Source organism: Blastococcus capsensis (genome assembly GCF_030165005.1).
Lineage (GTDB): Bacteria > Actinomycetota > Actinomycetes > Mycobacteriales > Geodermatophilaceae > Blastococcus > Blastococcus capsensis.
This window is the reverse complement of record NZ_JASNNW010000001.1, coordinates 340,215-455,557: the sequence shown is the minus strand read 5'-3', so window position 1 is coordinate 455,557 and position 115,343 is coordinate 340,215. Positions and strand designations below refer to the sequence as shown.

The window sequence follows — 115,343 nt, the reverse complement described above, 5'->3', positions numbered from 1 at the left end:
CGCATGACGACGTCGTGCGCTGGTGGAACGGGAGAGCGCTCGCGCTGAGCGGGCACGCCGTGGCCGAGACGTACTCGGTGCTCACCCGTCTCCCCGGCGACCTCCGTCTCACGCCTGCGGATGCGGCTCACCTGCTCGCCGCACGCTTCGAAGCCCGTCTGACGCTGAGCGCCGGTGCGAGTTCCCGGCTACCCGAGGTGCTGGGCGAGCTGGGCATCGCCGGCGGTGCCGTGTACGACGCGATGGTGGGCCTGGCAGCTGCCGAGCACGGCGCCGAACTCGCCACGCGTGACGCCCGGGCCAGGTCCACCTACGTTGCGGTCGGCGCTCGGGTGACCGTCGCCGGGTGACCAGCGTCGGCGTTTGCAGTGCCGGCGCACCGGGGAGAGGCAGCCGGTGACGGCTTCCCCCACGAAGGACAACCCCGCCGGCGGCTCCGCCTCCGTCCGCACCCGCCGCATCCGCGAGTTCGCCCGCGAGGTCCTCGGCCACGAGGACTTCCGCCCGGGCCAGGAGCGGGCGATGCAGGCCGTCGTCGGCGGACGTGACACGCTCGCCGTCCTCCCGTCGGGGGCGGGGAAGACGGCGATCTACCAGGTCGCTGGGCAGCTGCTCGACGGCCCGGTGCTCGTCGTGTCCCCGCTCATCGCGCTGCAGCGCGACCAGGTCGAGCGGCTGACCGAGCTCGAGGACCGGGCCGGCCGGGCCGCACAGCTCAACTCCAGCCTGTCGGCCGGCGACCAGCGGGAGTCCCTGGACGGCCTCCGTGACGGAACGGTCCGCTTCCTCTTCCTCGCTCCCGAGCAGCTGACCAAGCCCGAGGTCGTCGACACGATCGCGGAGGCGAAGCCGGCGCTGTTCGTCGTCGACGAGGCCCACTGCGTCTCCGCCTGGGGCCACGACTTCCGCCCCGACTACCTGCGGCTCGGCGTCGTGATCGAGCAGCTGGGCCACCCCACCGTGCTGGCGCTCACCGCCACCGCCGCGCCGCCGGTGCGCGCGGAGATCGTCGAGCAGCTGGGCATGCGGGAGCCGGAGGTCGTCGTCGCCGGCTTCGACCGCCCGGAGATCCGCCTCGAGGTGGACCACTACGCCGACGCGCACGGCAAGGAGGAGGGCGTGCTCGACCGGGTGCTGGCCGAGATCGGCGAGAACCGGGGGCCGGGCATCGTCTACAGCGCCACCCGCAAGGGCACCGAGCAGATCGCCGGGCAGCTGGCCGGGCGCGGGCTGCGCGCCCGGCACTACCACGCGGGGCTGAAGAAGTCCGACCGCGAGGAGACCCAGCAGGCCTGGATGGCGGACGAGCTCGACGTCGTCGTCGCCACCACCGCGTTCGGCATGGGCATCGACAAGCCCGACACCCGCTTCGTGATCCACGCCGAGCCGGCCGACTCGGTCGACAGCTACTACCAGGAGATCGGCCGGGCCGGCCGCGACGGCGAGCCGGCGCTCGCCGTCCTGGTCTACCGCCAGGAGGACCTCGGCCTGCGCCGGTTCTTCGCCGCGGGCGCGCCCGCCGAGGAGGAGCTGCAGCAGGTCGCCGGTCTGGTCGCCGCCGCCCCGGCCGCGGGCCTGGCGGACGGCGTCGACGTCCCGACCCTGCGCAAGGAGACCGGCCGCGCCGCCACTCCCCTGGCCCGCGACCTGAACCTCCTGGAGCAGGTATCCGCCGTCGTCCTGGACGAGGACGGCGCGGCCCACCCGGTCGAGGGCGCCCCGGCACCTGGCGATGCGGCCGCCGCCGCCCGCGAGCTCGCCGAGCACCACGAGAAGGTCGACCAGAGCCGGGTGGAGATGATGCGCGGCTACGCGGAGACCACCGACTGCCGGCGCCAGTTCCTGCTCGGGTACTTCGGCGAGCAGCTGGACGAGCCCTGCGACAACTGCGACAACTGCTCCGCCGGCACCGCCTCCGAGCGCTCCGGCCCCGACGAGGGCACCCCGTTCCCGGTGGAGACGCCGGTGGAGCACCGCGAGTGGGGCCCCGGGCTCGTGATGCGGGTCGAGGACGACCGGATCACCGTGCTGTTCGAGGAGGTCGGCTACAAGACCCTCGCGCTCTCCGCCGTCCTCGGGCACGACCTGCTGCACACGCGCGGCTGACACCGGGTGACGGGCGGCCGCTCGACCTGCGGGACGGCGCCACCGGGTTCATGATCATCGGCAGGGCGGCGGGTCGACGCCTGGAGCAGACGGGCACCGAGCCCAGGAGAAGGAGTGCATGCGTGAAGGTCCTCGGCATCAACGCGATCTACCACGACCCCGCGGCCGCGCTCGTCGTCGACGGGAAGGTCGTCGCGGCGGCGGAGGAGGAGCGCTTCAGCCGGCGCAAGCACGGCAAGCGCCCCCTGCCCTGGAGCGCCTGGGAGCTGCCCGAGCTGTCGGCGGCGTGGTGCCTGAGGGAAGCCGGCATACGGCCCGAGGAGCTCGACGCCGTCGCCTACTCCTTCGACCCCGGCCTGATGACGACGCCGGAGGAGAGCGGTCTCTTCGACGACGGCGACGTCATGCGCAAGAAGTACGCGGAGATGGCGCCGGACTTCCTCGCCCACGCGCTCCCCGGCCTGGACCCCGCGAAGGTCCGGTTCGTGAAGCACCACGTGGCGCACGCCGCCTCCGCCGGCCTGGCCGCGCCGCAACGGAACAACTCCGTGCTCGTGCTCGACGGCCGGGGCGAGGCGCACAGCCACCTGGCCGGCCGCTACGTCGACGGCCAGCTCGAGGTGCTCGCCGGGCAGTCGCTGCCGCACTCCCTCGGCCTGATGTACGAGGAGCTCACCGACCACCTGGGCTTCCTGCGCAGCTCCGACGAGTTCAAGGTCATGGCGATGGCCTCCTACGGCAAGCCGCGATTCGTCGGCGAGCTGTCCGAGCTGATCCGCGCCACCGACGACGGCGGCTTCCGCACCGAGCGGATCGACTTCACCGAGTTCGCCCCCCGCCTGGGCAAGGGCGACCAGTGGACCGAGGACCACGCCGATCTGGCCGCCTCGGTGCAGCAGCGCCTGGAGGAGGTGCTGGTCGGCCTGGCCCGCTGGGTGCACGAGCAGACCGGCGACCACACGCTCACCCTCGCCGGCGGCACTGCCCTGAACTGCGTGGCCAACACCCGCATCCTCGCCGAGAGCCCGTTCGAGCAGGTCTGGGTCCAGCCGGCCGCCGGCGACGCCGGTACGGCGCTGGGCGCCGCCCTGCACGTGGCCCGCGAGCTCGGCGAGGACACCCAGCCGATGCCCGGCGCGGCGCTGGGGCGCGGCTGGAGCGACGACGACATCGAGCAGGTGCTCGTCACCGCCGCGATCGACTACGAACGCCCCGCCGACGTCGCGGAGGCGGTGGCAGAGGTGCTCGCCGACAACGGGATCGTCGCGTGGTTCCAGGGCCGCAGCGAGTACGGCCCTCGGGCCCTGGGCCACCGGTCGCTCATGGCCCACCCCGGCTACGAGGCGAACCTGGAGCGGATGAACGACGTCAAGGGCCGCGAGCAGTTCCGCCCGGTGGCGCCCATGGTCCTGCTGGAGCGGGCCCCGGAGATCTTCAGCCGCGGACCCATCCCGTCCCCGTACATGCTCTTCGTGCACGACGTGGCCCCGGAGTGGAGGGACCGCATCCCCACGGTCACCCACGTCGACGGGACGGCGCGGATCCAGACGATCGACCCGGACGTGCAGCCGCTGGTGCACCGGATGATCTCGGCCTTCGAGCGCCGCACCGGGCTGCCCGTCGTGGTCAACACCAGCCTGAACACCGCCGGACGGCCGATGGTCGACGACCCGCGGGACGCCCTCGAGTGCTTCGGTTCCGCGCCGGTCGACCTGCTCGCGATCGGCCCGTTCGTCGTCCGCCGGCCCAAGCGGACGCCGCGCCCCGCCACGGACTGACCCCGTCCGGCTCACCCTTCCGGGGCGACGACGCCGCGCGGCCCCCTGCACGGTGAACCGCACCGGCCGCCGTGGGCGAACACCGGTCGAGTGCTCCCCGGACCGGTGGACCGCGGTGTCGTTCCGGTCACGTCCATCGCTCGGACGGGGGACGGCCGTTACTCGCGGTCGGCCATGGGTAGCTCTCGTGCAGCTCCCGCCAGGACCTGGCGGGTCGACCACCACGGGAGGACACACGATGTCTGCAACATCCGGCAACACCGGTGCGGACCGCCGGGGCATGACCTGGCCGCAGATGGGGGCGCTCGCCTTCGGCGTCATCTACCTGCTCGTCGGGATCGTCGGTTTCTTCATCACCGGGTTCGACGACTTCTTCGCCCACGACACGGACGACACGTTGCTCTGGTTCGAGATCAACGGCTTCCACAACGTCGTGCACATCCTCATCGGTGTGGCTGGGATCGCGCTCTCCCGCACGCTGTCCGGCGCGCGCGCGTACGGATGGCTGCTGGCGATCGGCTACGGCGCCGCGTTCGTCTACGGCCTGATCGCGATCGGGGAGACGTGGGACATCCTGAGCATCAACGCCGCCGACAACTGGCTGCACATCCTCTCCGCCGCGGCGGGCCTGGTCATCGCTCTCGGCCCGGTCCGCGACGCCGTGACCGGCCGTACGCGGGCCTGACGACCGCAGCACCGGCCGTCTGACGCGGCCTCCCGGAGGAGCCGGGTCCCGTCGTCCCCCCGGGGACGGCGGGGCCCGGCTCCTGTCATGAACGGCCAGGGACACCCCCGATGCGACGGCAGTCACGCCCGGCGCTACGTTGCCGGTATGGACTTCGCTCTCTCCGCCAAGGCCGAGGACGTCTGCGCACGCGCGTGGGACTTCATGCGCGAGCACGTGTTCCCGGCGGAGCCGGTGTACGAGGCGTGGCGCGCGGAGCGCGGTCACGACAACCACGAGCTCCCGCCCGTGGTGGACGAGCTCAAGGCCGAGGCCCGCAAGCGCGGGCTGTGGAACCTGTTCCACCACGAGGTCGGCGGCCTCTCGAACCTCGAGTACGCCAGCGTCGCCGAGATCACCGGCTGGTCCCCGGGGATCGCCCCGGAGTCGATGAACGTCGGCGCCCCGGACACGGGCAACATGGAGACGCTCATGCTGTTCGGCACCCCCGAGCACAAGGAGCGCTGGCTCAACCCGCTGCTCGAAGGTGAGATCCGCTCCGGCTTCGCCATGACCGAGCCCGACGTCGCCAGCTCCGACGCCCGCAACATCCAGACCTCGATCGTGCGCGACGGCGACGAGTACGTGATCAACGGCCGCAAGTGGTGGACCTCCGGTGCCGCCGACCCGCGCTGCCAGATCTTCATCGTCATGGGCAAGACCGACCCGGACGGCCCCCCGCACCGGCAGCAGTCCATGGTTCTCGTCCCCCGCGACACCCCGGGCCTGGAGATCATCCGACACCTGCCGGTGTTCGGGTACCAGGACCAGCACGGCCACTCCGAGCTGCGGTTCACCGACGTCCGCGTGCCGGTCAGCAACATCCTCTCCGGCGAGGGCGACGGCTTCATGATCGCCCAGGCGCGGCTGGGCCCGGGCCGGATCCACCACTGCATGCGGGCCATCGGCATGGCCGAGCGGGCGCTGGCGCTGATGGTGGAGCGGACCAAGAACCGGGTCGCCTTCGGCCGGCCGCTGGCCGACCAGGGCACGGTGCGCGAGGCGATCGCGCTCTCCCGGATCGAGATCGACCAGGCCCGGCTCTACGTGCTGAAGACCGCCGACCTCATCGACAAGTACGGGGCCAAGGGCGCCCGCACCGAGATCTCGGCGATCAAGGTGGCCGCGCCGAAGGTGGCCCTGGCCGTCATCGACCGCGCGATCCAGGTGCACGGCGGCGCGGGTGTCAGCAACGACACGGTGCTGGCCCGCTTCTACGCCAGCGCCCGCACGCTGCGGATCGTCGACGGCCCGGACGCGGTGCACATCCGCGGCGTGGCCAAGGAGGAGCTGGCCCGGGAGCGCCCCTTCAACGGCTGAGCGATGTGGCGGCTCCTCCGCCGCCGTCCGCCGGCCTCACCGTCGCGTCGCCGTCCTCGTGCTGTACCGCGAGGACGGCGACCGTGCGGCGAGGTCGGCCCGTCTGCGCCTGCCTGCAGGGGCCGCCGTCAGGGCGTGAGCGTCGTCCCGAACCCGCCGCCGGCCAGCTTGCTCATGAGCTGCGTGCGGTCCAGCCCCACCGCGGCCAGCGCGTCGCCGTCCCGGTCGGTGTCGATCTGGTCGGCGAACCGCTCCTCCACCTGGTCGGCCGTGCCGTTGTCCCCTTCGGTGCGCAGCATCCGCACCAGTTCGTCCTTGTCGAGCTTCACCGGTCCTCCGTCCACCGCCCGTCGGGCGTCCTCGCGAGTGTGGTGGCCGTCACGGCAGGTCGCAACGGCGGTCCTGCGGACGCCGTCAGGTCACGATCCGGTCACGACGGCGCGACCCCACCCCTTCCCGTACGCGCGCCGGCTGCTGGTTACCAGCGCCGCGAGCTGGTGACGGTTGCGCAGCACCCAGGAGATCGGTTGATGGACGGCGCCGGGGTGGGCTCCCTCGGGCCACCGGCGCCCGACCGGGTGCGGATCCTGGACACCCGCGCGGGATCGTCGTCGAGGCGCCGCTGTCGAGGCCCGACGATCGAGCGAGCCGGCGTCGGCCACCGCGATGCGGCAGCTCGCCGAGGAGGCCCGTCGGCGCCGGTCGGTCGTTCCGCGACGATCCCGCCGCTCAGCTCCGGCCGGCGCGCCGGACGAGGACGGCACCCACAGCCACCAGCAGGAGGGCCAGTACCAGCTGGCCGATCCCCACCGCCGCCCGGTCGCTGGCGAACCAGGTCGGCGACGACACGAGGAGCACCAGGGCGACGCCGAGGACGAGCAGTCCGACCAGGCGCTCACGGCGGGCGTTGCGGGAGACAGGAGTGCCGGGGGGGGCGGGTCGGCCATGCCACCACCCTGCCGAACCGGCCCGCGCGGCGATCAGACGGCGGGCCAGGTCGATCTGGTCGCCGTGATCGCACCGCGAGCGTGGCCGGAGCGTCCCCAGGGCGGGGGCCGCCCGGGCGTACGGTTCCTCCCGGATCGCCGGTGGAGGGATAGCGGCAGGCCGAACGGGGAACTCCCGTACGAGCACGACCGGAGATTACGTCGGCGTAGGTCCCGACGACGCAGCTCGAGTCGACCCGGAGGTCCCCATGCCCCAGACGTCCCCACAGGCAGCCGTGCTGACCGAGCTCGAGCCGGTGGTCGCGGAGAACCTCGACCGCCACGTCAAGATGGCCAAGGAATGGCATCCGCACGACTACGTCCCCTGGGACGAGGGGCGGAACTTCGCTTTCCTCGGTGGCGAGGACTGGTCGCCCGAGCAGTCCCGGCTGGACGCCACGGCCAAGGCGGCGATGTTCGTGAACCTGCTGACCGAGGACAACCTGCCCAGCTACCACCGCGAGATCGCCACCCGGTTCGGCCGGGACGGCGCCTGGGGCCAGTGGGTGGGCCGCTGGACGGCGGAGGAGGGACGGCACGGCGTCGCGCTCCGCGACTACCTCGTCGTCACCCGCGGGGTCGACCCGGTCGAGCTCGAGCGAGCCCGGATGGACTACATGACCACCGGCTACGACTCCGGCGACAAGACCCCGCTCGAGACCGTCGCCTACGTCTCGTTCCAGGAGCTGGCCACGCGGGTCTCGCACCGCAACACCGGCAAGGCCACCGGCGACCCGATCGCGGACAAGCTGCTGGCCCGCATCGCGACCGACGAGAACCTGCACATGGTCTTCTACCGAAACCTCGTGACCGCGGCGTTCGACATCGACCCCGACGAGATGATGAAGGCCGTGACCAACGAGGTCATGAACTTCGAGATGCCCGGCGCGAACATGGCCAATTTCCGGAAGAACTCGACGATCATCGCGAAGGCCGGCATCTACGACCTGCGCCTGCACCACGACGAGGTGGTCAGCCCGATCCTGCGCACCTGGAAGGTCTTCGAGCGCAGCGACTTCGGGCCCGAGGGCGAGCAGGCCCGCGAGCAGCTGGCCGCGTTCCTGACCGGTCTCGACGCCGAGGCCACGAAGTTCGTGGAGAGCCGCGAGCGGATGCGGGCCCGCATGGCGGCCAAGGGCGAGGTCCCCGTCCACGTCTGACGGAGGGCCTCCTGTCCCATGGGCGCGACGGACCGAACCGGGCCGCGCTGCGATCAGAGCGGGCAGGCCATGACGATCTCGTCGCGGTCGTCGCCGGGAGCCACCCGGATCGCTCCGGGCAGGCGGCCGACCTCCTGGTAACCCAGGCCGCGGTAGAACGCGTCGACGCCCGTTCCCCCTCGGGCGGTCAGGTGGAGGAACTCCCACCCCCGCTCGCGGGCGATCCGGTGCACGCCGTCCATCAGCACCCGGCCGAGCCCCTGGCCCTGCCGGGAAGGGTGCACCTGCACCCGCAGCACGGTCCCCCAGTGGCGGCGCAGCGGGCTCAGCGAGCCGACGACGCTGGCGAACCCCGCCGTCTCGCCGTCCACGACGAGCAGGGCCAGCACGTCCCGGCCGGAGTGGACGCCCTCCAGCAGCTTGTCCAGGAGCGGAACGACGTCGTCCTCGGTGACCGGCGGCACGAATCCGACGGCGCCCCCGGCGTTGGTGACGTCGGTCCAGCAGCGGAGCAGCTCGGCCCGCAGCGCGACGTCGACGGAGGTGACAGGGCGGACGACGGCGGCGGGCACACGGGCATTCTCCGCTCCCCCGCCTCCGCCCCGACGTGGGGGCCGTGGCCGCGGGCATGTCAGCCGGGCCGGCGCTCAGCCCGCGCGGGTCGGCGGCTCCCCCTCGGTCCGGGCCTCGGCGGCGCGGACCCGGTCGTAGGCGCAGGCGTCGGCGATGTCGATGACCGGATCGGCCGGCGGCCCGGCTTCCGCACCGCCGGACGGCGGCGACGGCGGGGATGCCGGTGGCGACGGCGGGGCGGACGGCCGGGACGCCGGCGACGGTTCGAGCGCCTCGTCCACGAGTTCCCGGATCCGGTCGTAGTCGGGATACGCCGGATCGATGACGGTGTCGTCGAACACGACGCTGCGGATGTCGGCGTCCTGCACCAGGAACGCCAGGTCGACGAAGTCGTCGAGCGCCGAGCGGGGGATGTCGGTGCTGACGATGTCCTCGGTCGTGGCGGCCAGTTCCTGGTAGCGCTGCAGCACCGTCATCGGGTCGGCGGCGTCCACGATCGCGGAGATGGTGCACCGCTGCCGGGCCATCCGGTCGTAGTCGGTCAGGCCGAAGCGGCCGCGGGCGAAGTCCAGGGCAGTGGCGCCGTCCATCTGCCGGTCCGGGCCCGGCGGGATGTAGTCGTCGGGCAGGATGCCCAGCGTCGGCTCACCGCCGATCGGGACGTAGTAGTTGACGTTCACCGTGATGCCGCCGAGCGCGTCGACCAGCCGGCTGAAGCCCTCCAGGTTCACCAGCACGTAGTAGTCGATCCGCAGCCCCAGCGCCTCCCCCACACCGAGCTTCAGGAAATCCGCACCCGGGTTGTCGGTGGGCCCCAGGACGTCGGGGTACCAGGCCGGGCCGTTGCGGTAGACGGCGTTGAGCAGGCTCTCGCTCTCGCTCCCGGCGTCGAAGCCGTCGGGGTAGACCTCGGCCAGCGGGCTGTCCTCGGGAAAGGGCAGGTCCTGCAGGTTGCGCGGCAGGCTGAACAGCACCGTGTCCCCGGTGTCGGTGTCGATGCTGGCCACGATCACCGTGTCGGTGCGGACACCCTCCCGCCCCTCTCCGCCGTCCCCACCGAGCAGGAGCACGTTCACCCGCGTTCTGCTGGGAAAGGGATCGGAGGTCCCGGGCACGGTGGCCGACCGGCGGCCGTCGGCGAAGACCCCGTCGATGAGGTCGCGCGAGGTGAGGGCCAGCTGCCCCGCGAACGCCGCCGGAGCGGCGATCGCCGCCACCAGCACGCCGACGACCAGCCCGCCGACGGCGTGCCGGCCGGGCGAGGTGCGCGGCGGCAGCAGCATCCGGTAGCCGGCCACGACGACGACGAGCCACAGCAGCACCAGCACGCCCATGCCGACCGTGGCCCAGAGCAGGACGTCGGTGTCCACGGCCGTGCGGGCGGCGAACCGGCGTCCACCGGTGGCCAGCCAGACGCCGGCGGCGACGAGCAGCAGGAAGACGGTGAGCACGGCGGTGCCGAGCCGCCGCCGGCCGGCGGCCAGCAGAGCGGTGCCGGGCAGCAGGGCACCGAGGGCGGTCCACCCCAGCGCAGCGCGGAAGCTGTGCGCGGACCGCCGGCCGCCCTTGCCCGAAGCCGCCGCCCCGCCGTCCGGGGCCGGGGGCGTCGCCTCGGCGGTCATGCCGCTCCGCTCCGCCGTGGCCTGGTCATCAGGCCATGCTCCCATCGTTTCGCCAGGTCGGCGGGCGGGCGGCCGTTCCTCCGACCGGGACCGCCCGATCCAGGGACACCGGCGCGCAGGGCGGGTGAGGCGGGCCGCCCGCGAGCCTCCGTAAGCTCGGCGCCCGTGCGCCTGGCGACCTGGAACGTGAACTCGATCCGTACCCGCGCCGACCGGGTGGCGGCCTTCCTGCAGCGGCACGACGTCGACGTGCTGGCGCTGCAGGAGACGAAGTGCAGGGACGACCAGTTCCCGGAGATGGTGTTCTCCGCCCTCGGGTACGAGGTGGCGCACGTCGGCCACTCGCAGTGGAACGGCGTGGCGATCCTGTCGCGGGTGGGCCTGGAGGACGTCACGGCCCGGTTCCCCGGCCAGCCGTGCTGGGCCGACGACACCAGCTGCGAGGCCCGCGCGCTGGCGGCCACCTGCGGCGGCGTGCGGGTGTGGAGCCTGTACGTGCCCAACGGCCGCACGCTCACCGATCCGCACTACACCTACAAGCTGGAGTGGCTCGCCGCCCTGCGGGACTCCGCGGCGGGCTGGCTCGCGGAGGACCCCGCCACGCCGGTGGCCCTGGTCGGCGACTGGAACGTCGCGCCGCAGGACGACGACGTGTGGGACATGTCGGTGTTCAGCTCCTCCACGCACGTGTCCGCGCCGGAGCGCGCGGCGTTCCAGGCGGTGGTGGACGCCGGGTACGCCGACGTGGTCCGCCCGCACGCCTCCGGGCCGGGCGTCTACACGTACTGGGACTACACCCAGCTGCGCTTCCCCCGCCGCGAGGGCATGCGGATCGACTTCGTGCTCGGCTCTCCCGCGTTCGCCTCGCGGGTGACAAACGCCCTGGTAGATCGCGAGGAACGCAAGGGCAAGGGTGCCAGCGACCACGCGCCCGTGGTCGTTGAGCTGGCCGACTAGCGGACCGACGGGGCGTCCTGGGGCACATCTAGGGCACACGAGGCACCGACCGTGTCCCACGCCGGGTCGACGGCGCTGCGCGTCCGGTCGTCCGAGTCCGGCATCAAGTGCCCGTAGGTGCTCAGGACCAGCGATGCATCTTCGTGTCCCAGCCGCTCGGCGACGGCCACGACCGACTCGCCGGCCGCCAGCAGGACACTGGCGTAGTGGTGCCGCAGGTCGTGGCTCGTCGTCCCCTGCGGTAGCCCCGCCTCGCTCACCGCGCGGCCCATAAGGTTGTGGCCGTAGTAGACGTGCCCGAGCGGGACACCCTTCCGGGTCGTGAAGATCGTTCCGTCCTCGGCCGCCGGGGACGCCGTCAGGTGGGAGGCGAGCGCCTCGGCGACCACCCGAGGCAGCGGGATCGTCCGCTTCGACCGGGGGGTCTTCGGCTCGCTCCGCTCACCCTTCGACCCCTGGGTGAATTGCCACTCGATCCGCACGGTGCGGCGCAGGAAGTCGACATCCTGGACACGGAGCGCGAGCAGCTCGCCGATCCGCAGCCCGAGCCCGGCCTGGGTGAGGACCATGGCTCCGTAGCGGCCTGGCATGGCCCGGGCGAGCGCGGCGACCTGCTCAACCGACAGCGGCACGACCCGCTCCCTCTCGTGCCGAGGAAGTTGGATGCGGACGACAGGTGAAGAGGCCACCAGCCTGTCGAGGACCGCGGCCCCGTACACGCTTCGCAGCAGCCCGACGGCTTGTCTCAGGGTGGTCGGGGCCAGCACCCTCGACCGGTCGGTGGCCCACGCCTGGACCTCGGACGGGCGCACGTCCGCGAGCCTCCGGCCACCGAGACGCGTCGCGTCGATGTGCAGTCGGATCATCATCTCGGTCCGCCGCGCCGTGGTCGGCCGGTGCGGCCGGGTATCCGCCCACCTCCGGGCGTATTCGGCGACGGTGGTCTTCGAGGGTTCGATGTACGTGCCGCGCGCCTTGTCCGCCTCGACCGTGGCCGCGTGGCGATCGGCGTCGCCCTTCTTGCTGAAGGACTTCTTGCGCTGTCTGCCCTGATCGTCTCGCCACCGCGCCTCGTAGGTCGTCCGCCCGTTGCGGACCCGCTTCTCGACGCTTGCCATGGCTGACTCCTCGACATCTCAGACGCGGCCGGGCTCGTCGTCTGCGTCTTCGCTTCTGGGGGAAGGAACGGATCGGCACGCAGCATGCCGAAGAGATCTGACGAGGTGAGGGCAGCAACCCACAGGCTGCGCCCTTCGCCGGGTAGCTATCCGGTGGCGCTTGGCCCCAATTGCGCCTCGACCCACGCCTTGAGGTCGTCGTGGCGGTAGAGGACGCGGCGGCCGAGGCGGAAGCTGCGCGGGCCGGTGCCGAGGTGGCGCCAGTACCGCAGGGTGGCGACCGGGGCACGGAGGAGCTCGGCGGCTTCGGTGATGGTGAGCAGTTCGGGCTCGCGGCTTGCGGGATGGTCGGGCATGGTGGGCTCCGGTCTAGTCGGGTGAACGCGCTCCGTCACCTGAGAAGGCACCGATCTGGAGCTCGTACTGACAGCCGACCGCCAGATGCTTCCGAAGACCTCCAGTCGTTCTCCTGCCCCCGGCTATCCGAGCCCCGTCGCCGGCGGAGCCACGCCGTTCATCGGCCGATGCCTGGGGTGGTGCCACGTCGGTTGAGCGACGGGCCGAGGCGCTCGGTCTCTGGCCGAGGGACGACCGGGACCGGAACGGTCGTCTGCATAGTCGTCGGTCCGGGCTGGTCGGGGCTGGCCGTGTGCCGTGTGATCCAGGCCTCGCGCTCGCGGGTGAGCCGGTCAGGCGGTTGTGCGAGGAGAACCGGCTCGGCGGTGAGACTCGCGATGCGCACCCGTACTTCGGTCAGGTCCTGGCGGGTGGCGGCGATGTCGCGCTGGAGGCCGCCAAGCCGCCCGACCGGGTCGGGGGACCAGGCCATCGGCTCGAACGGGTCGAGCCGCTGATCGCGCTCCCGGCGGGCTTCGGCCAGTGCTCGCCGGGCCTGCTCTGCCGCGAGCCGGGTGGCGTCGACTGCGGTGTGGAGCTGGGCGTGTTCTGGGTGGGCCTGTTCGGCCGCCCGGTGGGCGGAGGCGTCGAACGCCGTCCACAGGGCGGGTCGGTCGTCGAACCAGCCGGCAACCCGCGCGAGCTCACCGGCTTCGGTCGGCAGGTAAGGCAGGTGGGGGCGCCACCGGTCGGCCCAGTCGGTGAGCTGCTCGCCGGCGCGGGCCACGGCGCCTCGCCGGAGTCTGAGCCGGCCTGGGCCGTCGAGCACGGTCCTTGCCGCCGTGCGTGTAGCGGGGCGTTCGCCGTCCCAGCGAGCGAGGAGGGTGTCGCGGACCTGTTCCGCGTGGTTGGCGACGGCCGCGCCGCTGGCTGCGGCCTGCTGCTTGGCCTGTTCGGCGGTGATCGCGGTCTGCTCACGGGCGGCCTGGAGGTTGGCCAGTTCGCCGGCGTGGGGAGCTTCGAGCGTGATCACCTCGCGCAGCGTCTCGCGCTGTGGTTCCCAGTAGGCAAGTTGCTGAAGGCAGCGCTGCTCGGCCGTCCACGCCGCGCGCAGCTCGGCCAGCACCTCCTCCAGCGGGCGGGATGGGGCGTAGCGGGCGGCCTCGGCGGCCGCTTGCTGGGCGGCGTGGGCGGGGCCGAGGTCGGCGCGGTCGCGGGCGAACACCGCGACCCACTGCTGCCGCGCCTCGTCGGCGTCGGCGGCGACGAGGTACGCAGTGTTCGCCGTTCGGCCGCGGGTCATCCCGACGTAGCAGGAGGAGGCACCGGTGTGCTCGCCGACCACCACGTGCGACGCCGTGACCGTGTCGCCCTGCACGCCGTACGCGGTGGAGGCGTAGGCGAGCTCGACGTGCTCGGTGACGTAGTCCGCGGGCAGTACCCGGGTCCCTGGGCCGGCAGGGGTGACACCGCCGGACCCGTCACCGGGGACGGGTCCGGTGGGGGTGACAGCGGGGGTGACGAGCAGCCCGCCGCGGCGGCCGACCGCGGAGACGATCCAGGTGTCGCGGTTGGCGACGTCGAGGCGGCGGTCGTTGCGGCGGGTGGCGATCCGGTCCCCGGCGCCGATCCGCTCGCCGGCGCCGGTGACGGCCACCGTCCGGTCATCGACCCGGCCGGCGACGACCAGCCGTTCGCGGATGGCAATGTTGAGTTCGGCGGCCTGGTCGCGGGTGTCCACCACCACGGCCACCCGGCGGCCGTCGGCATATGACGAGGCGGCGGTGGCGGCCAGCGTGTCCTGCAGCGCGGCGGGGTCGGGGAACAGCTGGATCTGGCCGCGGGCGAGCAGGGCGTCGAAGACGGCGCCGGGGTCCTCGCCGGTGCGCATGGCCAGGGTCAGCTCGGCGTAGCCGGTGTCGGGTGTTGTGCGGCCCTGCTCGTCGGTTCGGGTGAAGCGGTGCACCGCGTCGAGTGTCAGGTGCGCCGCCGGGTCGGCCTGGCCGATGGCGAGGTCCAGGACGCCGCCGCGGCCGACCGCGGACAGCTGGTGCCGGTCGCCGAGCAGCGCCACCCGCACCTGGCACTCGTCGGCGACCGTGAGCAGGGCGCGGGCGGTGTCCTGATCGAGCATCCCGGCCTCGTCCACCAGGAGCAGATCGCCGGGCCGCAGCTGGGCTGCCTCGTTCGGCCCGGCGTAGACCCGGCCGGTCGCCGGGTCTACCTCGCCGACGGTGAGCCGGGTCCAACACCCCTCGTCGTGCCAGCGCCAGCCGTGCTGGAAGGCCAGCCACGCCGCGGACCCGGCGGCCGCACCCACCTCGCCGGCGGCCACCTTGGCCGCCTTGCACGTGGGGGTCACCATCACCAGCCGGCGGTCCTGTGCCTCGAGCAGGTCGCGGGTGGCGGCCAGGGTGGTGGTCTTGCCCGCCCCCGCGGCGCCCTCCACCACCACCAGCGGCCGGTCGCCGGCCAGCGCAGCGACCGCCGCGGCTTGGCCGACATCCAGCCGGCCGGCGGCAGCCGCGCCTCCGACCGGAAGGGTCAGGTCGGTGTCCGGAACGCCGTGCGCGGCGCGGGCGGCGAGCCGGGTGGTCAGGTCGGCCTCGACGTCGAGGACCGTTCGCGAGGTCCAGGCGCGGATGTGCTCCGGTACCCCGTCGCGGTCCAGCAACGGCACGCAGCGCTGCAGGGCGCGGGCGGTGAGGTCTTCGGCCAGCTCGATGCGCACCGCGGCGTCGGCGACGACGCCTTCGGCGGCGATCAGCCGCTCGGCCTCGCCCCGGATGTCGGCGGCGTTCCACGCCGACCGGCCGGCCGCGAGCCGGGCCAGTACCCGGTCCACCGCCTGCTCCCGGTCGAGCGCGCCGATCAGGCTGGGGGCCAGGTCGACCGGGCCGGCCGGGTCGCGGTAGCCGAGGGCAGACAGCTCGGCCCGCCAGCGCTCCTCCAGCCTGACCCCGGACTGGGCGGTGACCTTGTCCGGGCGGCCGTCGGCCCACGCCCGAGCGTCCCAGGATCGGCGCAGCCTCGGCCCGGGGGATTCGCCAGGGTGCGCCGCGGTCCATTCCCGTTCGTAGCGGTCCACATTCCGGGCGATCTGCGCGTGGCGTGCGCTGAACGGGCCCACGTAGTCGGCGAGCTCCCGTATTTCTCCCGTAGCGCCCTTCCGGTAGCCGTGCGCGGCGAAGGCGGCGTTCAATTCCGGGTCGCACGCCATCGCGGCGTGCCCGATCCCGTTGATCCCGCCCAGGAAGTCGCGGACCCCGACGGTGTGCAAACCGCGCCACTTCCCGGCCGCGAACACCCGGGACAGCAGCTGCAGGTGCAGATGCCAGTGCGGGTCCTCCGCCCGGGAGGTGTAGTGCCGCACCGTCGCCGCCTCCAGCGCCTCGACAGGCACCTGCACCTGCCCGCCGCGCGGCCCGACCCGCGTCGTGGCGTGCTGCGAGAGCCAGGTGATGATCTGCCCTGCGGCCCGGTCCTGCGCCGCCTCGTACGCCGTCCTGATGTCCGGGTGCAGCGCGGCGGCCAGGGACCACGTCTTCGGGCCGTTGACCACCACCTCGACGAAGCGCACGGCGTTCTCGTCGCCGCGCAGCTGCCCCCTCGGCTCACCCGTCTCCGGGTCGCGGCCGGCCACCCAGGTCTCGTAGGTGTCGCCGGTCAGCGGCGCCAGCTCGGTCACGCGACCGGCCGCTGCGGCGTAGCGGCGAGCCACCCCGGTGCCTTCGGTGAGGTAGTAGTCGTCCGCGCGGCCGCGGTCGGCCTCCACGTAGTGCCGGGCAGCCGCGGGCGCGCCAGCGTATATCTTCATTCCGCCGTGCATTCTCAACGCCACCCGACAATGACCAACGAGTCACCCCCAGAAACGGCGATGGGCCCCGCTAAGCGGAGCCCGAGCTACCTCCGAAGGTAGCATTCGTGCCGTTGGAGATGAAGACAGAAGAACGTCGCGATAATGGATAACTGGAGTGCGCTAGTTGACGCGCGTTTAGCGTCGTACTGGACGTCTTCGGAAACGGCTGGTCGTTTGACCGGTGTGCAAGCCGTCTGTGGCCCTGATTCGGGTGGTCGCCGCTGGGGTGGTCACGTCGGCTGCGTGGATCAGCTGAGTCCGTCTGCGCCAGGGTGACGTCGCCGCCGAAGTCGTCCCTTAGACAAGGATCGGATCGTCTATCCACAGGCGCCTCGGCAGTCCACAGAGTCATTGCTCGCGGCTCTGAATCGGGCGTTTGCGCGCCAGGCTCGAGCCATGACATCAACTCTCCCCTACGGCGGCGACGCCGATGCAGGGTCGCTGCCATTCGGCGGCGCCTCCGCCCCGAGCGCGGACGATAAGGCGGGGCACCCGGCGCCCGCGGAAGACCCCGTGCAACAGCTGGTCTGGCTCGACCCGTCCACCCTGACCATTCACCCGCGCAACATCCGCGACGACCTGAGCGACCTATCCGGCCTGGCGACCTCCATCGCCGCTCAGGGCGTTCTGGAGGCTCTGACCGTCGTTCCGCACGCCAAAGGGGACGGCACCATCGGGCACCTGTTGGTCGCCGGACATCGGCGGGCGGCAGCCGCTTTGCTCGCCGGCGTCCCCTCCGTGCCGTGCGTCGTGCGGCCAGACCTAGCAGCCGAGCCTGATGACCTGGCCGGGCAGGCCCGGCACGTCGGAGCGATGCTCGCGGAGAACCTGCATCGGGCCGCCCTGACGGCGGTCGAGGAGGCCCGTGGTGTGCAGACGATGCTTGACCTCGGCGACAGCCTCACAGAGGTTGCCCGCTCCACCGGGCTCGGCCGAAACCGCGTCACGAAGGCCGCCGGCGTCGCCCGGCTGCCTGCCGACACCGCCGCCGCTGTGTCAGCAGCCGGACTCACCCTCGACCAGGCGGCCGCCGTCGCCGTCTACGCCGACGATGCCGAGACCACCGCCGCACTTATCGCCGCCGCTGGAGAGGGGGCGGGGCAATTCGCCCACGCGCTCACCCGCGCCAAGCGCGCTCGTCAAGAGGTCGAGAAGATCGCTGTTCTGTCCGCCGATCTGACTGCCGCCGGGCGAACGCTGCTTGACGCAGCCGAAGGTCGCGGGCAGACCCGTATCAGCCAACTCGCCCACGACGGGGAGTTCCTTACCGCCGAGGTTCACGCCAGCTGCCCCGGTTCCGCGGTGTACATCGCCACCGCGTGGAACGGCCCCCAGGCGGTGGAGGTCTGCACCAATCCCGCTGCGTTCGGCCACGCCGGCCGCTACAGCGGCGACCCGATACCCAACACCCAACTCGCCGAAGAGGAGCGGGACGCTACCGACGAGCGGCGGATCACGATCGTCAACAACAGAGAGATGGCGGCAGCGAACGAGACCCGCCGCGAGTGGGTACGTGCGTTCCTGATGCGCAAGAGTGTGCCAAGGGCGGCGCTCCGGTTCGCCGTCGAGACGATGGCGAGTGACCCGCGCGTCCTCGCCCGCTGGCTTTCGGGGCAATCCAACCTCGCCCAGGACGCCGCCAGCGCCGACCTCGGCATCGAGGCCCCCGGATTGTGGAGGACGACCAAGGGAGAACTCACCCTGACCAGCGGCAAGCTCGTGCCCGACGGGCGGCTGCCCATCGTCCTGCTGGCCCACGTCGCCGGAGCGATCGAGACCGCGATGCACCGGGGGACCTGGCGGGATCCCAGAGCCACGGACGCCCGGTGGCTGCGCTTCCTGGCCGGGTACGGTTACTCCCTCGCCGAGATCGAACAGCGCATCGTCGACGGGATCGACGAGCGCACCAGCAGCGACGATTTCGCCCCCCACGACAACGACGCAGCCTCCGACCCAGACGACAACGGCGCCCCCGAGGCATGCTGACCCGCGTGAGGACCACCTACCCAAGGCGGCCTGAGGGGTGCACGTGTTGAGCTATGAGCAGACGATGGCTGTGGGTCAGGCGCAATACCAAGACGCGATTGACGCGTTGTGCGCCGCGAACTTGCCGACGACGTTCACCCAGACCGGTGGCATGAATGCCGCCCTTCAGGTTTCCCTCGACGGTGGGTGGAGCCTGTTGCTCACCGACGCTCAAGACAGCCTGTCTTGGTCGCGGGCGGAGCAGCAGGGATGGGGGGTCGGCCTCTACGCTCCCCAACACGCCTTCGACGGTGAGTGCCGGGCCTGGATCAGTACGCCAGAGAACAGTTTGACGGCGCTGCGGGCATGCATCGATGCGGTCTTGCGGTCCGCTGTGAGCGACTAACCCGCGGGTTCACCCGGGATCAGGTCGCAGCCTTAAGGGCCAGGTCCACTCGGTTGGCTGCGGCCACCGGGTCCTCGTGCTCCCACACCCGCACGACGACCCATCCCGCTGTAAGCAGGCGAGCATCAGTGTCCCGGTCGCGGGAGACGTTGTCGGCGAGCTTCGAAGCCCACCATTCGGCGTTGTTCTTCGGATGCGTTGCGTGGACCGGACAGGAGTGCCAGAAACAGCCGTCGACGTAGACCGCGACACGTAGGCGCGGAAAAACCAGATCCGCTCGCCGCCGGAATCCCCGCAGTGGTGCGCGATCGACGAAGAATCGTCGACCCCGACGGTGCAGCTCACGTCTTAGTGCAAGCTCGGGAGTGGTGTCTCGGCGTCGTTGCCCTTGCATGCGCCGCCGGGTCCGCGCGTCTCTGGGGGTGGGGTTAGTCAGGACCTCAGCCCTCGAGGTCCTCGGTATCGCTGGCGTCGGAGTCCACGGCGGCAGGGTCGACATCGGCGTCGGGGTCGGCCCAACTGGGTGCCGAACGGTTGCGTCGCGTGACTTCGTCCTTGATCGCCGTCACGAACTCGTCGAAGGAGATCGTCGCGTTCGCTGACGGAGGGCCGTTGCGTGGGGGCGCGTTCTCCACATCGAAGAAGCGCACCGCGCCCCGCTGCTCCCCATCGGGTTCGTAGAGACCGATGAACACCCGCTCGAACAGGTCGTACCGCGAATCCTCGGCGCCCAGGTCGACCCAGGCGCCCGGCGCGCCGCCTAGAACGGGGCGTTTGCCGCGTCCAACCCGCTTGGCGAGAGTGGTGACGTGATGGGCGAAGGAGGATTTGCCCTTGTCCGAACGGTTGGCGGGATCGCCGTCGTCGGCGATGGCTGAGGGCTCGAACATCACCGCGATTAGCACGCTGTAGGGCTGGCGCTGGTGCAGGACCATGGCCTCACCGCGCAGCTCGTGGTCGTTGCGGACGATGTTCTTCGTCCAGCGCCCCAGCCTGTTCTTAGAAGGGCTGTAGTCCTGGAAGCTGTAGGTCTTGATAGACACTGACAACAAAAGACCCAGGGTCTGGTCGGTGACCTTTACGTCCAGCCGCTTGGTGCCCCGGGCCACGCCCACCGCAGACTCCTGGCCGGTGCCATCGGCGGCCGGCGTCACCGCCGGGAACTCCGGGCGCAATGCGTCGGCGACCGTCTGGGCAAGGGCGTTGGACAACCGCTGGGCGTAGTTCTTTTTCTCGCCCTGAGCACCAGTGGGGGAAGGCTTGGGCTCGGCAGCGTCCAGGGCCGCCCGCAGCGGAAAGTCGCTCATGCGGCTCGAGCCGGATCTCCGCCCACGGACACCAGGTGCCGCGCGACGTCGTCGAGGAAACCGTCAACGAATCGCAGATTGCCCGCGCGCGCACGCTTGAGAAATCCCGCGGTCGCCCTGGCCGACAGCGGCTTGGACTCCTCCAGGAAGCCAGCCACGGACTCGTACGGCGCCCGGACTGGCCAACTGCTCACTGAAGCTCGGTGAGCCACCCCATCACGGCCCCACGCCGCGATCGGCCAGGTGTCGCCTGGCTGCAGCGCCTGGTCGAGTCGGCCGTCGTAGGTCACCGGCGCCGACAAGCGGCTGCCCACCCATTCCGACATCCGGACACTGACGGCATTGCCGATGAGCTTCCACCGATGACCAGGACGAACGCCTGCAACGTCCGAAGAGGGCGCTGTCCAACCGACCGGGAAGCCCTGAAGGCGCTCAGCGTCCGAGAGCCCCGGGGTGACGAGTGACCCGTCCAGGCGCCGTACCGCTGGCGGGGATGCGATCCCGATCGTTGACCCGCCCTTGAGTGTCGGCACGGCATCAACGGCCCATCCCAGTCCCCGAGTGCCTTCAGTCCAGTAGAAGCCACAGGCGACCGACGCTGGATCCGCCTCGGTCGTGGGGCCAGCGTCGTCGGCGAACAAGATCGCACGAGGGTCCTCTGTCCGCGAGGCCAACATGATGACTCGGAGGCGCCGCTGAGGCAGACCGAAGGCGCGTGCGTCGACGACGCGGTAGGCCCACGCATAGCCGAGCAGCTCAAGGGAAGCGGTGATGTGCCGCATGGCCGCGCCACGGCCGAGCGACAGCATGAACGGCACGTTCTCCATCAGGAGCCATGTTGGACCGTTCTGGGGCTCGACAAGGCGGAAAACTTCGTCCACCAGGCCAGAGCGGGCCCCTGTGATGCCGACGGTGCGTCCAGCCTGCGAGAGGTCCTGGCACGGGAAGCCGGCGGCCACCAGTTCGATGCCGCCGGGCAGCTCGTCGAGACGGGTCACGTCCGGGACTAGGGGGACGTCGGGGAAGTGCTCACCAAGCACGGCCTGACCACCAGAGTCGATCTCGCATAGCAGCTCGGTACTCCAACCGTGGGTGTGCAACCCCAGCTCAAGACCGCCGATGCCGGCGAAAAGGCCGACCATCTTCCCGTTCATCTGGCCACCCGATCCACGATGCCCAACCTAGTGTCTGCGCGGCTCGTGGGTCGGGAGCCGCTACGGATACGAGGCTCACCCGGACCCGTGGGTCCCGAGTCCGGTAGGTGAGCCGCAGCTGGTCCCAACCACTCCGAGACGGAAGGGTCCGGGAACTGGCTACTGTTCGGTTCTGGAGGGGATGTCACCCGGGACCGTAGGGATCCTCCCATTGGTTGCGACGACGTGGGAGGCGCCTGTGGACGGCCCCGACATCCTGGTGCGCACGTTGTCCCAGCCGACGATCCCCGACAAGTTCGGAAACTTTTGGCAGTACCACTCCCGGTCGGACCGCCACTCCAAGGTGGCCTGCTGGACCATCCTGTTCGACCTTCTCCAGCACTCCCGTGCGCTGGCCCGCCACATCGAAGCCTGCAAGGTGGTCCTCGGGGTCAACCAGCAGATGCGCGACCTGGGGACCAACCGCGCGAAGAACCTCGATTTGGTCATCAGCCGTCCGGCTGAGGGGCAGCTCGCGCGGATCCCGGCGTCGATGTCCGACCTGGCGCTGCGATGGGGGGTGCGGCTGACCCCCCAGCAAAGGGCAACCCTCACCCGCCTTCCAGACCTGCGGGAGGGTCTGGCCGGCGACGTCTTGGTCGCACTGGAGGCCAAGGCCTGCATGACAGCGCACGTCAGGGCTCTCCCGCGGCTGTTCGACGAACTGACCTCGAGCCACTCCACAGTCCATGCTGGCGCTCCCCAAGCCCTCGCCGTCGGCTATGCCCTGGTCAACGCCAGCGAGAGCTTCGTGAGCGCGGACATGAACAAGTACGACCTCAGCGAGCGCCACCCGACGGTCAACCAGCACCCGGCTCATGCCGCCGGACGAGTCGTGACCAAGGTCCTGGAGCTCGACGGCCGGACCGGCCCCGCTGTCAACGGTTTCGACGCCCTCGGTGTCACCGTCATCTCCATGCGCAACGACGGAAGTCCAGTCTCTGTCGTGTCAGGACCCCCGGCCCCTGACCCGGAGGACGCTCATTCGTACAAGCAGATGGTTGGGCGGGTGGCTCAGAGTTACGACGAGACCTTCGCCGACATCTGAACGACCGCCTGCCGAACGGCGTGGGGGTGGCCGCGCCCCTCAGGCGCGGATTGCGCCACTGGGGCGGACGCAGAAAATCTGAGGAAATTCCTCAGATCGGTTGCACCTCACCTTGGTCCCGTGTTGACTGCGGACAGAACGAAGCAGGCCGGCCCGAGCTGCAACTCGAGCCGGCCTGGAGATCATCAACCGCCGGTTCGACAGCCGATGGATCCGTGCGTAGCACCCGGAGCCTAGGCCGTCGGACCCCGACCGCGCACGTGCGCGGAGAGGAAAAGTCGTGCCCCACGACACCGCCCAGGCCGTTCCCAGGCCGTTCCACATCCACTGCCAGTCCCTGTCTGGCGCTCAGCAATGACCCGGATCACCGCCCACTTCGGGATCAACGGTCCGGTGCCGTTCCTGGACGTCGACGTGCACCAGGACAACAAGCTCTTTCTGGACCCCAGCGCGATCAGGCACGCTGGTGGCCCGATGGCCAGGCGGGCTCACGGTCTCGTCCTGGAGTTCTTCCGGGAGGTCATGCGCTGCCGCACCAGTCCCAACCGGGCGGACCGCGAGAAGGGGCTCGCTCTGCTTCAGCGCCTGCACGAGCCCAACGAGACCCGGCTCGGGATGAGCAAGGCCGGCTCGGCCGGCCACGCCTTCGGCGACGAGCTCGGGTCCATCCTCTGGGACGTATTGGACCAGCCCGTCTTTACTGCCGATCCGATCGCTCGGCGCCTTGAGGACTTGCCGCTCTTCGTGGACCGCGTCGGGGACGACCTGGTCTCGGACCTGACCACGCGCATTGTGTTCGAGGTGCTCGCCGATTTCACCGCTCAGCAGTGCGCGCTGCACCCCGCTTTGGCCGCTTCGGTCGTCACCCGCGACATCGATTTGTGGGACATCGGCTCGAACGACTGGGTGACGCGCCCGGTACAGCTCCCCTGGGTCGCCCCGCACCAGCTCCTGCTGGTTCCGAAGGAGTGGGTCTTCTGGCGGATGATCATGGACCCGACCGCCTTCTACAACCACTTCGGCACCGGGACCGTCCAGATGGAGCGCACCACGACGAACCTCCAGGGACGGAAGGTGGCCCCCTCGAAGGAATCGCTGAAGAAGGAGTTCCCTCACGTCAAGGAACTCAACATCCGGCAGACGGTGAAGTACGCGCACGAGGAGCATCGCGACCTGGTCGCGGAGTACCGCGATCGGGTCGACGCGGAGTTCACGTACCTCGTTGACGACGAGATCGCCCGCCGCCTCGCCTGACCAGGCGTCAACACCCTTTGCCGCTGGTGCCGGTGGGCCCGTAGGCCCACCGGCACCAGCACCTCGAGAACGATCAAGACTGGACAACGACATGACCCGACCCGATGCCACCGACCTGGACCTGTCCGCCGGCTCCTACGTGAAGGGGGTCCAGCTGACGCCGACCACCTTCATGGCGGTCACCACCTTCCGGCAGTTGCGCACCGTCACCCGCGACCCCGACGTCCTGCAGCCGGGCAGCAAGCGCGGCAACGACGACCCCAATATCGAGGGCGAGCGCGCCATCCACGAACTCATCCAGCGGGCAATGTCGGGCAACAAGAAGAGCAACGTCCCCCGCTACACCACGTACATCGAAAGACTCGTCCGCGGCGAGGCACCCGGGGTGCTGCCGCCCATCCACCTGTGGTCGGCGCCCTGCCTGGACGTGGTCACCGTGGGCAGCACCACCTACGTCCTGGTGCCGAACGGAGAGCACCTGCTGGCCATCGATGGGGAGACTCAGCTCGCCGCCCATCACGCGCTGGGCCGCTCGGGTGTCATCGACGGCGATACTCGGAACAAGCACCAGAACTTCCCGCTCGGCGCCGTTATTCACCACGGCACTCCCGTGGTCACGGCCCGCCAGTACTTCCATGACCTCAACATTCTGGCTGTTCGGCCCAACACCAGCCTGGGCCTGGCCATGGACACCCAGGACCCAGTCATGCAGGTCGTCAGCGACGTGGAACTCGGCATCGAGCTGCTGGCCGGGCGGGTGGAGAAGATGTCCCGCCAACTGTCTAAGACCAGCTCCAAAATCGTCACCCTGCAGGCCCTGCGCCAGATGGTCGTCAACATCATCAAGGGCATCAGCGGTATTCAGTACGGCGCTCGGCCAGTCCCCGTCGACGGGGTGGACTTGCGCCAGGTCACGACGGTCGCCATCGATTGGATCGGTGCATACCTCGAGGAGTTTGAGCCTGAGGTGCTCGACCGAGACAGGTCGCTTGCCGGAAACTCGTCGGTTCTCGCGGCCGTGGGCGCCATGGGCCACGACCTGCTCAACCTCGACGCCGACGAACGCCGGCATAGCCAAGCCCTGCTGCTGCGCACCCTCCACCGAGTGGACTGGTCCAAGGACAAGCACTGGGTCGGCATTGCCGGCAGCTACACCTCACGCGGCGTCTTCTCGGTCAAGGGAACCAAGGAGGTCGCCTACGCCGTCTACTCTGCGCTGACCGACGATGAGAGCGGTGGCTACCACCAGGTCCATCTCGCTCCCTAGTCCATCAGGGCTGGGATGCAGCGCGCCGACACTGCTCCGCCGGGCCGGGAAGCCTCCTTCGAAGGCATGCGTCTCTGAAGTTCCGCTCGGCCGGCCGTGCGGCACCGAGCAGACTCGTCACGGGCGTCAGCTGCTAGTACCTCGACCTGTTCCCCTAACCCGCTTTTTCCGGCGCCGCGCCGCAGGCGGCACGCTTATCGGGTGGGGGTGGTCGCTGTTCCGTCCGAGATACGCGGTCAACCGTCTGCGAACGGTAGCGAACGCCCAACTGCACCTCGCCCCAGCTCACGCCTAGCGAACCGCGTTCAGTGTCGAGCCGTAGTGCTCATCGGCGAATTGCGCAAAGCTCGGTCGTCATCCCATCAGCGGTCAGACGACCAGCGATGGCATCGGCGCCCGGGACGCGGCATTCCCTCGACGGACGTGAGCTCCGGTGTTGCGGTGTCGACCGCAGCATCCTCGCGCAACCCACCCACCTGGGGCACAATTGGGGCACATGATCTTGTGATTGGACCTGATTGACCCAGATTGACTGACGTGTATTCGCGCAGGCCAGGGGGAGAGTTCACGATTTCGCGCTGGTCACCGCGCCCCTCCCGCACGTACTGGGACTACACCCAGCTGCGCTTCCCCCGCCGCGAGGGCATGCGGATCGACTTCGTGCTCGGCTCCCCTGCCCTGGCCGCGCGGGTGACCGGCGCGTTCATCGACCGCGAGGAGCGCAAGGGCAAGGGCGCCAGCGACCACGCGCCCGTGGTCGTCGACCTCACCTGAGGCCCGTAGCCTGGCCCCTCGTGCTCGTCCTGCTGCCGCCGTCGGAGACCAAGGCCACCGGCGGGGACGGCCCGCCGCTCGATCTCGCCGCGCTCACGGCCCCGGAGCTGACCCCGGTCCGCACCGGCCTCGCCGAGGCGCTGGTGGGACTCGCCGCCGACGTGCCCGCCTCTCGCGCCGCCCTGGGCCTGTCCCCGAAGCAGGACGACGAGATCGCCCGCAACGCCGCGCTGTTCACCGCGGGCACCCTGCCGGCCCTGCAGCGCTACACCGGCGTCCTCTACGACGCCCTCGACATCGGCTCGCTGACCCGCGCGCAGAGGGCCCGGGCCGACCGTCGGCTGGCCGTCGGCTCGGCACTCTTCGGGCTGGTGGGCGGCGCCGACCGCATTCCGGCCTACCGCCTCTCGGCCGGGTCGACACTGCCCGGCCTGCCGACCCTGCGATCACTGTGGAAGCCGGCACTGGGTCCCGTCCTGGCCGGTACCGACGGTCTGGTCGTCGACCTGCGCAGCGGCTCCTACGCCGCCCTGGCTCCCGCGCCGGGAGCGGTCGGCGTCACCGTGCTGAGCGAACGGGCCGACGGCACCCGGTCGGTGGTCAGCCACTACAACAAGGCGCACAAGGGCCGGCTGGCACGCCTGCTGGCCACCACCACCGCCGAGCCGGACGACGTCGTGCGGCTCAGGAGGCTGCTGAGGCGGGCGGGGTTGCACGTGGAACATGACGGCGGCACCGTCCTCGTGCTGGTCGTCCCGGCCGGCTGAACCCGAGATCTCGCCGCCCGACCCGCCGGGTTGGTTGCACACAACCGGCCCGCCGTGACATAACTGCGGGGACCACGCGACTCCGACAGACGAGCTGCGCTGGTCCAGGCATCCGGTGACGGCCGGGGCAGAAGGGCTTCGGTGAACGGAACGGACCGCACGGTCGACGTCGGGCGTCGCCTCGGCGACCGCGCGGCGGCCCAGCTGCGCGCTGACCGGAAGCGGGTCGAGGCCGCGCAGCAGCTGCTCCCCCGGACCGACCGGGACGGGCTGCACCGGCTCGCCGCGCTGGCCGCCCGCCTGCTGGGCACCTCGGGCAGCCAGGTCTCGCTCCTGAGTGACGTGCAGCTGGTGGCCGCCGGCACCGGGGAGGCGGCGGTCGGCTGCACCGGGCCGCTCGAGGAGTCCCTCTGCACGGTGACGGCGGCGCTCCCGGCCGGCGATGCGCTGGTCGTGACCGACGCCCGCTGCGACGAGCGCGTCAAGGACCTACCGCCGGTGCGGAACCGGGTGGTGGGGTCCTACCTGGGCACCGCGCTGACCGATGCGGCGGGGCGGCCGGTCGGCGCGCTGTGCGTGTTCGACCCCGAGCCGCGGCCCTGGGCGCCGTCCGAGGTGGCGCTGCTGCAGCAGCTCGCCGCCTCGGTGGTGACCGAGCTGGAGCTGTCGGCGCTGCTGCGCCGGTACGAGGACGACCGGGTGCGCTGGGAGCTGGCCACCGAGGCCGGTGGGGTCGGCACGTTCGACTGGGACCTGACCAGCCGGAAGCTGATCTGGGACGAGCAGCTGATCACGATGTTCGGCTACGACGTCGAGGGCTTCGACCAGACGATCGAGGCCTTCAACGAGCGGCTGCACCCCGACGACCGGGCGTGGGTGGGGGAGGCCCTGCAGCACGCCATCGAGACGTGCGGCGACCTCGACGTCACCTACCGCGTCGTGCGGCCCGACGGCGAGACGCGGTGGGTGCACGCCCGCGGCCGGGCGCTGCCCGACCACCAGGAGCAGGCGGTCCGGGTGCTCGGCGCCGCCTTCGACATCACCGGTGAGCGCGAGGCCGCCACGCTCGTCACCCGGACGCTCGAGGCGATGCCGGCCGGCTTCTACAGCCTGGACCGGGAGTGGCGGTTCACCCACGTCAACGCCGAGGCCGAGCGGCTGCTGCAGGCGGCCCGCGACGAACTGCTGGGCCACGTGCTCTGGGAGGCCTTCCCCGCCGCGGTGAACAGCGTCTTCGAGGAGAGCTACCGCGAGGCGGTGCGCACCGGCCAGCCGGTCTCGTTCGACGCCTACTACCCGCCGCCGCTGGACGGCTGGTACGAGCTGAGCGCCTGGCCCAGCCCCGACGGCCTGTCGGTCTACTTCCTCGAGGTCACCGAGCGGCGCCGCATGGAGGAGCAGGCGGAACGGTCCGCCCAGCGGCTGGCGCTGCTGGCCACCATCAGCGCCGACCTCGCGGGTGGCCTCGACCAGCAGGTCGCGATGGCGCACCTGCCCGAGCTCGTCGTCCCCGCGCTGGCCGACTTCTGCATCGTCACCGTGGTCGACCCCGAGGGCCGTCCGCACGACGTCGGGTGCTGGCACCGCGATCCGGAGATGCGGCCGGTGCTGGAGCGCTACAGCCAGGTCCGCCTGGATGCCATGCCGGCCGGCTCCCCCGCGGCCAAATCCCTGCGCACCGGCCAGCAGAACCGCACCCCCGGCCCAGCCGTGCTCGACCTGATGGCCCCGGGCGAGGCACGCGACCTGCTCGCCCGACTGGCGCCGCGGGAGGCGGCCATCCTCCCGATGCGCGGCCGCAACCGCACGCTCGGTCTGCTGACCATGTACTACGGCCAGGACACCCCGCTGCTGGCCGACAACGTGGCGACCGCGCAGGAGGTGGCCGACCGGGCAGGCCTGGCGCTGGACAACAGCCGGCTCTACAGCACGCAGCAGCAGCTCGCCGAGGGGCTGCAGCGCAGCCTGCTCACCGAGCCGCCCGAGCCCGACCATGCCCAGATCGCGGTGCGGTACCTGCCGGCTGCCGAGGCGGCCCGCGTGGGCGGCGACTGGTACGACGCATTCATGCAGCCCGGCGGGGCGACCATGCTCGTGATCGGCGACGTCGTCGGCCACGACACCGAGGCCGCGGCCGCCATGGGCCAGCTGCGCGGGCTGCTGCGCGGGGTCGCCACCTACAGCGACGCCGGGCCGATGGAGGTGCTGCGGGGGCTGGACGCCTCGATGACCACGCTGCAGATCCCGACGCTGGCGACCGCGGCCGTAGCCCGGTTCGAGCAGACCCCCGACGAGCACCGGCGCGGCGTCACCCGCATGCGCTGGGCCAACGCCGGGCACCTGCCGCCGCTGGTGATCGAGCCCGGCGGCACCGTGGCGGAGCCGACCGATCGGACCGGCGACCTGCTCCTCGGGGTCGATGCCGGGGTCGTCCGCCGGGAATGGGTGGTCACCCTCCAGCGCGGCTCGACGGTGCTGCTCTACACCGACGGCCTCGTCGAGCGCCGCGACTCCGACCTCGATGCGGGCATCCTGCGACTGCGGGAGGCGCTGGTCGAGCTGGCCGGCCTGCCGCTCGAGGACCTGCTGGACGAGCTGCTGGAACGGCTGGTGCACGGCCGGCCCGAGGACGACGTCGCGCTGGTCGCCGTCCGGCTGCACCCGCAGGACCGGCCCCGCCCGGCCGAGGCGGGGCCGCGCCGCGTGCCGCCCACCGTGCCGCCCGAGCCGTTCCCTGGCTGAATCGGGGACCGGCCCACGCAGGCATAGGAAGCTTTGCCTACGGAATCGGCGGCACATCCATCTGCATAGCTTCCTATGCCTGGGGCCCGATCAGGCGCGGTCGCGCCGGATCTGGGCCTTGCGGCCCTTGATCATGGTGGCGCGCAGCGCCTGCACGACCTCGTCGGCCGCCGACTCGGGCACCTCGACCAGCGCGAACCGCTGGTGGATCTCGATCGACCCGACGTCCCGGCCGGTCAGGCCGGTCTCGCCGGTGATGGCGCCGACCAGGTCCCCCGGCCGGATCCCGGCGTCCCGTCCCACCCCGACGAACAGGCGGGTGGCGGCGCCGCCCGCGGATCGCGCCCGAGCCGGCGGCCTGCGGTCGCCGCCCCGGCCGGCCGGCGCCCGGCCGCCGTCCCGCTCGGGGCGGAAGGAGACCTGCGGGATCTCCTCGTCGTCGTCGACCGGCCCCGCCGCCTCGTGCGCCAGCTTCACCGCCGCCAGCGCGACCTCCACGAGGTCGAACTCGTCGGTGAGCGTCTCGACGACCACCCGGAAGCGGTCGAGGTCGTCGGTGAGGAGGCTTTCCCGGAGCGCACCCCGGGTGAGGTCGAGCCGGCGGGCCCGCAGGTCGGCGACCGTGGGCACCTTCTCCACGGTGATCGGCGCGCCGGCGACCCGCTCGATCGTTTTGAGCATCCGGTGCTCGCGCGGCTCGGCCAGCGTGATCGCCACGCCCTCCCGCCCGGCGCGGCCGACCCGGCCGATCCGGTGCACGTAGGACTCCGGAGCGGACGGGACGTCGTAGTTCACGACGTGGGTGAGCTGCTCGATGTCCAGCCCGCGCGCGGCGACGTCGGTGGCCACCAGCAGGTCCGCCGTCCCGCCGCGCAGCCGGCCCATCACGCGGTCGCGCTGCTCCTGGCTCATCCCGCCGTGCAGCGCCTCGGCCCGGTAGCCGCGGCCGTTGAGCGTCTCGGTCAGCGAGTCGACCTCCTCGCGGGTGCGGCAGAAGACGATCGCCGCGGTCGGCGCCTCGACGTCGAGGATGCGGCCCAGCGCGGCCGGCTTGGCGCTCCGGGGCACGACGTAGGCGGTCTGCCGGATGCGCGGGGCCTCCCCCGGCTGCGCGGTCTCCCGGGCGATCGTGATGCGGACCGGGTCGGCGAGGTGCCGGCGGGCCAGGGCGTCGAGCCTGCGGGGCATCGTGGCGGAGAACAGCACGGTCTGCCGCTGCTCGGGGGTCTCGTCGAGGATCGCCTCGAGGTCCTCGGCGAAGCCCATGTCGAGCATCTCGTCGGCCTCGTCCAGCACCACGGTGGCGATCTCGCCCAGGTGCAGCGCGCCCCGGTTGAGCAGGTCCAGCGCCCGGCCAGGTGTGGCGACGACGACGTCGACCCCCGACTCCAGCGAGCGCAGCTGCCGCACGATCGGGGCACCGCCGTAGACGGGGAGCACCCGGGCGCCCAGGTCGCGGCCGTAGCGGTGCAGCGCCTCCGACACCTGGACGGCGAGCTCGCGGGTGGGCACGAGCACCAGCGCCACCGGCGGCCGCTCGGTGCGGTGCGCGGTCATCCGCTGCAGCACCGGCAGCGAGAAGGCCGCCGTCTTGCCGGTGCCGGTGGCGGCCTGGCCCAGCAGGTCGCGCCCCTCGGCCAGCGGCGGGATCGCCTCCTGCTGGATCGGCGTGGGCTCCTCGTAGCCGAGGGTGGTCAGGGCCTGCAGTAGCTCCGGACGCAGTCCGAGGCCCTCGAAGGTCGCATGTCCGGTGGCTCGTTCGTCGGTCATCGCCGCCCATCGTTCCCCGGATGCCGCGGCCGCGCGCACCCGGTCGTCTGGCACGCTGCCGGGATGACCGCCGACGACGATCTCTGCACCCGCCCGGCGACCGAGCTGGCCGCCCTGGTGCGCGACCGCCAGGTGTCGGCGCGGGAGCTGCTCGACGCGCACCTGGCCCGTATCGAGCGGCTGGACCCGCAGGTGAACGCCGTCGTGACCCTCGACGCCGAGGGCGCGCGGGCGGCCGCCGACGCGGCGGACGCCGCCCAGGCCGCCGGGGAGCCGCTGCGCCCGCTGCACGGCCTACCGGTGGCGCACAAGGACACCCACGCCACCGGCGGCATGCGGACGACGTGGGGCTCGCCGCTGCACGCCGACACGGTGCCGCTGCGCGACGAGCTGGTGGTGGCACGCATGGCGGCGGCCGGGGCGATCCGGGTGGGAAAGACCAACGTGCCCGAGTTCGCGGCCGGCTCGCACACGTTCAACACCCTGTTCGGCGCCACCCACAACCCCTACCGGCACGGGTTGTCGGCGGGTGGCTCGTCCGGCGGGGGCGCGGCCGCGCTGGCCGCCGGCTTCGTGCCGCTGGCCGACGGCAGCGACATGGGCGGGTCGCTGCGCAACCCGGCCGCCTTCTGCAACGTCGTGGGGCTGCGGCCGACGCCGGGCCGGGTGCCGACCTGGCCGGCGCCGATGGGCTGGTCGCAGCTGTCGGTGCAGGGTCCGATGGGGCGGACGGTCGCCGACGTCGCGCTGCAGCTCTCCGTCCTCGCCGGCCCGGACGGCCGGGTGCCGATCGCGCTGGACGACGACCCGGCCGGGTTCGCCGCCCCCCTGCCCGAACGGCTCGACGGCCTGCGGGTCGCGTGGGCGCCCGACCTCGGCGGCCGTGTCACCGTGGACCCGGCGATCGTCTCCGTGCTCGCCGCCTCGGTCCCGGTGTTCGAGGACCTCGGCGCCACCGTCGAGGACGACTGCCCCGACCTGTCCGGCGCCGACGAGGTGTTCGGGACGCTGCGGGCGTGGCTGTTCGACGCGTCGTTCAGCGACCTGGCCCGCCGCCATCCGGAGAAGGTCAAGGAGTCGATCCGCTGGAACGCCGAGCTGGGCGCGAAGCTCAGGGGCTCCGACCTCGCCCGCGCGGAGCAGCTGCACACGGCGCTGTACGAGCGGATCGTCGCCTTCTTCGACCGCTACGACGTGCTGCTGGCCCCGACGACGCAGGTGCTGCCCTTCCCGGTGGAGATCGAGTACCCGACCGAGATCGCCGGCATCCAGCAGGACAACTACCTGGAGTGGATGCGCTCCTGCACCGTGGTCTCGGCGACCGGCTGCCCGGCGCTGTCGGTGCCCGGTGGGTTCACCCCCGGCGGGCTGCCGGTGGGCCTGCAGGTCATCGGGCCGCCGCGCGCCGACCGGCGGGTGCTCGAGATCGGGCACGCCTTCGAGCAGGCCACCGGCTTCGGCCGCCGTCGCCCTGCCCTCTGACCGGCTCTAGGGCTCTCTAGCTCGTACGCTAGAAGGTCGCAGACATGGTCATTGCCGGTGTAGCCGGTGGGCCGGGAGAAGCCGAGTGCGACGACGTGGTGGCCATCGCGGGCTGATCGCCACCAGTTCGTCGCACTCGCGGCCGAGGGCGCCCCAGCAGACCCTCAGCCGGTCGCCGGGCCGTCGGAGCCGGCGGGGTACTCCAGCAGCGGCACCTCGTCGGCCGCCCAGGCGGCGAGGATCGGTTCCACGATGCGCCAGGACTCCTCCGCCTCGACGTCGCTGATCGACAGCGCCGCCTCCCCGGCGAGCAGCTCGTTCAGCAGCAGGCCGTAGGCCGACAGCCGGGTGGGCGGGAGGTCCACCTCCAGCGACCGGCGCTCCAGGTCGAACGGGTCCCCGGCGCCGTTGAGGTTGACCTCCAGGCTGATCCCGTCCGGAAGCAGACGCAGCCGCAGCAGGTCCGGCTCGGGGCCGCCGCCGTCCTGGCTGCCCCGGTCGAACGCCAGGTGCGGCACCGGCTTGAACCGCAGCACGATCTCGTGCCGGTCGGCACCCAGCGCCTTGCCCGAGCGCAGCCGGAAGGGCACCCCCGCCCACCGCCAGTTGTCGATCTCCACGGTGTACTCGGCGTAGGTCTCGGTGCCGCGGTCGGGCTCGACGCCGGCCTCGGCCGTGTAGTCGGGCAGTTCCCGGCCCCCGACGGTCCCCGCCGTGTAGCGGGCGCGCACCGTGTCGCGTCGCATGTCGCTCGGCGGGCGGACGGCGCGCAGGACGTCGGCCTTGCGCGCGGCCAGGCTGCGGGCGTCCAGCGCGGCCGGCGGCTCCATCGCCACCACGGCCAGCATCTGCAGCAGGTGGTTCTGCAGCATGTCCCGCAGCGCGCCGGCGGTGTCGTAGTAGCCGGCGCGGCCCTCCAGCCCGAGCGTCTCGTCGAACACGATGTCCACCCGCTCGACGTGCTGGGCGTTCCACACCGGCTCGAACATCCGGTTGGCGAACCGCAGACCGAGGATGTTGAGCACCGTCTGCATCGCCAGGAAGTGGTCGGTCCGGAAGACCGACTCCTCGGGCACCAGCCGGTGCAGGACCTCGTTGAGCTTCCGGGCGTCGGCCAGGTTCCGGCCGAACGGCTTCTCGACGGCGACGACGGCGCCCTCGGGCAGCCCCACCTCGGCCAGCGCCTCCAGGGTGGGCAGGAAGACCGTGTTCGGCAGCGCCAGGTAGACCACCGGCACGCCGCCCGCCCGGTCCAGGCCGGCCCGGAGGTCGGCGGGGATGGTGACGTCGCCGTGCCGGTACCCCAGCCACCCCACCAGCCGGTCCCGCGACTTCTCCGGCACGTGCCCGGCGTGCTCGGTGAGCCGCGCGCGGGCCCACTCCCGGTACTGGTCGTCGGACCAGTCCTCCTGGCTCACCGCGAGGACGGCGACCGGCTCGTCCAGGACGCCGGCGTCGACGAGCTCGGCCAGGCCGGGCAGGAGCAGCCGGCCGGTGAGGTCGCCGGTGCCGCCGAGGATCAGGAAGGACCGGTTCATCGGGCGTTCCCCTCCCGGCCGGCGAGTGCCCGGCCGAGGCTCCAGCCGCTGGTGATCACGCCCACGTGGCTGAACGCCTGCGGGAAGTTGCCCAGGAACGCCCCGGTCGACGGGTCGATCTCCTCGGCGAGCAGGCCGAGCTCGGTGGCCCGCCCGCACAGCGAGTCGTACAGCTCCACCGCCTCGTCCAGCCGGCCCTGACCGGTGAGGTTGTCGACCAGCCAGAAGCTGCAGAGCAGGAAGGCGCCCTCCCCGCCGGCCAGCCCGTCGGGGGACTCGGTGTGCAGGTACCGGTAGAGCAGGCCGTCCCCGGCGTCGAGGTGCCGGCGCACCGCCTCGGTGGTCGCCACCATCCGCGGGTCGTCGGCGGCGATCAGCCGGCGCAGCGGCAGGGTGAGCAGCGAGCCGTCCAGCCCGCCGTGGCCGGTCTCGCCCGGCGGCGTGAGGTGCTCGGTGAACGTGCCGCGCTCCGGGTCCCAGGACCGCTCCAGCAGCGTGCTGCGGATGAGCTCCGCCTCCCGTCGCCACCGCTCCTCCGGGAACGGCAGCCCGCAGAGTTCCCCGATCCGGATCGCCCGGTCGACGGCGACGTGGCACATCCCGACCGAGTAGGTGAACGGGCGGCCGGCGTCGCGGATCTCCCAGATGCCGTTGTCCGGGGTCCGCCACTGCCTGATGGCCTCCTCGGTGAGCTCCTGCAGCGCCCGCCACAGCGGCGGCTCGAGCACCCCTCCGCTGCGCACCCACTGGTAGGCGACGTCCAGCAGCTCGCCGTAGACGTCGTTCTGGATCTGGCGGGCCGCGCCGTTGCCCCACCGGACCGGCCCGGAGCCGCGGTACCCGGACAGCGCCAGATCGGTCCACTCCATCCCAGGGCGCTTCCCGTCGAGCGTGTAGCAGATGCTCGCGCGGTCGTCCCGCTCGACGTTGCGCAGCGTCCAGGCCAGGAAGGCGTTGGACTCGTCCTGCATCCCGATCCGCCGCAGCGCGTAGCTGGAGAAGGCGGCGTCCCGCACCCAGGTGAACCGGTAGTCCCAGTTGCGGCTGCCGCCGATCTCCTCCGGCAGGGACGACGTCGCCGCCGCCATGATCGCCCCGGTCGGGACGTGGTCGAGCAGCTTGAGGGTGAGCGCCGACCGGCGGACCAGGTCGCTCTGCGGGCCGCTGTACTGCAGGCGCCCGGCCCACTCCCGCCACGCGGCCGCGGTCTGGTCGATGAGCACCTCGGGCTCGGTGCCGATCCGCGTGTGGGTCTGGCCGGACCACTGCAGGGCCACGGTCAGCCGCTCGCCGTCCTCGAGCCGCACCCGGCCGCGGATGGCGCCGTCGCCGGCGACGGTCACCGGGTGGGAGCAGGAGAAGAGGATCTCCAGACCGGGCTCGGCGGCCCACTGGATCCGCCAGGCACCGAGCTCCGGGCGCACGAGGACGCCGTCCATGGGCACCAGCCGGACGTCGACCTCCACCGCGCCGCCGACCGCGCGCGCCAGCCGCAGCAGCTCCCCGCGGCCCGGCGGCACCGGTTCGGAGAGATCGGCGCCCTTGCGCAGGGTGAGGCAGTCGGTCAGCTCGAGCCGGCCGTCGGGGCCCTGCAGCTCGGTCACCAGGATCCCGGTGTCGGGCAGGTAGCGCTGGGCCGACTCGCGCAGCCCCACGGGGGTGACGTCCAGACTGCCGCCACGGTCGGCGTCGAGGATGCCGGCGAGGAAGGGCCGGCTGTCGAAGTTCGGCAGGCACAGCCAGGGGATGCTGCCGTCGCGGGCCACCAGCGCGCAGGTGACCCCGTCGCCGATCAGACCGTGGTCCTCGATCGGCAGGTAACCGTCGGTTCGGGAGAGCGGGCGCAGCGGCACGGGAGATCCTCGCGTAGGGAGCAGGGGCGTTCTGCGGACGTGCCCGCCAGGCCCGTGCCGAACCATGACCGTCCGTTGACGTCCGGCGCGCCCGCCGTCCCGTGCCGAGCGCGACGAACTGGTGGCGATCACGGCCTGATGACCACGACGTCGTCCCAATCGGTGCGGGAGACGCGCCGAGCCGGCGAGCCGCGCGCTACTTCTCCCCGGGCCGGGGCAGCCGGCGGGCCTGGCGGCGCTTGCGCAGCCCGCGCAGGGTGCGGACGGCGACGAGCAGCTCGGCGAGCTCCTGCCGGTCCCCCGCCGTGATGTCTGCCAGCTGCGCCGCGGCCCGGCGCTGCGCGGCATCCCAGCCCACCTCCCACCGGGCCACGAGGTCGCCGGGCGCCTCCGGCTCGGGCGTGCGCAGGCTCAGCACGTCCTCGGTGAGGGAGGACTGCTCCATGGCCAGGTCGTCGCGCAGCGAGGCCCGCGCCATCGACGGCCACCGGCGGTCGCGCGGCAGGGCGGTCACCAGCTCGCGCAGGGCCACCAGCCCCAGCCGCTCGGCCAGCCGCTGCATGACCTGCCCGACCAGCGCCACGGGCGCCCCGGTGCGCTCGGCGACGACGGCGAGGTCGAGCGCCGCCGGCAGCAGCGGCGCGGCCGCCACCTGCGCGGCCAGCTCCGGAGGGAGACCGGCCTCCTCCAGCCGCGCCGCCCGCGCCGCGTACCCCTCCGCCTCGCTGCCCAGGAGCCAGCCGGGCAGACCGGCCTGCACCTCGCCCACCGACGCGGCGAACCGGTTCGTCACCTCCGCCAGCGGGAGCGGGACCTCGGCGGTGAGGTCGGGCTGGCGGAGCAGCCAGCGGGTGGCCCGCTCGGCCAGCCGCGTCGCCTCGGTGCGCACCTGGACCTGCGCCGCGGCCGCCACCCGGTTGTCCAGCGGCCGGACGGCGTCCCACATCCGGTCGACGCCGAACACCGAGCGGGCGACGGCGTGCGCGCGCACCACCGTGGGGAGCGGCACCCCGGTCTCCTCGACCAGCCGGAACAGCCCGGTCACCCCCGCCACGTTGACCGCCCGGTTGGTCAGCGCGGTCCCGATGATCTCCCGGCGCAGCGGATGGCCGGCCACGGCGGCCGGGAACCGCTCCCGCAGCGGAGCCGGGAAGTACTCGGCCAGGAGTTCCTCGAGCGCCGGGTCGTCGGGCAGCGGGGAGGCCAGCACCGCGTCCCCGGTCTGCAGCTTGGCGTAGGCGAGCAGCACGGAGAGCTCCGGGCTGGTCAGGGCCTGCCCGTCGCGGCGCCGCTCGGCCAGTCCGCGGTCGTCGGGAAGCGCCTCGACCGCGCGGTTGAGCCGGCCGGACCGCTCCAGCGTCCGGATGAACCGCTCGTGGGAGTCCAGCAGGCTGCGCGCCGACGACGTCTCCGCGGCCAGGGTGGCGTTCTGCGCGTGGTTGTCGGTGAGGACGGCGGCGGCGACGTCGTCGCCCATCTCCCCCAGCAGCGCCGCCCGGTCCCCGGCGTCGATGCGGCCCTCGTCGACGACGCGGTTGAGCGCGATCTTGATGTTGACCTCGTGGTCGGAGGTGTCCACGCCGGCGGAGTTGTCGATCGCGTCGCTGTTCACCCGGCCGCCGGTGAGCGCGTACTCCACCCGGCCGCGCTGGGTCAGGCCGAGGTTGCCGCCCTCACCGACGATCCGGACCCGCAACCGGCCGCCGTCCACCCGGACGGCGTCGTTGGCCTTGTCCCCCACCTCCAGGTGGCTCTCGGTCGCCGCCTTCACGTAGGTGCCGATGCCGCCGTTGAACAGCAGGTCGACCGGTGCGAGCAGCACCGCCCGGATCAGCTCGACCGGGGTCAGCGCGGACACGTCCCCGGGCAGGCCGAGGGCCACGCGCATCTGCTCCGACACCGGGATCGACTTGGCGGTGCGCGGCCAGATCCCGCCGCCCTGGCTGATCAGCGCGCGGTCGTAGTCGTCCCAGGAGGAGCGCGGCAGGTCGAACAGCCGGCGGCGCTCGGCGAAGGACGTCGCCGCATCGGGCGTGGGGTCGACGAAGACGTGCCGGTGGTCGAAGGCGGCCACGAGCCGGATGTGCTCCGACAGCAGCATGCCGTTGCCGAACACGTCGCCGGACATGTCGCCGACGCCGACGACGGTGAAGTCATCGCGCTGGACGTCGAGGTGGAGCTCGCGGAAGTGGCGGGTCACCGACTCCCAGGCGCCGCGGGCGGTGATGCCCATCGCCTTGTGGTCGTAGCCCACCGAGCCGCCGGAGGCGAACGCGTCGCCCAGCCAGTACCCGCGCTCGAGCGCCACCGAGTTGGCCAGGTCGGAGAAGGTCGCCGTCCCCTTGTCGGCGGCGACGACCAGGTAGCTGTCGTCGCCGTCGTGCCGGACGACCTTCTCCGGCGGGACGACCGCGCCGTCCAGGAGGTTGTCGGTGAGCGACAGCAGCGCGCCGATGAACAGCTGGTAGCAGGCCTGCCCCTCGGCGAGCACCTCCTCGCGGGAGGCTGCACCACCGTCAGGTCCTGACGGCGGGTTCTTGACCACGAACCCGCCCTTGGCGCCGGTCGGCACGATGACGGTGTTCTTCACCATCTGCGCCTTGACCAGGCCCAGCACCTCGGTGCGCAGGTCCTCGCGACGGTCGGACCAGCGCAGTCCGCCGCGGGCCACCTTGCCGAAGCGCAGGTGCACACCCATCACCCGCGGCGAGCTCACCCACACCTCGTGCGCCGGCCGGGGTTCGGGCAGGTCGGGCACCTCGGCCGGGTCGAGCTTGAGCGCCAGGGGGCCACCGGCGTAGTACGTGGTCCGCTGGGTGGCGGTGATCGCGGCCAGCAGCGAGCTGAGCACCCGGTCGGCATCGAGGGAGGCGACCTCCCCGATGGAGGTACGCAGGGCCTCGACCAGCTCGGCCTGCCGGGCCTCCCGCCCCCGCACGCGGCCGGGGGAGAACCGGGTCTCGAACAGCGCCACCATCCGGGTCACCACGCCGGGGTGCGCGGCCAGCGTGGCCTCGACGTAGGCCTGGCTGAACGGCAGCCCCGCCTGGCGCAGCCACTGCACGTAGGCGCGCAGGACGCTGACCTGCCGCCAGTTGAGCCCGGCCAGCAGAACCAGCGCGCCGAGGCCGTCGTCCTCGGCCTGGCCGCGCCACACCGCGCTGACCGCCTCGGTGAACCGCTCCGGCAGGGACCGGAGCAACGGCAGATCGACCGGGGGCACGGCGACGCCGAAGTCGTAGATCCAGGTGGGCGGCGCACCGATCCGGTCGATCTCGTACGGCCGCTCGTCGACGACGTCGACGCCCATGTGCTGCAGCACGGGCAGGATCTGCGACAGCAGCAGCCGCTCACCGACCCGGTACACCGACAGCCGCCGCTCCCCGGGGGCGGCACCGGCCGGCGTCCACAACCGCAGCCCCAGGTCGCCGTGGGGCAGCGTCTCCAGGCGGGCCAGGTCCTCCACGGCCCGGGCGGCGGGGAAGTCCTCCTGGTACGCGGCCGGGAAGGCGTCGGCGACGCGGGCGAAGACCTTCTCGGCGTCCGGCCCGTACCGCGCGGCCAGGGCGTCGGACAGGTCGTCGGTCCAGCTGCGGGCGGCGGCCGCCAGCTCGGCCTGCAACCCCTCGACGTCGACGTCGGCAGGTGGCGTGTCACCCGCGCCCGTGCGGCGCACCGGCAGCCGGACGACGAAGTGCAGCCGGGCCAGCACCGATTCGGTGGAACGCGCCGTGAACTCGACGCCGGAGCCGCCCAGCCGCTCGAGCAGCAGCTGCTGCATCGCCAGCCGTACCACGGTCGTGTACCGGTCGCGCGGCAGGTAGACCAGCGCCGACCAGAAGCGACCGGTCGGGTCCTGCCGCAGGAACAGCCGGGTCTGCCGCCGCTCCTGCATGTGCAGCACGGCCATCGCCACCGGCAGCAACCGGTCCGCCCCGACCTGCATCAGCTCGTCGCGGGGATAGGTCTCCAGGACGTCGAGCAGCTGCTTGCCGGTGTGGCTGTCGGCGGGGACACCGGAGCGGCGGATCACCTCGCCGACGCGGCGGCGCACGAGCGGCACGTCGAGCACGCTGGTCCCGTACGCGGTGGACGGGAAGAGCCCGACGAACCGGCGCCGCCGGGTCACGCCGTGGCTGTGCGGCAGGGTGACGGCGACCAGGTCCAGCCACGCCCGCCGGTGCACCGACGAGCGGGTGTCGGCCTTCGTGACGGTCAGCCGGTGGCGCCCGGTGACCCCGGGCGCCTCGGGTGGGGCGGTCGCCGAGCGGGCCACGTCGGTGTCGCTGCGGAGCACCCCGAGTCCCGTCCCGGGTACCGGCCGGGCGACGGCCCCATCCGGATCCTCGGTGATCTCGACGTCGCGGCCGCCGAGGAGGACGAAGTTGCCGTCGGCCAGCCAGCGCAGCAGGGCCGCGGCCTCGGCCGGGTCGTCTGCCGGGTCGTCGGCCGGCCCGGACCGATCCCCGTCTCCGGCGGCGAGGTCATCGAGCTCGGCGGCCAGGTCGACCATGCGCGCGCGCATCCGGTCGCCGTCCTCGTGGACCGCGCGCACGTCGTCGAGGACGGTGCGCAGCCCGGTCACCAGGTCGCCGGCCGCCTCCGCGTCGAGCGGACCGTCGAGCACGACGGCCATCCAGGACTCGGCGGCGGCACCGTCGCCGCAGGCAGCGGCGTCCAGGCTGTCGCACAGTGCGGTGATCCTCCCGCGCAGGTCGCGGCGGACGACGAGCAGCGGGTGGACGACGTGCTCCAGCCGGAACCCCTGCCGCACCACCTCGGCGGTGACCGAGTCGACCAGGTACGGCATGTCGTCGGTGACCAGCCGGATCACCGTCCGGGCGGCCGCGTGCTCCCGCGGCACGGCCTGGACGTCGACGACCGCCGAACCGGGCAGGCGCACCGCCGCGAGGGAGAGGTGCCCGAGGGCGAGCGCGGCCAGGTCCGCCGGGTCGGTGGCGAGCACTTCCTCGGCGGGCTCGCTCCAGTAGTAGCGGCGGAAGAATGCCGGCAGCTCCTCGGCGCTGCACCCCTGGGGCAGCACGGCCGGCCCGCGCTCGGCGTCGGCCACGGCCGCCTGAGCCGCCCTCCGCAGCAGCTGCGCCTTCTCGTCCCGGCCGGCCTCGAGGGCGGCGAGTCCGGTGAGGGAGCCGCCCGCGGAACCGCCGTCCCGGTCGCCTGCGGGGGCGCCGGGGAGAACACCGGTGTCACTCACCATGCCAGGCCACGCTAGTGCTCCCCGAGATCCTCGTCACGGCGGGGCGGACCGGGGCCTTCTTCAGTGGTCGAGCAGCTGGTCGGCCACCCAGCCGACGACGGCGAAGATGAGGCCACCGAGCACGGCGGTGCCGAACCCGTCGATGCTGAGGCGCTCGGTGAGGGCCGCGGTGAGCGCGAACAGCGCCGCGTTGATGACCAGCAGGAACAGGCCCAGGGTGAGGAGCAGGAACGGCAGCGACAGCAGTCGCAGCACCGGGCCGACGACGGCGTTGACCACGCCGAAGATCAGCCCGATCCACAGGTAGCTGCCGTACTCCCCCAGCGGGCCACCCGGGTCGGTCAGGACCTGCAGCCCCGGAAGCACGTCGAAGTAGGTCAGCACGTAGAACGCCGCCGCGAAGACGACGACCTTGAGGAGGAACTTGATCACGGCGGCGACGCTAGCGGCGCGGCGGCGCCGACTGGGGGATCTCGCCGGGTCTATCCCGATCTAGCGTCGGAGCTAGAGATCGACAGATCCCCCTCGAGTCCGCACGCCCGGCTCCGCGACGGCGGTCATCCGCGTCCCCTCGGCCGGATGGGTGGAGCGAGCGCCGGCCGCGTGAACTCCGGCCGGGAGCAAGGGCGGCAGGCAGTACGTCGACGCCATCGGCGACGCCGCTCGCTGGAGCGGGCACGATCGACGCCTCGGCGGAGCCGCCCATGTGCGGGTTTAGCGGCGCCCGCGACCGAGCAGGTCAGGCACCGGCGACAGAGTGCCCCCGACGGAGGAGACAGCGATGACGGACAGCAGGCGGGACTCGACGTCCCTGGGTGCAGGGAGCCCAGCCGGCAGCGCAGCGCAGCTGGCGGAGTACAACTACGAGCACTTCCGGCCCAAGCACCTGCTCGCCGACATGTGGCGGTCGGTGAAGGGCGACGGAGTGCGACCGGGGAGCGAGGCCCCCGACTTCGAGCTGCGGTCGACCGAGGGCGACCCCGTGCGGCTGAGCTCGCTGCGTGGCCGCCCGGTGTTCCTCCACTTCGGCAGCGGAACTTAGCCGGTCACCACGGGTGCAGTTGCGCCTGTCAAGAAGCTCTACGACCGGTACGGCGACCGGATCCAGTTCCTCGACGTGATCATCCGTCAGGCTCACCCCGGCGAGAAGCGCGGCCGGTACCTCAGCTACGAGGAGAAGGTCGCCTCCGCGCAGGAGTACCAGCAGCTCGAGGGCATCACCTGGCCCGTGCTGGTCGACGACTACGAGGGAACGGTGCATCGCGCGTACACCCAGGAGATGGCCGACCCGTCGGTCCTGATCGATGCCGAGGGCCGGGTCGCGTTCTACAACATGTGGACGCACGCCCCGTCACTGAAGCGCGCCTTCGACGAGCTGCTGTCCCAGGGTGGCGTCGGAGCCCCGGTGGCCGGAGGGATCGACCGGGTGCCCCACATGTTCGCGTCCTTCGTCGACGGCATCCGGGGACCACAGCGCGGGGGGAAGCGTGCGGTGCGCGAATACGACACCGCAGGTTTCGGGGCCGCCACGCTGAGCCTGGCCGGCAACAAGGCCAAGCCGGTGCTGGGGCCGCTCGCCCTGCGCGCGGAGCCGCTGCCGGCCGCTGCCAAGATCGGGCTCGGCCTCCTGGCCCTCTCCTTCCTTGCCGTCGCCACTCGGCGGTCGAGCGACCGGCGACGCTGAGCTTGGAGTCGCCAGAGGGTCTGCCGTAGGCGGCGATGCGTCGATACTGGGCGGTGGTCACCGGGTTGCTGACGCTGTTCACGGTGCTGTTCGTCCTCGTGGAGGCGCTGGGCATCCCGCTGTTGACCGATCCTCGTCCGTGGCGCGGAGGCCGTTCCGGCGGCGGCGGTCGGTGTCGGTCTGCTGGTGGTCGATGTCGTGCTCCCGGTGCCCTCGAGCCTGGTGATGATCGCGCACGGTGCGGTGTTCGGCCCGCTCGTCGGGACGGTGCTGTCGATCGCAGGGAGCCTCGGCGCCGCCCTGGTCGGTTTCGCTCTCGGTCGTCGCGGCGGGGCCGGGCTCGATCGGCTGGTCCCGGCCGAACAGCGTCGCCGGGCGGATGCACTGCTCGACAGATGGGGCGTTCTCGCCATCGTGGTGACCCGGCCGGTTCCGCTGCTCGCCGAGACGACGGTCATCCTCGCCGGGATGAGCCGGCTGGGCTGGGGGCGCAGTGCACTGGCCGCGATGGTCGGGAGCCTCCCGGCGGCGCTGCTGTACGCGCTGGCAGGCTCGGTCGTGGCCGAGTGGGCGGACCCTGTGGTCGTGTTCGCGCTCGTGCTGCTCCTGGCCGGAGCGACCTGGGCGGTTGCGACCCTGATCGAACGACGAGGCACACGACGTAATACCGAAGGAGTCGCGTGACGACCACCGAGCGGGACGGCTGGGAGCTCGTCGGCGACGGCTGGCACTTCCCGACCAGCATCGCTCTCGGCGAGGGCGGAGTGCTCTATCTCGCCGAGTCCGGTCTGCCGTTCGCCGGCGCGCCCCCTGGCGGCCGGGTGTGGCGCGTCGATCCGACCGGTTCCCGCACACTGCTGGCCGAGGACCTGCGCGCCCCGGTCAACGGCCTGACGCTGCACGCCGGCGGGCTCTACGTGTCCGAAGGTGGGCACCCCGGCCGGATCACCCGACTAGGCCTGGACGGCACGCGCACGACCGTGCTCGACGACCTGCCCGGCCCCGGCAACTACCACACCAACATGGCGGTGATCGGGCCGGACGACAAGCTCTACTTCAGCCAGGGGGCGCTGACCAACCTGGGCATCGTCGGGCTCGACGCCTACGCGATCGGCTGGCTGCGCCGGCTGCCGCACGGCCACGACCTCCCCGGCTACCCGGTCACCCTCGCCGGGGTGAACGTCACCACCGCCGACCCGACGAGCAGCGACCCCCACGCGCGAGCCACGACGGGTGGGTTCAGCCCCTTCGCGACGGAGTCACAGCACCGGCAGCGGGTGCCGGCCGGGTTGCCCGCGACTGCAGCAGTGATGCGGTGCGACCTGGACGGCAGCAATCTCGAGCTCGTCGCCTGGGGGTTGCGCAACGCCTACGGCCTGGGATTCCTGCCCGACGGCCGGCTGCTCGCGGTCGACCAGGGCGCCGACGACCGCGGCAGTCGCGCCGTCGGCCAGGCCCCGGACCTGCTGTTCGACGTGCACCCGGGCCGCTGGTACGGCTGGCCGGACTTCATCGGCGGCATCCCCGTCACCGATGAGCGATTTCTGCCCGAGCGCGGCGAGCCGCCGACGATGCTGCTGATCGACCACGACCAGCTGCCGCCACCCGAGGAGCCGCTGCTGCAGTTCCCGCCGCACGTCGCAGCCGTCAAGTTCGACGTCGTCCCCGAGGCAGGCGAGCACGCCGGGGATCTGTACGTCGCACTGTTCGGCGACGAGGTCCCCATGACGGCGCCCAGCGGTCCGCGCGTGGGCCGCAGCATCGCGAGGGTCGACACGTCCGCGTGGACGCTGCACCCGCTGGCCCCGGGGCCGGTCCGCCGGCCCATCGACGTGCGCATCGACGCCGCCGAAGGGTGGGTGTACGTGCTCGACTTCGGCCAGTTCGAGATGGTCGACACCGGCGTCGAGGCCGATGCAAGCAGCGGGGCGTTGTGGCGGTTCCCCCTGCCGACAACCACCCGCAGCTGAACGCCGACGATCGCGCAGGGGGCCGGCGACGCCGATCGGCGAGCGATCAGCTCCATGCGTCGCAACAGGTCAACGGCGGCGCCGGCGCCACGCGGTGACACCGCCGACGACGCCGGCAACCGCACCGGCGGCACCGAGGGCGGCCTTGATCGCGTAGGACGGGACGACGGTGGCCGGCGGCGGTTGCCGCCCCGCCAGTCCGTCCGTCCGGCGGATGCGCCAGAGCGCACCGGTGTTCTCCCAGACCCGGATGCCGCCCTTCTCGGGCGCGATGGAGACCTCGCCGAAGTCGACGACGTACAGGTTGCCGTCGGGCCCGAACTGGCAGTGCGACGGCCGCTCCATGCCCGCGTGCGGGAGCCGGGACGCCGGGCCGTTGATCTTGTTGACGGCGAAGTCCACGACCTCCCGGGTCGCCATGTCCACCCGGACGACCTTGAATCCGGACGGCGTGGTCAGCCGGGCGGTGACCGGCGTCAGGTCGCCGAACAGCGCGACGAAGGCGTCGCCCTCGAACCCGAACGATGTGTCGCGACTGAAGTCCACACCGTTGGGGCCCGAGTGCTGTGCGAAGCTGACGAACGGTTTCGGTGGGTTCGGATCCGGGTGCTCGGCGAGCACGGGCTCCCGTCCGCGGCCGCGGTCGGGCCCGCCCCAGTACGGATCGTCCAGCCGGATGCCGGAGGCGAAATCGGGCCAGCCGTACCACGCGCCTTCGGTGATCTCGTAGAAGTCCTCGAGGTCACCGATGATGTGCCGGTTGTTGCGCTCGTCGATGCCGTGCTCGGTCGCGAAGAGGCGTCCGTCCGGGGTGAAGGCGATGCCGTAGGGGTTGCGCAGCCCCCAGGCGACCAGTTCGAGGTCGCTGCCGTCGGGGTTGCAGCGCAGGACCGACCCGTTGCAACGGACGTTGCCCTCGATGACCTGACCGGGTGTCGTCTCGGTGCCGAAGGGCACGTATGCCCCGGTCCTGACCGTGGTCGCCGGATTGCCGATGACGTCGGGCATCTCGTAGTTCCGCCCGGTCAGCACGACGTCCTGGCCGGGGACGTCGTGCTCCTGAGGAAAGTGGCGCAGCCACTCGTAGGCGTAGTTGTCCGCGCCCACGACGGCGGTGTTGGTGTGCGTCCCCTGCCCGAAGTAGATCTTCCCGTCCGGCCCGACGACCGGGTAGTTGCTCTGGTGGTCGCCCTTGCCCGGCAGGTCGGTGACCAGGTCCTCCAGCCCCTTGTCCGGGGTGATCCGCGACAGCGTGTCGGTGTTCATCAGGTACAGGTGGCCGTCGTGCCAGCAGGCGCCGGTCACCGCGCCGGTGATGTTCCACCTGTCTCCGGGCAGGTCGAAGAACACCTCCCACTCCCCGGTGCGCACGTCGACCTTGAGCACGCGCGGCTTGGCCTCGATCTTGTGCCCGCACTCGATGACGTAGCAGTTGCCCTGGTCGTCGAAGCAGCAGTGGACGGGCTCGTTGAAGCCCTTCGCGACGAGCTCGACGGTGTAGCCCTCCGGGACCAGGACGTGGTCGGGCCGGTACCGGCGGGGCCGCCACCTGTGGAGGTGCGTGCGCAGGGTCAGCGGCAACAACGGGGCGTACTGCGCCCCGAGGACCGTGTCCATCATCGGAGCATGGCGGAGCCGCCTGAGGACCCCGGTGACGGACGCCCCTACTCCCCCGGCGCCTCCCTGCTCCAGGTGTTCCGGCTGGTGATCCACGTCGGGTCCTCTCTGAGACGGGCGCATCCCGTCCGCAGCAGCACGGTCAGCGGGCCGGATCCGGCCACCCGCACAGTCTCGATCACACCGGCGTGGCTCGCCATGCATGGCCTCGACCCGGCCTGGGAAGGGACCCTCGGCGTTCGACGCTTCCGCGCGCACGATCCTGGACGGGTAGGTCGGCTCGATCCTGGTGCCTTCTTCCACCATCGACCCCGTCGCCGCAGCTCTCGCCGCGCTGGTCGCCGCCCAGTTGATGGAGGCGCTGGCCTGTCTGCAGCGGGCACTCCGGTTCCCGGTGCGGCAGGACATCTTCGACGAGGGCGGATCGATCCTGCGGGCACCCCGTCGGTGGCGCCGCGCGGCCGGCTGGGCCGGACACGGGGCGCTCGCGGTCGGGATCGTCCTGCTGTACGCGACGTTCTCCGCTGCTGTCGCGCACAACGAGCACCTGGCGTGGTGGGGATGTTCGCCGGAGCGGTGCACGGCCTGCTCGGCGGCGTCGTGGTCGGCGCATTCGCCGACCTGCACCCGAGGATGCCGGACGACGTCCCTGCCCCCGGCGTCTTCTACCGGCACTACGGCCGCCGGGACGTCGTCACGTTCCTCGTCGGGCACCTGTGGTTCGGCCTTGTCGCGGGCACCGTGTACGCGTTCCTGCACGCTGACCTGGGCTTGGACGCCGCAATCTGAGGCGTAAGACCACCCGCGGGTGGGGGAGTGCTGCAGCGTCGTCAGCGGGGCGTCGTCCCGACAAGGGATGACGGCATCCTGGGCCGATCCAGCGTCCCGGCCAGAGAGCGCCAGATGGCGGTCGACGCGTCCCCCGGACGGGTGATCGGGGCCCCCGGGCGGGCCCTCCCCTCGCAGGATGGCCCGGTGCACCGCTCCGACGCGTACCTGCGGCTGCGCCCGCCGGCTTGGGCACGGGCGTGGCTGGTCGTGTTCCCCCTGCTGCTCGCGGGGCTGTTCCTGAGCCCGCTGCCTCTCCGCGGGGACGAGGACGCCGTCGTGCCGCAGGTCCTCGTGGTGGGCGCGTCCGCGGCCCTGGCGGCGCGCATGCTCGTCATGGGCGCCACCGGGACGCCCGACGGCCGGCTCGTCGTCCGCAACCAGCTGACCACCCGGACGTTCTCCCGCGAGCAGATCGCCGAGGTGGTGGTGGATCGGGTCGGCGGCTTCGGCCGAGGCTGGGCCGCGTGGCTCCGGCTGCACGACGGCTCCCGGCACCACCTCGACGTGACCCGCGTGCCCTTCCGCGCGTTCTTCGGCGCGTGGCTCGAGCGCGACGCGGAGGCGGTTCGCGCGTGGGTCGCCGCCCGGCCGGGAGCAGCGCTTCCGCCCGACACGCGCTAGGTCGTTCTACCGATCTCTATCCGGAGCGCTAGAGATGCTCATACGGTGGTCGACATGGACCCGGTGCGGAATCCCTACGCCCCCGGCGCCGGGCAGCGCCCGCCCGAGCTGGCCGGCCGCGACGCCGAGCTGTCGGCCTTCGACGTCGTCCTGGAACGCATCGCGCGCGGCCGCCCCGAGCGCTCGCTGGTGCTCACCGGGCTGCGCGGCGTCGGCAAGACCGTGCTGCTGAATCAGCTCCGCTCGGCGGCGATCGCGCGCGGCTGGGGCACCGGCAAGATCGAGGCACGGCCCGAGCAGTCGCTGCGCCGCCCGGTCTCCTCCGCCCTGCACATGGCCCTGCGCGAGCTGGGGCCCCGGCACGGGGACCAGGAGTCGGTGGCCGAGGTGCTCGGTGTGGTCAAGGCGTTCGCGCAGCGGGTGAACGCGGCCGAGGCGAAGGTCCGTGACCGCTGGCAGCCCGGCATCGACGTCCCCGCCGCGAGCGGTCGGGCCGACTCCGGCGACATGGAGATCGATCTGGTCGAGCTGCTCACCGACGCCGCCGGGGTGGCCGCCGACATCGGCAGCGGGATCGCGTTGTTCATCGACGAGATGCAGGACATCCAGCCCGACGACGTCTCGGCCATCTGCGCCGCCTGCCACGAGCTCTCCCAGCAGGGCGCGCCGCTGATCGTCGTCGGCGCGGGACTCCCCCACCTGCCGGCCGTGCTGTCGGCGTCGAAGAGCTACTCCGAACGGCTCTTCCGCTACCTGCGCATCGACCGGCTCGACCGGCAGGCCGCCGACCGGGCCCTCCTGGCCCCGGCCGAACGCGAGGACGTCACCTTCGAGCCCGACGCCCTGGACGCGCTCTACGACGCCGCCGACGGTTATCCCTACTTCGTCCAGGCCTACGGCAAGGTCACCTGGGACGTCGCCGCCGCTTCGCCCATCACGGCCGCGGACGTCGCGATGGCCGCGCCGGTCGCCGAGGCCGAGCTCGCCGTGGGCTTCTTCGGTTCGCGGTACGACCGCGCCACCCCCGCCGAGCGCGAGTACATGCACGCGATGGCCGAGCTGGGCGGTTCGGTCGGGTCCGCTGTGCTCACTTCGGAGGTCGCCGTCTCGCTGGGGCGCAAGCCGGCTTCGCTCTCCCCTGCCCGCGACGCGCTGATCAAGAAGGGCCTGGTCTACTCGGCCGAGCGCGGCCAGATCGCCTTCACCGTGCCGCACTTCGGCCGCTACCTGCTGCGCCACCCCGACTAGTCAGCCGGGGGCCGGTCCTGCGCACCCCCGGCGCGGGCGGCCGTGTCCATCGCCTCCCGGTGGCCTTCGCGATCCAGCGGCCGGAGCCTGAGCCCAGCGGTCAGCGGTCAGCGGTCAGCGGTCAGCGGGGCACTGCACCGTGGGCCCAGCGACGGCGCCGTGCCGTCCCGCCCACGGGGTGCGCGCCTGTCGACAACCCGACGTGCCAGCTTGACGGATCCCTCGCGTGAAATCAATGCCCCGACTGTGGCCATCTGCGGAACCGGACACAGTCGGGGTTGACACCGGTCGGACCGGGGCACCACTGGGGCCGGTCGTACAGCGGACTCGAGGGGGAGAGCATGGGGCGACTCGCGTGGCCGCTGCGCCCGCTGCCCGACGGGCGTGGCGAGATCTGGCGGTGGCGACTCGGTGCACTGGCCGAGCTGCCCCCCGCTCGCGCCTCCCTCCGCAGCCATCTGGGGCGCCTCGGCATCCCGGGCGACCCGGACGACGAGTGCAGCGAACAGCTGGTGCTCGCGTTCGACGAACTCGCCTCCAACGCCCTGCGCCACGGTGAGTCGCCGGTGGTGGCCACCGTCGTGGCCGGCAGCGGCGGCTGGCTGCTCGACGTGAGCGACCGCGCTCCGGGAACCATGCCGGCCCCCGTCGTCGACCGGGATCCCGCCCAGGGCGGGATGGGGCTGCAGCTGGTGGCCCGCCTCTCGGTGGCGCACGGCTGGTACGTCGACGAGGACTGCAAGCACGTCTGGGCGTGCCTGCCCACCAACAGCGACGAGCAGACCCTGGCGATCGCCTGATGGGCCCCGGTCCCGGCCCCGGAGTGCACCTCGGACCACGCCAGGCCCAGGACCGGATCGGTCCTGGGCCTGGCGTGGTTCACCGGTCGGCGGTCAGCCTCACGGGATGACGAAGGAGAGCGCTCCCTTGCCGTAGGTGGGCACCTCGATGGCGAGGTCGACCCGGTTGAAGGCGGCGAGCATGCCCTCGATGTCACCGGGCAGGTCCCCGCCGGCCGCGTACAGCTTGTGCAGCTTGGAGTGCGGGGCGCCCGCGGTGTTGAACAGCGCGGAGAGCACGTTCACCACCTCGTGCAGCGCCTCGACCTGCATGCCGGTCAGCTCGCCGTCCTCCTCGACGGCGTCCTGGGCGCCGCCGGGCGGCAGCAGGGCCAAGGCGGAGCCGGTGTAGGCCGACGCCCCCAGGTCCATCACGCACAGGGCGTTGACGTTCATGTGCGGGTCGACGTAGACCGCCACGGACACCGGCTTGTCCGGCGTCGGGGTCACCGGGGCCCCCGGCGAGACGCTGACCGGCTTGCCGACCAGGCCGGTCAGCATGTCGCGGACGTCCTTGGCGGCGGGCAACTGCACGACGCCGGTGGGGGCGGTCATGCGATCACCCCGTCCAGGTGCTCCCGGAAGGTGTCATCGGTGAACGGCTTGGCGATGAGGAACAGGGCGCCGGCGTTGGCGGCCTTCTCGCGCATCTCCGGGGAGCCCTCCGACGTGACGAACCCGAAGGGCACGCTGGAACCGGAGGAGCGCAGGGCCTCCAGGCACTCGATGCCGGTCATGTTCGGCATGTTCCAGTCCGACAGGACCAGGTCCGGCTTCTCGGAGCCGACTTTGGCCAGCGCGTCGGCGCCGTCCTCGGCCTCGACGATGTCGTGGTCGTCGTACCCGGCCTGGCGCAGGGTGCGGATGACGATCTGCCGCATGACACGGCTGTCGTCGGCGATCAGGATCTTCACAGGGGCACCTCGTTCTCGCGCGTGGGGGAGGGAACCGGCAGCGGCGGCAGGGCGCCCTGCACGGAGATGGAGACCGGTTCGCCGCGCCACACCACGTCGACGCGACAGACGTCGACGGGGTTGCGGACGACCGGGGCGTTCCCGACCTGGGGCAGGCTCAGGCCGGACGGGCCGGGCAGCGCGGCCTTGACGTTGCCGCCGACGACGTTGGCGATCTCGCCGAAGGCGTCCTCGACGTCCTCGTGCTCGAGCACCTCGGGAGCGGCCTCGCGCAGCAGGGCGCGGGACAGCTCCTCGGCGGTGCCGCGGCCGGTGGTGAGGACGACGCTGCCGGTCCAGGGGCCGACGATGTCCACCCAGCTGGACACGATGTCCACCGGGGGCTCGCCGGGGATGGGGACGAGGATCTCGTCCTCGCCGACGAGCGCGATCCACGCCTCCTCGGCGATCGACAGGACCGTGGCCCCGTCGATCAGGTCGGTGATGACCGGGCGGACGTCGCTGCTGCGGCGACGCTCCCCGGTATCCATCGTGGTCACAGGGCGACCTCCTGCTCACTGCTCCGCAGGGGAACCGGAACCCCTGCGGGAACTTCTTCCGGGAGCAGGCCGAGCAGCGCGAGCTTGTCGCGGATCGCGTCGGCGGTGAACGGCTTGATGACGTACTCGTGCGCACCGGCCGCCAGCGCCCGCACGATCTGGGTGTGCTCGCTCTCCGATGTGACCATCATGATCGTCACGGATCGCCAGGCCGGGTTGGAACGGACGGCGGAGACGAACTGCAGCCCGTCCATCACCGGCATGTTCCAGTCGACGCAGAGCAGGTGGGGCTTCCAGCCCTCGTCCAGGACGTCGAGCCCCTCCCGCCCGTGGCCGGCATCGCGGACCTCGTAGCCGAGGCCGATGAGGATTCCGCTGACGATCCGCCGCATCGCGCGGGAGTCGTCGATCACCAAGGCACGCATTCAGGCCCCCTTCAGTGGGCGGTAGGCGGAGCTGCGGCCGATGACGACCCGCTCCCAGGAGTCGTCGACGCCGAGCGTGGTCTCGGCGGCACCGAGGAACAGCCACCCGTCGGGGCGCATGAGATCGCGCACCCGGCGGAGGATCGACTGCTTGGTCGGCAGGTCGAAGTAGATGAGCACGTTGCGCAGGTAGACCACGTCGAACGGGCCCATCCGCGGCAGCGGCGCCGCCAGGTTGCACTCGCTGGCGTTGACCATCCGGCGGAGGTTGGCCGACACCTCCCACTCGTTGCCGGCGCGGGTGAAGTGCCGGACGAGCATGGGCGCCGGGAGGCCACGGTTGACCTCCAGCTGGCTGAACCGACCGGCACGGGTTCGCTGCACCATCTCGCGGGAGAGGTCGGTCGCGGTGATCGAGACCCGGGAGGTGGCGTTGGGCAGGGCGTCGTCCAGAAGCATCGCGATGGTGTACGGCTCCTGCCCGCTGGAGCTGGCCGCCGACCAGATCTGCAGCCGCTCGTTCGCTCCACGGGCCGACAGCAGCGACGGCAGGACCGTGGAGGTCAGCGCGGTGAACGGATCGCCGTCACGGAACCACGACGTCTCGTTCGTGGTGAGCGCCTCGACGATCCTGCGGGTGTTGTCGGCGTCCGGGCGGACCCGCACCGTCTCCACCAGCTTGGTGACGTCGGTCAGGCCCATCTGCCGGGCCATCGGCAGGAGACGCGCCTCCACCAGGTACTCCTTGCCCGGCTGGAGCACGATCGCGCTCTCCTTCCGGACGAGGTCACGGACCCAGTCGAAACTGGTCGCGGTCAGACTCATCGACGACCTCCCACGGCCATAGCGGTTCCGGTGTTCAGCGGTGCGCCACCGGAGAGGTGGCGCTGGATCGCCTCGGCGATCCGGTCGAGCGGCAGCACCTCGTCGGCGTAGCCGGCCTGCGCTACGGCGCCCGGCATGCCCCAGACGACGGACGTCGCCTGGTCCTGCACGACGACGGTGCCGCCGGCGTTGCGGATCTCCCCGCAGCCGTTGCGGCCGTCGGCGCCCATGCCGGTGAGGACGATGCCGAGCACCGCCCCGTCGTAGGCGGCGACGGCCGAGCGGAAGAGCGGGTCGACCGCGGGACGGCAGAAGTTCTCCGGCGGCTCCTGGTTGATCGAGGTGGCGAAGCCGGCCCGGCCGTCGGCGCGGACCATGAGGTGGTGGTCGCCGGGTGCCAGGTGCACCGTGCCGGGGGCCAGCGGCACGCCGTCGACCGCCTCGACCACCCGCAGCGCGCAGAGCCGGTCGAGGCGCTGGGCGAACTGGCGGGTGAAGACCGGCGGCATGTGCTGGGCGAGGAGCACCGGCACGGGGAGCGTCGCCGGCAGCGCCGGGAGCACGCGGGCCAGCGCCTCGGGCCCCCCGGTGGAGGATCCGATCACCAGGACCGCCGGCTTCTTGCCCGGCCCGGTGCGGGGCGCGGCGGGCCGCGGCGGGGGGACCGGCGCCACGGCACGGACGGTGGGGAGCACCGGCCGGCCGGTCAGGGCCTTGATCCTCGGGATCAGCTGCTCGCGCACGCTCTCCATCGACTGCCCCACGCTGCCGACGTTGGCCGGCTTGGTGACGTAGTCGTTGGCCCCGGCGGAGAGGGCGTCCAGGGTGGCGGTGGCGCCGCGCTCGGTGAGCGTGCTGAACATGACGATCGGCACGCGGCTGCGCGCCTGCCCGCCCGCTCCGCTCCGGATGGCGCGCACCGCCTCGATGCCGTTCATCTCCGGCATCTCGATGTCCATCGTGACGAGGTCGGGCTTGAGCTGCTCGAGCTTGCCGACGGCGATCTTGCCGTTGACGGCGGTGCCCACGACCTCGATCCCCGGGTCCGCGGAGAGCACATCGGTGACGATCTTGCGGACGACGACCGAGTCGTCGACCACCATCACCCTGATCGGGTTCACACGTCCTCCTGGCCCCTGCCCCCGTCGTCCGGCGGGCTCGTTGTCTGTATCGGCATCTCCGCGCCCGGCTTGAGCCCTTCGGCGGTGCGGCATCCGGCATCTCGCGGACGAGCCGGGAGATGGACGACAGGGATGCCGCGGCATGGCGGCAGGATGCGACGGAACTGCCGGCCGGCGACCGTGACTTACATTCCGGGGAATGGCGGCAGGACGGATCCGGACGGCAGGCAGCGCCGTGTTCCAAGACGCCCCAGCGCCACGCGAACGCGGTCTTCGCGACTCGGGCGGGCTGGCGCTGATCCAGATTCTCGGCGGGGATCGGCCGGATTACAGCCGACACGCAGAAGGCGTAGCCCTATCTTCTGGCCGTCGATCGAAGTCGACGATGCCACGGTCGGCGACCGGTGCGGCCATTGTCGACACGGTTCCGGAAAGAGTGCAGCGAGCTCCAGGGATGCGGCGCGGTCATGCGGGCCGCGGGCCGGTCAGGAGAGCGCGGCGACCCGGCGTCCGGGGGCGCGCAGCACGGCGACCGCGTCCGTGCCCAGCAGGTCGTCGAGCACGATCGCCTGGACGCACCCGGCGACGGCGTTCCACACCCCGGCGGCGCCGTCGTGGAGGTCGAACCCACCGTCGAGGAAGGCCTGGACGGCGAGCAGCTGCGCGGCGGCCAGTGCCCGGATCCGCCCGGAGACGTGCGCCCCCCACGAGGCCTCGTGCATGGCGGCCGCCCACGGGCGGTGCCCCGCCCGGTTCTCGTCGACGGCGACCCGCCAGCGCGCCCGGCCGGCCTCGTCCAGATCGCGCACGGCGGCGAGGAAGGCGGTCAGCTCGTCGGCGGCGGGCCCCAGGCCCCAGGTGTCGGGCGCGGCCAGCGGGCCGGCGTCGAGGGCGCGGTCGAACGCCGCGGTCAGGTCACGCCGGACCAGCGGAGGCAGGACCCCCGCCGCCCAGAAGCCCACGGCGGCGTCGGCGAGGACGTCGGCGGCCTCGTCCCACTCGTCGGCGTCCGTCCGCCCGCGCAGCGGGTGCTCGTGGCCGAGGACGTCCTCGCGGAGCAGCCGCTCCAGCGTCGGGGCGTCCCCGATGGTGCCCTGCTCGAGCTGGGCGACCAGCAGGGCGACGCGGTCCCCGCCGCCCTGACCGGCTTCCGCGGCGGAGCGCATGTGCGGGACGGCGGCGGCCATCTCCCGCGCCCGGCGCGACCGGACGGCGCGCACCCCGCGCTGGTCCCGGTCCAGCCCGCGACAAAAATGGGTGGCCGCCAGCCGGGCGAGGGCGGACTCGTCAGCCCCGAGACCGGTGAGCAGGACCTCGGCCACGGCCCGCCCCGCCGGCAGCCGCACGAGGTCGAAGCCGAGGGTGGCGGCACTCACCAGCGAGTAGGGCACGGCAGGCCTCCACGGGCTCCGGGAACAGGACGGACCCATGCTCTCTGCCCCCACCGGGGACGCGCCACGCCCCCGTCACCCGTTCGCGGAGGCCGCTCCCCCTACTGCGCGTGTCATGCCCGGCACAGTCAGCAATAGATGACGCGGCGTGACGGGCAGTTACCCCGTGGTGGTGAGTCAGTCGTCGGCGTCGTCCCCCAGGCCACTGCCACCGCCGCTCGTCCGCCTGCCGGGCGCCACGATCCTCACCGCCGGACCGCCGTCCTCACGTTGCAGCGCGAGGACGGCGACCGCGAGGTGAGGACGGCGGGTGCCGAGAACGCGCGAGCGGCGGGGAGGTGACTCCCCGCCGCTCATCCAGGCGCTCTTGTCGTCCGGAGGACGACGGAGTGCTAGGCGCTGACGGCCTTCTGGACGTCGAGCGCCAGCAGCAGCGTGCCGGAGAGCTTGTAGGCGCCCCGGATCAGGTCGCGCGCCTGGCCCTCGAGGGTGTCCGGCGGCGCCTCGAAGTCGCTGGCGTCCACGTCGACCACGTCGGCGATGGAGTCGACCAGCATGCTGACCGCCTCACCGTGCAGCCGGACGACGATGACGACGGGGTCGGTGCCCTCCGGCCGAGGCGGCCGGCCGAGGCGCTCGCGCAGCTCGATGGCGGTCACCACCTGGCCACGGAGGTTGATCAGCCCGGCGACGGCGGTCGGGGCGAGCGGCACGCGGGTCAGCTGCTGGCTGCGCAGCACCTCCTGCACGTGCTCGACCTCGATGCCGTAGAGGTCACCGTCCAGGCGGAAGGTGGCCAGCTGCCCGCTGATGGCGGGGGCCTCGCTCCCGGAGGAGGGGGCCGTGGAAGGGGCGGTCACGTCAGACCTCCAGCAGGGAGTGGGAGACGCCGGACGGCGCCGAGGTGGGGTGGAGGGCGGTGGGGTGGGCCGAGTAGAACTGCGGGTCGGCCGCCAGGATCGCGGCGCGGACGTCGAGCAGTTCGGTCACCTTGTCGCCGAGGACGGCGGAGCCGAGCAGACCCATGTCGTCGATGTCGCTGCGGATCGCGGCCTCGCCGTCGACGATGTCGAGGATCTCCTCGACGACGATGGCCACGCTGCGCCCGTGGTCGGCGTAGACGATGACCTCCAGGACCTCGCGGTCGCTCTCGCCGTAGGCCCCGAGGTGCCGGTCGAGCCGGACCATCGGCAGGATCGCGCCGCGGTACTGCACGACCTCCCGGTTGCCGACCTTCTCCACCGACTCGGTGCGGACCTGCTCGAGGCGGGTGACGGTGTCGAGCGGGATGGCCACCCGGCGACCGCCGCCGATGGCGGCCAGCAGCATCCGCTGCCGGTCGGTCTCCGTGGACGCCGCCTGCAGAGCACCCGCGCGGGCCTCCTGGCGATCGACGGTCTCGGTGCGCAGGGCGCGCCGGGCGAGGGCCTGGACGTCGAGGATCAGCGCCACCGTGCCGTCACCGAGGACGGTCGCGCCCGAGTACAGGCCGATCGCCTTCAGCTGGCCGCCGACGGCCTTGACCACGATCTCCTCGGTGTTGATCACCCGGTCGACGACCAGGCCGAAGCGCCGGCCCTCCGACCGCAGGACCGCGATGACGACGTGGCCGTCGTGCCGCTCGGAGGTCAGGCCGAGGACGTCGGTGAGCCGGACGAGCGGCAGCAGCTCGCCGCGCAGCCGGTAGACCTGCGCGCCACCGACCTCCTCGACGGCGCTGACCGCCTTCTCGGCGTCCAGGCTGACCAGTTCCTGCAGGCTGATCTGCGGGATGGCGTACCGGTCGGAGGCGCACTCGACGGTCAGCGCTGGGACGATCGCCAGGGTCAGCGGGATGCGCAGCCGGCAGACGGTGCCCACACCGGCGTCGGACTCGACCTCGATGGTGCCGCCGATGGACTCGATGTTGGTCTTGACGACGTCCATGCCGACGCCGCGGCCGGAGACGTTGGTGACCGCGGCCGCGGTCGAGAAGCCGGGCAGGAAGATCAGCTGCAGGATGTCGGCCGGGCTCATCCGGGCCAGCGCTTCCTGGGTCAGCAGACCGCGCTGCACGGCCTTGGCGCCGAGCTTGACCGGGTCGATGCCCCCGCCGTCGTCGGCCACCTCGACCACGACCTGACCGCTCTCGTGCCGGGCGCGCAGGGTCAGCACGCCCTCGGCCGGCTTGCCGGCTCGTCTGCGGTCCTCCGGCGTCTCGATCCCGTGGTCCACCGAGTTGCGCACCAGGTGGGTCAACGGGTCCTTGACCGCCTCGAGGAGGGTCTTGTCGAGCTCGGTGTCCCGGCCCTCCATCTCCAAGCGGATCGACTTCTTCAGCTGGAGGCCGAGGTCACGGACCACGCGCGGGAGCTTGGACCAGATGTGGTCGATGGGCTGCATGCGCGTCTTCATGACGCCCTCCTGCAGCTCGCTGGCGATCAGGTTGAGCCGCTGGGAGGCGCGGATCAGGTCGGTGTCGGTCTGCCGCGCGACGTTCTGGACGATCTGGTTGCGGGTCAGCACCAGCTCACCGACGAGCAGCATGAGCTCGTCGAGCAGGTCGACGTCGACCCGGATGGTGCTGTCGGCGACGGCGCGGCGGGTCTGGCCACCGGTGGCGTCGGGGGCGGCGGCCTCACCTTCGGGGTGGTCGACGGCGATGGGCTCGGGCACCGGGATCTCCTCGGCGACGGCGGCCGGCGGAGCCGGCGGGACGGTCAGGTCGTCGTGCAGTTGCTCGACCCCCTCCGCCACGACGGGAGCGGGCTTCGGGGCCGCCTTGGCACGCGACGCGCGCTTGGGGGCTGCCGTGGGCTCGCCGGCTGCCGGCGCCTTCGCGGGTGCCTTCGCGGGTGCCTTCGTGGCGGCGGCCTTCGCCGGCGCCTTCTGCGCGGGGGCGGCGGCGGGTGCGGCCACGGCGGCGGCCGCGGGGGCCGCGTCGCTCTCCATCGCGGCGCTGATGGCGGCGACCACGGCGGACACGTCCACGCCACCCTCGCCGCCGGTCGCCTCGATCGAGGTCAGCAGCGACCGGACGGTGTCCACCATCTGCAGGAGGACGCTGGTCCGGGTCGGGGTGAGCGCCAGCTCGCCGTCCCGCAGGCGGGAGAGCATGTTCTCCCCGACGTGGGCGACCTCCTCCAGCCGGTTGAAGGCCAGGAAGCCGCTGGTGCCCTTGATGGTGTGGATGGTCCGGAAGATGCTGGACAGCCGCTCACGGGAGTTCGGCTCCTGCTCGAGCGCGACCAGGTCGGTGTCGAGCTGGTCGAGGTTTTCGTGGCTCTCGACGAGGAACTCCTCGACGATGTCGTCCAGACCGTCCACTGTTGGTGCCTTCTCTCTGGTTGCACGGGGCGCAGTCGGCCCCCATGTGGTCATCGGCAGGCCGCCGGCGGAGTCCAGGTGAACCCGCCGGCGGCGCTCGCCGGTGGTGTTATCGGCAGTCGGTCGTCCGCGACCGACCGCCGGGCATCGGCCCACCTGCAGGGGCCCGCCGCGAGCCTGCGAGCGGTGGGGGGCAGGCGGGTCTCCTTCTAGTAGGTGAAGCGGCCCACGGTGGTGCGCAGTTCGGCGGCCATCCGGGACAGCTCGTCCACGGCCGTGCGGGTCTGGGTCAGCGCCTGGGTGGTGGAGTCCGCGGCGGTGGACACCCCGGAGATGTTCTCCGCGATCTGCGTCGTCCCACCGGCAGCCTCCTGCACCGACCGCGACATCTCGTTGGTCGTCGCCGTCTGCTCCTCCACCGCCGAGGCGATCGTGGTCTGCCGATCCGAGATCTGCGCCACGATCTGCGAGATCTCCCCGATCGCCGCCACCGCGGCAGTGGTGTCGCCCTGGATGGCCAGCACCCGGCGGGCGATGTCCTCGGTCGCCTTCGCCGTCTCCTGCGCCAACTCCTTCACCTCGTTGGCCACCACTGCGAAGCCCTTACCGGCCTCACCGGCACGCGCGGCCTCGATCGTGGCGTTCAACGCCAGCAGGTTCGTCTGCTCCGCAATGCTCGTGATCACCTTCACCACGTTCCCGATCTCCGCGCTCGACTCGCCCAGCTTCGCCACCGTCGCCGTCGTCGTCTCCGCCGCCGTCACCGCACGCGCCGCCACCTCAGAGGCCTCCGCCGCATTGCTGGCGATCTCCCGGATCGAGGCACCCATCTGCTCGGCACCCGCAGCCACCGTCTGCACGCTGCGCGACACCTCCTCCGCAGCACCCGACACCACACCGGACTGCGCCGACGTCTCCTCCGCCGACGCCGAGATCTGCGCCGACGATGCCGACAACTCCTCCGAGCTGGCGGCAACAGCATCCGCCGACGCGGCCACCCCGCCCAGCACCGTCCGCAGGTTGACCACGGCCTCGTCGAGGGCGTCACCCATCCGGCCCAGCTCATCGTGGCTGGTGAGGCCGGCGGTCTTCGTCAGGTCACCCGCAGCAAGGGCGACGGCGACGTCCTGGACCTTGCGGGTCGAACGGGCGATGCCGGTCGCGACGCCGTAGCCCAGCGCCAGGGCGAGGGCGATGCCCGCGACCATGACGACGAAGGTCAGCGTCCGGTTGGACTCGAAGCTGTCGCGGATGCCGGCGCTGGCCGCCTCGGCCTCCGCCATCTCCATGTCCCGCAGCAGCTCCAGGTCGGCGCCCAGCTCGTCGCCGATGGGGGCGCCCTGCTCCGCATTGACTGTCACCCAGCCCCGCACGTCACTCGCGATGGCCAGCGGCGCGAGTACGTCGGTCTGCACGGCGAGGTACTCGTCGATGTCGACGGTCATCTCCTCGGCCAGGGCGAGCTTCTCCGGCTGGGTGGTCCCCGCCGCGTACGTGACGAGTGCCTCGTGGAACTCCGCCGCGTAGCCCTCCACCGCCGCGAGCTTGTCGAGGGTCTCCTCCGGCGTCTCCACGATGAGCGAGTCCCGTGCGGCGACGCGCATGTCGCTGAGCAGCTGGTCCATCGCCGCCGCCTGGACGGCGCCCTGGAGGTTGTTCGAGTAGAGCCGGTCGGCGTCGTCGGCGGCGGCGCTCATCCCGGAGATGCCCAGGGCGCCGATGCTGCCGGCGACCACCGCGGTGACCGACACGGCGGTCAGCACCTTCGTCTTCACCGATCGGTCACCCCATCGGGAGAGCAACGACCGGGTGGGCTCCGCGGCGGCCGAACTGCGAGGAATGGCGGTCATGTCGGTTCTCCGGAACAGAAGAGGGATGTGCGAGGGGTGTCGGGCCTGCGTCACAGCCGGATGGTTGCCAGTGGCGGACTGTCCATTCCGTCGTGCGGCGGCAGGCGAAAATGTAGGGCTCTGGCGAACCCGGGCCCTCCGCTGTTTCGGCGTGTCGGGTGGGCCGCGAAAGATTGGTCGGTGACCGCTTCGAAGCTGTCGACATGGCGCCACTGCGCATGACCGGCAGGCGGCGGTGCATGCGCAAGAACGGCCGACGGGAGTGCGCAGACCGGTGACCATTCGGGACAGCTTGTCCACGCCGCCCACCCTCCCGGGGTGGTCCCCTCAACCAGCCGCCCGCCGGGGACGATTCCGTTCCGGATGCGGGATGTCCCCGGATACCGGAAGACAGGGGAGTGCCATGCGGCTCGAGTCGTCGCTGCCGCTGATGAGCTTCGAGGAAGCGTGCGCGGAGGTGGTCCGCTACCTCAAGGCGGCCGTTCCCCTCGGGTTCTGGTCGGTCAGCCGGCAGGAGAACGGCCGGCAGGTCCACGTCTCCGTGCAGGACGACGTGTACGGGAAGGCGGTCGGCGACTCGCACGACTGGTCCGACTCCTACTGCCAGTTCATGGTGACCGGCGAGGCACCTCACATCGCGCCCGACGCGATGGCGGTCCCACGGTTCGCGGCCGCCGGCGTCACCCGGGAGCTGCGGATCGGGGCCTACGTCGGTATCCCCATCCGCGCCGGCGACGGCAGCCTCTTCGGCACCATCTGCGGGCTGGACCCGGAGATCCAGCCCACGAGCCTGCTGGATCACGCACCCGTGCTCCGGCTTCTCGCCGATCTGCTCGGCCGGGTGCTGGAGGCCGAGACCCTCCGGGAAGAGGCCGAGGACCGGTCGATAGAACTCCGCTGGCTCGCCCTGCACGACCAGCTCACGGGCCTGCCCAACCGGGCGATGTTCCTCGACCGCCTGCAGCACGCGGTGGAGCTGCACCGCCGGGACCACCGGCCGGTGGCGGTCCTGCTGTTCGACCTGGACGACTTCAAGGCGGTCAACGACCGCCTGGGCCACGCCGCGGGCGACGACCTGCTCGTGCGCGTGGGGGAACGCGTCCTGGGCGCCCTCCGCGCGGGTGACACCCTGGCTCGGCTCAGCGGGGACGAGTTCGCCGTACTGCTCGAGGACGGCGGCGATCCGCTGGTCACCGGTCGGCGGATCCTCGACAGCATGCGCGAGCCGTTCGTCATCGCCAAGGGCCATGCGCAGCTCACCGCCGCGGTGAGCATGGGCGTGGCGGACCTGACCGGCCACGACGAACCCGTTGCCGCCGAGGTGCTGCTCAGCCACGCCGACATCGCCATGTACTCCGCGAAGGCGGCCGGCAAGCACCGCATCGCGCTCTACGACCCGGCCATGACGTTGCCCGGAGCGCGGGACCTGGCGCTGCGCGGCCCGCTCCGCCGAGCCGTCGACGCGGGCGGGATCGACGTCGTCTACCAGCCGATCATCGAGCTGGGCAGTGGTGCGCCCGTCGCCTTCGAGGCGCTCGCCCGGTGGCGGCACGGCAGCGAGGACGTCCCTCCGGACGTGTTCGTGCCGATGGCGGCCCGAGCCGATCTGCTGCCGGAGCTCACGGCCCACGTGCTCGAGGTGGCAGGCGCCCAGCTGGCCCGCTGGTCGGTGGAGATCGGCCACCGACGGCTGAGGATGAGCGTCAACATCCCGCCGGCGGTCATCGTCGACCCGACCTTCCCCGACGCCGTGGCCGGCGTCATCTCCCGGTACGGGCTCGCCCCGGAGCAGCTGGTCCTGGAGATCACGGAGGACTCCCTGCTGGCCGACCTGCCCGCCGCCCGGGCGGTGACGGCGCGCCTCCGGAGCATCGGCGCGGGGCTGGCGCTCGACGACTTCGGCACCGGGTACTCCTCGCTGGTGCACCTGCGCCAGATCCCCCTGCAGTACCTGAAGATCGATCGCGAATTCACCGGCGACCTGGACACCAACCCGGTCACCGAGCGCTTCATGCGCGCGCTGCTGGCCCTGGGCGGCGATCTCGGGCTCGACGTGGTCGTCGAGGGCGTCGAGCGACCCGGGCAGGCCGACGTGCTCCGGCGGCTCGGCTGTGGATACGCCCAGGGATTTCTCTTCGCCGAACCGGGACCGGCGGCCACATTCCTTCCGGCCGCTGATCTGATGGGTGTTTGAGCAGTAACGGCGGCCGGCTGGCCGGGGGGCGAGCCGACGTCCCCCGCCGGACCATGCATGGCCGGCGAGGGAAGTCGATCCGTCAGTAGGTGAAGCGGCCGACGCTGGTGCGCAGTTCGGCGGCCATCCGGGACAGCTCGTCGACGGCGGTGCGCGTCTGGGTGAGGGCCTGGGTGGTGGAGCCGGCCGCCTCGGAGACACCGGTGATGTTCTGCGCGATCTGCGTGGTGCCGCCGGCGGCTTCCTGCACCGACCGCGACATCTCGTTCGTCGTCGCCGTCTGCTCCTCCACCGCCGAGGCGATGGTGGTCTGCCGATCCGAGATCTGCGCCACGATCTGCGAGATCTCCCCGATCGCGGCCACCGCCGCACCCGTGTCCCCCTGGATGGCCAGCACCCGGCGGGCGATGTCCTCGGTCGCCTTCGCCGTCTCCTGCGCCAGCTCCTTCACCTCGTTCGCCACCACCGCGAACCCCTTGCCCGCCTCACCGGCACGCGCGGCCTCGATCGTGGCGTTCAACGCCAGCAGGTTCGTCTGCTCCGCGATCGAGGTGATCACCTTCACCACGTTGCCGATCTCCGCGCTCGACTCGCCCAGCTTCGCCACCGTCGCCGTCGTCGTCTCCGCCGCCGTCACCGCACGCGCCGCCACCTCCGAGGCCTCCGCCGCATTGCTGGCGATCTCCCGGATGCTCGCCCCCATCTGCTCGGCACCCGCAGCCACCGTCTGCACGCTGCGCGACACCTCCTCCGCAGCACCCGACACCACACCGGACTGCGCGCTGGTCTCCTCCGCCGACGCCGAGATCTGCGCCGACGAGGCGCTCAGCTCCTCCGACGACGCCGCCACCGCATCCGCCGAGTCGACGACCGAGGACATCACCTCTCGCAGGGTCGCCTGCGCCGCGCCGAGAGCGCCGGCCATGCGGCCGAGCTCGTCCGCCGAGTGAGCCTCCGGTGCGCGCGTCAGATTCCCGGCGGCCAGGGCATCGATCGCGGCGTGGACCGACCGAACCGTCCGGGTCAGGAGACGGACCACGAGCACGGCCAGTGCGCTGGCGAGCACCAGGCCGACGAGGAGCGTGAGGGCGATGTGCAGCACGACCTCGCGGGCGAGCTCCTCACCGGCGGCTGCTTCGGCCGCCGCCTGTGCGGCCTGCGCCTCGCTCTCGACGGCGTAGGGATTCATGACCCCGCTGGCCAGCGGCTTCTCCTCGTTGAACCCGTAGAACGCGGCAGAACCGGCGTCGATCGCGTTCATCTGCTCCGTGGCGTTGGCGTAGTACGCCGTCAGCGCCTCGGTGACCGCCGTCCACGCGGCGTCGTCGGCCTGCTTGCCCTCGTACTCGGCGAGGAGGTCCTGTAGCTCCGTCTGCCGCTCGGTCAGATTCTCGCGGAGGAAGGCCCGGGTCTCGGCGTCAGCGACGTTGTAGGACACGATGCGGACACGGTCGCCCTGAAAGCTGCGCTGGATGGCGCCCAAGGTGTCCATCGGCTGGACGTTCTGCTCGTAGAGGCGCTGCTCGCCGTCGCGCAGTTCCTGGACGCCGCTGACGCCGACCCACGCGATGACCAGTGCGACGAGACCCATGGTCGCCACCACGGCAGCGAGCTTGACGGCGAGGGGGCGGTCGAGAAACCAGCGGCCGCGGCGGCGGGCCGGCATGGTGCTGCTGCTCACGATGTACTGCTCCTTGTTTGTGCTGCCGGGCACTCCGCGGCGCCGACGAGCGGGTTGCCCCCGGCGCGAATGTTCCTGGCGGTTGCCGGGCCAAGCATGCGACATTCCGGACGATGACCGGCCGAATCTTCACGCGTGTCGCGGAATGGCGGCAGGAAAGGTCGATCACCGAGTCCGGACTGGCGTCTTGTCGACATTTCCGATTCGCCATTCACGAAAGAAGGGGAGCGCACGACCGTGGTGGTCGTGCGCTCCCCTCCAGCGGGATCGCTCAGCCGGTCAGTAGGTGAACCGCCCGACGGTGGTGCGCAGGCCGGCGGCCATCCGCGACAGCTCGTCCACCGCCACGCGGGTCTGGGTGAGGGCCTGCGTGGTGGAGCCGGCAGCCTCCGACACGCCGGTGATGTTCTCGGCGATCTGGGTGGTGCCACCGGCGGCCTCCTGCACCGACCGTGACATCTCGTTGGTGGTGGCGGTCTGCTCCTCCACCGCCGAGGCGATCGTGGTCTGCCGGTCGGAGATCTGCGCGACGATCGTGGAGATCTCCTCGATGGCGGCGACGGCAGCGGTGGTGTCACCCTGGATCGCCAGCACCCGCTTGGCGATGTCCTCGGTCGCCTTCGCCGTCTCCTGGGCGAGCTCCTTGACCTCGTTGGCCACGACCGCGAAGCCCTTGCCGGCCTCACCGGCCCGGGCGGCCTCGATGGTGGCGTTGAGCGCCAGCAGGTTCGTCTGCTCGGCGATCGAGGTGATGACCTTGACGACGTTGCCGATCTCGGTCGAGGAGTCCCCCAGCTTGGCGACGGTCGCGGTGGTGGCGGCTGCGGCGTCCACCGCACGGGCGGCGACCTCGCTGGCCTCCGCGGCGTTGCTGGCGATCTCCCGGATGGAGGCACCCATCTGCTCCGCCCCCGCTGCGACGGTCTGCACGCTGCGGGACACCTCCTCCGCCGCACCGGCGACCACGCCGGACTGCGCCGAGGTCTCCTCGGCCGAGGCCGAGATCTGGCCGGACGAGGCCGACAACTCCTCGCTGCTGGCCGCCACCGCCCCGGCCGAATCGGCGACCGAGGACAGGACGTCCCGGAGGTTGGTGCGGGCGGCGTCCAGGGAGGCGGCCATCTGACCGACCTCGTCCCGGGAGGCGACGCCCGTGGCGACGGTCAGGTCACCGCCGGCCAGCGCCTCCAGGGACTCCTTCACCTGCTGGACCGGGCGGGTGACCGACCGCATGGTCATCCGGCTGATCACCAGGATGACCAGCACACCGGCGACCGCCGCCACGATGCTGATGGTCTGCGAGCGAGCGATCGCGTCGTCCATCCGCTGTCCGGCGGCGGTGGTCTCGGCAGCCAGGACGTCCTTGGCCGCGCTCACGGAGCCGTCGGTCAGGTCGTTGGCGGCCTGGATCTCCTCCCACTGGCCGCGAGTACCGGCCTGGTCGGCCACGGCCGCGTCGACGAAGGCGGTGATGCCGTCGGTGTAGTCGCCGAAGGTCGCCTCGACGTCCGCCACGACCTGCGCGGACTCCCCGGTCAGGGGCAGTTCGGCCAGCTGGGCCACCAGTTCGACCGGGGCGGCGACGTCGTCTGCCAGCTCCGCGAGCTGCTCGGAAGGGTTGTCGCGGACGAGCGCCTTGAAGCCGTCCACCTTCAGCTCGCTGGCGCGGGTGTCCAGCTGCAGGACGAGCGCCTGCGCCTGACTCAGGAGCGCCACGTCTGAGTTGGCCGAGCGGACCTGAGCGTTGCCGATGAGCACCGCGGTCAGCAGCCCGCCGAAGGCGAGGACGACGACCCCGACCAGGATGCCGAACTTCACCGCGAGTGGGCGGTCGGCGAACCACCCGGCACGTCGCGTGGCGACGGAGGAGGAGACAGGGGAGTTCACGAGAGACCGTCCAAGAGGAGAGAGCGCGGTTGTGTGAAGTGGCTTCGCGCTCATTGTGGTGACTCCACCATTGGAATGACGCACTTCGCGCGCGCCATTCCCACATCGTGATGCATGGACGGCATCAGCCGATGTGCGAGGCCGATGTGTCGACACGGGAAGAATGGTCATCGCGTCGGGCGATTCCGGTACGACCTCGATGGCACGCGTGCCGTGGACACCGTGCCGACACGAGCAAGGCGCCGACCGCGCACGACGGCATCGGTCATTCCCGGCCGGTCGGAACCCGTCGGGCGGCGGCGTGGTCAGCCGAGTCGGTCGGCCAGCCCGTCGAGCAGCGCGACGGCGTCCGCGGGTCCGGCGACCCGGAACCGAGCCGCCGTGTTCCCCTCGCCCACCTTGACCGTCACGTCGTCCGGCCCGAGTGCGCGGAATCCGTCCTCGTCGGTCACGTCGTCACCCAGGTAGACCGCCGCGGCCGCACCGAGGTCGGCAACCAGCCGGCGCAGCGCCGAGCCCTTGTCGGCATCCGTGACGGCCAGCTCGAGCACGTCCTTGCCGGGCTTCATCGTCAGTGACGGATCCGCGAGCTCGCGGGCCTGCGCGAGGAGCGCGGCAGCCCGTGCGCGATCGGGGACCTGCCGGACGTGGACGGCCACACTGGCGGGCTTCACCTCGAGCCGGGCACCGGAGGTCGCGGTGACCAGGGGATCCAGCCTCCGGGCCAGCTCGTCCCGGCGACCGGCCAGCTCCGCCGCCAGCGGCCCGTCGTACTCGGCACCGTGGCTCCCGACCCACCGGAACGGCCCGGTCAGCCCGCTGGTCCTCCGCAGGTCCTCCATGCCACGGCCACTCACCAACGCCACGGTGACACCGCCGGTGGCGGCCAGCCGGGCGAGCACCTCGGCCACACCGGGCTCGGGCACCGCGGCCGCGGGGTCGTCGCGCAGCCGGGCCAGGACGCCGTCGTAGTCGCTGGCCACCAGCAGCGGTCGTCGACCGGCGATGGCCGCGACAGCGTCGTCGAGGGCGGGGGAGAAGGTCATGCCTGCCCGCGCAACGCCTCGAAGAAGGACCCGGCCCAGTGCTCCAGGTCGTTCTTGAACAGATGCCGGCGCATGGCCCGCATGCGCTTCCCCGCTTCGGCCGGCTCGATGCGCAGCGCGCGCACCAGCTGGTTCTTCACCCCGGCGATGTCGTGCGGGTTCACGAGGAACGCCTGCTTGAGCTCCGCGGCGGCGCCGGCGAACTCGGAGAGCACCAGGGCACCGCGCAGGTCGCCGCGCGCGGCCACGTACTCCTTGGCCACCAGGTTCATGCCGTCGCGGTACGGCGTGACCAGCATGACGTCGGCCGCACGGTAGAGCGCGGCCAGCTCCTCGCGCGGCATCGACTGGTTGAAGTAGTGCACCGCGGGCCCGGTCATCGATCCGTAGACCCCGTTGATGTGGCCGACCTGCTGCTCGATCGTCTCGCGCATGTGCACGTAGTGCTCGACCCGCTCGCGGCTGGGGGTGGCCACCTGCACCAGCACGGTGTCCGCTGCATCGAGGGCGCCGTCCTCCAGGAGCTCCTGGAAGGCCTCCAGCCGGACGCTGATGCCCTTGGTGTAGTCCAGCCGGTCCACCCCAAGGATCATCTTGCTCGGGCTGCCCAGCTCCTTGCGGATCTCCGCAGCGCGGGCAGCGACCTCCGGGGAGCGGGCGAGCTCGTCGAAGGCGGCCACGTCGATGGAGATCGGGAAGGCCCGGGCCGTGACCACCCGACCGTCGTAGGAGATCTGGTTGCGGCGGCAGTCCAACTCGTGCAGCCGGCGGGCTAGCTGGACGAAGTTCGCCGCCGCCGACGGCCGCTGGAAGCCCACGAGGTCCGCGCCGAGGAGGCCCTCGATGATCGCCCCCCGCCAGGGCAGCTGGGTGAACAACTCGTACGGCGGGAACGGGATGTGCAGGAAGAAGCCGATGGTCAGGTCCGGCCGGGCCTGGCGGAGCATGGCCGGCACCAGCTGCAGCTGGTAGTCGTGCACCCAGACGATCGCGTTCTCGGCCGCCACGGCCGCGGCCCGCTCGGCGAACCGCTTGTTGACCTGCACGTAGGTGTCCCACCAGTGCCGGTGGTACTCCGGCTTGGCCACCACGTCGTGGTACAGCGGCCAGAGGGAGGCGTTCGACATCCCCTCGTAGTAGTGATCGACCTCCTCCTCCGAGAGCGGGACGGGGATCAGCGACATCCCGCCCGACTCGAAGGGCTCCGGCGCCTCCCCGGCCGACCCCGACCAGCCGACCCAGGCCCCCCCGCGCCCCGCCACGAACGGCTCCAGGGCGGTGACGAGCCCGCCGGGGCTCCGCTGCCAGCGGACGCTGCCGTCGGGGTCGGTGACCTGGTCGACCGGGAGGCGGTTGGCCACCACGACGACAGGACTGTCCGCCCCGACCCTCTGATCCGTGTTCTCCGCCATACCGCCCCGACCCTATCCAGGGCGGCGCGACTCCGCCCTCCGGGTCGGCGCGGATCCCACCGGGTGGGTGTCCCGGGCCGGCCCCCGTCAGAGCCCGCCGGCGACCAGGTAGCCGGCGGCGGCGGCACCGATGCCCAGGACGAGCGTTCCCGCCACGTACGCCAGCGACCGGCCGAGCGTGCCCTCGGCGCGCAGCCGGACGACGTCGGCACCGAACGTGGAGAACGTCGTCAGCGCCCCGCAGAACCCGGTGCCGACCAGCGCGGCCAGCCCGGCCGGGACGTCGTCCAGGCCGAGCAGCAGACCGAGCAGGGCGCTGCCGGCGATGTTGACCACGAGCGTGCCCGGCGCGGGGTCCCGCCCGCCCCGGCCGGCGACCCGGGTGGCCAGCAGGCGCAGCGGCGCCCCGACGGCGGCGCCGAGGACCACCAGGAGCGGGGTCACCGGGCCGGCCGCCGGATCGCCGACGCGCCGAGCACCACGGCCGCGATCCCGCCGACGACGGAGGCCAGCACGTACCCGGCAGCCGCCAGGGACGATCCGTCCTCGGCGAGACGGACGACCTCGACGGCGAACGTCGAGTACGTCGTGTACCCGCCCAGGACCCCGATGCCGAGGAAGGGCCGCACCCACGGCGGCTCGGGGGAGCGGGCGGCCAGGGCGGCCAGCAGCGCGCCGAGCAGGAGACAGCCGGTCAGGTTGACCAGCAGCGTGGCCCACGGCCAGCCGGTGGGGGAGGGCGGCAGGGCCTCGGCCAGCCCCCACCGTCCCAGCGCCCCCAGAGCGCCGCCGAGCGACGCGAGCAGGTAGGCCATCTGCGACCTCGCCCCCTTCGGTCTCCGGTGTCGGGCAGAGTGCCCCCGGGAGGGTCGCACGCCGTCGGCCCGGGGCAGAGGAGGACGCCGTGGGACCGCTGGAGGGTGTGCGGGTCGTCGAGTTCGCCGGGCTGGGACCGGGGCCGTTCTGCGGGATGCTGCTGGCCGACCTGGGTGCCGACGTCGTCCGGATCGACCGCCGCGGAGCGCGGAGCGGGCTGCTGGGCTCGCTCGGCGCGACCTCCCTGCTCGACCGCGGCAAGCGGTCGATCGCGCTGGACCTCAAGGACGCCGCCGACGTCGAAGTGGTGCGGGCTCTCGTGCGGCGCTCCGACGTCCTGCTCGAGGGATTCCGCCCCGGGGTCATGGAGCGGCTGGGACTGGGCCCCGACGCACTGCTGGGGGAGAACCCGGCCCTGGTCTACGGCCGGATGACCGGGTGGGGTCAGACCGGTCCGCTGGCGCACAGCGCCGGGCACGACATCGGGTACATCGCGCTGACCGGGGCCCTGGGGGCGAGCGGGCGCCCCGACGAGCGCCCCGCACCGCCGCTGAACCTGCTGGGCGACTTCGGCGGTGGGGGAGTGTTCCTCGCGCTCGGCGCGCTGGCCGCGCTGATCTCCGCGCGCGCCACCGGTCAGGGGCAGGTGGTGGACGCGGCGATCGTCGACGGCACCGCCGTCCTCACCACGATGATCCACGGCATGGTCGGCGCCGGCGTCTGGACCGACGAGCGCGGCCGGAACCTGCTCGACACCGGCGCCCCGTTCTACGACGTGTACCGCTGCGCCGACGGGCAGTTCCTCGCCGTCGGTGCCCTGGAGGAGCAGTTCTACGCCGCGCTGCTCGAGGGCCTGGGCCTGGCCGGCGACGAATCGCTGCCCGACCGCAGCGACCCGCGCCGGTGGCCGGCGCTGCGCGAGCGGTTCACCGAGGCGTTCGCCGCCCGGACCCGCGCGGAGTGGTGGCAGGTGTTCGAGGGCACCGACGCCTGCGTCGCGCCCGTCTGGTCGCTGGTCGAGGCCACGGCGGACCAGCACAACGTGGCGCGTGGCGTCTTCGTCGAGATCGACGGCGTCGTGCAGCCCGACGTCGCCCCGCGGTTCTCCCGGACCCCGGGATCGGTCGGCAGCGTCCCCCGGCCCGGCCAGCACGATGCCGAGATCCGCGCCGAACTCGGCCTGTGACCAGCGCACTCATGGCCATGGGCGCGGTACACGCCGGAAGATGACCGCGAGAGACGGCGCGCTCGGCCTCGTGGACCGACGCAGGTGCCGTCAGACCGGAACGACCTCGAGAAGCTCGTCGAGCCCGGTGAGGTCGCCCGCGTTACGGGTGTACAGACGGGCCCCGTGCGCGTGGGCCGTCGCGGCGATCAGCAGATCCATGGCGGGCGCGCGAGGTCGTCGGCCGGCAGCCACGACGGCGGCGGCCAGCTGACCGTAGCTGGCCGCGACCGCATCATCCACGGGCAACGCGTCGAACTGCCGCTGCAACACGGAGAGCCTGCGGAGACGCTCGGCCCGCACCGCCGGCTCGCCGGCCACCAGGACGCCGAAGTGCAACTCCGCCAGCGTGACGGCGCTGATCGCCAGCTCGCCCTCCAGTGGACCCACGCCCGTGGCGATGAGGACGCTGGTGTCCAGGAGTGCTCTCACCGGCGGGACCAGGGATCGCGGAGCTCCTGATCCACGCGCGCGCGATCGGACTCCCACGAGGGGTCGGCGGGGCCGGTGAAGAGCTCAGCCACCTCGCTCCACCGTCGCCAGGCGCGTGGAGCCACCGGGACCAGCCGCGCGCTGGCTCGGCCGGCGACGGTGATCGTGACCTGTTCGCCGGCCTGGACGCGACGCACCAACTCGGATGCCTGCTGACGGAGTTCCCGAAGCCCCACGACATCCACCCGCGGAAAGTAGCACAAGTGCTATTGCCGAAGCCGCCTCGGCGGGTCGGGCATAGGAGGCTTTACCTACGTTCCGGATGCTGCGGACGTAGGTAAAGGTTCCTATGCCTGGCACGGCGCCTCAGCGGCGGCGGGTCTCGGGGAACAGCAGATCGACGAACCGCTCCGCCGTGGGCTGCGGCTCGTGGTTGGCCAGGCCGGGGCGCTCGTTGGCCTCGATGAAGACGTACTCCGGGCCGTCCACCGCCGGCACCAGGAAGTCGATGCCGGTGACCGGGATGCCCAGCGCCTCGGCCGCGCGGACGGCCGCCTCGGCGATGTCCGGGTGCAGCTGGTCGGTGACGTCCTCGATCGTGCCGCCGGTGTGCAGGTTCGCCGTCCGCCGGACGGGCACCCGCTCCCCGTTGCGCGGCACGTCGTCCATCGCGTAGCCCGACTCGGCGACCACCTCGGCGGTCGTGTCGTCCAGCGGGATCCGCGATTCACCGCCGGTGGCCCGCTCGCGCCGCCGGCTGGTGGACCGCACGAGGTCGGCGACGGCGTGCCGGCCGTCGCCCACGATCTCCGCCGGTCGGCGGACGGCGGCGGCGACGACCTCCCGGTCGATCACCACCACCCGCAGGTCCTCGCCGTCCACCCGCTCCTCGACCAGCACGTCGGGGCAGAACTGCAGCGCCAGCGCGACCGCCCGCTCGAGGCCGGCGTCGTCCTGCACGCCGACGGTGATCCCGCGCCCCTGCTCCCCGCGGGCGGGCTTGACCACGACGTCGCCGACGGCATGCAGCAGCGTCGTCGCGTCGTCGAGGTCGCCCTCGCAGGCCAGGGCGCCCTGCGCGACCCGCACCCCGGCCCGCCGCATGATCCGGCGGGTGACCCGCTTGTCGTCGCAGCGGCTCAGGGCCACCGCGGTGGTGAACTCCGACAGCGACTCCCGGGTGAGCACCGACCGGCCGCCCAGCGTCAGCCGCATCTCACCCCAGTCGGCGTCGGTGACCTCCACCCGGATGCCACGCCGGAGCGCCTCCTCGGCGATGATCAGCGCGTACGGGTTCAGCTGCTCCAGGCCCGGCGGTCGCGCGGCGAACAGCGGCGTGTTGATCGGGTTCTTGCGCTTCACGCAGACGGCAGCGACCCGGGCGAAGCCGAGCTTGCGGTACAGCGTGATCGCCGCGGTGTTGTCGTGCATGACCGAGAGGTCCAGGTAGGCCCGGCCGCGCGCCACGTACCGCTCGGCCAGCACCCGCACCAGCGCCTCACCGGCCCCCGGCGGGGCGTCCTGCTTGTCGGCCACCAGGCACCACAGGCTCGTGCCACCCTCCGGGTCGTCGAAGGCCAGCGTGTGGTCGACACCCGTCACGGTGCCGACGACCTTGCCGGTGCGGGTGTCCTCCGCCACCAGGTAGGTAAAGGTGCGCGTGCGGTGGTTGGCCCACATCGTCTCGGGATCAGCGGCCACCATGCCGTTGCGCGCGTACAGCTCGTTGATCGCCACCATCTCTGCCTGCGACGTCACCGTCCGCACGAAGACGCCGCGGATGACCTCGGCCCGGGGCCGGTAGCGGTGCAGGTCCAGCCGGTAGGTGAGCGAGGGATCGATGAACAGCTCGTCCGGCGCCATCCCGACGAGCACCTGCGGGTCGCGCGGGTAGACGCAGATGTCCCGCCGTCCGGTCTCCTCGGCACGCAGCACGTCGACGATGCCGCCCAGGTCCCGGAAGGTCTGGCCGAAGGCCAGCTGCCCCCAGCCCAGGTCCAGCACGACGTCCTGGGCCATCCCCTCGATCTCGTGGGCGGTGGGCTCGTGCCAGGAGCGGCTGGTCAGCTCGGGCGTGGACGGGACCGCCGTGCGGCGGCGGTGACCGGCCAACCGGGGTGCCATGGTCCGCTCCTCAGACACCGTGGGTCTGGAGCCACAGCTCCAGCAGGCCCAGCTGCCACAGCTTGTTGCCGCGCAGCGGCGTGAGCTCGCCGTTGGGGTCGCCGAGCAGCTCGCGCACGTACTCCGGCCGGAACAGGCCGCGGTCGCGGGCGGCATCGCTGGAGAGGGCGTCGCGGACGAGCCCGAGCACCTTGCCCTCGAGGTGGGTGATGGCCGGAACCGGGAAGTAGCCCTTCGGCCGGTCGATCACCTCCGGCGGGATGATCCGCCGCCCGATCGCCTTGAGCACGCCCTTGCCGCCGTCGGCCAGCTTCAGCTCCGGCGGGCACATCGCGGCCAGCTCGACCAGGTCGTGGTCCAGGAACGGCACCCGCGCCTCCAGGCCCCATGCCATGGACATGTTGTCCACCCGCTTGACCGGGTCGTCGACCAGCATGATCTCGCTGTCCAGGCGCAGCGCGGCGTCGACGGCGGTCTGCGCCCCCGGTGCCTCCATGTGGGCGCGGACGAAGGCCAGGCTCGGGTCCGCAGACAGCGCGTACCGGTCGGACACCACCCGGGCCATCTGGGCGTGGTCGCGGTCGAAGAACGCCTTCGCGTAGGTGTGCACCGCATGCTCGCGGCCGACGCCGGCCAGCGGCGGATACCAGTGGTAGCCGGCGAACACCTCGTCGGCGCCCTGCCCGGACTGGACGACGCGGATGGACTGCGACACCCGCTCGCTCAGCAGGTCGAAGGCCACCACGTCGTGGCTGACCATCGGCTCGGCCATCGCGCTGATGGCGTGGCCGAGCGAACCGGCGAGCTCGTCCGAGCCGACCCGGATGCGGTGGTGGTCGGTGCCGAAGTGCTCGGCGATGACGTCGGAGTACTGGAACTCGTCGCCCTCGCGGCCGCCCACCGACTCGAAGCCGATCGAGTACGTCGACAGCCCCCCCTGTCCTTCAGCGGCCAGCAGGCCCACGATCAGGCTGGAGTCCAGGCCGCCGGAGAGCAGCACGCCGACCGGGATGTCGGCGACCAGGCGGCGGCGGACGGCGACCCGCAGCGCCTCCTCGATCGCGTCCTCCCAGTCGCGCGCGGTCCAGTTCGCGTGCTCGGGACGGCGCTCGTAGCGGGCCTCCCAGTACCGGTGCTCGGTGCTCGTGCCGTCGGGCTCGACCACCCGCACGGTGGCCGGGGGCAGCTTGCGGACGCCGTTCAGGATGGTGCGCGGTGCCGGGACGACGGCGTGCCAGGTCAGGTAGTGGTGCAGCGCGACCGGGTCGACGGAGGTGTCGACGTCCCCGCCGCGGAGCAGGGCCGGCAGCGTGGAGGCGAACCGCAGCCGCTTGCCCGGCGTCTCGGACAGGTACAGCGGCTTGATGCCCAGCCGGTCGCGGGCCATGACGACCCGGCCGGTGTCCCGCTCGGCGATGACGAAGGCGAACATGCCGTGCAGGTGCGAGACGACGTCGGTACCCCAGTGGGCGTAGCCCTTGAGGATCACCTCGGTGTCGCTGTGCGAGAAGAAGCGGTAGCCGTGACCCTCGAGCTCGGCCCGTAGTTCCTGGTAGTCGTAGATGCAGCCGTTGAAGACCGCCGTCAGCCCCAGCTCGGTGTCCACCATGGGCTGCGAGCCGCAGGTGGAGAGGTCGATGACCGAGAGCCGACGGTGGCCGAAGGCGACCGGCCCGTTGCTCCACGAGCCCTGGCCGTCGGGGCCGCGCGGCACGAGGGCCTGGACCATGCGGGCGACCGCCCCGGTGTCGGCCATGGAGCCGTCGAACGTGATCTCGCCGCTGAGGCCGCACATACGGGACGATCTAACTCGTGTCGCCCCGCCGCCGCGACGCGGGGGTGCCTCCGATGGGGAATCCGTGGCACAGGTCACTCACGGTTCCACGTGGAACGACGCGAGGGCCCAGGCATAGGAAGCTACGCATACGCCTGGGACCCCAGGAGCGTATGCATAGCCTCCTATGCCCGGGGGCGGTCAACCCCGGGGCTTCGGCCCGGCGTGCGCCGGTCGCCGTCCCTCCTGCTGGGCCGCCGGCTCGGCGGACCCGGTGAGCGCCTCCACCGCGGCAACGACGTCGACCAGGCCGGCGCCCTTGTCGTAGGAGGTGCTGTAGCCGCCCACCGTCTGGTAGGCCGCACCGTCGGTGTACCGGTGGGTGGTGCTCTTCAGCGCGGCCTCGATCTCGGCCGGCGTCGCCGTCGGATCGGCCTGGAACAGCTGGGCCACGATGCCGGCCACGTGCGGAGCGGCCATCGACGTCCCGCTGATGGTGTTGGAGGTGCCGACGTCGAGCAGTCCCGGGCCGGTGCGGAAGTCCAGCCCGGTGGAGCAGACCGGCAGGTACGGGCGGCAGGCCGAGGTGATGTTCTCGCCGGGCGCGGAGAGGTCCGGCCAGGTCGAGGGGGCGGCCGCGGCACCGCGGGAGGAGTACTCGCTGACCACGCCGTCGCGGGTGCCGGTGTCCTGGTCGTAGTAGGCGGGTGCCGGTGTCCTGGTCGTAGTAGGAGGCCACCGACAGGATGCCGCCGGTCGGGTCCTGTCCGGGCGGGTTGGTGAGCGACGCCGACCCGTCGCCGCCGTCGTTGCCGGCCGCCCACACGGTGACGACGCCGTCGGCGGCCAGCGCGCGCTGCAGCTTCACCGTGGCCGAGTTCGGTCGAACTCCCCGCCACCGCTGGGCCCGTAGCTGTTGTTGGTCACCTTGATCGGCGGGCAGACCTCCGCCGGCACGCCGTCGCCGCAGGGCGCCTCGTGGTTCTCCAGCACCCAGTTCAGCGCCGAGTCGGCGCCCACGATGAGCAGTACCGCGCCGGTGGAGATCGGGGCCAGGCTCCGCCGGGGGTCGCGCCGGTGAGCTGCCCGCCGTCGGTCAGCGTCGTCGGCCGACCGGCGACGATGCCGCTCACGTGCGTGCCGTGCCCGCCCACCGCGAGCGTGTCGGTGTCGACGGCGCCCGGGACCGGGACCGGGACCACGCAGTCGGGAGTGGTGCTGGCCTCCACCAGGCACACGCTCTTGAGGTTGGCGACGACGGCGCTGCTGCCGTCGGGGTTGCGGATGTACGGGTGGTCCGGGTCGATGCCGGAGTCGATGACGGCCACCGAGACACCGCTGCCGTCCAGGCCCTGCTCGTTCGCGCCGGTGAGGGTGGCCACCGCTTCCGCGCCGCGGGTGGCGGTGTGGGACGTCTCCTGGGTGAACTCGATGGGCGTGTTGCCCTCGAGGTAGGTGACGCCGGGCCGGCTGCGGGCGGCCTCGATCTGCGCGGCGGTGCCGGAGGCGACCACGACGCCGATCCGCTCGAACTCGGTCACCGGGCGCATGCCGGTGGCGCTCACGGCCGCCCGCGCCGCGGTGATGCCGGTGCCGTGCACGAGCACCGTGGTGGGGGTCGCCGCGGCCGGCGAGGAGAGCTGGTCGGCCAGGGAGTCCTGCACCGGCGCGAGCGGGGAGTCGGAGGGGGCGGCCTGGGCGGGGGCGGCGAGCAGAGCGCCGGCGACCAGGTGCCCGTCACCGCAGTCCGGCTCGAACAGGGAGCCGACCTGAGGTTTTCGTGGACTGTCATACCGGCCCCGCGCGGTCTCCGTCGGGGGTGCCGGAATGGTCGGCCCGGCCGACCCCGGCCAGGGATGCTGCGTGCCGCGAGCTCGCCGCCTCCCCCAGGCCCTGGGGCCCGCATCAGGGCGACGGCGCACCCGGCGGGAGGATGAGGGCGTGCCGCACCTCTCCTCGCGTCCCGGGCGGGCGCGGTGACGCTCGTGCTCGTGATCCCCGCGACGGCTGTCGCCGTGCTGCTCACCCTCCTCGGGCTGGCCTCGACGGTGGCCGGCCGCCGCATCGGCCTGCTGCACCTCGTAGGGGCCGGCGTGCTGGAGGCGCTGCTGGTCGTGCAGGCGGTGGTGGCGGGCGTCGCCATGGCCGGTGGCGACGCACCGGCGGACACCCCCACGTTCCTCGGCTACCTGTTCGGCGTGCTGCTGATCCCGGTGGCCGGCGTGCTGTGGGCCCGGTCCGAGCACACCCGCTGGGCCGGCACGGTCCTCGCCGTCGCCTCGGCGGCGGTCGGCGTCATGGTGTGGCGGCTGTTGCAGCTCTGGGAGACCGCCGGTGCCTGACCGCTCCGCGCTGGGCCCGGCCGCGGAGGCCTCCGGCGGGGCGTCCACCGGCCCGGCCCGGGTGCTGGTGCTGCTGTACGGGATCTTCGCCCTGGCCGCCGGTGCCCGGGCGGCGGTGCAACTGAGCACCCGGTTCGCCGAGGCGCCGGTGGCCTACCTGCTCTCCGCCCTCGCCGCGGTCGTCTACGTGGTGGCCACCGTGGCACTGGTGCGGGGCGGCCGCGGTGGGCGGCGGACGGCGCTGGTGGCCATCACCGTCGAACTCGTCGGCGTCCTGGTGGTGGGCACGCTGTCGCTGGTCGACCCGGCGGCCTTCCCGGACGAGACCGTGTGGTCCGGCTACGGGCGCGGCTACGGGTTCGTGCCGCTGGTCCTGCCCGTGCTGGGCCTGCTGCTGCTGCGGCGGCGCGGCACGGCGGACTAGAAGTCCCCGCCCCCGAAGTCCCCGCCGCCGAAGTCCCCGCCGTAGTCGCCGTCGGCGCCCGCGCCGTCCTCGTAGCCGGCGGCGTAGGCCTCCTCGTCCCCGCCGCCGAACAGCCCGCCGTCACCCGGGCCGGTGTCGAACAGCGCGTCGGCCACCGCGGTGCCGACGACGAGCCCGCCGATGGTGCCGAGCATGCTGCCGCCGATGATCCCGCCCATGCCGGGCCCACCGAAGCCGCCGCCGTACCCGGGTCCGCGGGCCGGCCCGTAGCCACCCCGGGCCGGCCCGAAGGTGCGCTCCATGAACCCCGGCTGCCGCAGCTCGGCGCGGGTCGCCGCGCGGGCGAGGGTCCGCGGGTCGTCGCCGACGGGGCGCTCGCCGGCGGGGACGGCGTCGCTCAGCTGGGCCAGCACCTCCTGGCGTTGCGCGTGGGTGAGCTGCTCGAAGGCCTCCGCGTGGGCCTGCTCGATCTGGTCCGGCGGGGCGGTCCGCAGCAGGTAGCGGTACCGCTCGATCGCCTGCTGGTCGGCCGACGGCGGCCGGCGCTGGGCGTAGCCCTGCTCGGGACCCGGACCGTATCCCTGGCCGTATCCGTCGTCATAGCCCGCGTAGCGCCGGTCGTCGTGGTGCTTCCGGCGGCCGAAGAGCCGGTCGAGCAGTCCCATCGGATCCCTCCTCGCGTCGGGGGCACGCGCACCCGGTTCCGGAGATGCCCCGGATCCGGCGGGAGGAACCGCCGCCGATCATGCCTCGCCGCTGCGCAGCAGCCCGTACGCGCCGCGGTGGAACAGCAGGGGGCTGCGGTCCGGCGCCGCGCCCAGGCCCAGCACCCGCGCCACGACGATGGTGTGGTCCCCGCCGTCGTACTCCGCCCACAGCTCCCCGTCGATCCAGGCCACGACGTCGTCGAGCACGGGTGAGCCGTGCGCGCTGGGGGTCCACCGCACGCCGGCGAACTTGTCGGTGCCCGACCGCGCGAAGTTCTGCGAGACGGCGTCCTGCCCCTCGGCCAGCACGTTGACGCAGAACCGGCCGATCTCCCGCAGCCGTACCCACGTGCGGGAGGTGCGGGCCGGCGCCAACGCCACGAGGGGCGGGTCCAGCGACAGCGAGCTGAACGACTGGCAGGTGAAGCCGATCGGGCCGTCGGGGGTGTCGGCGGTGACCACGGTGACCCCGGAGGCGAAGTGGCCGAGCACGTCGCGCATCACCCGGGGGTCGACGATCCGGGGCGGCTCGGAGGGCCCGTCGGCGGCCATCAGCGATCCTCGGCCGGTCGCGGCACCGACCGGCCCCCGGCCCGGTACAGCGAGCTGGGCAGCTCGTGGCCCACGGCGTCCTCGGTGATCCGCCCGGCGGCCAGCAGCGCCTCCAGGTCCAGGCCGGTGCGGACGCCGGACTCCTCCAGCAGGTAGACCAGCTCCTCGGTGGCGATGTTGCCGCTGGCGCCCGGCGCGAAGGGGCAGCCGCCCAGGCCGCCGATCGAGGCGTCGAGCTGCGTGACGCCCGCCTGGACCGCGGCCAGCGCGTTGGCCTGTCCGGTGCCGCGGGTGTCGTGGAAGTGCACGCCCACGGCGATTCCCGGGCACGCGCGCCGGACTGCGTCGAGGAGGGTGACCACGCGCAGCGGCGTCGTCGTCCCGATGGTGTCGCCCAGGCAGAGCTGGTCGGCGCCGGCCGTGACCGCCGCCCGGGCGACGTCGACCGTGCGGGTCACCGGGGTGCGTCCGTCGAACGGGCAGTCCCACGCCGTCGCGATGATGACCTCGAGGGATCCCCCGGCGCCGTGCGCCAGGGCGGCGATCTCGGCGACGGCGGCGACCGCCTCGGCGGTGCTGCGCCCGGCGTTGGCCCGGCTGTGCCCGTCGGAGGCGGAGACGACGTACTCGAGGTCGGCCACGCCGGCGTCCACTGCACGGACGGCGCCGCGCGGGTTGGCGACCAGCGCCGACCAGTGCACCTCCGGCCAGCGGGTGAGCTCCGCCGCCACCCGGTCGGCGTCGGCGAGTGCAGGCACGGCCTTCGGGGACACGAACGACGTCGCCTCGATCCGGCGGACGCCGGTGGCCACGAGGGCCTCCAGCATCGCCAGCTTGGCCTCCAGCGGCACGGGGGCCTCCAGCTGGAGCCCGTCGCGCATGCCCACTTCGCGGATGTCCACCGAGGTGGGCAGGATCAGGTCGAAGTCGGACATCTGCGTCTCCTCCGTGCGGCGAACGGCTACGCCCGCATCATCCCCCCGCCCCGGTCGTTCCCTCGATCAGGCGTTCCGGGTCGGATGCGACCGGCCCAGGGAGCACATCCGGCGCCCCGTCCACCAAGATGGGTGCAGGTACGGGAGGTGGGAAGTGGTGGAGGTGGCGGATGCGCTGCCCCCGGCGGATCGGCGGAGTGCTTTCGCCAACGCGCCGATGGGGATCGCGCTGACGACGCCTGCCGGTCTCCTGGTCGACGTCAACCCGGCGCTGTCGGAGATGGTCGGGCGCTCGGCCGAGGAGCTGCACGGCCGTTCCATGATGGACTTCGTGCACCCCGACGCAGTCGCCGCCGCGCAGCAGGCGTACGGCATGCTCACCGCCGAGCCGGACCGGCCGATGCGGCTGGAAACCCGCCTGATCTGCAGCGACGGCTCGGACGTGCCGGTGCAGATCACGGCCTCGTGGGTGCCCGAGACCCCCGAGGGGCAGGCCGCGCACCTGGTGCTGATCATCGAGGACATCACCGAGCGGAAGGCGCTGGAGGCGCAGCTGGTCCACCGCTCCCTGCACGATCCGCTCACCGGGCTGCCCAACCGGCTGCTGTTCCACGACCGGCTGCGGCACGCGCTGGACCGCGGCCACCGCGAGGACACCCCGACCTGCGTGCTGATCATCGACCTGGACGGCTTCAAGGCGATCAACGACGAGCTGGGTCATCCGATGGGTGACCGCGTGCTGGTCTCCTTCGCCGAACGGCTGCACTCGGTGCTGCGGGCCAGCGACACCGCGGCCCGCCTGGGCGGCGACGAGTTCAGCATCGTCTGCGAGAACACCGAGCGGGCTGATGCCGCGGCGCTCGCCGACCGGCTGCGCACCACCGTCACCGAGCCGCTCGACCTCGACGGCACGCGCGTGCCCGTGGGGATCAGCATCGGCATCGGCACGGTGCGGGGCGGCGAGGAGCCCGAGGTGGTCTACGAGCGGGTCGTGCGCGAGGCCGACGACGACATGTACACCGACAAGTCGCGCCGCCGGCCGAACCGGCGCCGCTGACGCGGGGCATCGGCCGTCCTCGTCGTATGCCCGCCGACCGGCGCGGCCCTGTCCCACGTCGACCTCCGACCCGGCCGAGAGGAACGCCCGTGAGCCAGTACGTCGCCGCGATCGACCAGGGCACCACCAGCACCCGCTGCATGATCTTCGACCACGACGGGGCGGTCGTGTCGGTCGGCCAGAAGGAGCACCAGCAGATCTTTCCGCGGGCGGGGTGGGTGGAGCACGACGCGCTGGAGATCTGGCGCAACACCCGGGAGGTGGTCGGCCAGGCCATCGCGCGCAGCGACGTGGGGCCAGCCGACATCGTCGCCGTGGGCATCACCAACCAGCGCGAGACGGCGGTCGTCTGGGACCGGGCGACCGGCCGGCCGGTCCACAACGCGATCGTCTGGCAGGACACCCGCACGTCCCGGATCGTCGAGCAGCTCGGCGCCCTCGGCGGTGGAGCCGATCGGTACAAGGACACGGTCGGCCTGCCGCTGGCCACGTACTTCGCCGGCCCGAAGGTCCGCTGGATCCTGGACAACGTCGACGGCGCCCGGGAGCGCGCCGAGCGCGGTGAGCTGCTCATGGGGACCATCGACTCCTGGCTGATCTGGAACATGACCGGCGGAGCGGACGGCGGGCAGCACCTCACCGACGTCTCCAACGCCTCCCGCACCATGCTCATGGACTACCGGACGCTGGCCTGGGACGAGTCCATCGCCGGGGAGATGGGCATCCCGGTCTCGATGCTCCCGGAGATCCGGTCGAACTCCGAGGAGTACGGCCGCGGACGCCCGTCCGGCTTTCTCGCCGGGGTGCCGATCGCCGGTTCGCTGGGCGACCAGCAGGCGGCGACGTTCGGGCAGGTCTGCTTCGAGCGCGGGATGGCCAAGAACACCTACGGCACGGGCAACTTCATGCTGCTCAACACGGGAGAGGAGGCGGTCCGGTCGGAGAACGGCCTGCTCACCACGCTGTGCTACCAGCTCGGGGACGCCAAGCCGGTGTACGCGCTGGAGGGCTCGATCGCCGTCACCGGGTCGCTGGTGCAGTGGGTCCGCGACAACCTGGGGCTGATATCGGCAGCCCCCGAGATCGAGGACCTGGCCCGATCCGTCGAGGACAACGGCGGTGCGTACGTCGTGCCCGCCTTCTCCGGGCTGTTCGCCCCGCACTGGCGCGCGGACGCCCGCGGCGCCATCGTCGGGCTCACCCGCTACGTCACGAAAGGGCACCTGGCCCGGGCGGTGCTCGAGGCCACCGCGTACCAGACCCGCGAGGTGCTCGACGCGATGAACGCCGACTCCGGCGTGGACCTGACCGAGCTGCGGGTCGACGGCGGGATGGTGGGCAACGAGCTGCTCATGCAGTTCCAGGCCGACCTGCTCGACGTCCCGGTGATCCGGCCGACGATCGCGGAGACCACCGCCCTGGGCGCGGCGTACGCCGCGGGCCTGGCCGTCGGTTTCTGGTCCGGCCTCGACGAGCTGACCGCGAAGTGGTCGGAGGACCGGCGCTGGGAGCCGCGGATGCCCGCCGAGGAGCGGGAGCGGAACTACCGCAACTGGCAGAAGGCGGTGACCAAGTCGCTGGACTGGGTGGACGAGGACGTCAGCTGAGCCCGTCGGGCCCTCGACCGGTGCCGTTCGGCTCCGACCTCAGCCCCCGACCCAGTGGGTGACCGCGCGCAGCCGGGCGAAGACCGCGGTGATGGCCGGCAGCACGCAGGCGAAGAGCACGAAGACGGCGACGGCGACCCGGTCCTCGTCGCCGAGGGTGAGCATTCCGGCGACCAGCGCGACGGCGAGGACGCCGATCGCGGCCAGCGCCGAGCCGAACAGGAGGCCCGGTGCGTGCCTCTGCAGCAGGCGGACCCCGCCGGCGATCAGGCCGACCGCGCACGGCAGGCCGAGGATCAGCAGCGTGGTCACGGCGTCGCGCTCGCCGCTCAACGCCGCGATGAGCATGACCAGCGAGCCGAGGGCGGTGAGCGCGCCGGTCACGATGCCGAGGACGCCGGCCGAGGTCACCACGGTCGGGCGAGTCCTGGGGGACTGCCACCCGCCGTAGCCGGGATGGCCATAGGGGGCCTGCCCGTAGGGGTGCTGGCCGTAGGGGTGCTGGCCGTAGGGCTGCTGGCCGTAGGGAGGTTGCCAGTACGGAGCCTGGCCGTAGGGCGGCTGGCCGTACGGAGGTTGCCAGTACGGAGCTTGCGAGTACGGAGCCTGCGAGTACGGAGACTGGCCGTAGGGCGGCTGGCCGTACGGCGCCGTACCCGATGGCCTGGGTGCCCGGCTGCTCCGGCCCCGGTTCCCCGCCCGACGCAGGGGCGCCCCAGTGCTCACCGTCGCTCATGCGGTTCAGTCTGCCCGCCACCCGTCCGGGAACGGGCCTCGACACCGGTCCCGGTCACCCGGGCGGGGCGGGATCCGACGAGGATCACCGGCCGTCCGGTCGACTCTCTCTCGACGACCGCCGCCGTCATCCGGTGGGCGTCCCCGCCGGGGCGAGCAGGACGGCCGCGTCGGGCCCCAGGGCACCGGCCCAGGCAGCACCCTCGGTGCTACAGGTCGACGAGACCTCCACGGCCGCGGGCTCGTCCAGCGGGAACCGGGCCGGCGCATCGGTGAAGTTCACCGCGACGACCCGTCGGTCGGCGCCGGCCTGCCGCTCGTAGGCCAGCACCCCGTCGGGAGCCGGCACGGCCCTCCAGGCACCCGTGGAGAGGGCGGGCGAGCGGCGCCGGGCGGCCAGGAGCCGCCGGTAGAGGTGCAGGACCGAGGTCGGGTCCGCCCGCTGTGCGGCGGCGCTGCGCGCGCCGGCGTCCGGGGCGAAGGGCAGCCAGGGCTCCGGCGGCCAGCCGTGGCCGTCGTCCGCCGTCCAGGGGATCGGTGCCCGGCACCCGTCGCGGCCCCCGGGGTCGACCCGCCGGTCCGGCGGGACGACGGCGTCCTCGAGCCCCAGTTCCTCGCCCGCGTAGAGGAACGGCGTGCCCGGCAGGGTCAGCAGCAGGACGGCGGCCGCCCGCGCCCGTGCCTCCGACCCGCCGTAGCGGGTGCGGTGGCGCGGGTTGTCGTGGTTGGACAGCACCCAGGTCGGCCAGGAACCGCCGGGCTCCAGCGCCGCGAGGGTCTCCTCGACCACCGAGCGCCAGAAGGACGCCTCCCAGGGGCCGGACAGCGGGACGAAGTTGAAGGCCAGGTGCAGCTCGTCGCCCGCGCCGTAGTAGGGGGCGATCAGGGCGGGCGAACGCAGATTGACCTCACCGACCATGGCGCGGTCCCCGGGGAACTCGTCGAGCACCGCCCGGATCCCGCGCAGCAGGCCGTGGGTCGCCGGCAGGTCGTGGCTGTGCACGACGTTGGTGCCGACGAGCTCCGGGGGGTGGTCGGGCAGCTCCGGGTCCTTGCCGATCAGGTGGACGACGTCCGCGCGGAAACCGTCCACGCCGCGCCGCAGCCAGAACCGGAGGACGTCGTGCATCGCCTCCTGCACGGCGGGATCGGCCCAGTTGAGATCGGGTTGCTCGGGGAGGAACAGGTGCAGGTACCACTGCGTGGTGTCCTCGTCCCAGGTCCAGGCAGGGCCGCCGGTGAACTGCGCCAGCCAGTTGTTCGGCGGCGTGCCCGGCTCGCCGTCCCGCCACAGGTACCAGTTGCGGCGGGCAGAGTCGCGGGAGCTGCGGGAGTCGAGGAACCACGGGTGCTGGTCGCTGGTGTGGTTGGGCACCCAGTCCAGCATCAGCCGCATGCCCCGGTCGTGGACGTCGGCCAGGAGCCGGTCGAAGGCCGCGAGGTCGCCGAACAGGGGATCGATGTCGCAGTGGTCCGCGATGTCGTACCCCGCGTCGGCCATGGGCGAGCGGTAGACCGGCGAGAGCCACAGCGCGTCGACGCCGAGCCAGCTCAGGTGGTCCAGCCGGGCCCGGATCCCCTCCAGGTCCCCGATCCCGTCGCCGGAGGAGTCGGCGAAGGACCGGGGGTAGATCTGGTAGACCACGCCGCTGCGCCACCACGGCGCGCCGGGGGCCGGCCCGCCGGTCACAGCGCCGTCCCGCTGCCCGCGGGCCTCGCGCGCAGCCACCGATAGCCGTAGGGCGCGAGGGAGACGCGAGGATCGTCCGGGTCGAGCGGCTCGTAGCGGTCGCCGCCGAAGATGTCGCTGACCTCCTCGAGTCGGTTGCCGTCGGCCAGGTCGATCCGGGTCTCGACGTCGTCGCCGGACAGGTTGTGCACGGCGAGCACCGTGCCGTCCAGCCAGTCGCACCGGTGGGCGAGGATCCGCGGGTCGCCGGAGTCCAGCACCGTCCAGGTGCCCCAGCCGAACTCGGGGGACTCCTTGCGGACGCGGATCGCGCGCTCCACCCGGTTGAGCAGGGAGTCCTCGCGCCGGCGCTGCTCGGCGACGTTGACCTCCTGGTAGCGGAACGGGCCGTCGTCGACGACGGGGGCCACGAGCTCGTCGGCACCGGAGAAGCCGCCGTTGCGCCCATCGGTCCACTGCATGACCGTGCGGACGCTCTTGCGCCCCTCGATCGCCAGGTCGTCGCCCATCCCGATCTCCTCGCCGTAGAGGAGCACCGGGGTCCCGGGCAGGGTCAGGAGCAGGCTGAACGCCAGCTCGATCCGCCTGCGGTCGCCGCCGACCATCGGGGGCAGCCGCCGCCGGATGCCGCGGCCGTAGATCCGCATGTCCTGCTCCGGGGCGAAGGCGGCCATCACCTCCTCCTTCTCCTCGGTCGGCAGCCGAGAGAGGTTCAGCTCGTCGTGGTTGCGCAGGAAGTTCAGCCACTGGGAGGTCCGCGGCGGCGGCGGCGTCCGCCGGAGGTGCTCGGCCAGGGGGGCCGCCTCGCCGCGGGCGAGGGCGGTGAACACCGCGCCGGACAGGATGAAGTTGAACAGCCCGGTCATCTCGTCGCCGTCGTCACCGAAGAAGGTCTCGCGGTCCCCGGGGTCCAGGTTGACCTCGCCGAACAGCACGGCGTCCCCGCGGCGACGGGAGAGGAAGCCGCGCATGTCCTGCAGGATCAGGTGCGGGTCCTGCGGCATCTGGTTCTCGATCCCGGCGTCCCCGATGAGGTACGGCGCGGCGTCCACCCGGAACCCGGAGACCCCGAGCTCGAGCCAGAAACCCATGATCCGGTGGATCTCGTCGCGGACGTCGGGGTTGGCGGTGTTGAGGTCGGGCTCCGACGAGTAGAAGCGGTGCAGGTAGAACTGCCCGGCCTCCTCGTCCCAGGCCCAGTTGCTGTCCTCCTCGTCCGGGAAGATGACCTTGGCCTCGTCCTCCGGCGGCTGGTCGGCCCACACGTACCAGTCGCGGTACCGGGAGTTGCGGTCGCGGCGGGCCTCCTGGAACCAGGGGTGCTCGCTGGAGGTGTGGTTCACCACGAGGTCGATCACCACCCGGATCCCGAGGTCCCGCGCGGTGCGGACGAACTCGACGAACTCGCCCAGCGTGCCCAGCCGGGGGTCCACGGTGTAGTAGTCGCTCACGTCGTAGCCGTCGTCCCGTCCCGGAGTCGGGTAGAAGGGCAGCAACCACAGGCAGGTCACGCCCAGGCCGGACAGGTAGGGCAGGCGATGGGTCAGACCCCGGAAGTCGCCGATCCCGTCGCCGTCGGAGTCCATGAACGTCTCGACGTCCACGGAGTAGACGACGGCGTTCTTCCACCACTGGTCGCTGACGGCCGGGTCGAACATCCTCTCGCCCTACCCGCGATCCGGCGTCCGACCCGCATGGTCATCCGCCGATAGCGGCGACCCCGCGCGAAGGGCGGTGGGGAGCCGGCCAGGAGCTGCTCGTGCGAGCGACGGATGACCGCACGTGGCCGGAAGCCCGCGTTCGCCGGACTCAGGGACGGACGGCGTCGTGGAATGCGATCTCGGCCTCGAGCACCCCGGCGAACCAACGGTCGAGGTCACCGTCGTCCGCCTCGTCCTCGCCCAACCGGTCGACGTCGGCCTCCAGCGCCTTCACCTGGTCGAGGAAATCCTGCTGCGTGTGCAGGTCGATCCATGCCTGCAGGTCGGGCTGCCTCCGTGACCGGGCGGCCGGCGGCGCGGCAGCGGCGGCCGTGCACCACCGGGCGTACATCGTCTCCGCGGCGAGCATCCCGGTGACCGCGGCCGGCCGGCCGCCGTCGCGCACCTGGGCCAGAACGACGTCGGAGAGCACTGCTGCACGCGCCGCCGTCTCGGCCACCTCCGTCCCGGACACCGGCCACCGACCACGCAGGGAACCGAAGTAGGACCGCTGGTCGGTGACGAGATTGGTGAGTGACCGAGCGTTCGGGAGGAGCGTCTCCCAGGTGGTCGACTCCCACACCACCCGCCCGAGAACACGTGCTGCGGTCAGCACGAAGGATTCCTCGATGAAGAGGTACCGAGCGAAGTCGTCGTCGGAGAGGGTGCCGTCGACGGCGGCACGGACGAATCGGCAGCCGCAGGCATCGTCGAGCGCACCGGCCTGCCGGGCCACGAGGGCCGCTGCCCTCCCCTCGCCGGGGATCACCGCCCGACCAACCAGCGCACGAGTCCGTCGAACAGCTGCCCGTAGCCGGGCCATTCCTCGCAGAAGGCCGGCGGGGCCCAGTGCGGCGAGCAGTCCGAGGTGAAGGCACCCGCGCGACCACGCCCGTAGTCGGCGACGGCGACGAGGGGATCCGCGCCGACCCGGACGGGCACCTGCGCCGTCTCCTTGGCGACCACCCGGTTGTAACCGAGCAGCAGGGGCCAGTCGCTGCCCGTGCCATGGACGACCGGATGCTCGGCATCGACCACAGCGGGACGGACGCCGGCCGGGCACTCCACGCGGTCGTCCTCGGACAGCATGAGAACGGGCAGGACATCGGCGATCGGCGTCTGCCGGAAGGCGGCTCGCGCTTGAAAGCCGCTGAAGGACAGGTAGCCCCCGATCATCAGCAGAGCGCCGCCGCTCTCGACCCAGTCCCGCAGTGCCGCCAGCCGGTCGTGGCCCGGCCGGGAGTGCTCGAAGACCCCGGGGGCCAGCTGGATGGAATTCGCGCCGATGTCGGACAGCACCACGAGGTCGTAGGCGGACAGGGCGTCGGCGGTGCCCGGGAAGTCCGTGGGCACGAGGTGAGCGGGCAGGTGGACGACCTCGTGACCGCTGGCGGTGAGCGCGTCCCGCAGCGGGCCCACCCCCTCCACATAGGAGTGCACGGAGAACTCGTCGACGCCCTTCACGTGGGTAGAGGTCGTCATCCAGCTCTCGCCGGCGATGAGGATGCGTGCCATGGGACAGTTCAGCGCCCTTCGGGTGCAGAGGTGGCCGCGGCGGCCTCGAACAGCCGTCGCGGGTTGTCGGTCATCAGTGCGGTCACGAGGTTCGCCGGCACACCCACCCGCCGCAGACGGTCGGCGAACACCACGGGGACGTAGGCCAGCCCGTTGCCGCCGAAGCGGGTCAGCATGGCCTTCAGGAAGAGGTCGTGGGAGAGCAGGATCCGGCCGGCGTGGCCGGCCGCCACGAGGGCGGCGATCGCCCGTGCGGACTCCGCGGGGGCGGGGGAGAGTCCCTCGCCGGGGAAGTCGAACGGCATCCCGATCATGTCGAACGCCAGCGACACCCCGCGGTCGGCCACCGACGACTGGTAGCCGCGGTCGGATCCGGACGGGTCCAGGTGGCAGAGGACCACGGCCGCCGGCTCCACGCCCTGCTCGTCCACCACCACGTCGAGCACCTCGTGCGCCCGCCGCTGCCAGCCAGGGAGGTGGATGAACAGCGGCACGCCGACGACCCGCTGCGCCGCGCAGGCCGCGCGCAGGGCCTTCCGCTCCTCAGCCGTGAACGAGGGCGAGACGCCGATCTCCCCGATCACGCCGGGCCGCAGGTCGCGGGAGGGATCGAACTCGGCGACGAGCTCGGCCGTCAACGCCTCCTCCGTCGCGGTGGCCAGGTGCTCCGGGTGGGTGTGGCCGAGATACCACCCCGACCCCATCACCACCTGCACCCCGGTGTCCCGGGAGAGCGCGACGAGCCGCTCCGGTGCCCGGCCGATGCCGGGCGGGGTCAGATCGACCACCGTCCGGCCCCCCGCCGCGGCGAAGGAACGCAGATCGGCGGCCATGGCGTCGTCGTCGTCCAGGCGGCAGTTGTCCCGTGATTCGTACGGATGGTCGCCGAGCACCCACGCCAGCCCGGCGCTGACGGGTCGGTCGAGCAGGGCGGCGACCCACGGGTCGGCGGCCGGCCGGAACGCAGCTCCGTTGTCGTTCGCCAGGTGCTCGTGCGGCAGCACCACCCCGAGGTCGGACGACAGCACGTCGCCCAGCACCGTCCGGACGACGCTCATCTGCCGGCGACCAGAGAGCGGAGCGCCTGACCGATGTCCTTGCCGCGGAGGTTGACCCAGATCACCGCGAGGAGCACGGTGCCGGTGATGATCGGCGTCAGGAACGGGCTGACCCCGACGAGCGTCAGGCCGTTGGCGATGACGGTGATCAGGATGGCGCCGATGAGCGTGCCCACCACCGTGCCCCGGCCGCCGAAGAGGCTCGTGCCGCCGAGGACGACGGCGGCGATGACCGTCAGCTCGAAGCCCTGGGCGGAGTTGGCCGACCCGGAACCGAGCCGCGCGGCCACCAGGATCCCGGCGATACCGGCGGCGAGGCCGGACAGCGTCAGCGCCATCAACTTCACCCGACGGACGTTCACCCCGGCCCGCCGGACCGACTCCTCGGCCGCGCCGGTGCCGATGACGTACTGGCCGAACGGCGTCCGGTGGAGGACGACCAGGCCCAGCACGACGACGACCAGGGCGATCCAGGCGCTGCTGGAGAGCCCGAGCCACCGCGCCGACCCGAGCTGGGCGAAGAAGGTGTCGAAGTCGATCGGCACCGAGAAGCCCTGCGTGGTGAGCAGGGCGATGCCCCGGATGACCGACAGGGTCGCGAGGGTGACGATGAACGCCGGGATGCCGGCATAGGCGGTGAACCAGCCGTTGACCATCCCCCAGCCGGCGCCCATGACCAGGCCGGCGATCAGCACGATCGACGAGTCCCAACCGGCGGCCAGCAACTGGGCGCTCACGGCGGAGACGAACGCGATGATCGACCCCACGGACAGGTCGATCTGGCCCGCGGTGATCACGAAGGTCATCGCCACGGCGACGATGAGGACCGGGGCCACCTGGGTCGCCAGGTTCGAGACGTTGGCGAACGTCAGGAAGGTGTCGGAGGCCAGCGCGAAGAAGACGCACACGGCCGCCGTCACGCCGGCCATGACCATCGTGGCCTTGTTCGACCGCTCCCACCAGGACTGCTGCCGGGCCAGCTGCCGGGTGGTCTCCGTGGACGCCGGTGCGGTGGTCGCCGTCATGGTGACACCTCCTTCTGTGCCTTCTGCGGCTCCGAGCGGGTGATGAGCGCGACCAGCTTCTCGATGTCGAGCTGGTCGATCGGGACGTCGTCCACGCTCTGCCCCTCGTACATCACGGTGATCCGGTCGCAGACGCGGAACAGGTCCTGCAGACGGTGGGTGATGAGGATGACGCCGACCCCTCGGGCAGCGACGTCCGTGATGAGGCGCAGCACCGACTCCACCTCGGCGACCGCGAGGGCCGCCGTGGGCTCGTCGAGGATCAGCACGTCGGGCTTGAAGGAAACCGCCCGGGCGATCGCCACCGTCTGCCGCTGTCCCCCGGAGAGCGTTCCGATCTCCTGGTGCGTGGAGGACACCTTGACGTGCAGGTCTGACAGGATCTGGGCGGCCTGCTCGTGCATCGTCCGACGGTCGATGAAGGGGCCCTTGCGGGGTTCCCGGCCGAGGAAGAGGTTCCCGGCGACGTCGATCGTGTCGCAGAGCGCGAGGTCCTGGTAGACGATGCCGATCTTCTCGGCCTGGGCGTCCGCCGGGTTGGCGAAGCGAACCGGCCGGCCGTGGACACGGATCTCCCCGCCCCCGTGCTGCACGGCCCCGGCCAGCACCTTCATCAGCGTGGACTTGCCGGCACCGTTGTCGCCGACGAGGCCGAGAACCTCCCCGCGACGCAGGGTCAGGTCGACGCCTCGGAGCGACTGCACCGGCCCGTAGGACTTGGTGATGCCCTTGAGCTCGACGAGGAGGTCCTCGGTCTCGCCAGCCATGTCTCAGCCCTCCAGGTAGTAGAGGTAGTCCTCGTAGTTCTCGGGGGTCACGATCTGCGTGTCCACCGGGTACTCCTCCTGCACCGGGTTGCCGCAGGCCGCGTCGATGGCCGCAGCCATCGCCTGGTAGCCGAACTCGTAGGTGTTCTGCTGCACGACGCCGGCGATCCAGCCGGCCTCCAGCCCCTCCACCACGGGCTCGGCCAGGTCCCAGCCGACGACGGTGATCCGGTCCTGCGCGTTCTGGCTGCGCACTGCGGCAGCCAGGCCGATCAGCGCCGGCTCACCGGTCGCGTACACGTACTGCAGGTCGGGGTTGCCGGTGAGCAGGTTCTCCGCGGCGGTCTGGGCGTTCTCCTGGATGTTGCGGCCGTCGACGACGGTGCCGATCTCCATCCCCGCGGCGGTCACAGCCTCCTCGAAGCCCCGCTGACGCTCGAGCTGGATCGTGCTGTTCAGTGCGCCGACGATGCCGACGGTGCCCTCCCCGCCCGCCTGCTCGACCAGCAGCTCGCCGATCTGGGCGCCGCCCTCCGCGTTCGCCGTCCCGACCTGGGCGTCGACCGCCGGATCGTCCACGATCGCGTCGACGGCGACCACGGGGATGCCCGCTTCGTCGGCCGCTCGGATCGCGGGCTTGATGCCCTCGGTGTCGACCGCGGCCACGATGATCGCGTCGGCTCCGTCCGCCACGAGGGTGTTGATGGCGTTGGCCTGCGTCACGGAGTCGTCGTTGCCGCTGATGATCTGCAGGTCGACGCCGTACTCGTCGGCCATCGCCTGCGCCGCGTCGTTGATCTGGTTGAAGAAGAGGGCTTGCAGGTTGATGGTCACGAGCCCGATCTCGAACTCGTCGACGTTCTCGCAGCCCTCCGGCTGGATGCTCGGTTCGGGCAGCGAGCTGGTGGCGGCCGCGTCTCCCTCCGTCGTCGCCGGGTCCGCCGGCTCCGGGGAGGCGCTGTCACAGGCGCTCAAGGCCAGCATCGAGATGCCGGCGGCAAGGGCGAGGGTCCTTCTCATGGTTCCTCCAGGGGTGGCGGTGCGGTTGCGGGGCCTACGTGGTGACGCATGTCGGGTGGCTCGGGGCAGTGGCGCGCCGGGCGCCGCGGGAGGGCGTCTCGTGCCGTGCCGTACCTGTCATCCGGTTCGCGGGACCTCCTCCCGGTCCGTCGTGGGGACGCGCACGAGAGCGGTGTCGACGGCCGCCGGTCCGGGAGCGCCCCGCGCGCCGTGGACGCTGCAGGACAGGCTCGCCGCCACCCCGGCGCGGGCGGCCGCTCGCGCGGGCCTGAGACCGGCGTCGATACCGGCCAGATAGGTGCCGGTGAAGCAGTCGCCCGCGCCGGTGTCGTCCACCACGGCGACGGGCAGAGCGGGGCTGGTGACCACGGCCCCGCCGGGTTCGTGCAGCAGCCAGCCGCGGGAGCCGTCGGTGACGAGCAGGTGGGTGCCCGTCGTCGCGGCCAGCCCGGCCCACGTGTCACGGGGGACGTCGAGCAGCTCCTCCAGCCTCCGTCGGCCGATCACGACATGCCCCGCGGACCCGATGGCGTCCAGAGCCTGATCGCGGTCCTCGCAGCCGTCGAGGTCGACCGCCACGGTGATCCCCGGACGTGCGGCCACGCCCACGTGCGCGGCGCGGTAGCCGTCGAGGTAGAGGAGCCCGCCTCCCGCAGCGCCCAGCCGCTCCGCCGTGGCCAGGACGTGGCCGGTTCCGAGTGCGTCGTCCTGGCTCACGACGGCCCGGCGGCCCTCGACGTCTACCAGCACCACCGCGGTCGAGAGGAAGGAGGACCGGTCGGTCCAGGTCACGTCGATACCTTCGTCGGCCAGCTGCTCCAGGAACCGCCGCGACAGCGCGTCGTCACCGACCGCCCCCGAGAATGCGACGACGGCGCCGGCTCGGGCGGCGGCCACCGCGGCGTTGGCGGCCATCCCGCCGGGCAGGTGCTCCATCCCGGTCGCGTGGACGCGCTCGTCCGGACGGGGGAACTCCGGAACGCGCGCGACGACGTCGAGGTTGGCGTAGCCGCAAAAGACGATCACCGCCCGGCCGCCCGCGCCAGGGTGCGCACCTTCTCGGGTGCGACGCGGCCCCACCAGCGGCCGTTCTCCTTCGCCGCCGAGGCGACGATCGCGCCGTCGCACTCGGCGAGCAGCGTGGCCACGTTGGTCGGATCCACCCCGCTCCCGATGATCACCGGGAGCTGGGTGTGGTCACGGATCCCGATGACCTCCGCCACGGACGTGGCGTGGCCGGTCCGCGAGCCGGTGGCGATCAGCACGTCGGCGTCGAAGAACTCCGCGTCCTCCGTCTGCTCGGCCAGCGTGCGGTCAGCGACGATCGCGTGGGCGCCGTGCTTGACGTGCACGTCGGCGAAGACCTTGACGTCATCTGCGCCGATTCCGTGCCGGTACCGGGTGGTACGGGCGGCCTGCCCCTCGATGATCCCCTCGTTGGCGACGTAGGCGTTGGCCCACTGGTTGACCCGGACCCATCCCGCTCCGGCGGCCCAGGCGGCTGCCACGGAGCACTCGCCGGCGTTCGAGAGCACGCTCACGCCCACCCGGGGCCCGAGTTCGGCGACCACCGCAGCGGTGACCACGCCCATCGTCGCGGCCACCTCGTACCCGTGCTCGCCCGGCTTGAGGAAGGGCAGGTCCCCGTGGTTCTCGACGATGACGGAGTCGAAGCCGTTGCCGGTGTAGGCCCGCGCCTCCTCGACGGCGAAGCGGCACAGCTCCGCGACCGTCTGGCCGCGGTAGGCCGGGCTGCCCGGGAGAGGCGGCAGGTGGACCGCACCGATCAGGGTCGTGCCGTCCCCGAAGAGGCTGCCCATGGCAGACGGCTTGGACGGGAAGACCCCGAATGGCTGGGACACGCGGCGGCTCCATGTAATCGATTACCGAGGTGAGTGAACCTAGCGCGTGTGGCGCGGGACACGTCAAGAGCAATCGATTACATTCCGGTTGCGACTGCACGCCCGGCCAGGGGCGCAGTACTCCAGCCGGCCGGAGGAGGCTCGTGTCCCGCGTCACCATCCGCGACGTCGCACGACACGCCCGTGTCTCCACGGCGACGGTCTCCCGGGCCCTGTCCGGCGCCCGTCCCGTGTCGGCGGAGGTCGTCGAGCAGGTGCGCCGGTCCGCGGAGGAGCTCGGCTACGCGGGGAACGGCATAGCCAGCGCGCTCCGCCGCAGCCGTACGGACACCGTCGGCATGGTGGTCCCGAGCATCGCCAACCCGTTCTTCACCTCTCTGGTGGAAAGTGCCGAGCACGCCCTGCAGCAGGCTGGCCAGCAGCTGTTCCTGTGCTCCTCCCGCTCGGACCCAGGGCTGGAGGCGCAGCGGCTGCGCACCCTGGTCGCCCGACAGGTCGACGGCATCGTCATCAGCCCCGTCCACGGCACGGAGAGCACTGCGGCGGTGGCCTGGGCCGCCGACCAGCTACCTCTCGTGCAGGTCGACCGGTACGTGACCGGCGTGGACAGCCACTGGGTCGGAGTGGACGACCACGCGGCGCTCGGCCTGATTGCGGACCACCTGGCCCAGCGGGGCGTCCGGACGGCGGCCTTCGTCAGTTCCCGGCTCACCAACTCCTCGACCGAACTGCGCCTGTCGGGGCTCCGGCGGCACACGACACGCCTGGGCATCGCCGTCGACGAACGACAGATCCTGCTGGGTGACTACTCGATCGCGTGGGGCCGGGAGGCCGCCGCCCAGCTCCTCGCTGACGGGCCGCTGCCGGATGCCATCATCTGCGCCGACGACCTGATCGCGCTCGGCGTCCTGGAAGGCTGCGCGGCGGGCGGGATCGGCGTCCCCGACGACGTCCTGGTGACCGGGTTCGACGACATCCCCTTCTCGGCCCTGTCCGCACCACCGCTGACCACGGTGCACCAGCCCCAGGAGCAGATCGCCGCCGAAGCCGTCCGGCTGCTGCAGCGAGCCCTCGGCCCGGGTGCGGGCCCGCCCGAGCGGATCGCGCTGGCGCCATCGCTGGTAGTCCGCGCCAGCACCGACCGCGGCGACTGACGGCCGGGCCACACGGCCGGCGCAGTTCAGCCGGGCCAGCGGCGGGCCACCTCGGAGAACAGCGCGGCCGCCCGGTGCAGCTCGGCCAGCTCGACGTACTCGTCGCGGGCGTGCATGACCGCTGGCGTGCCAGGGCCCCACACCACGATCGGCGCGCCGGAAACCGCCGGTGCGAGCACGGATGCGTCGGTGAAGTAGGTGGCCGGATCCGCCAGCACCGGCGCAGGCAGGCTGGACACCCAGGGGTCGTCGGCAGCGGTGCGAACCGGAGGCAGGTCGACGTGCACCTCGACATCGGCGACCTCCGGCTGGTCGCGCCACCACGCCAGCAATTGCCGCCCGTCGCCCACGGTGCGCATGTCCACCAGAACCTCCGCGCGGTCGGGGACGATGTTCGGGACGGTTCCGCCGGCCACGACCCCGGGATTCCACGTCTCGCCGCCCAGGAACGGATCCGTGCGCAGCGGCAGCTCCCTCCGGACGCGCCCGAGCAATGCCACCAGGTCGAGGACGGCGTTGTGGCCGCGCTCGGGAGTGCTGCCGTGCGCTGCCTGCCCGACGGTCCGGACCGCCAGCCAGAGTGCTCCTCGGTGGCCGAGAAGCACCTGATTGCCGGTCGCCTCGGGGACCACCACCGCGCCGATGCGATGCCCGGCGAGAGCAGCCGCCGCGGCCGCCGCCCCCTGCGAGCCGGTCTCCTCATCGCTGGTCAACAGGAGTGCCAGTGGCGTCTCGGGGTCCGCTGCGGCCAGGGCCGCGGCAGCCGCCACGACACCGGCCTTCATGTCGCTGGTCCCGCGGCCCCAGATCCGGCCCTCGTCGAGGTCGGCCCCGAAGGGATCGCGCTGCCAGCTGCCGGGATCCGCCGCCGGGACGGTATCGACGTGACAGGCCAGCAGGAGATGGGGACGGGCAGGATCGGTCGGCGTCTTCAGCAGCGTCCACGGGTGGCGGCGGTCCGGGCCCGTGGTGGCCTCCAGGTGCGGTGCCCCCTCCCGCACGACCTCGGTGACGAGCCCCATGGCGTCACGCTGCGGCACGGGGTCCCCGGAGACGGTGACCCGACCGACCAGCTCGCGCAGCGGCGCGACCCGGTCCAGGTCCCCGGCGGCCACCTCAGCCGCCCAGGGCGGCGCTGACCACGGCCTGCGCCTCCTGCTGCACCTGGACGAGGTGCTCGGGGCCGGAGAACGACTCGGCGTAGATCTTGTACACGTCCTCGGTGCCGGAGGGCCGGGCGGCGAACCAGGCGTTCTCCGTGACCACCTTGAGGCCGCCGATCGGGGCGTCGTTGCCCGGTGCCCGCGTCAGCTTGGCCACGATCGGCTCGCCGGCCAGCTCCGTGGCGGTCACGTCCTCCGGGGAGAGCTTGGCCAGCGCCGCCTTCTGCTCGCGGGTGGCCGGCGCGTCGATCCGTGCGTAGGCCGACTTCCCGAAGTGCTGGGTGAGCTGATCGTGCAGCTTCGAGGGGGACCGGCCCGTCACCGCCTGGATCTCGCTCGCCAGCAGGGCCAGCAGGATGCCGTCCTTGTCCGTCGTCCAGACGCTGCCGTCGCGACGCAGGAAAGAAGCCCCGGCCGACTCCTCACCGCCGAACCCGACCGACCCGTCGAGCAGACCGGGCACGAACCACTTGAAGCCGACCGGCACCTCGATCAGCCGGCGCCCCATGTCGGCCACCACGCGGTCGATGAGCGAGCTGGACACCAGCGTCTTGCCGACGGCGGTGTCCTTGGCCCAGCCCGGACGGTGGCTGAGCAGGTAGGCGATGGCGACGGCCAGGAAGTGGTTGGGGTTCATCAGCCCGCCGTCGGGGGTCACGATGCCGTGCCGGTCGGCGTCGGCATCGTTGCCGGTGGCGATCTGGAACTCCGCCCGCCGGTCGACCAGCGAGGCCATCGCCGACGGCGAGGAGCAGTCCATCCGGATCTTGCCGTCCCAGTCCAGCGTCATGAACCGCCAGGTGGGGTCGACCAGCGGGTTCACCACGGTCAGGTCGAGGCCGTGGCGCTCGGCGATGGCCGCCCAGTAGTCGACGCTGGCCCCACCGAGCGGATCGGCGCCGATCCGCACGCCCGCCCGCCGGATCGCCTCGAGATCGACCACCTCGGGCAGGTCGTCGACGTAGCTGCCGAGGAAGTCGTAGGTCTCCGCACCCGAGCGGGCCTGGTCGAGCGGCACCCGCCGGACGCCGCTGAGCCCCGCGCGCAGCAGTTCGTTGGCCCGGTCGGCGATCCAGCCGGTGGCATCGGTGTCAGCCGGGCCCCCGCTGGGCGGGTTGTACTTGAAGCCGCCGTCCCGGGGCGGGTTGTGCGACGGGGTGACGACGATGCCGTCGGCCAGGCCTGAGGTGCGGCCGGCGTTCGCCCGCAGGATCGCGTGGCTGACCGCCGGCGTCGGGGTGTAGCGGTCGGCGGCGTCGACGAGCACGAGGACGTCGTTGGCGGCCAGCACCTCCAGGGCGCTGGACCACGCGGGCTCGGAGAGCGCGTGGGTGTCGCGGCCCAGGAACAGCGGCCCGTCGACCCCCTGCGCCGCCCGGTACTCGCAGATGGCCTGCGTGGTGGCCAGGATGTGCGCCTCGTTGAAGGCGGAGTCGAACGACGAGCCACGGTGCCCGCTGGTGCCGAACGCGACCTGCTGCGCCGGGTCGGCCGGATCCGGCTCTCGGGTGTAGTACGCGGTGACCAGCGCGGCGACGTCGATGAGGTCGGAGGGCTGGGCGGGCTGTCCGGCGCGGGCGTCGCTCATGCCGTTGATCTTGACGCCCTGGCGGCATCCGCGCGAGATCTGCACCTCCCGGCGTCCAGGCCGGAGCTTTATCGCCATAAAGCTCGGCGCGGACGGGCGCCGGGGTCAGCGGGGCGGGCGGGCCCCTCCGCGCCGTCCCTCCGCATGCGGCCAGGATGGCAGCGGGACGGTCAGGGCTCCAGGGAGCCCAGCATGCCCGAACCCCCGGCCTCCTCCAGCGCGAGCGCCACCGCCTCGAACTCGGCGAGTGCTGCGGTGAGGTCGTCGACGATCTCCCGCGCGATCACCTCGGGAGCCGGCAGGTCGTCGAGATCCTCCAGCGAGGCGTCCTTGAGCCAGGTGATGTCGAGGTTCGCCTTGTCGCGGGCGATGAGCTCGTCGTAGGAGAAGGAGCGGAATCGCTCGCTCTCGACCCGTTCGGAGCGCGGCCGCCCCGGCCGGTAGGACTTGACGAACTCTTCCAGGTGGCTGCGCCGGAGCGGGTTCTGCTTCAGCGTGAAGTGCTGGTTGACCCGCAGGTCGTAGACCCACAGCCGCTCGGTCCAGGCGTGATCGGCGGCCGGGCGCTTGTCGAAGAAGAGGACGTTGGCCTTGACGCCCTGCGCGTAGAAGATCCCGGTCGGCAGGCGCAGCAACGTGTGGACGTCGTAGTCGCGGAGCAGCTTCTTGCGGATCGCCTCGCCCGCGCCGCCCTCGAACAGCACGTTGTCGGGCAGGACCACGGCGGCCCGGCCGTTCATCTTCATGATCGTGGCGATGTGCTGCAGGAAGTTGAGCTGCTTGTTCGCCGTCGTGACGATGAAGTCGGCGCGCTCGATCTCGCGGTCCTCGCGGGCCTCGCGCCCGTCCGCGCCGACCATGGTGATCGAGGACTTCCGCCCGAACGGCGGGTTGGACAGGACGACGGACCAGCGCTGTCCGGGGTCGGCGAGCAAGGCGTCCTTCACCTCGATGAGGCTCTGCCCGTTCGGCTTGCCGATGCCGTGCAGAATCAGGTTCATCGCGGCCAGCCGGGCCGTGCCGTCAACGAGTTCGATGCCGTGCACGAACGCGTCCCGCAGGTGGTCCCGCTCCTCCGGCGTCATGTCCCCGGCGTGCTGGGCCGCGTACTCGTGCGCGGCGAGGAGGAAGCCGCCGGTGCCGGCGGCCGGGTCGATGACGGTGTCGGACGCCGTGGGCTGCAGGCAGTCGACCATGGCCTGGATCAGCGGCCGCGGCGTGAAGTACTGGCCGGCGCCGGACTTGATGTCCTCGGCGCCCTTGGCCAGCAGCGATTCGTAGGCGTCGCCCTTGATGTCGGTGCCCGACGCCGACCAGTTCTCCTTGTCGATCAGGTCGACGACCAGGCGCTTGAGCTTGGCGGGGTCCTGGATTCGGTTCTGCGCCTTGCGGAAGACGACCCCGAGCACGCCGGGCTGCCGGGCGAGGTCCTCCAGCATGTGCCGGTACGTGATCTCCAGGTCGTCGCCGTCGGCGTCGAGCAGGCGCTGCCAGGAGCAGTGGGCGGGGACGATGCGCTCCGGCTTCAGCGGCCGGGTCTCGCGCTCGTGCGCCATCTTGAGGAAGAGCAGGTAGGTGAGCTGCTCGGTGTACTCGATCGTCGAGACGCCGTCGTCGCGGAGGACGTTGCAGTAGCTCCACAGCTTGTCGACCAGCCGGCGAGCCTCGGTCACGCGTCTCCTCGTGGTCTGCGGGGGCCTGGCTGGCGCCGCTGGTCGATGTTCGCATGTGCCCGTCGCGATCCGGCCGTCGCGGCGGCCGCGGCCGCTGCCATGTCGTCTCACCCGGCTGGCCCAGGGGCACCCGAGATCGTCACCGATATGCCTGATGAGCAGGACTTTTCTGTCGTACCCCCCACCTAGTCTGGGGTTCGTCGACGAGGTCTCGGCAGGGAGGAGGGGCGCGGTGTCCGAGCTGCTGTCCGCCCTCGACGAGCTGGCCGCCGTCGACCTCTCCGAGCTCTCCGAGGACGGCCTGCTCGACCTCGTCGGCAGCCTGGTCACCGCGAGCAACCGGATGGCTGCCGCGCTCACCTCGGCGGTCCGCGCGGCCGACCGCCGGGAGGCGTACCGCCGCGACGGCGCGGCATCGATGAAGGCTTGGCTGCGCGGCAGCTGCCGGATGGCTCCCGACCAGGCGACGGCGACGGTATCGACGGGGCGGCGGCTCGAGCAGCTGCCCGAGACGGCCGCGGCCTTCGCCGCCGGTGAGATCAGCGCGGCGCACGCCCGGGTCATCACGCGGGCCATGACGCCCGGCCGGATCGCCAAGGCGGCGGAGGCCGGGATCGACCTCGGCGAGACCGACGGCATCCTGGCCGACCTCGCACGGGCCACGGCGCCGAACGAGACGGCCCGCGGGGTGGCTCAGTGGGTCGCCGGGGTGGACCCCGACGGGACGTTGGACGACGCTGCTGACACCCGCCGTCGCTTCACCATGGCGTCGGGCCTCGACGGGCGCGTTCACCTGCGCGGCGACCTGGATGCGGCCGGGGGCGAGTACCTGCACAGCGCGCTCGCCGCGCTGATGAACGGTGACCGGCCGGCCGGTGACCGCCGCAGCCACGCGGAGCGGCAGGCCGACGCGCTGGTCGCGCTCGCGCGGGGTGCTCTGGACGGCGGCTCGCTGCCCGACGTCCGCGGCGAACGCCCGCACGTGCGCGTGACCATCGACTGGATGGCGCTGTGCGCCGAGCGCGGCGCTCCGGGAATCGCCGGCGGTTCGCTCGGCTGGGCCGGTCCGATCAACCCCGAGACGGCGCGCCGGCTGGCCTGCGACGCGAGCGTCGTCCGGATCATCACCGGCCCCGACGGACTCCCACTGGACGTCGGTCGTGCCCAGCGCTCGTCGAGTGTGGCGATCAGGCGAGCCCTCGAGATCCGTGACGGCCACTGCATCTTCGCCGGCTGCGACGCCCCGCCGGAGTGGTGCGACTACCACCACGTCGTGCACTGGGCCCACGGCGGGCCGACGAGCTGCGACAACGGGGCGCTGCTCTGCGAACGACACCATACGTGCTGTCACGAAGGCGGGTTCACGATCCGGCGGGATCCCGGCACCGGCCGCTGGCACACCTACCGGCCGGACGGCACCGAGATCCTCAGCCGCGCCGGTCCCTGACCAGGGCGGCGTCAGCCGCCGTTGTCTTCATCAGCGACCTGAGCCTGCTCCAGAAGAACAAGGCCTGGGACATCCCGAAAGATCCCGTCGTTCGAGAGCAACGGCAGACCAGTGTGGATCGCCGTTGCGGCAATCCACCGGTCGCCAGTGTGGTCCTTGGCGTGCAGCGGGTGTCCGATGCGCTTGCAGTTGGCGTACACCTGAGCACACGTGTCGGCGAGTGCGTCATCGACTGGCACCGTGGCCGTGCGGTTCAGCTGGTCGATGGCGGCCCGAGCCCGAGCCGGGCCCATTCCCGCGTCGAGCAGACCACCAATGACCTCGGCTCGGGTCTGCTCCGAGATCACGATGGTTCGTCCGGTCAGGAGCGTTCTCCAGCGCGCGACGGAGGGATGAGCCTTCCTTCCGGGCATGAACAGCGGGCTCCAGACGTCGGTGTCCAGGACGACGCCACTCGCGGCAGGAACGCTGATCGCTCAGCCCTCGAGTGCAGCCATGAACGCTGCGAACTCGTCGTCCGTGAGATCGCCGCCGTCGGGATCGGGGCCCGGACGGGAGAGAATCGCGTGCCAATCCGTCCGTGCATCAGCGGTCCACTCCTGCGGCAGGACGAACGGCTCGAGCGCCGCGGAGTCGAGGCCACGGAACTCGCCCATCGCGCTGCGGATCGGGTGACCCGTGGCGGACACCTTCTGGTCGACGAGCTTGGCCGCGCCGTGCGGATCGACGACCCTCTGCAGCGGGACCCGGTTGCCGACGTCGTCCCGCAGCCTGAACCGCCCTGACGCGAGGTCGACGGCCTCCAGCAGCCCGACCATCGTGGCCTCTTCATCCGCCACGCGCCTGCTGCGTGTCCACGGCGCCCGGTCGACCGACGCCGGCCGGAATGTCATCGGTTGTTCGGCACCACGCGCGAGCGCGACCTCGTCGGCCCGGCTCAGGCCATCGAGCAACCGGACAGCACTTTCGTCGATCAACGGGGTCGTCCAGTCGGGTTTCCGGTCCGAGCCAAGCGCATAGACGACGTCCCAGAAGAGGTCGGCCGTGCGCTGCTCCAAACCATCGTCGATGGGGAGGACGTCGGGCTGCCCGTAAGCAATCAACAGTCGGGTGCTTCCTTCTACCACCCCGGTGAGCCTCAGCCGCGCCACGTTCTCAACGGCGGCATGGCTCCGTCCGGGGCGCTCCTCGTCGGCGGCGAGGCGCCCGACTCTCAGGGCCAGCTCCTGCAGGGGACTGGTGATAGCCACCAGGTCGGCGAGGGCGATCTCCCCGTCGGGGGTCGGCAGGCCGGACAGCTTCAACTCCAGATCGTTGGGCTTCACGGCACTCACCTCCTGCGATTAATCGGGGACGATGCTCCCACGGCGGTCGGACTCGCCTGACGCGGATTCACGCCCCGGCGGCTACCAGCTCCTCGACGATCTCGGTGTCCGCGTTGCGCCCCGTCAGCCGGCCGGAGAACGCTGCCTCCAGGATGGCTCGACGCATCGCGGCTGCATGGGTGCGCTCCCGCTCGATCGCAGCGCGAAGACGCTCGGCGGCCGACGCCTGCTCAGCGACGTGGGCCAGTAGGCGCGAGCGCAGCTCGGCTGGCCCGAGCGGGATGGGCAGCTTGCGAATTCCGGCCAAGCCCAACCGCTGACGCCCGACGCCGTGCATCCGGTTGGCCGCCCAGGTCTTGAGTTCCCGCGACGTGCATGCCCACACGACCCACTCGGGTTGGATGCCGTCGTCCAGGCGAACTCGGATGCAGTCCGCCTTCACAATGGCTGGCCCGCCCAAGTCTGGCACGACAGCGGCTCTCGGCGCGTCGTCGCCGAGGGAGGCAACCACAACATCTCCCTGCCGGACGCCATGCCCCGCTAGTTCCTCATAGCGCTCCAGGCTGATGAAGGCATCAGCCTGTCGAAAGACCCCGTTCCCGATGTTCTGGAGCCGCACGACCCGGGCGCCGTCATCTGCGTAGTGTCGACTGGCGAGCTTCGAGCCAAAGGGACCATCCACGATCGCCCGGGGCGTGGTCGCCAAGTCCTCCAGCGCGACGACGGGCCACCGCTCCGTCCGCGCGCGAGTGGAGTAGACGTCGCGCACCACCGCCTGCATCCAGGCCTCGGAGCGACGTTCGGCCGCAGACAAGAGGGACGTTCCCGCGTCGAGTCGGGAAAGGTGGTCCTCCAGCAGGTCGACGATGCGCCGCTGCTCACTGACGCCTGGCACGGGGATCAACAGCGCCTGGATCCGAGATTTCGGTATCTGAGGCAGCACTGACCCGTCGACCAGAGTCCGCAGGTCCAGACGCTCCAGCCAAGCGCGCAGAAAGCGCGGTTCCAGGGCTTCCCCAGGCACGATCGCCATGGTGTTGAGGTCAACGGCGCCGGGGGCGGTGACCAATCGCTTCTTGTTGGTGAGTACTGCTCCACCCACCTTGGGGAACACGCTGCTGCCCACCGGAATCTCTTCGAGACCCAGGGTCGCCAACTCGTCGGGCGCAACATATGTGCGCGCCAGCTTCAACTCCGACGCATGAGCGTTCATGTCGCCGACCTTGTAGAACGGCACCGTACGGTCGTCGCGTGGTCGGTCGGCCAGCCACGCCTCCAGCTTGCTCGGAGTGCGTCCGGCCCGGACCGCCGCGACGTCCTGGAGACGGCGGACCGGCCAAGGGTATGCAGTCTGTGTCACGCGGTTAGCTCGCGATTGAGCTCAGCCAGGTAGATGCCGGCCTTGTCGCCGAGGTCGCGGATCAGGCCGTCCACGCCGCCCTGCTCCGTGAAGGGCACGTTGTCCAGGTCGTCCTCCGTGATGCCTGCCGACGCGGCGATCACGTCGGCCATGCGGTCCAGCCACCAACGCTGGCGCTCGGTGAAGGCCGCCCCGGCCTGCTCCTGCTGCGTCAGCCACGCCCGGTACCGCTCGGTCACCTTCGCGGCGAAGGGCTCGAGCCGGTCGTCGGCCCCGAGAGTGAACCGCACGAGCGACACCAGATCCGTCACCGCGTGCCGGTCGGCGTGGGTGACCTTGCTGACCTCGATGGCCTCGTACGCCCGCCAGATCAGGTCCGGCGTCCAGTTGTGCGGCGGCCGCTTGATCCGCTCCGCCAGCTCCCGCAGCTCCGCGAACGTGACGCTCTTGTCCTCGGGCTGCGAGTACAGCAGCTCCAGCGCGGTGATCTCGCTGCGGTGCTCCTCCAGGTACTGCTTCCACGAGGTCACCACCGAGCGCGCCTTCTCGGTGTCCACGACGCCGCCGGCGTCCAGCAGCACATCCGGGCTGACGTCGTCGATCAGCTGATCGTGCTGGCGCCGCAGCTCCTTGATCCGCTCCCGCAGCTCCGGCCGCGCGGCCAGCGGCTCCAGCGCCTCGTCGAGCAAGTCATGCACGGCAGCAGCCGGGTCCCCGGGACGGGCGGCGACCGCCTTCGCCTGCTCGTCGGGATCGACGGCCCGCACCAGGCCCTGCACGATCGCCCGCATCGACCCGCCGGCCACCTCGTCGAGCTCTGCGCGCTCCGCCGGGCTCAGGTCCAGCTCCAGCTTCGCCAGCCGCGAGGCCAGCGTCGCCGTCCCGTCCTCGTCGAGCTCGTACATGCCCGCCTTGTCGAGCAGCCGGCTCAGCGAGGCCGACTTCTTCCGCTCCAGCGGCGTGGCATCGACGTGCGGGTGCTCGGTGACGCCGACGGCGTCCACCAGCACGAACCGGTCCTTCGCCGTCGCGTCCGGCGTCACCAGCTGGAAGTCGGTGGATGAGATGGTCCGCGAGCCGCGGCCCTTCATCTGCTCGAAGTAGGACGCCGAGCGCACGTCGCGCATGAAGAACACGCACTCCAGCGGCCGGACGTCGGTGCCGGTCGCGATCATGTCCACGGTCACCGCCACGCGCAGCGTGGGCGACGTCCGGAACGCCTTGAGCGCCCCCTTCGGGTCCTGGGCGTTGTAGGTGATCTTCGCGGCGAAGTCGTTGCCCTGCCCGAACACCTCCCGGACCGTCGTCACGACTTCCTCGGCGTGGTTGTCGTCCTTGCAGAAGATCAGCGTCTTCGGCACGGTCGACCGGCCCGGGAAGATCTCGGTGAACAGCCGGTCCCGGAAGGTCTCCAGCACCAGGCGGATCTGGTTCTTCGACGTCACCGCCCGATCCAGCTGACCGGGCGTGTAGACGACGTCCTCGTCCAGGGACTCGTACCGCTGCACGCGGGTCCGGCGGTCGACCTTCGGGACAACGGTGCCCGCCTCGATCGTCGCTCCGGCGTCGGAGATCTGCGTCTTGATCCGATAGACGTCGAAGTCGACGTTCACGTTGTCCGCGACGGATTCCGCGTACGTGTACTCCGAGACCAGGTTCTGCTGGAAGAACCCGAACGTCTGCTTCACCGGCGTCGCGGTGAGCCCGACGACGTGCGCGTCGAAGTACTCGAGCACTCCGCGCCACACCCCGTAGATCGACCGGTGCGCCTCGTCGACGACCACCAGGTCGAACGACTCCGGCGGCATCTGGGGGTTGTACGAGACGTCGACCGGCGCATCGGGGACGTAGCCGTCCACACCCGGGTCGTCGACGTCCTCGACCGTGCGTCCCTGCAACGCCGCGTAGACGCGCTGGATCGTCGAGATCACCACCGACGACGAGTCCAGCATCCCAGCGCTGGTCAGCGCGTTGACGTTGTAGATCTCGGTCAGCCGCCGCCCGTCGTCCGGCGTGGCGTAGTTCTGGAACTCCGCGAGGGTCTGCGAGCCGAGGTTGTTCCGGTCGACCAGGAAGAGGATCCGGCGGAAACCGCCATGCTTGAGCAGCCGGTAGCAGGTGGTCACGGCGGTGTAGGTCTTGCCGGCGCCGGTCGCCATCTGCACCAGCGACCGGCTGTACCGCTGCTCGGCCAGCGACCGCTCGACCCCCTCGATGGCCGTGATCTGTGCCGGCCGCAGCCCCTCGGTGATCAGCGGCGGCATCGTGCGGACCTTCGCCCGCCAGGTGGCCGCGGTCGCGTCGGTCTCTGCCTCGCGGATCGTGCGGGCCAGCGTCTCGGGCCGGGGGAACGTGAACAGCCGCCGGGCCCGCGGCACCGGGTCGTAGCCGTTCGTGACATGGACCTCGGAGCCGGAGGCCTCGAAGACGAACGGCAACCGGTCGTCGAGCGTGAGCGCGCGCAGCCGCACCGCCGGGGGGAGGCCGCTTGCGTAGCGCGCCGACTGCCACTCGACGCCGGACAGCGTCGTCCCCTCCGGCTTGGCCTCGATGACCCCGACCGCACGCTTGTCGATGTAGAGCAGGTAGTCCGCCCGTCCGTGCCCCTGCGCCATGACGGCCTCGCGGACAGCGACGCCCGGCAGGCTCAGATTGGCCTGGGCCCGGTCCTGCACCGCCCAGCCGGCAGTGCGCAGCTGACGGTCGATCAGCACGCGCGCCCGCTGCTCGGCGGTCAGCTGGGGCACGTCCCCCGTCTTCGTCATGGTCCTCGGAACGATAAGAGCTGATGCGTCTCGCAACCAATGCGGCACCCCGTACGAGCGGGAGTCGTCCGCCGTTCGCTACGCGCCGCGCGGGGCGTACATGATCACCGCGACGCCGACGAGGCAGATCAGCGCGCCCGCGACGTCGAAGCGGTCGGGCCGGAATCCGTCGACCACCATGCCCCAGGCCAGCGACCCGGCCACGAAGACGCCGCCGTACGCGGCGAGGATCCGGCCGAAGTTCGCGTCGGGCTGCAGCGTGGCCACGAAGCCGTACAAGCCGAGCGCGATCACCCCCGCCCCGATCCAGGCCCAGCCGCGGTGCTCGCGGACGCCCTGCCACACCAGCCAGGCACCCCCGATCTCGGCCAGCGCCGCCAGCGCGAAGAGCACCAGGGAGCGGACGACGGTCACTGCTCCACCGCGTCGAGACCCTGCGACCTCTCCTCGACTCCGTCGAGACCCTGCGACCTCTCCTCGACTCCGTCGATGAAGCGGCGCAGCGTCTCCAGGAACACGTCGGGCTGCTCGGAGTGCACCCAGTGCCCGGCGTTCTTGACCTTCACCAGTCGCGTGGAGGGGAACAGCGCGTCCATGTGCGGCCGGTCCTCGGGGAGCACGTAGTGGGAGTTCGCCCCGGCGATCCACAGAACCGGCCCGTCGAACACCGCGTCCGGCGGAGGGTCGGGGAAGCCGCGCAGCTCCCCGAGGTCGCGCTCGAGCAGCTCCAGGTTCAGCCGCCACCGCCAGCCGTCGCCCGACTCCTCCCGGCTCAGGCTCTGCAGCAGGAAGCTGCGCACCATCCGGCTAGGGACGGCGGCGCGCAGGGCGGCGTCGGCGTCGGAGCGGGACTCCAGCGCACCCAGGTCGATCGCCCGCATTGCGGCGATGAAGGCGGCGAACGGGGAGGCCTCCTCGTCGGGGTCCCTGGTCCGGCCGCCCTGGAGCGGGTACTCGACCGGGGCGACGTCGACGACGACCAGCGAGCGCAGCAGCTCGGGCCGGCGCAGCGCCAGCTGCATCGCGACCTTGCCGCCCATCGAGTGGCCGACGAGCGTGGCCGGTTCCCCGAAGGACTCCAGCTCCGCGGCGACCAGCTCCGCCATGTCCACGTAGTCGACCCGCTCGGTCCACGGGGAGTGGCCGTGGTTGGGCAGGTCGAGCAGCGTCACCCGGTGGTCGTCGGCCAGGCCCTTGGCGATCGTCGTCCAGTTCTTCCCCTGGCCGAACAGGCCGTGCACGAAGACGACGCGCGGGCCGGCCTCACCCAGCGTCCGGGCGTGCAGGGTTTTTTCGGCGTTCTCCGTCACCGGGCGATTCCACCAGAGGGCACGGTGCCGTGCCGCCTCGCAGTCAGTCCAGCACGACCTCGGTCTCGCCGGTGCCGTCGTCCAGCGTGATGTGGCCCTGCTGGAACTCGACCCGGCTCCCGCCCTCGACGGCCTGGACGCCGCTGGTCGGGTAGCCCAGCGGCCCCAGCTCCCAGCCCGTCTCGGCCCACGCCGTGCGGATCGGGCCGTAGACCTCGTGCGCCCCCGTGGCCGCGGTCCAGTAGATCGAGGCGCCACCGGGCCGCGAGAAGTGGTTGAACCGCCCCTGCCCGTCCGGCGTACCCAACTCACCGGTCACCGGATAACCCAGCGGCCCCAGCTCCCAGCCCGTCTCCGCCCACCGCCCCCGGATAGCCCCGTAGACCTCGTGCGCCCCCGTGGCCGCGGTCCAGTAGATCGAGGCGCCACCGGGCCGCGAGAAGTGGTTGAACCGCCCCTGCCCGTCCGGCGTACCCAACTCACCGGTCACCGGATAACCCAGCGGCCCCAGCTCCCAGCCCGTCTCCGCCCACCGCCCCCGGATAGCCCCGTAGACCTCGTGCGCCCCCGTGGCCGCGGTCCAGTAGATCGAGGCACCACCCGGCCGGCTGTAGTGCTGGTACCGGCCCACCTGGTCGGGGGCCATGTGCTCCCACGTCACCGGCACGCCCAGCAGGCCGCTCCCCTGACCGAGCGCGCGATACCGCGCCTCGACCGCCGACCAGGCGACCGAGACGCCCATGCGCGACCCCGCCAGCTCCCGCTCGGCGATGACCGGCCACACGTTGGCCTGGCAGCCCTGCAGCGAGATCGACTGCTGCTGCATCACCCAGGCGGTCCGGCCTGCGGTCGGGCAATCGGTGTGCGGGATGCCGATCCAGTGCCCGACCTCGTGCTGGATCACGTACCGCTGGTAGAGCGCCAGACCGTGCGGCCAGGCGCTCGTCCCGAACCGCCAGCGCTGGTCGTTGATGAAGACCGAGCGCCCCACCCGGCAGCTCCACTGGGCGCTGCACCCCGGGGACGCGGCCGCGATCACCGACGGCGAGGCGAGGACGAGGTCGAAGTCGCTGCCCGAGGCCACCTGCTGGAACCCCAGCGTCCCGCCGAGGCTCCAGCCGCGGGGGTCGGTGAGCGCTTCGCGGGCGACGTCCGCGAAGTGGCCGAGGTCGCCGACGACCGCCCCCCGGGTGGAGACCGTGTAGGTCACCGTCCGCTCCGCGGCAGAGGCGCCGGCGGGGTGCAGGACCACCGCCGCCAGAGCGACCAGCACGGCGAGGAGGAGACGCGGGACTCTGGCCATGAGGTCCTCCGGCGCGGGCAGCGACCCACGCATCCGGTCGAGGTCGGCCGGCGGACGGCGGGGACCGATCGCACCGGCTGCTGTCGCCGACCGGTCTACCGCATCGCGACCGCCCGGTGGCATGTCCATCGCGTGACGATCCGCCGACGGCACGCTCGCCTCCTGCCCGGAGCCGTCGCTCCCGGCCTCTACCGTGCCGGGGGATCGACGAGGGGATGCAGATGCCAGGACGACGCCGGAACGCGAGCAGCCGCCGCAGCACGGGCAGCAGCACGCGCACCCGCCGGGCGACGGCGGCGACGACGCGGAAGGCGGCCCCGCGGAAGCCGGCACCGAGGAAGGCCGCCGCCGAGCCGCCCACCGCAGGGCCGGGGGAGCGGGTGTGGGTGCTCGCCGTGCCGTTCCGCGCGCCGGCGCCCGGCGCCGTCTGGCACCCGGAACTGCAGGCCCACGTGTGGGTGGGCCGCGAGCTGCCGCCGGAGCTGGCGCCCTACGACCCGCCGCCGTACACCCTGGAGCGTTTTCTAGAGGACGAGCTGAACGAGCAGCCCCGGCCGATCGCCCCGGCCCGGTCGCTCACCCCGCGCGAGCAGCAGTGCGACGGCGCCGACGTGATCGCCGCGCACGCGGCGGCCGGTGGCCGGGTGTTCCTGCTCGGTGACGACCCCGGCGTCGGCAAGACGGGCACCGCGATCCTCGCGGTGAAGGCCGTCGCGGAGCAGCGGGACGTCCGCACCGTCCTGGTGATCGCCGACCGGCCCGCCGCCATCACCATCGCGCACTGGACCCGCTCGATCGCCGGCTTCGGCGACGGTGGCCTGCGCTGGTGCGTGACCACCTGGGACCGGCTGGGGAAGGTGGCGAAGCTCCGCTTCGACGTCGTCGTCGCCGACGAGGCGCACATGGTGCGGCACACGACGACCCAGCGCTGGAAGCACTGGAAGGCCGTCTCGGGCGCCGCCCGGGTGAAGGGGACGCCGTACGTCCTCGCCGCCACGGCGACCCCGGCGCACACCCCGCTCGAACTGCCCTACCTGGCGCCGGAGTTCGCCGCCCGGCACGGTGAGTCGATCCGGGAGTGGGCCGACCTGCCGGCGGCGCTGGCCCGGCACACGTTCCACGTGGAACGTGGCCGCTACGGCTGGCAGTGGACCGAGGACGCCGACGAGCGCCGGGCCGACCTGGCCCGGCTGCAGACCTGGCTGGCGCAGGCCGACCCGCCGGCCACCCTGCACCGCCCCGCACCCTGGGGGCCGGTCTCGGTGACCGGCACCCCCGTGGTGCTGACCCCCGCCGAGCGCGCGCAGTACGAGGCCGAATGGTCGGAGTTCCGCGCCGAGATGCAGCTGGCCCGGCGCGGCCGGCAGACCGCCCGTGGCCGGGCCGCGCTGCTGCGGTTCCGGCAGAAGGCCGGGCTGATCCGGGTGCAGGCCACCGTCGAATGGATCAGGGCCCAGGTGGAGGCCGAGCGCCAGGTGGCGGTGTCGGTGGAGTTCGTCGAGACGGCGGCCGATCCGATCCGCGAGGCGCTGCTCGACGCGGGCATCCCGGTCGCCGGCATCTACGGCCGCGACCGGTTCGACGTCGAGGCCGAGCGGCTGCGCTTCCAGCGGGGGGAGGCGGCGGTCTGCGTGTTCACGGTGACCGCGTCGATCAGCCTGCACGCCGGCGAGCTGCTGCCCGACGGCCGGGCGGCGTCGGAGGCGCCCCGGGTGGGCCTGTTCCACCAGCCGCGGTTCTCCGGCATCCAGGCCCGGCAGGTCACCGGCCGCACCCACCGCGACGGGCGCAGCTCGCCCTGGCGGGTCGCGTTCGCCGCCGACACCGTGGAGGAGCAGGTGGCCCGCGTCATGGTGGAACGGCTGGCAGTGAGCGGCTCGACCGCCGGTGCCGACACCGCCTCGCTGCAGGAGATCGCCGAGCTGCTCGAGGCCGACTGGCTGCCCGCCACCGCTCTCACCGAGGGCTGAAGTCGTCGGTCACGGGCGGAGCACCGCACGCCCCAGCACCCGCCCGGCGCGCAGATCCTCGAGCGCCCGAGGCGCCTCCTCCAGTGGGTGCTCGGTGATCGGCGTGCGCAGCCGGCCGCGGGCGGCCAGGTCGAGCGCCGCCACCAGCTCCGAGCGCCGGTTGCCGACCGACGTGACGATCCGTTGCTCCGGGACGACGAGGGAGAGCGGGGAGACCTCCACGGTGTCGAAGCTGTAGCCGACGTAGACCAGCGTTCCGCGCTTGCCGAGGGAGGCGAGCGCGGCGGCACCGGTCTCCCGGCTGCCGACCAGCTCGAAGACGACGTCGGCGCCCACCCCGTCGGTGGCCGCGCGAACGCCCGCGGCGACGTCCCCCGTGCCGTCCACCGTGACCTCCGCCCCGAGCTCGCGCGCCAGGGCCAGTCGCTCCGGGTTCCGGGCGACGGCGATCGGGCGCGCCCCGGCCTCACGGAGCACCTGCACCATGGCCAGGCCGACGCCCCCGGTCCCGTAGACGACCGCCGCGTCCCCCGGCCGGACCCCCGCCACGTCGACGGCGTGCAGCGCCGTGGTGGCGCTGCAGCACAGGGTGGCGGCGACCGGCAGGTCGACCTCTTCGGGGACCGGCACGACGGCCGATGCCGGCACGGCGATCCGGTCGGCGAAGCCGCCGTCGGTGACGAAGGCGAGGAAGCCGAGCGGCTGGTCACACAGGTGGTCGTTCCCGGCCCGGCACGGACGGCACCGGTGGCAGGCGTGCAGGTAGTGCACCGCGACGCGGTCACCCGCGGCCACCCCCGCCACCTCCGCGCCGACCTCGGCGACGACCCCGGCCACCTCGTGCCCCAGCGTGATGGGGGTGCGGGCCGGGGTCAGCAGCCCGTCGAGGAAGTGGAGTTCGGTGCCACAGATGCCGGCCGCGGCGACGTCGATCAGCACGTCCCCGGGCCCGGGCCGCGGCTCGTCGACCTCCTCGACCGCGACCGGCCGGCCTTGCCCGTGGAAACGGACTGCACGCATCGATTGCCTCCCTACGCCGGCATGACCCGGACAGGTTCGAACGGTCGGCGGCCGCAGCCGTCCTCTCAGCCCACTGCGATGGGCTCCCGCGGTACGGGAGAACGGTAGCGGTGTACCACCGTCCCGGCCCCCCGGCCCCTCGGCCGAGGGGGTGTTACGTTCGGCCCGTACGTGGCACGGGGTGTCCCGCCCGGGACTGAGATCACACCCGTCGAACCTGCTCCAGCTCGCACTGGCGAAGGGATGTCACCGGCGTGGAAGCCATCGACCTGCGGGCGGCCCGGACGGCGCTGCGCGAGAACGCACCTCTGGTGCACTGCCTGACCAACACGGTCGTGCAGACCTTCACGGCGAACGCCCTCCTGGCCGTGGGCGCGGCTCCGGCCATGGTGGACGCACCCCAGGAGGCGGGCGACTTCGCCGCCGTCGCCTCCGCCCTGCTGATCAACGTCGGCACGGTGCACGAGCGCACCGCCGAGGCGATGCGGCTGGCCGCCCGCTCGGCCGGTGCGGCGGGCACGCCCTGGGTGCTCGACCCCGTGGCCGTCGGTGGGCTGGCCTACCGGACGGCGCTGGCCGGCGAGCTGCTGGAGCTGTCCCCGGCCGTCGTGCGGGGCAACGCCTCGGAGGTCATGGCGCTGGCGGGGGCCGGCGCCGGTGGCCGGGGGGTCGACAGCACCGCGGGCGCCGACGACGCCGTGACGGCGGCCCGGGAACTCGCGGCGCGCACGGGTGGGGTGATCGCGGTGAGCGGCGAGGTGGACCTGCTCACCGACGGCGCCCGCACCGTCCGAGTCGGCGGCGGTTCCCCGTTGCTGACCCGCACCACCGGCGCCGGTTGCGCCCTCGGCGCGCTGGTGGCCGCCTACGTCGCAGCGGTCGGCGACCCGCTGACCGGTGCGGTGGCCGCCCACGCGCACGTCGCCGTCGCCGCGGAGCGCGCGGCCCGGACGGCCGCCGGTCCCGGCACCTTCGCCCCCGCCTGGCTCGACGCCCTGGACGCGGTCGGTCCCGACGACCTCGCCACCGCGGACGTCCGGGCCGGCTGATGCGGCCGCCGTTCGACCCGACGCTGTACCTGGTCACCGATACGGAGCTGTGCCGCCCGCGCCCGGTGGCCGACGTGGTGCGCGCGGCGGTGGCCGGTGGGGTCACCGCCGTCCAGGTGCGGGACAAGCATGCTTCCCGCCGCGAGCTGCTGGCCCTGACCCGCGCGGTGCAGGCGGCCGTCGCCGACCGGCCGGACGTGCCGGTCGTGGTCAACGACGCCGTGGACGTCGCCCTGCTGGCCGGCGCCGACGGCGTGCACGTGGGCCAGGAGGACCTGCCTGCTGAGGAGGTGCGGCGACTGCTGGGGCCCCACCGGCTGATCGGCCTCTCCGTGGAGAGCGCCGACGACCTGGCCGAGGCCCTCCGGCTACCGCCCGGCACTCTCGACGTCGTCGGGTTGAGCCCGGTCTGGGCGACGCCCACCAAGCCCGAAGCCGGGCCGGGACTCGGCCTGGCTGCGGTCCAGGAGCTGGCCGCCGCCGCCCGCACGGGCGGGCTGCTCGCCGTGGCGATCGGGGGCATCGACGCCACCCGCGCGGCCGCCGTGGCCGCCACCGGGGTGGACGGGATCTGCGTGGTCTCCGACATCTGCGCCGCGGCCGACCCCCGCGCCGCCGCAGCCCGGCTCCGGGCGGCGCTCGCCCCGGTGGGTGCACGGTGACTCCCACCGCCCTCACCGTGGCCGGCAGCGATCCGAGTGGCGGCGCCGGGATCCAGGCCGACCTCAAGACCTTCAGCGCGCTGGGCGCCTACGGCACTGCCGTGCTCACCGCGCTCACAGCTCAGAACACCCGCGGCGTCACCGGGGTCCATGCCGTGCCGGCCGCATTCGTGGGCCAGCAGCTGCACACCCTCCTGGACGACGTCGAGGTGCACGCCACCAAGCTCGGCATGCTGGGCAGCGCGGAGGTGGTGCGCGAGGTGGCAGCCGTGCTCGCCGCACGGCGCCCCGGACCGGTGGTGTGCGACCCCGTGATGGTCGCGACCAGCGGTGACCGGCTGATCGACGACGAGGCGGTGGCCGCCGTCCGGGACGACCTGCTGCCGGTGGCCGACCTGATCACGCCGAACGTCCCCGAGGCAGCGGCGCTGCTGGACGTCGTCCCCGCCACGGACGTCGACGGCCTGCTCGAGCAGGCCCGGGCCCTGCTGGGCCTCGGCCCCGGCGCGGTGCTGCTGAAGGGCGGGCACCTCGGTGGTACGGACAGCGTCGACGTCCTCGCCACGGCCACCGGGACGACGGTGACCCGGCGCCCCCGGCTGTCGACGACGGCCACGCACGGCACCGGCTGCACGCTGTCATCGGCGGTCACCGCCCTGGCGGCGCGCGCGGGCGGGCGGCCCGACTGGCCTGCCCTGGTGGAGGAGGCACGGGACTACCTCCAGCGGTCGCTCGCCGCGGGCGCGTCCCTGGGCATCGGCTCCGGGCACGGACCGGTGCACCACTTCGCCGGGATCTGGCCGGCATGAGTCAGGCCTGAGGCCACTCAGGGATCATCGGAGGCATGCGGCGGGAGGCGAGCATCCTGCACCTCGACCTCGACGCCTTCTTCGCTGCGGTCGAGCAGCGCGACAAGCCGTCGCTGCGCGGCCGGCCGGTCGTCGTCGGCGGCGTAGGTGGGCGGGGCGTCGTCGCCACCGCTTCCTACGAGGCGCGGGCGTACGGGGCGCGCTCGGCGATGTCGACGGCGGAGGCCCGGCGCCGCTGCCCGTCCGGGACGGCGTTCCTCGGCGGGCGGTTCGCCGCCTACCGGCGCACCTCCGACGTCGTCATGGACCTGCTGCGCGAGCTCTCCCCCCTCGTGGAGCCCGTCTCCATCGACGAGGCCTACGTCGACCTCACCGCCGGACCCGGCAACGACCTGTCGGTTTCGGACGTGACGGAACTGGCCCGGGGGCTCAAGGAGTGCATCGCGGCGGCCACCGGTGGGGTCACCGGGTCCGTGGGCATCGGCAGCTCGAAGCTCATGGCCAAGATCGCCTCCGACCTGCAGAAGCCCGACGGGCTGGTCGTCGTCCCGCCAGGCCAGGAGCTGACCGTGCTGCACCCGCTCCCGGTCACCCGGCTCGGCGGCGTCGGACCGGCGACGGCGGAGCGGCTGCACCAGGTCGGGGTGAAGACGGTCGCCGACCTGGCGGCCAAGTCGCTGCCCGACCTGGTGGCGCTGGCCGGCCGGGCCCACGGCGCCGGGCTGCACGCGCTGGCCCGGGCCGAGGACGACCGCGCCGTCGTCCCCGACCGGGAGGTCAAGTCGGTCTCGCACGAGGAGACGTTCGAGCGCGACCTCACCGACCTCGACGTCCTGGGCCGGGAGATCGACTCG

The 115,343-nt window shown here is 72.3% G+C and carries 100 protein-coding genes and 2 riboswitches (2 of these 102 cut by a window edge); of the genes, 37 read left to right on the top strand and 63 right to left on the bottom strand.

Features of this window, described 5'->3' with window-relative positions:
- The 5 genes from QOZ86_RS02070 to QOZ86_RS02050 form a co-directional block, all read left to right on the top strand.
- On the top strand, window positions 1-350 hold the 3' portion of the coding sequence (locus QOZ86_RS02070) for a type II toxin-antitoxin system VapC family toxin (protein WP_284490280.1). It extends 52 nt beyond the left edge of the window; only the last 350 of its 402 coding nucleotides appear in the window; its start codon lies beyond the left edge, outside the window; it ends in the stop codon at window positions 348-350.
- 46 nt (window positions 351-396) lie between these two features.
- Window positions 397-2,106 (top strand): RecQ family ATP-dependent DNA helicase, encoded by a 1,710-nt coding sequence (locus QOZ86_RS02065; protein ID WP_284490279.1) that lies wholly within the window; start codon window positions 397-399, stop codon window positions 2,104-2,106.
- Between the two features lie 122 nt (window positions 2,107-2,228).
- The gene (locus QOZ86_RS02060) at window positions 2,229-3,884 is read left to right on the top strand and encodes a carbamoyltransferase family protein (RefSeq protein WP_284490278.1); all 1,656 of its coding nucleotides are present in this window, start codon (window positions 2,229-2,231) and stop codon (window positions 3,882-3,884) included.
- 238 nt (window positions 3,885-4,122) lie between these two features.
- Window positions 4,123-4,569: a DUF4383 domain-containing protein gene (locus QOZ86_RS02055; protein WP_284490277.1), complete on the top strand. Its 447-nt coding sequence runs from the start codon at window positions 4,123-4,125 to the stop codon at window positions 4,567-4,569.
- Window positions 4,570-4,716: 147 nt separating this feature from the next.
- A complete protein-coding gene (locus QOZ86_RS02050) occupies window positions 4,717-5,928 on the top strand; it encodes an acyl-CoA dehydrogenase family protein (protein ID WP_284490276.1) in 1,212 nt (403 codons plus the stop codon).
- A 128-nt stretch (window positions 5,929-6,056) separates the two neighbouring features.
- Here the strand turns inward: QOZ86_RS02050 and QOZ86_RS02045 are convergent, their stop codons facing one another.
- Window positions 6,057-6,257 carry a hypothetical protein gene (locus QOZ86_RS02045; protein WP_284490275.1) on the bottom strand — a complete coding sequence of 67 codons (201 nt, stop codon included), beginning with the start codon at window positions 6,255-6,257 and terminating at the stop codon, window positions 6,057-6,059.
- Between the two features lie 866 nt (window positions 6,258-7,123).
- Between QOZ86_RS02045 and QOZ86_RS02040 the strand changes: the two genes are divergently transcribed.
- Window positions 7,124-8,074, top strand: a complete 951-nt coding sequence (locus tag QOZ86_RS02040; RefSeq protein WP_284490274.1) for an acyl-ACP desaturase — start codon at window positions 7,124-7,126, stop codon at window positions 8,072-8,074.
- Between the two features lie 53 nt (window positions 8,075-8,127).
- Here QOZ86_RS02040 and QOZ86_RS02035 read toward each other — a convergent pair whose 3' ends face one another.
- Together QOZ86_RS02035 and QOZ86_RS02030 are read right to left on the bottom strand one after the other, a co-directional pair.
- Entirely contained in the window at window positions 8,128-8,646 is a 519-nt protein-coding gene (locus QOZ86_RS02035; RefSeq protein WP_284490273.1) for a GNAT family N-acetyltransferase, read from the bottom strand.
- A gap of 75 nt (window positions 8,647-8,721) precedes the next feature.
- Window positions 8,722-10,269, bottom strand: a complete 1,548-nt coding sequence (locus QOZ86_RS02030; RefSeq protein ID WP_284490272.1) for an LCP family protein — start codon at window positions 10,267-10,269, stop codon at window positions 8,722-8,724.
- Between the two features lie 165 nt (window positions 10,270-10,434).
- Between QOZ86_RS02030 and QOZ86_RS02025 the strand changes: the two genes are divergently transcribed.
- Window positions 10,435-11,226: an exodeoxyribonuclease III gene (locus QOZ86_RS02025; RefSeq protein WP_284490271.1), complete on the top strand. Its 792-nt coding sequence runs from the start codon at window positions 10,435-10,437 to the stop codon at window positions 11,224-11,226.
- Here QOZ86_RS02025 and QOZ86_RS02020 read toward each other — a convergent pair.
- From QOZ86_RS02020 to mobF, 3 genes are all read right to left on the bottom strand, one after another.
- A complete protein-coding gene (locus QOZ86_RS02020; RefSeq protein WP_284490270.1) occupies window positions 11,223-12,344 on the bottom strand; it encodes a tyrosine-type recombinase/integrase in 1,122 nt (373 codons plus the stop codon). The genes QOZ86_RS02025 and QOZ86_RS02020 overlap by 4 nt on opposite strands.
- 146 nt (window positions 12,345-12,490) lie before the next feature.
- Entirely contained in the window at window positions 12,491-12,700 is a 210-nt protein-coding gene (locus QOZ86_RS02015; protein ID WP_284490269.1) for a helix-turn-helix transcriptional regulator, read from the bottom strand.
- Window positions 12,701-12,858: 158 nt separating this feature from the next.
- Complete coding sequence (mobF, locus tag QOZ86_RS02010) at window positions 12,859-16,497, bottom strand: MobF family relaxase (RefSeq protein WP_284490268.1); 3,639 nt, start codon at window positions 16,495-16,497, stop codon at window positions 12,859-12,861.
- A 438-nt stretch (window positions 16,498-16,935) separates the two neighbouring features.
- Here mobF and QOZ86_RS02005 point away from each other — a divergent pair, with 438 nt between their 5' ends.
- Window positions 16,936-18,525, top strand: coding sequence for a ParB/RepB/Spo0J family partition protein (locus QOZ86_RS02005; RefSeq protein WP_284490267.1), 1,590 nt, complete (start codon window positions 16,936-16,938; stop codon window positions 18,523-18,525).
- 46 nt (window positions 18,526-18,571) lie between these two features.
- On the top strand, window positions 18,572-18,910 hold the full coding sequence (locus tag QOZ86_RS02000; RefSeq protein ID WP_284490266.1) for a hypothetical protein: 339 nt from the start codon (window positions 18,572-18,574) through the stop codon (window positions 18,908-18,910).
- A gap of 19 nt (window positions 18,911-18,929) precedes the next feature.
- Here the strand turns inward: QOZ86_RS02000 and vsr are convergent, their stop codons facing one another.
- Genes vsr through QOZ86_RS01985 form a run of 3 tightly spaced genes read right to left on the bottom strand, consistent with a single transcriptional unit; the run spans window position 18,930 to window position 21,371 of the window.
- On the bottom strand, window positions 18,930-19,409 hold the full coding sequence (gene vsr / locus QOZ86_RS01995; RefSeq protein WP_284490265.1) for a DNA mismatch endonuclease Vsr: 480 nt from the start codon (window positions 19,407-19,409) through the stop codon (window positions 18,930-18,932).
- The gene (locus tag QOZ86_RS01990) at window positions 19,351-20,217 is read right to left on the bottom strand and encodes a hypothetical protein (RefSeq protein WP_284490264.1); all 867 of its coding nucleotides are present in this window, start codon (window positions 20,215-20,217) and stop codon (window positions 19,351-19,353) included. The genes vsr and QOZ86_RS01990 overlap by 59 nt, the downstream gene beginning before the upstream one ends.
- Window positions 20,214-21,371, bottom strand: a complete 1,158-nt coding sequence (locus QOZ86_RS01985; protein ID WP_284490263.1) for a DNA cytosine methyltransferase — start codon at window positions 21,369-21,371, stop codon at window positions 20,214-20,216. The genes QOZ86_RS01990 and QOZ86_RS01985 overlap by 4 nt, the downstream gene beginning before the upstream one ends.
- A 238-nt stretch (window positions 21,372-21,609) precedes the next feature.
- Here QOZ86_RS01985 and QOZ86_RS01980 point away from each other — a divergent pair, with 238 nt between their 5' ends.
- The 6 genes from QOZ86_RS01980 to QOZ86_RS01955 all read left to right on the top strand — a co-directional run bounded on the left by QOZ86_RS01980 (window position 21,610) and on the right by QOZ86_RS01955 (window position 29,262).
- The gene (locus QOZ86_RS01980; protein WP_284490262.1) at window positions 21,610-22,458 is read left to right on the top strand and encodes a hypothetical protein; all 849 of its coding nucleotides are present in this window, start codon (window positions 21,610-21,612) and stop codon (window positions 22,456-22,458) included.
- A gap of 354 nt (window positions 22,459-22,812) precedes the next feature.
- Window positions 22,813-23,712, top strand: a complete 900-nt coding sequence (locus tag QOZ86_RS01975) for a hypothetical protein (protein ID WP_284490261.1) — start codon at window positions 22,813-22,815, stop codon at window positions 23,710-23,712.
- Window positions 23,713-23,803: 91 nt separating this feature from the next.
- Window positions 23,804-24,979: a DNA sulfur modification protein DndB gene (locus tag QOZ86_RS01970; protein ID WP_284490260.1), complete on the top strand. Its 1,176-nt coding sequence runs from the start codon at window positions 23,804-23,806 to the stop codon at window positions 24,977-24,979.
- A 537-nt stretch (window positions 24,980-25,516) separates the two neighbouring features.
- On the top strand, window positions 25,517-25,753 hold the full coding sequence (locus QOZ86_RS01965) for an endonuclease/exonuclease/phosphatase family protein (RefSeq protein ID WP_284490259.1): 237 nt from the start codon (window positions 25,517-25,519) through the stop codon (window positions 25,751-25,753).
- 20 nt (window positions 25,754-25,773) lie between these two features.
- Window positions 25,774-26,520, top strand: coding sequence for a peroxide stress protein YaaA (gene yaaA / locus QOZ86_RS01960; protein ID WP_284490258.1), 747 nt, complete (start codon window positions 25,774-25,776; stop codon window positions 26,518-26,520).
- A gap of 141 nt (window positions 26,521-26,661) precedes the next feature.
- On the top strand, window positions 26,662-29,262 hold the full coding sequence (locus QOZ86_RS01955) for a SpoIIE family protein phosphatase (protein WP_284490257.1): 2,601 nt from the start codon (window positions 26,662-26,664) through the stop codon (window positions 29,260-29,262).
- Between the two features lie 90 nt (window positions 29,263-29,352).
- Here the strand turns inward: QOZ86_RS01955 and QOZ86_RS01950 are convergent, their stop codons facing one another.
- A complete protein-coding gene (locus tag QOZ86_RS01950) occupies window positions 29,353-31,032 on the bottom strand; it encodes a DEAD/DEAH box helicase (RefSeq protein ID WP_284490256.1) in 1,680 nt (559 codons plus the stop codon).
- A 63-nt stretch (window positions 31,033-31,095) separates the two neighbouring features.
- Between QOZ86_RS01950 and QOZ86_RS01945 the strand changes: the two genes are divergently transcribed.
- Complete coding sequence (locus QOZ86_RS01945; protein WP_284490255.1) at window positions 31,096-32,514, top strand: amidase; 1,419 nt, start codon at window positions 31,096-31,098, stop codon at window positions 32,512-32,514.
- A 164-nt stretch (window positions 32,515-32,678) separates the two neighbouring features.
- On the opposite strand, the gene QOZ86_RS01940 is transcribed toward QOZ86_RS01945, so the two are convergent.
- The 4 genes from QOZ86_RS01940 to QOZ86_RS01925 all read right to left on the bottom strand — a co-directional run bounded on the left by QOZ86_RS01940 (window position 32,679) and on the right by QOZ86_RS01925 (window position 41,555).
- Complete coding sequence (locus QOZ86_RS01940; protein WP_284490254.1) at window positions 32,679-34,052, bottom strand: glucose-6-phosphate dehydrogenase; 1,374 nt, start codon at window positions 34,050-34,052, stop codon at window positions 32,679-32,681.
- Entirely contained in the window at window positions 34,049-35,905 is a 1,857-nt protein-coding gene (locus tag QOZ86_RS01935) for a glycoside hydrolase family 15 protein (protein ID WP_284490253.1), read from the bottom strand. The genes QOZ86_RS01940 and QOZ86_RS01935 overlap by 4 nt, the downstream gene beginning before the upstream one ends.
- 196 nt (window positions 35,906-36,101) lie before the next feature.
- A complete protein-coding gene (locus QOZ86_RS01930) occupies window positions 36,102-41,123 on the bottom strand; it encodes an NAD-glutamate dehydrogenase (RefSeq protein WP_284490252.1) in 5,022 nt (1,673 codons plus the stop codon).
- Window positions 41,124-41,183: 60 nt separating this feature from the next.
- Window positions 41,184-41,555 carry a phage holin family protein gene (locus QOZ86_RS01925; protein ID WP_284490251.1) on the bottom strand — a complete coding sequence of 124 codons (372 nt, stop codon included), beginning with the start codon at window positions 41,553-41,555 and terminating at the stop codon, window positions 41,184-41,186.
- Window positions 41,556-41,904: 349 nt separating this feature from the next.
- Here QOZ86_RS01925 and QOZ86_RS21320 point away from each other — a divergent pair, with 349 nt between their 5' ends.
- From QOZ86_RS21320 to QOZ86_RS01910, 4 genes are all read left to right on the top strand, one after another.
- Complete coding sequence (locus tag QOZ86_RS21320) at window positions 41,905-42,165, top strand: peroxiredoxin family protein (protein WP_489433514.1); 261 nt, start codon at window positions 41,905-41,907, stop codon at window positions 42,163-42,165.
- A 75-nt stretch (window positions 42,166-42,240) separates the two neighbouring features.
- A complete protein-coding gene (locus QOZ86_RS21315; RefSeq protein ID WP_489433513.1) occupies window positions 42,241-42,807 on the top strand; it encodes a TlpA family protein disulfide reductase in 567 nt (188 codons plus the stop codon).
- A 186-nt stretch (window positions 42,808-42,993) separates the two neighbouring features.
- On the top strand, window positions 42,994-43,491 hold the full coding sequence (locus QOZ86_RS01915) for a TVP38/TMEM64 family protein (protein ID WP_284490250.1): 498 nt from the start codon (window positions 42,994-42,996) through the stop codon (window positions 43,489-43,491).
- Window positions 43,488-44,777, top strand: coding sequence for a PQQ-dependent sugar dehydrogenase (locus QOZ86_RS01910; RefSeq protein WP_284490249.1), 1,290 nt, complete (start codon window positions 43,488-43,490; stop codon window positions 44,775-44,777). Before QOZ86_RS01915 ends, QOZ86_RS01910 begins: the two co-directional genes overlap by 4 nt.
- A gap of 69 nt (window positions 44,778-44,846) precedes the next feature.
- On the opposite strand, the gene QOZ86_RS01905 is transcribed toward QOZ86_RS01910, so the two are convergent.
- Complete coding sequence (locus QOZ86_RS01905; RefSeq protein ID WP_284490248.1) at window positions 44,847-46,394, bottom strand: PQQ-dependent sugar dehydrogenase; 1,548 nt, start codon at window positions 46,392-46,394, stop codon at window positions 44,847-44,849.
- Between the two features lie 561 nt (window positions 46,395-46,955).
- Here QOZ86_RS01905 and QOZ86_RS01900 point away from each other — a divergent pair.
- The 4 genes from QOZ86_RS01900 (at window position 46,956) to QOZ86_RS01885 (ending at window position 49,894) form a co-directional block, all read left to right on the top strand.
- Window positions 46,956-47,183: a hypothetical protein gene (locus QOZ86_RS01900; RefSeq protein WP_284490247.1), complete on the top strand. Its 228-nt coding sequence runs from the start codon at window positions 46,956-46,958 to the stop codon at window positions 47,181-47,183.
- A gap of 186 nt (window positions 47,184-47,369) precedes the next feature.
- Window positions 47,370-47,846: a hypothetical protein gene (locus QOZ86_RS01895; protein WP_284490246.1), complete on the top strand. Its 477-nt coding sequence runs from the start codon at window positions 47,370-47,372 to the stop codon at window positions 47,844-47,846.
- Between the two features lie 54 nt (window positions 47,847-47,900).
- Window positions 47,901-49,094 carry an ATP-binding protein gene (locus QOZ86_RS01890; RefSeq protein WP_284490245.1) on the top strand — a complete coding sequence of 398 codons (1,194 nt, stop codon included), beginning with the start codon at window positions 47,901-47,903 and terminating at the stop codon, window positions 49,092-49,094.
- Window positions 49,095-49,435: 341 nt separating this feature from the next.
- Window positions 49,436-49,894, top strand: a complete 459-nt coding sequence (locus QOZ86_RS01885) for an ATP-binding protein (RefSeq protein WP_284490244.1) — start codon at window positions 49,436-49,438, stop codon at window positions 49,892-49,894.
- Between the two features lie 99 nt (window positions 49,895-49,993).
- On the opposite strand, the gene QOZ86_RS01880 is transcribed toward QOZ86_RS01885, so the two are convergent.
- The 10 genes from QOZ86_RS01880 to QOZ86_RS01835 all read right to left on the bottom strand — a co-directional run bounded on the left by QOZ86_RS01880 (window position 49,994) and on the right by QOZ86_RS01835 (window position 60,304).
- Window positions 49,994-50,488 carry a hypothetical protein gene (locus QOZ86_RS01880; protein ID WP_284490243.1) on the bottom strand — a complete coding sequence of 165 codons (495 nt, stop codon included), beginning with the start codon at window positions 50,486-50,488 and terminating at the stop codon, window positions 49,994-49,996.
- Window positions 50,485-50,847 (bottom strand): response regulator, encoded by a 363-nt coding sequence (locus QOZ86_RS01875; protein WP_284490242.1) that lies wholly within the window; start codon window positions 50,845-50,847, stop codon window positions 50,485-50,487. Before QOZ86_RS01875 ends, QOZ86_RS01880 begins: the two co-directional genes overlap by 4 nt.
- Complete coding sequence (locus tag QOZ86_RS01870) at window positions 50,844-51,377, bottom strand: chemotaxis protein CheX (protein ID WP_284490341.1); 534 nt, start codon at window positions 51,375-51,377, stop codon at window positions 50,844-50,846. Before QOZ86_RS01870 ends, QOZ86_RS01875 begins: the two co-directional genes overlap by 4 nt.
- Window positions 51,378-51,382: 5 nt before the next feature.
- Window positions 51,383-51,811 carry a response regulator gene (locus QOZ86_RS01865; protein WP_284490241.1) on the bottom strand — a complete coding sequence of 143 codons (429 nt, stop codon included), beginning with the start codon at window positions 51,809-51,811 and terminating at the stop codon, window positions 51,383-51,385.
- Window positions 51,812-52,636, bottom strand: coding sequence for a CheR family methyltransferase (locus QOZ86_RS01860; protein ID WP_284490240.1), 825 nt, complete (start codon window positions 52,634-52,636; stop codon window positions 51,812-51,814). It abuts the gene before it with no gap.
- Window positions 52,633-53,757: a protein-glutamate methylesterase/protein-glutamine glutaminase gene (locus QOZ86_RS01855; RefSeq protein WP_284490239.1), complete on the bottom strand. Its 1,125-nt coding sequence runs from the start codon at window positions 53,755-53,757 to the stop codon at window positions 52,633-52,635. Before QOZ86_RS01855 ends, QOZ86_RS01860 begins: the two co-directional genes overlap by 4 nt.
- Window positions 53,758-54,242: 485 nt before the next feature.
- A complete protein-coding gene (locus tag QOZ86_RS01850) occupies window positions 54,243-55,148 on the bottom strand; it encodes a hypothetical protein (protein ID WP_284490238.1) in 906 nt (301 codons plus the stop codon).
- Between the two features lie 392 nt (window positions 55,149-55,540).
- Window positions 55,541-56,008 carry a chemotaxis protein CheW gene (locus QOZ86_RS01845; RefSeq protein WP_284490237.1) on the bottom strand — a complete coding sequence of 156 codons (468 nt, stop codon included), beginning with the start codon at window positions 56,006-56,008 and terminating at the stop codon, window positions 55,541-55,543.
- 1 nt (window position 56,009) lies between these two features.
- Window positions 56,010-58,454 carry a chemotaxis protein CheW gene (locus QOZ86_RS01840; RefSeq protein WP_284490236.1) on the bottom strand — a complete coding sequence of 815 codons (2,445 nt, stop codon included), beginning with the start codon at window positions 58,452-58,454 and terminating at the stop codon, window positions 56,010-56,012.
- Window positions 58,455-58,663: 209 nt separating this feature from the next.
- Window positions 58,664-60,304, bottom strand: coding sequence for a methyl-accepting chemotaxis protein (locus tag QOZ86_RS01835; protein ID WP_284490235.1), 1,641 nt, complete (start codon window positions 60,302-60,304; stop codon window positions 58,664-58,666).
- 403 nt (window positions 60,305-60,707) lie between these two features.
- On the opposite strand from QOZ86_RS01835, the gene QOZ86_RS01830 reads away from it, so the two are divergent.
- Entirely contained in the window at window positions 60,708-62,498 is a 1,791-nt protein-coding gene (locus QOZ86_RS01830) for a bifunctional diguanylate cyclase/phosphodiesterase (RefSeq protein WP_284490234.1), read from the top strand.
- Between the two features lie 82 nt (window positions 62,499-62,580).
- On the opposite strand, the gene QOZ86_RS01825 is transcribed toward QOZ86_RS01830, so the two are convergent.
- The 6 genes from QOZ86_RS01825 to crcB all read right to left on the bottom strand — a co-directional run bounded on the left by QOZ86_RS01825 (window position 62,581) and on the right by crcB (window position 69,339).
- Window positions 62,581-64,179, bottom strand: coding sequence for a methyl-accepting chemotaxis protein (locus QOZ86_RS01825; RefSeq protein ID WP_284490233.1), 1,599 nt, complete (start codon window positions 64,177-64,179; stop codon window positions 62,581-62,583).
- 279 nt (window positions 64,180-64,458) lie between these two features.
- Window positions 64,459-66,066: a methyl-accepting chemotaxis protein gene (locus tag QOZ86_RS01820; protein WP_284490232.1), complete on the bottom strand. Its 1,608-nt coding sequence runs from the start codon at window positions 66,064-66,066 to the stop codon at window positions 64,459-64,461.
- A 305-nt stretch (window positions 66,067-66,371) separates the two neighbouring features.
- Window positions 66,372-67,112, bottom strand: coding sequence for a trehalose-phosphatase (gene otsB, locus QOZ86_RS01815; RefSeq protein ID WP_284490231.1), 741 nt, complete (start codon window positions 67,110-67,112; stop codon window positions 66,372-66,374).
- A complete protein-coding gene (locus QOZ86_RS01810) occupies window positions 67,109-68,473 on the bottom strand; it encodes an alpha,alpha-trehalose-phosphate synthase (UDP-forming) (protein ID WP_284490230.1) in 1,365 nt (454 codons plus the stop codon). The genes otsB and QOZ86_RS01810 overlap by 4 nt, the downstream gene beginning before the upstream one ends.
- 138 nt (window positions 68,474-68,611) lie before the next feature.
- Window positions 68,612-68,968, bottom strand: coding sequence for a fluoride efflux transporter FluC (locus tag QOZ86_RS01805; RefSeq protein ID WP_284490229.1), 357 nt, complete (start codon window positions 68,966-68,968; stop codon window positions 68,612-68,614).
- Complete coding sequence (gene crcB, locus QOZ86_RS01800; protein ID WP_284490228.1) at window positions 68,965-69,339, bottom strand: fluoride efflux transporter CrcB; 375 nt, start codon at window positions 69,337-69,339, stop codon at window positions 68,965-68,967. Before crcB ends, QOZ86_RS01805 begins: the two co-directional genes overlap by 4 nt.
- Before the next feature lie 89 nt (window positions 69,340-69,428).
- Here crcB and QOZ86_RS01795 point away from each other — a divergent pair, with 89 nt between their 5' ends.
- Window positions 69,429-70,526, top strand: a complete 1,098-nt coding sequence (locus tag QOZ86_RS01795) for a CaiB/BaiF CoA transferase family protein (RefSeq protein WP_284490227.1) — start codon at window positions 69,429-69,431, stop codon at window positions 70,524-70,526.
- Between the two features lie 90 nt (window positions 70,527-70,616).
- Here QOZ86_RS01795 and QOZ86_RS01790 read toward each other — a convergent pair whose 3' ends face one another.
- The 7 genes from QOZ86_RS01790 to QOZ86_RS01765 all read right to left on the bottom strand — a co-directional run bounded on the left by QOZ86_RS01790 (window position 70,617) and on the right by QOZ86_RS01765 (window position 76,559).
- Window positions 70,617-70,997, bottom strand: a complete 381-nt coding sequence (locus QOZ86_RS01790) for a type II toxin-antitoxin system VapC family toxin (RefSeq protein WP_284490226.1) — start codon at window positions 70,995-70,997, stop codon at window positions 70,617-70,619.
- Entirely contained in the window at window positions 70,994-71,233 is a 240-nt protein-coding gene (locus QOZ86_RS21110; RefSeq protein WP_431521193.1) for a type II toxin-antitoxin system Phd/YefM family antitoxin, read from the bottom strand. Before QOZ86_RS21110 ends, QOZ86_RS01790 begins: the two co-directional genes overlap by 4 nt.
- Window positions 71,234-71,363: 130 nt before the next feature.
- Window positions 71,364-73,121 (bottom strand): N-acetylglutaminylglutamine synthetase, encoded by a 1,758-nt coding sequence (ngg, locus tag QOZ86_RS01785; RefSeq protein ID WP_284490225.1) that lies wholly within the window; start codon window positions 73,119-73,121, stop codon window positions 71,364-71,366.
- 10 nt (window positions 73,122-73,131) lie between these two features.
- Window positions 73,132-74,916, bottom strand: a complete 1,785-nt coding sequence (locus QOZ86_RS01780) for an N-acetylglutaminylglutamine amidotransferase (RefSeq protein WP_284490224.1) — start codon at window positions 74,914-74,916, stop codon at window positions 73,132-73,134.
- A 180-nt stretch (window positions 74,917-75,096) separates the two neighbouring features.
- Window positions 75,097-75,564, bottom strand: a complete 468-nt coding sequence (locus QOZ86_RS01775; RefSeq protein ID WP_284490223.1) for a S8 family serine peptidase — start codon at window positions 75,562-75,564, stop codon at window positions 75,097-75,099.
- A gap of 195 nt (window positions 75,565-75,759) precedes the next feature.
- Window positions 75,760-75,915: a hypothetical protein gene (locus QOZ86_RS01770; protein ID WP_284490222.1), complete on the bottom strand. Its 156-nt coding sequence runs from the start codon at window positions 75,913-75,915 to the stop codon at window positions 75,760-75,762.
- Window positions 75,894-76,559 carry a S8 family serine peptidase gene (locus tag QOZ86_RS01765; RefSeq protein WP_284490221.1) on the bottom strand — a complete coding sequence of 222 codons (666 nt, stop codon included), beginning with the start codon at window positions 76,557-76,559 and terminating at the stop codon, window positions 75,894-75,896. The genes QOZ86_RS01770 and QOZ86_RS01765 overlap by 22 nt, the downstream gene beginning before the upstream one ends.
- A gap of 327 nt (window positions 76,560-76,886) precedes the next feature.
- Between QOZ86_RS01765 and QOZ86_RS01760 the strand changes: the two genes are divergently transcribed.
- The gene (locus QOZ86_RS01760) at window positions 76,887-77,237 is read left to right on the top strand and encodes a hypothetical protein (RefSeq protein ID WP_284490220.1); all 351 of its coding nucleotides are present in this window, start codon (window positions 76,887-76,889) and stop codon (window positions 77,235-77,237) included.
- Window positions 77,230-77,661 carry a hypothetical protein gene (locus QOZ86_RS01755; protein WP_284490219.1) on the top strand — a complete coding sequence of 144 codons (432 nt, stop codon included), beginning with the start codon at window positions 77,230-77,232 and terminating at the stop codon, window positions 77,659-77,661. The genes QOZ86_RS01760 and QOZ86_RS01755 overlap by 8 nt, the downstream gene beginning before the upstream one ends.
- Here QOZ86_RS01755 and QOZ86_RS01750 read toward each other — a convergent pair.
- The 3 genes from QOZ86_RS01750 to QOZ86_RS01740 form a co-directional block, all read right to left on the bottom strand.
- Window positions 77,658-78,326 carry a hypothetical protein gene (locus tag QOZ86_RS01750; RefSeq protein WP_284490218.1) on the bottom strand — a complete coding sequence of 223 codons (669 nt, stop codon included), beginning with the start codon at window positions 78,324-78,326 and terminating at the stop codon, window positions 77,658-77,660. The genes QOZ86_RS01755 and QOZ86_RS01750 overlap by 4 nt on opposite strands.
- 78 nt (window positions 78,327-78,404) lie before the next feature.
- Complete coding sequence (locus QOZ86_RS01745) at window positions 78,405-78,920, bottom strand: flavin reductase family protein (RefSeq protein ID WP_284490217.1); 516 nt, start codon at window positions 78,918-78,920, stop codon at window positions 78,405-78,407.
- On the bottom strand, window positions 78,920-79,855 hold the full coding sequence (locus QOZ86_RS01740; RefSeq protein ID WP_284490216.1) for a hydroxymethylglutaryl-CoA lyase: 936 nt from the start codon (window positions 79,853-79,855) through the stop codon (window positions 78,920-78,922). Before QOZ86_RS01740 ends, QOZ86_RS01745 begins: the two co-directional genes overlap by 1 nt.
- Window positions 79,856-80,012: 157 nt before the next feature.
- Here QOZ86_RS01740 and QOZ86_RS01735 point away from each other — a divergent pair, with 157 nt between their 5' ends.
- Window positions 80,013-80,912, top strand: a complete 900-nt coding sequence (locus tag QOZ86_RS01735) for a GGDEF domain-containing protein (protein WP_284490215.1) — start codon at window positions 80,013-80,015, stop codon at window positions 80,910-80,912.
- Window positions 80,913-81,001: 89 nt separating this feature from the next.
- The gene (gene glpK / locus QOZ86_RS01730) at window positions 81,002-82,519 is read left to right on the top strand and encodes a glycerol kinase GlpK (protein WP_284490214.1); all 1,518 of its coding nucleotides are present in this window, start codon (window positions 81,002-81,004) and stop codon (window positions 82,517-82,519) included.
- Window positions 82,520-82,558: 39 nt separating this feature from the next.
- Here glpK and QOZ86_RS01725 read toward each other — a convergent pair whose 3' ends face one another.
- From QOZ86_RS01725 to QOZ86_RS01675, 11 genes are all read right to left on the bottom strand, one after another.
- Window positions 82,559-83,245 (bottom strand): hypothetical protein, encoded by a 687-nt coding sequence (locus QOZ86_RS01725; protein ID WP_284490213.1) that lies wholly within the window; start codon window positions 83,243-83,245, stop codon window positions 82,559-82,561.
- Window positions 83,246-83,381: 136 nt separating this feature from the next.
- Window positions 83,382-84,944: an alpha-amylase family glycosyl hydrolase gene (locus QOZ86_RS01720; protein WP_284490212.1), complete on the bottom strand. Its 1,563-nt coding sequence runs from the start codon at window positions 84,942-84,944 to the stop codon at window positions 83,382-83,384.
- Window positions 84,941-86,602 carry an alpha-amylase family protein gene (locus tag QOZ86_RS01715; RefSeq protein ID WP_284490211.1) on the bottom strand — a complete coding sequence of 554 codons (1,662 nt, stop codon included), beginning with the start codon at window positions 86,600-86,602 and terminating at the stop codon, window positions 84,941-84,943. The genes QOZ86_RS01720 and QOZ86_RS01715 overlap by 4 nt, the downstream gene beginning before the upstream one ends.
- A 151-nt stretch (window positions 86,603-86,753) precedes the next feature.
- The gene (locus QOZ86_RS01710) at window positions 86,754-87,413 is read right to left on the bottom strand and encodes a TenA family protein (protein ID WP_284490210.1); all 660 of its coding nucleotides are present in this window, start codon (window positions 87,411-87,413) and stop codon (window positions 86,754-86,756) included.
- Window positions 87,410-88,159: a glutamine amidotransferase gene (locus tag QOZ86_RS01705; RefSeq protein ID WP_284490209.1), complete on the bottom strand. Its 750-nt coding sequence runs from the start codon at window positions 88,157-88,159 to the stop codon at window positions 87,410-87,412. Before QOZ86_RS01705 ends, QOZ86_RS01710 begins: the two co-directional genes overlap by 4 nt.
- 8 nt (window positions 88,160-88,167) lie before the next feature.
- The gene (locus QOZ86_RS01700; protein ID WP_284490208.1) at window positions 88,168-89,217 is read right to left on the bottom strand and encodes a phosphotriesterase family protein; all 1,050 of its coding nucleotides are present in this window, start codon (window positions 89,215-89,217) and stop codon (window positions 88,168-88,170) included.
- Complete coding sequence (locus tag QOZ86_RS01695) at window positions 89,214-90,242, bottom strand: ABC transporter permease (RefSeq protein WP_284490207.1); 1,029 nt, start codon at window positions 90,240-90,242, stop codon at window positions 89,214-89,216. The genes QOZ86_RS01700 and QOZ86_RS01695 overlap by 4 nt, the downstream gene beginning before the upstream one ends.
- Window positions 90,239-91,009, bottom strand: a complete 771-nt coding sequence (locus QOZ86_RS01690) for an ATP-binding cassette domain-containing protein (RefSeq protein WP_284490206.1) — start codon at window positions 91,007-91,009, stop codon at window positions 90,239-90,241. Before QOZ86_RS01690 ends, QOZ86_RS01695 begins: the two co-directional genes overlap by 4 nt.
- Before the next feature lie 3 nt (window positions 91,010-91,012).
- A complete protein-coding gene (locus tag QOZ86_RS01685; RefSeq protein ID WP_284490205.1) occupies window positions 91,013-92,029 on the bottom strand; it encodes a substrate-binding domain-containing protein in 1,017 nt (338 codons plus the stop codon).
- A gap of 117 nt (window positions 92,030-92,146) precedes the next feature.
- The gene (locus QOZ86_RS01680; RefSeq protein ID WP_284490204.1) at window positions 92,147-93,055 is read right to left on the bottom strand and encodes a carbohydrate kinase family protein; all 909 of its coding nucleotides are present in this window, start codon (window positions 93,053-93,055) and stop codon (window positions 92,147-92,149) included.
- Complete coding sequence (locus tag QOZ86_RS01675; protein ID WP_284490203.1) at window positions 93,052-93,891, bottom strand: BtpA/SgcQ family protein; 840 nt, start codon at window positions 93,889-93,891, stop codon at window positions 93,052-93,054. Before QOZ86_RS01675 ends, QOZ86_RS01680 begins: the two co-directional genes overlap by 4 nt.
- A gap of 143 nt (window positions 93,892-94,034) precedes the next feature.
- Between QOZ86_RS01675 and QOZ86_RS01670 the strand changes: the two genes are divergently transcribed.
- Window positions 94,035-95,045: a LacI family DNA-binding transcriptional regulator gene (locus tag QOZ86_RS01670; RefSeq protein ID WP_284490202.1), complete on the top strand. Its 1,011-nt coding sequence runs from the start codon at window positions 94,035-94,037 to the stop codon at window positions 95,043-95,045.
- Between the two features lie 26 nt (window positions 95,046-95,071).
- Here the strand turns inward: QOZ86_RS01670 and QOZ86_RS01665 are convergent, their stop codons facing one another.
- From QOZ86_RS01665 to QOZ86_RS01655, 3 genes are all read right to left on the bottom strand, one after another.
- Window positions 95,072-96,160 (bottom strand): M20 family metallopeptidase, encoded by a 1,089-nt coding sequence (locus tag QOZ86_RS01665; RefSeq protein ID WP_284490201.1) that lies wholly within the window; start codon window positions 96,158-96,160, stop codon window positions 95,072-95,074.
- Between the two features lies 1 nt (window position 96,161).
- The gene (gene pgm / locus QOZ86_RS01660) at window positions 96,162-97,796 is read right to left on the bottom strand and encodes a phosphoglucomutase (alpha-D-glucose-1,6-bisphosphate-dependent) (protein ID WP_284490200.1); all 1,635 of its coding nucleotides are present in this window, start codon (window positions 97,794-97,796) and stop codon (window positions 96,162-96,164) included.
- Window positions 97,797-97,966: 170 nt separating this feature from the next.
- The gene (locus QOZ86_RS01655) at window positions 97,967-99,469 is read right to left on the bottom strand and encodes a class I SAM-dependent DNA methyltransferase (protein WP_284490199.1); all 1,503 of its coding nucleotides are present in this window, start codon (window positions 99,467-99,469) and stop codon (window positions 97,967-97,969) included.
- 232 nt (window positions 99,470-99,701) lie between these two features.
- On the opposite strand from QOZ86_RS01655, the gene QOZ86_RS01650 reads away from it, so the two are divergent.
- Window positions 99,702-100,916, top strand: coding sequence for an HNH endonuclease signature motif containing protein (locus tag QOZ86_RS01650; RefSeq protein ID WP_284490198.1), 1,215 nt, complete (start codon window positions 99,702-99,704; stop codon window positions 100,914-100,916).
- 11 nt (window positions 100,917-100,927) lie between these two features.
- Here the strand turns inward: QOZ86_RS01650 and QOZ86_RS01645 are convergent, their stop codons facing one another.
- The 7 genes from QOZ86_RS01645 to QOZ86_RS01615 all read right to left on the bottom strand — a co-directional run bounded on the left by QOZ86_RS01645 (window position 100,928) and on the right by QOZ86_RS01615 (window position 108,979).
- Window positions 100,928-101,359 carry a PIN domain-containing protein gene (locus tag QOZ86_RS01645; RefSeq protein ID WP_284490340.1) on the bottom strand — a complete coding sequence of 144 codons (432 nt, stop codon included), beginning with the start codon at window positions 101,357-101,359 and terminating at the stop codon, window positions 100,928-100,930.
- A 33-nt stretch (window positions 101,360-101,392) separates the two neighbouring features.
- Entirely contained in the window at window positions 101,393-102,241 is an 849-nt protein-coding gene (locus tag QOZ86_RS01640) for a hypothetical protein (protein WP_284490197.1), read from the bottom strand.
- Between the two features lie 67 nt (window positions 102,242-102,308).
- Window positions 102,309-103,601, bottom strand: coding sequence for a restriction endonuclease subunit S (locus QOZ86_RS01635; protein ID WP_284490196.1), 1,293 nt, complete (start codon window positions 103,599-103,601; stop codon window positions 102,309-102,311).
- Window positions 103,598-106,366 carry a type I restriction endonuclease subunit R gene (locus QOZ86_RS01630; RefSeq protein ID WP_284490195.1) on the bottom strand — a complete coding sequence of 923 codons (2,769 nt, stop codon included), beginning with the start codon at window positions 106,364-106,366 and terminating at the stop codon, window positions 103,598-103,600. The genes QOZ86_RS01635 and QOZ86_RS01630 overlap by 4 nt, the downstream gene beginning before the upstream one ends.
- Before the next feature lie 78 nt (window positions 106,367-106,444).
- A complete protein-coding gene (locus QOZ86_RS01625; protein ID WP_284490194.1) occupies window positions 106,445-106,780 on the bottom strand; it encodes a YnfA family protein in 336 nt (111 codons plus the stop codon).
- Window positions 106,777-107,676, bottom strand: a complete 900-nt coding sequence (locus QOZ86_RS01620; RefSeq protein WP_284490193.1) for an alpha/beta fold hydrolase — start codon at window positions 107,674-107,676, stop codon at window positions 106,777-106,779. The genes QOZ86_RS01625 and QOZ86_RS01620 overlap by 4 nt, the downstream gene beginning before the upstream one ends.
- 43 nt (window positions 107,677-107,719) lie before the next feature.
- Window positions 107,720-108,979 carry a DUF3152 domain-containing protein gene (locus QOZ86_RS01615; protein ID WP_284490192.1) on the bottom strand — a complete coding sequence of 420 codons (1,260 nt, stop codon included), beginning with the start codon at window positions 108,977-108,979 and terminating at the stop codon, window positions 107,720-107,722.
- 221 nt (window positions 108,980-109,200) lie between these two features.
- Between QOZ86_RS01615 and QOZ86_RS01610 the strand changes: the two genes are divergently transcribed.
- On the top strand, window positions 109,201-110,949 hold the full coding sequence (locus QOZ86_RS01610; protein ID WP_284490191.1) for a DEAD/DEAH box helicase: 1,749 nt from the start codon (window positions 109,201-109,203) through the stop codon (window positions 110,947-110,949).
- Between the two features lie 9 nt (window positions 110,950-110,958).
- Here the strand turns inward: QOZ86_RS01610 and QOZ86_RS01605 are convergent, their stop codons facing one another.
- Window positions 110,959-111,969, bottom strand: a complete 1,011-nt coding sequence (locus QOZ86_RS01605) for an alcohol dehydrogenase catalytic domain-containing protein (protein ID WP_284490190.1) — start codon at window positions 111,967-111,969, stop codon at window positions 110,959-110,961.
- Window positions 111,961-112,069: riboswitch (TPP riboswitch) on the bottom strand. (Overlaps the previous gene by 9 nt.)
- Before the next feature lie 67 nt (window positions 112,070-112,136).
- A riboswitch (TPP riboswitch) is annotated at window positions 112,137-112,230 on the top strand.
- On the opposite strand from QOZ86_RS01605, the gene thiM reads away from it, so the two are divergent.
- The 4 genes from thiM to QOZ86_RS01585 form a co-directional block, all read left to right on the top strand.
- A complete protein-coding gene (gene thiM / locus QOZ86_RS01600) occupies window positions 112,224-113,018 on the top strand; it encodes a hydroxyethylthiazole kinase (RefSeq protein ID WP_284490189.1) in 795 nt (264 codons plus the stop codon). It overlaps the preceding riboswitch by 7 nt.
- On the top strand, window positions 113,018-113,680 hold the full coding sequence (gene thiE / locus QOZ86_RS01595; RefSeq protein ID WP_284490188.1) for a thiamine phosphate synthase: 663 nt from the start codon (window positions 113,018-113,020) through the stop codon (window positions 113,678-113,680). Before thiM ends, thiE begins: the two co-directional genes overlap by 1 nt.
- Window positions 113,677-114,489: a bifunctional hydroxymethylpyrimidine kinase/phosphomethylpyrimidine kinase gene (gene thiD / locus QOZ86_RS01590; protein ID WP_284490187.1), complete on the top strand. Its 813-nt coding sequence runs from the start codon at window positions 113,677-113,679 to the stop codon at window positions 114,487-114,489. Before thiE ends, thiD begins: the two co-directional genes overlap by 4 nt.
- Before the next feature lie 35 nt (window positions 114,490-114,524).
- Window positions 114,525-115,343, top strand: the 5' portion of a protein-coding gene (locus QOZ86_RS01585) for a DNA polymerase IV (RefSeq protein WP_284490186.1). It continues 525 nt past the right edge of the window; the window shows 819 of its 1,344 coding nt (coding positions 1-819); the start codon lies at window positions 114,525-114,527; the stop codon falls past the right edge of the window.

What these genes read in the sequence shown, in the direction of transcription:
- QOZ86_RS02055 (WP_284490277.1), top strand. Translation starts at nt 4,123, where the DNA reads ATGTCTGCAACATCCGGCAACACCGGTGCGGACCGCCGGGGCATGACC.
- QOZ86_RS02050 (WP_284490276.1), top strand. Translation starts at nt 4,717, where the DNA reads ATGGACTTCGCTCTCTCCGCCAAGGCCGAGGACGTCTGCGCACGCGCG.
- QOZ86_RS02040 (WP_284490274.1), top strand. Translation starts at nt 7,124, where the DNA reads ATGCCCCAGACGTCCCCACAGGCAGCCGTGCTGACCGAGCTCGAGCCG.
- QOZ86_RS02030 (WP_284490272.1), bottom strand. Translation starts at nt 10,269, where the DNA reads ATGACCGCCGAGGCGACGCCCCCGGCCCCGGACGGCGGGGCGGCGGCT.
- QOZ86_RS02020 (WP_284490270.1), bottom strand. Translation starts at nt 12,344, where the DNA reads ATGGCAAGCGTCGAGAAGCGGGTCCGCAACGGGCGGACGACCTACGAG.
- QOZ86_RS02015 (WP_284490269.1), bottom strand. Translation starts at nt 12,700, where the DNA reads ATGCCCGACCATCCCGCAAGCCGCGAGCCCGAACTGCTCACCATCACC.
- mobF (WP_284490268.1), bottom strand. Translation starts at nt 16,497, where the DNA reads ATGAAGATATACGCTGGCGCGCCCGCGGCTGCCCGGCACTACGTGGAG.
- QOZ86_RS02005 (WP_284490267.1), top strand. Translation starts at nt 16,936, where the DNA reads ATGACATCAACTCTCCCCTACGGCGGCGACGCCGATGCAGGGTCGCTG.
- vsr (WP_284490265.1), bottom strand. Translation starts at nt 19,409, where the DNA reads ATGTCGACCCTGCCGCCGTGGACTCCGACGCCAGCGATACCGAGGACC.
- QOZ86_RS01990 (WP_284490264.1), bottom strand. Translation starts at nt 20,217, where the DNA reads ATGAGCGACTTTCCGCTGCGGGCGGCCCTGGACGCTGCCGAGCCCAAG.
- QOZ86_RS01985 (WP_284490263.1), bottom strand. Translation starts at nt 21,371, where the DNA reads ATGAACGGGAAGATGGTCGGCCTTTTCGCCGGCATCGGCGGTCTTGAG.
- QOZ86_RS01975 (WP_284490261.1), top strand. Translation starts at nt 22,813, where the DNA reads ATGACCCGGATCACCGCCCACTTCGGGATCAACGGTCCGGTGCCGTTC.
- QOZ86_RS01970 (WP_284490260.1), top strand. Translation starts at nt 23,804, where the DNA reads ATGACCCGACCCGATGCCACCGACCTGGACCTGTCCGCCGGCTCCTAC.
- QOZ86_RS01950 (WP_284490256.1), bottom strand. Translation starts at nt 31,032, where the DNA reads ATGACCGACGAACGAGCCACCGGACATGCGACCTTCGAGGGCCTCGGA.
- QOZ86_RS01945 (WP_284490255.1), top strand. Translation starts at nt 31,096, where the DNA reads ATGACCGCCGACGACGATCTCTGCACCCGCCCGGCGACCGAGCTGGCC.
- QOZ86_RS01940 (WP_284490254.1), bottom strand. Translation starts at nt 34,052, where the DNA reads ATGAACCGGTCCTTCCTGATCCTCGGCGGCACCGGCGACCTCACCGGC.
- QOZ86_RS01930 (WP_284490252.1), bottom strand. Translation starts at nt 41,123, where the DNA reads ATGGTGAGTGACACCGGTGTTCTCCCCGGCGCCCCCGCAGGCGACCGG.
- QOZ86_RS21320 (WP_489433514.1), top strand. Translation starts at nt 41,905, where the DNA reads ATGACGGACAGCAGGCGGGACTCGACGTCCCTGGGTGCAGGGAGCCCA.
- QOZ86_RS01905 (WP_284490248.1), bottom strand. Translation starts at nt 46,394, where the DNA reads ATGGACACGGTCCTCGGGGCGCAGTACGCCCCGTTGTTGCCGCTGACC.
- QOZ86_RS01900 (WP_284490247.1), top strand. Translation starts at nt 46,956, where the DNA reads ATGTTCGCCGGAGCGGTGCACGGCCTGCTCGGCGGCGTCGTGGTCGGC.
- QOZ86_RS01890 (WP_284490245.1), top strand. Translation starts at nt 47,901, where the DNA reads ATGGACCCGGTGCGGAATCCCTACGCCCCCGGCGCCGGGCAGCGCCCG.
- QOZ86_RS01885 (WP_284490244.1), top strand. Translation starts at nt 49,436, where the DNA reads ATGGGGCGACTCGCGTGGCCGCTGCGCCCGCTGCCCGACGGGCGTGGC.
- QOZ86_RS01880 (WP_284490243.1), bottom strand. Translation starts at nt 50,488, where the DNA reads ATGACCGCCCCCACCGGCGTCGTGCAGTTGCCCGCCGCCAAGGACGTC.
- QOZ86_RS01870 (WP_284490341.1), bottom strand. Translation starts at nt 51,377, where the DNA reads ATGGATACCGGGGAGCGTCGCCGCAGCAGCGACGTCCGCCCGGTCATC.
- QOZ86_RS01865 (WP_284490241.1), bottom strand. Translation starts at nt 51,811, where the DNA reads ATGCGTGCCTTGGTGATCGACGACTCCCGCGCGATGCGGCGGATCGTC.
- QOZ86_RS01860 (WP_284490240.1), bottom strand. Translation starts at nt 52,636, where the DNA reads ATGAGTCTGACCGCGACCAGTTTCGACTGGGTCCGTGACCTCGTCCGG.
- QOZ86_RS01835 (WP_284490235.1), bottom strand. Translation starts at nt 60,304, where the DNA reads ATGACCGCCATTCCTCGCAGTTCGGCCGCCGCGGAGCCCACCCGGTCG.
- QOZ86_RS01830 (WP_284490234.1), top strand. Translation starts at nt 60,708, where the DNA reads ATGCGGCTCGAGTCGTCGCTGCCGCTGATGAGCTTCGAGGAAGCGTGC.
- otsB (WP_284490231.1), bottom strand. Translation starts at nt 67,112, where the DNA reads ATGACCTTCTCCCCCGCCCTCGACGACGCTGTCGCGGCCATCGCCGGT.
- crcB (WP_284490228.1), bottom strand. Translation starts at nt 69,339, where the DNA reads ATGGCCTACCTGCTCGCGTCGCTCGGCGGCGCTCTGGGGGCGCTGGGA.
- ngg (WP_284490225.1), bottom strand. Translation starts at nt 73,121, where the DNA reads ATGGCACCCCGGTTGGCCGGTCACCGCCGCCGCACGGCGGTCCCGTCC.
- QOZ86_RS01780 (WP_284490224.1), bottom strand. Translation starts at nt 74,916, where the DNA reads ATGTGCGGCCTCAGCGGCGAGATCACGTTCGACGGCTCCATGGCCGAC.
- QOZ86_RS01750 (WP_284490218.1), bottom strand. Translation starts at nt 78,326, where the DNA reads ATGGGACTGCTCGACCGGCTCTTCGGCCGCCGGAAGCACCACGACGAC.
- QOZ86_RS01745 (WP_284490217.1), bottom strand. Translation starts at nt 78,920, where the DNA reads ATGGCCGCCGACGGGCCCTCCGAGCCGCCCCGGATCGTCGACCCCCGG.
- QOZ86_RS01740 (WP_284490216.1), bottom strand. Translation starts at nt 79,855, where the DNA reads ATGTCCGACTTCGACCTGATCCTGCCCACCTCGGTGGACATCCGCGAA.
- QOZ86_RS01715 (WP_284490211.1), bottom strand. Translation starts at nt 86,602, where the DNA reads ATGTTCGACCCGGCCGTCAGCGACCAGTGGTGGAAGAACGCCGTCGTC.
- QOZ86_RS01705 (WP_284490209.1), bottom strand. Translation starts at nt 88,159, where the DNA reads ATGGCACGCATCCTCATCGCCGGCGAGAGCTGGATGACGACCTCTACC.
- QOZ86_RS01700 (WP_284490208.1), bottom strand. Translation starts at nt 89,217, where the DNA reads ATGAGCGTCGTCCGGACGGTGCTGGGCGACGTGCTGTCGTCCGACCTC.
- QOZ86_RS01695 (WP_284490207.1), bottom strand. Translation starts at nt 90,242, where the DNA reads ATGACGGCGACCACCGCACCGGCGTCCACGGAGACCACCCGGCAGCTG.
- QOZ86_RS01690 (WP_284490206.1), bottom strand. Translation starts at nt 91,009, where the DNA reads ATGGCTGGCGAGACCGAGGACCTCCTCGTCGAGCTCAAGGGCATCACC.
- QOZ86_RS01685 (WP_284490205.1), bottom strand. Translation starts at nt 92,029, where the DNA reads ATGAGAAGGACCCTCGCCCTTGCCGCCGGCATCTCGATGCTGGCCTTG.
- pgm (WP_284490200.1), bottom strand. Translation starts at nt 97,796, where the DNA reads ATGAGCGACGCCCGCGCCGGACAGCCCGCCCAGCCCTCCGACCTCATC.
- QOZ86_RS01630 (WP_284490195.1), bottom strand. Translation starts at nt 106,366, where the DNA reads ATGACGAAGACGGGGGACGTGCCCCAGCTGACCGCCGAGCAGCGGGCG.
- QOZ86_RS01615 (WP_284490192.1), bottom strand. Translation starts at nt 108,979, where the DNA reads ATGGCCAGAGTCCCGCGTCTCCTCCTCGCCGTGCTGGTCGCTCTGGCG.
- QOZ86_RS01610 (WP_284490191.1), top strand. Translation starts at nt 109,201, where the DNA reads ATGCCAGGACGACGCCGGAACGCGAGCAGCCGCCGCAGCACGGGCAGC.
- QOZ86_RS01605 (WP_284490190.1), bottom strand. Translation starts at nt 111,969, where the DNA reads ATGCGTGCAGTCCGTTTCCACGGGCAAGGCCGGCCGGTCGCGGTCGAG.
- thiE (WP_284490188.1), top strand. Translation starts at nt 113,018, where the DNA reads ATGCGGCCGCCGTTCGACCCGACGCTGTACCTGGTCACCGATACGGAG.